This is a genomic window from Streptomyces sp. NPDC101118 (genome assembly GCF_044759445.1).
Lineage (GTDB): Bacteria > Actinomycetota > Actinomycetes > Streptomycetales > Streptomycetaceae > Streptomyces.
This window is the reverse complement of record NZ_JBIVZG010000027.1, coordinates 1-100,210: the sequence shown is the minus strand read 5'-3', so window position 1 is coordinate 100,210 and position 100,210 is coordinate 1. Positions and strand designations below refer to the sequence as shown.

The following is a 100,210-nucleotide window of genomic DNA, read 5'->3' as shown; positions in this document are numbered from 1 at the left end:
GACGAAGGAGCGCCCTTGACAGGCCACCCCGGCCCGGAAACCCTCGGTCGGCGGACGCCCCCAGACCGGCCAGCACCCAAAGCCCCCGAACACGGAGGGATGCCTCCGAGCGCTCGGCGCAGCTCCGCCCGGCCCTTGCAAAGCCGCCCGCTCGCCCCGGGGCCTGTGCCTAGATGCCGCCCGGCGTGGGGTTGTCCGCCGACCGAGGGTTTCCGGATGCCGTCGGCCGTCAGTCGAGGACGGCGATTCCGTCCAGTTCCACCTGGGCCGCCGTGTCCCAGAGGCGGGTCGTGCCGATGACCGCCATGGCCGGGTAGTCGCGGCCGGCCAGGTCCCGCCAGATGCGGCCCAGTTCGGGGGCGTGTTCGCGGTATGCGGCCACGTCGGTGGCGTACACCGTCACCCGGGCCAGCTGTGCCGGGGTGCCGCCGGCCGCCCGCAGGGCGGTGAGGAGGTTGCCCAGTGCGGTGGCGAACTGTTCGGGCAGGGTGTCGCCCACGACCTTGCCGTCCTGGTCGAGTGCCGTCTGGCCGGCCAGGAGGACCAGGCGGGTGCCGGTGGCGACGACGGCGTGGGAGAAGCCGGTGGGCGGGGAGAGTTCGGCGGGGTTGATCCGCTCCAGGCTCATCGGTAGAGCTCCTTGGCGATGATGGTCCGCTGGACCTCGCTGGCGCCTTCGTAGACCCGGGGCGCGCGGACCTCCCGGTAGAGGTGTTCGAGGAGGTGTCCGCGCTGGAGTGCGCGGGCGCCGTGCAGTTGGACGGCGTGGTCGACGACGTACTGGGCGGTCTCGGTGGCGAGGAGTTTGGCCATGGCGGCGCGGGTGCGTACGTCGGGGGCGGCGGTGTCGTGGGCGGTGGCGGCGGCGTAGACGAGGAGGCGGGCGGCCTCGGTGCGGGTGGCCATGTCGGCGAGGCGGTGGGCGACGGACTGGAGGTCGCCGAGGACGCCGCCGAAGGCGGGGCGTTCCCTGGTGTGGGTGAGGGTGGCGTCGAGTGCGGCCTGGGCCATGCCGAGGGCGAAGGCGCCGACGCTCGGGCGGAAGAGGTTGAGGGTGTCCATGGCGACGCGGAAGCCCTGGCCGGGGGTGCCGAGGAGGTCGTCGGTGGTGACGGGTACGGCGTTGAAGGTGAGGGTGCCGATGGGGTGCGGGGAGAGCATGTCGAGGGGGTGGCCGGTGAGTCCGGGGCGGTCGGCGGGGACGAGGAAGGCGGTGACGCCGCGGGCGCCGGGTGCTTCGCCCGTTCGGGCGAAGACGGTGTAGAAGTCGGCTTCGGGGGCGTTGGAGATCCAGGTCTTGGTGCCGGTGAGGTGCCAGTGTCCTGGGCCGTCGGGGGTGGCTTCGAGGGTGAGGGCGGCGGCGTCGGAGCCGGCGGCGGGCTCGCTGAGGGCGAAGGCGGCGACGGCGCGTCCCGCGCGGACGGGGGGCAGCCAGCGGTCACGCTGTGCGGGTGTGCCACTGGTCAGGACGGGATGGGTGCCGAGGCCCTGGAGTGCGAGGGCGGTTTCGGCTTCGGTGCAGGCGTAGGCGAGGGATTCGCGGAGCAGGCAGAGGTCGAGGGCGCCGGAGGTGAAGAGGCGGTCGAGGAGGCCGTGTTCGCCGAGTGCGGCGAGCAAGGGGCGGTTGACGCGGCCTGGTTCGCCTTTGTCGGCGAGGGGGCGCAGGTGTGCGGCGGCGAGGTCGCGCAGGTGTGCGCACCAGGCTCGTTGTTCCGGATCGAGCGTGAAACTCGGCATGCGCCGCCTCATTTCTATCGCGTCCAGTTGACTGTCGTCACCGTCACGATACGCTCGTTGGGCGTTCGTACGGCACCGGCACCACCCCTTTTCCGGCCCGTCGCAAGGGGGCGAACCCGCCTTGGAATTCACGCCGTCCGCTCATGTCGACACGTTTTCGCGTGACCATCTGCCACCTCCCGACCAATGGCCCGAGCTGGTGTTCGACCTGCCGGAGCTGGCGTATCCGGACCGGCTGAACTGTGCGGCGGAGCTGCTGGACGGCACGGCGGGGCGGCTGGGCGGCGAGCGTCCGGCGTTCCGTACGGCGGACGGGGGCGTGTGGTCGTACGGGCTGTTGCGCGAGCGGGTGGACCGGATCGCGCACGTCCTGACGGCGGACCTGGGGGTGGTGCCGGGGAACCGGGTGCTGCTGCGGGGGCCGACGGGGCCGTGGCTGGCGGCGTGCTGGCTGGCGGTGGTGAAGGCGGGGGCGGTGGCGGTCACGGTGCTGGCGCAGCAGCGGGCCCAGGAGCTGGCCACGGTGTGTGACATGGCACGGGTGACGCACGCGCTGTGTCACGTGGGGGCGCTGGACGATCTGGCGAAGGCGGAGGTGCCGGGGCTGCGGATCACGGCGTACGGCGGGGAGGCCCCGGACGACCTGCTGCGGCTGGCGGAGGGGCGGCCGGGCCGGTTCGAGGCGGTGGACACGGCGGCGGACGACGTGGCGCTGATCGCGTTCACGTCGGGGACGACGGGGCGGCCGAAGGGGTGCATGCACTTCCACCGGGACGTGCTGGCGGTGGCGGACACCTTCTCGCGTGAGGTGCTGCGGCCGGGTCCCGACGACGTGTTCGCGGGGAGTCCGCCGCTGGGGTTCACGTTCGGGCTGGGCGGGCTGGTGGTCTTCCCGCTGCGGGTGGGGGCTTCGGCGCTGCTGCTGGAGCAGGCGGGTCCGCGGCAGCTGCTGCCGGCGCTGGCGGAGCACCGGGTGTCGGTGCTGTTCACGGCGCCGACGGCGTACCGGGCGATGCTGGAGGAGCTGGGGGCGTACGACCTGGGGGCGCTGCGGCGGTGCGTGTCGGCGGGCGAGAACCTGCCGGCGGCGACGTGGGAGGCCTGGCACGCGGCCACCGGGCTGCGGATCATCAACGGGATCGGTGCGACGGAGCTGCTGCACATCTTCATCTCGGCGGCGGACGGGGAGATCCGGCCGGGGACCACGGGGCGGCCGGTGCCGGGCTGGCAGGCGCGGGTGGTGGACGCGGCGGGGCGGCCGGTCGCGGACGGGGAGCCGGGGCTGCTGGCGGTGCGGGGGCCGGTGGGCTGCCGGTACCTGGCGGACGAGCGGCAGCGGGAGTACGTGCGGGACGGGTGGAACGTCACGGGTGACACGTACGTGCGGGAGGCGGACGGGTACTTCCGGTACGTGGCCCGCGCCGACGACATGATCATCTCGGCGGGGTACAACATCGCGGGTCCGGAGGTGGAGGAGGCGCTGCTGCGCCATCCGGAGGTGATCGAGGCGGCGGTGGTGGGCCGTCCGGACGAGCGCCGGGGGCAGATCGTGGTGGCGTACACGGTGCTGCGTGACGGGTCACATGTCACCGAGGACGAGCTGAAGGCCTTCATGAAGGCGGAGCTGGCCCCGCACAAGTGCCCGCGGACGTTCGTCTTCGCCGCCCGGCTGCCGCGCACGGCGACCGGGAAACTCCAGCGGTTCCGGCTGCGCGATCTAGAGTGATCTGGTGGCCGAGCTGCACACCCCCCGATCCCTGATCGTCACCTTCTACGGCGCCTACGGGCGCACGGCGGAGGGTCCCGTCCCGGTGTCCTCGCTGATCCGGCTGCTGGGCGCGGCCGGGGTCGACGCGCCGTCCGTCCGTTCCTCGGTGTCGCGGCTGAAACGGCGCGGGTTCCTGCTGCCGGGGCGCGCGCCCGACGGTTCGGCCGGGTACCTGCTGTCGGACGAGGCGCGTGAGCTGCTGGAGGACGGTGACCGGCGGATCTACGGCAGCCGGCCGGTGGACGGCGACACGGGCTGGGTGCTGGCGGTGTTCTCGGTGCCGGAGCAGGAGCGGCACAAGCGGCACCTGCTGCGGTCGCGGCTGGCGCGGCTCGGTTTCGGGACGGCGGCGCCGGGGGTGTGGATCGCGCCGGCCCGGCTGTACGACGAGACGCGGCACACGCTGGACCGGCTGCAGCTGCGGCCGTACGTGGAGCTGTTCCGGGGCGAGCACCTGGGCTTCGCGCCGACGGTGGAGGCGGTGGGCCGGTGGTGGGACCTGACGGCCATCGCCAAGCAGCACGAGGAGTTCCTCGACCTGCACGAGCCGGTGCTGCGGGGCTGGCAGACGGGCCCGCAGCCGGAGCCGCAGCAGGCCTACCGGGACTACCTGCTGGCCCTGGACTCGTGGCGGCGCCTGCCGTACGCGGACCCGGGCCTGCCGTCGGCGCTGCTCCCGGCGGACTGGCCGGGCGACCGGTCGGCGGCGGTGTTCGCGGAGCTGCACGCCCGGCTGCGGGACACGGGCGCGGCGTACGTACGGCTGTGAGGCCGCGGGAGGTCGTCCGGCCCGGGGCACGGCGGCGGGCGCGGCGGCGGGCGCGGTGCCGGACATCGCGGCGCCGGAAATCGCGTGCGGGAAATCGCGGTGCGGGGCGTGCGCCGGGCGCGCCATGATGCGGCATGACGTGGACCTTTACACGTGATCTGACGGCCTATCTGAGGGCCGCGGGGGCGTGGGTCGCGGGGCGCCCCGTGGAGAACACGCTGATCCTGACCGTCGGGGACGCCCTGCGGCGGTCCGGGCTGCACCGGTACGGGGAGCGGGCGCCGGTGTTCGGGTGGTGGGCCGGTGCGGACGGCGAGGTGGCGGGGGCGGTGCTGTGGACGCCGCCGTACCCGCTGAACGTGGCGGGGCTGCCGGCGGAGGCGGTGGGGCCGCTGGCCGCGGCGCTGGCGTCGGAGCCGCTGCTGGCGGGGGTGACGGAGTTCAACGCGGCGCGCGGGGACGCGGCGGCGCTGGCCGGGGCGTGGGGGCGGCCCGCGGAGGTGGTGGAGGAGCTGCGGCTGTACCGGCTGGAGGGGCTGGTGGAGCCGGACCCGGTGCCGTCGGGCCGGGCCCGTCCGGCGGGGCCCGGGGACGCGCCGCTGCTGCTGGAGTGGCTGGCCGCGTTCGGCGAGGAGGTGTCGGAGCCGGGCTGGGCGCGTGCGGAGCTGGTGGCGGAGCGGCTCGCGTACGGCGGGTTCACGCTGTGGGAGGACGGGGGCCGGCCGGTGTCGCTGGCCGGGCGCGGGCAGGTGGTGTGCGGGACGGCGCGGGTGGCCCCGGTGTACACGCCGCCGGAGCTGCGGGGTCGCGGGTACGCGGCCGGGGTGACGGCGGAGGTGAGCCGGCGCGCGGGCGCGGCGGGCGCGGCGGAGGTCCTCCTCTTCACGGACCTGGCGAACCCGACGAGCAACGGCGTCTACCGGCGCATCGGGTACCGCCCGGTGGAGGACCGCGTCCGGGTGCGCGCCGGCTAGGCCGGTTCCTTCGGATCGTCCGGTCGTCGGTCGGTCCGTGTCGTCGGCTCCGGTGAGCGGCGGCGCCGGCGGGCGCGTACGGACAGGACGCCCCCCGCGGCCAGGACGGCGGCGAGCGCGGCGCCGGCCGCCCACCGGGCCCCGGTCTGCGGGAGGGGCTCGCCGATGGTGAGGGTGATCGCGCCGGTGTTGTCCTTCGGGGTCGGGTCGCCCCACGGGACGGCGAGGTGGACGGCCCCGGGCCGCAGCGACTGGCCGGGCCGGACGCTGTCGGCGATCCTCAGGCGCAGGACGCCCGTGCCGCCGCGGCCGCAGGTGATCTGGGTCTGGCTCTGGTAGACGTACGCGCAGTAGTGGGCGTCCGGGTTCGCCGGGCCGGGATCGAGTGCCACGCCCTGCGGGAGCTGTATGTCGAGGATGACCGGGGTGCCGCCGGAGCCCTTGCCCACCGGCCTGAGAGGGGCCTCCACCACGTCACCCGGCATTCCGCGCAGGGCGATGGGCGGCATGCGGTGGTCGGCCCGCCGGTAGTCGGGGCTGATGAACTTCTGGACGCCACCGGTGTGCGGGCCCTTGAGGGAGCCGAAGTCGACGGGGACGAGCCCGAGGGCCGGACCCTGGCCGTAGAGGCCTCCGGACGCGAAGTGGTCGTCGCCGGGGTGCGGTTGCGCGTCCAGTGCGACGACCGAATAGGTGTAGGACCCGATCGCCTGTCCGCTCCTGTCGGTGGTGGCCTCGAAGGCACCACTGGTCTCGAAGGCGGCGCCCGGCCGGAAGCCTTCGGCCATGGGGAAGTCGCACACCGCCTGCACCTTGTTGGCGTAGTCGCAGTTGGAGTAGCCCGGCCCCTCGAACTTGGCGCCCTTGACCTCGACGCGCAGCCGGACCCCGAACGGCGCGGTCAGCTCGGCCGCGTTGCCGAACCTCGGGACGAGCGCGGGTGCCCGCCGCGGGGCGTCCCGCTTGAGGGTGTACGGCTCGTGGACGCCGGTCGCGGCGACGAACCAGCCGATCAGGACCCGGGTCGTCGTGGTCAGCTCGGGGTCCTGCGACCCGCGGTAGGTCGTGCGGATCACCCCGGCCTCGCCGGGCCGCACGCCCTTGACCGACTCGAGGGCGAAGCCCGGGGGGGCCGCCCGGGACGACCCGCTGCAGGTCACCACCATGTCCTCCGCGGCGCAGTCGGACGACACGTACCCGACGACCGCCTTGCCCTTGAGGTCCGAGGCGTCGAAGACGAGGGTGACGTCACGGGACCTCGGTTCGGCCCCGTTGTCCGCCCTCACCACGGCGTTGAGACCGATCCCCTGTGCGCCCTCGGGCGGCAGGTACATCACCTTCGCGACGCGGAGGCGGAATTCGTCGGTCGGCCGGTGCGGCTGCGCCGCCGCTGTCGGCGGCGCGGCGACCGCCCCCACCGCGACGAGGGCACCCAGCAGTCCCGCCAAGGCTCTTCGGACACGTCCGCTCGGCCGCATTCCCATCTCCGTTCCCTTGCCCTTCGTTCCCGCCGGCGGGCATCGGGGCGGACGCCGCCGGCCGGGGTACGACTCTCCGGGCGCCGGAAAGGTTGCACGTCAAGGGCATGATCCGGATCGGGGCCGAGGCCGGCCTGTCCTCCGGTGGGCGTGGTCAGGGGAGGGTGAGGCGGGGGCGGGGGGTGTCGGTGCGGCCGGTGGGGGGTTTGCGGCTGCCGGCGCGGTAGGGAGCGGGCCAGGGGGCGGCGGGGCCGGTGTAGCCCTGGTCGGCGGCGGCGTGCAGGGTCCAGTGGGGGTCGTAGAGGTGGGGGCGGGCGAGGGCGCACAGGTCGGCGCGGCCGGCGAGGAGGAGGGAGTTGACGTCATCCCAGGAGGAGATGGCGCCGACGGCGATGACGGGGACGCCGAGTTCGTTGCGGATGCGGTCGGCGTAGGGGGTCTGGTAGGAGCGGCCGTACTCGGGCTTCTCGTCGGGGACGACCTGGCCGGTGGAGACGTCGATGGCGTCGGCGCCGTGGTCGGCGAAGGCGCGCGCGATGGCGACGGCGTCTTCGGTGGTGGTGCCGCCGGGGGCCCAGTCGGTGGCGGAGATGCGGACGGTCATGGGCCGGTCGGCGGGCCAGGTCTCGCGGACGGCGTCGAAGACTTCGAGGGGGTAGCGCAGCCGGTGGGTGAGGGTGCCGCCGTACCGGTCGGTGCGCTGGTTGGTGAGGGGTGAGAGGAAGCCGGAGAGGAGGTAGCCGTGGGCGCAGTGGAGTTCGAGGAGGTCGAATCCGCAGTCGGCGGCGCGGCGGGTGGCCTGGACGAACTGGTCGCGTACGTCGTCCAGTTCGGCGGGGGTGAGGGCGTGCGGGGTCTGGCTGGTGCCGGGCTGCCAGGGCAGGGGTGAGGCGGCGGCGAGGGGCCAGTTGCCGGTGGGGAGGGGCTGGTCGATGCCTTCCCACATGAGGCGGGTGGAGCCCTTGCGGCCGGAGTGGCCGAGCTGGACGCCGAGGGCGGCGCCGGGGGCCTGGGTGTGGGCGAAGTCGACGATGCGGGTCCAGGCGCGGGCCTGTGCGTCGGTGTAGAGGCCGGAGCAGCCGGGGGTGATGCGGCCTTCGGGGCTGACGCAGACCATCTCGGTCATGACGAGTCCGGCGCCGCCGAGGGCGCGGGAGCCGAGGTGGACGAGGTGGAAGTCGCCGGGGAGGCCGTCGGTGGCGCGGTAGGTGTCCATCGGGGAGACGACGACGCGGTTGCGGAGGGTGAGGCCGCGGAGGGTGAGGGGGGTGAACATCGGCGGGGTGGCGTCGGGGCAGCCGAAGTCGCGTTCGACGGTGGTGGTGAAGCGGGGGTCGCGCAGGCGCAGGTTGTCGTGGGTGACGCGGCGGCTGCGGGTGAGGAGGTTGAAGGCGAACTGGCGGGGCGGCTGGTCGAGGTAGACGGCGAGGTCCTCGAACCAGCGGAGGCTGGCGTGGGCGGCGCGCTGGGTGGATTCGACGACGGGGCGGCGTTCGGCTTCGTAGGCGGCGAGGGCGGCGGGGAGGGTGTCGTGTTCCTCGGTGCAGGCGGCGAGGGCGAGGGCGTCCTCGACGGCGAGTTTGGTGCCGGAGCCGATGGAGAAGTGCGCGGTGTGGGCGGCGTCGCCGAGCAGGGTGATGTTGCCGTGTGACCAGCGGTCGTTGACGACGGTGCGGAAGGCGGTCCAGGCGGAGTTGTTGCCGCGCAGGGGCCGGCCGCGGAGGGCCTCGCTGAAGGTCTTGGCGCAGCGCTGGGCGGATTCGTCCTGGTCGCAGAGGTCGAGTCCGGCGGCGCGCCACACCTCTTCGCGCATTTCGACGATGACGGTGGAGGCGTCGGCGGAGAAGGGGTAGCCGTGGAGCTGCATGACGCCGTGTTCGGTTTCGGCGGTCTCGAAGCGGAAGGCGTCGAAGGCGAAGTCGGCGGCGAGCCAGATGTAGCGGCAGCGGTGGGTGGTGAGGTTGGGGCGGAAGACGTCGGCGTGGGCGGTGCGGGTGGCGCTGTGGACGCCGTCGGCGGCGATGACCAGGTCGTGGCGGGCGGCGAGTTCGGCGGCGGGCGGGGCCTCTTCGCGGGAGCGGAGGCGTACGCCGAGTGCGGCGCAGCGCGCGTGGAGGATCTCCAGGAGTCGGCGGCGGCCGAGGGCGGCGAAGCCGTGGCCGCCGGAGGTGAGGACGCGGCCGCGGTGGACGACGTCGATGTCGTCCCAGCGGACGAATTCGGCCTGGAGGGCGGCGTACACCTCGGGGTCGGCGTGTTCGATGCCGCCGAGGGTCTCGTCGGAGAGGACGACGCCGAAGCCGAAGGTGTCCTGGGGGGCGTTGCGTTCCCAGACGGTGATGTCGCGGTCCGGGCCGAGGCGTTTGAGGAGGGCGGCGGCGTAGAGGCCGCCGGGGCCGCCGCCGATGACCGCGATCCGCACGGTCACCTCCCCTGCCAGGCGGGGGGCCGTTTGCCGGTGAAGGAGGCGTGGAACTCGGCGTAGTCCCGGCCGTTCATCAGCAGGGCCTGGGTGTTGGCGTCGAGTTCGACGGAGGCGGCGAGCGGCATGTCGAGTTCGGCGGTGAGGAGGGCCTTGGTCTGGGCGTAGGCGAGGGCGGGTCCGGCGGCGAGGTGGGCGGCGAGTTCGGCGGCGCGGGTGCCGGCCTTGCCCTCGTCGGTGAGTTCGCTGAGGAGGCCGATGCGTTCGGCTTCCTCGGCGCGTACGGGTTCGCCGAGCATCAGCAGGCGGGTGGCGTGGCCGAGGCCGACGACGCGGGGCAGCAGGTAGGCGGCGCCCATGTCGCCGCCGGAGAGGCCGACGCGGGTGAAGAGGAAGGCGAAGCGGGCGGTGGGGTCGGCGATGCGGAAGTCGGCGGCGAGGGCGAGGACGGCTCCGGCGCCGGCGGCGACGCCGTGGAGGGCGGCGATGACCGGGAAGGGGCATTCGCGGAGGGCGCGGACGACCTGTCCGGTCATCCGGTTGAAGTCGAGGAGCTGGGCGGTGTCCATGGCGAGGGTGGCGCCGATGATCTCGTCGACGTCGCCGCCGGAGCAGAAGCCGCGTCCCTCGCCGCCGAGGACGAGGGCGCGGCAGGCGCGTTCGCGGGACAGTTCCGAGAGCAGGTCGCGCAGGTCGGCGTAGGCGCCGAAGGTGAGCGCGTTGAGCTTCTCGGGGCGGTCGAGGGTGACGGTGACGACGCCGTCCTGCCGGGTCACCCGGAGGTGGCGCCATCGCTCCGTTGCGGCTGCGGAACCGGTGAAGGGGCTCACGTCCACGACGGTATCACCGTCTTGTGACTGTCGTCAGGAGAACGCGACAGGCGACGTGGTGGGCGAAGGTCCCGTACGAAGGTCCCGAACCGGACATGGCCCTCGTCCTCCGCACACACATCGGGGTGCCCTGGGAGGCGGGGCGCCCGCTCCGTAGCGTGGAAGACACGATCTCCTCCCGCACCACCCGCCGAAAGGACGTGCCGCCGTGCCCGCGCCCACCGCTCACACCCTCTGGCGGACCGCTCTCCCCCGCACCACCGCGGCCGTGCCCCTCGCCCGGTCCGTGGTCCGCTCGGCCCTGGCCGGTCCCGGCGCGCCGGCGGACCTCGACACGGCGGAGCTGCTGACGGCGGAGCTGGTGGCGAACGCGGTGGAGCACACCGGGGCGGGCGCCGCCGTGGAACTGGAGGTGGAGCTGCTGCCGGGGGGCTGCCGGATCGAGGTGCACGACGGCGACCCGCGTCCGCCGGGCGCGCTGACGCCGGCCGTGCCGGGCGAGTACCCGGACCCGCTGCAGGAGCACGGGCGGGGGCTGCTGCTGCTCCGCACCCTGAGCTCGGCCTGCGGGCACCGGCCGACGCCGCGCGGCAAGGCGGTGTGGTTCACGCTGGCCGCGCGGCCCCGGCCGCGGCGCGGCGGCTGCGGCCTGGGCCGCTCCGCCGCCGTATGACTATGCGTGACTACGCGTCGGTTCCGGCGAGGGTGGCGACGAGGATCGCCTTGATGGTGTGGAGCCGGTTCTCGGCCTCGTCGAAGACGACGGAGTGGGCCGACTCGAAGACCTCGTCGGTGACCTCCAGCGACTCCAGGCCGTGCCGCTCGTAGATCTCGCGGCCGACCTTGGTGCCCAGGTCGTGGAAGGCCGGCAGGCAGTGCAGGAACCTGACGTCCGGGTTGCCGGTGGCGCGCAGCACGTCCATCGTGACGGCGTACGGGGCCAGGGCCTTGATGCGCTCGTCCCAGACCTCCTTGGGCTCGCCCATGGAGACCCAGACGTCGGTGGCGACGAAGTCGGCGCCGGCGACGCCCTCGGCGACGTCCTCGGTGAGGGTGATGCGGGCGCCGCTGGTCGCGGCGGCGGCCCGGGCCCGGGAGACGACCTGTTCGGCGGGCCAGTAGGCGCGGGGGGCGACGATCCGTACGTCCATGCCGAGCAGGGCGCCGGTGACGAGGTAGGAGTTGCCCATGTTGAAGCGGGCGTCGCCGAGGTAGGCGAAGCTCGTGGACTCCAGGGGCTTGGCGCAGTGCTCGGTCATGGTGAGGACGTCGGCGAGCATCTGGGTGGGGTGCCAGTCGTCGGTGAGGCCGTTGTAGACGGGTACGCCGGCGAAGGCGGCGAGTTCCTCGACGGCGTCCTGGCTGTCGCCGCGGTACTGGATGGCGTCGAACATCCGGCCGAGGACGCGGGCGGTGTCGCGGACGGACTCCTTGTGGCCCATCTGGGAGGCGGAGGGGTCGAGGTAGGTGGTGTGGGCGCCCTGGTCGGCGGCGGCGACCTCGAAGGCGCAGCGGGTGCGGGTGGAGGTCTTCTCGAAGATCAGGGCGATGTTGCGGCCCCGGAGGTGCCGGACCTCGGCGCCGGCGCGCTTGGCGGCCTTCAGTTCGGCGGCCAGGGCGACCAGGCCGCGGAACTCGGCGGCGGTGAAGTCGAGCTCCTTGAGGAAGCTCCGGCCAACGAGGTCGGTCGCCATGGGGGCACTCCTAGGTCACGCACGGGGACGGGGACGGCAAGGGTTGGAAGTCTATACGAGCCCCCGTATCTCTATACAGTCTGGTGGCGGTGACGCGGGCCACAGCCCGCACCGCCGCCGACGCCCCCACCGGCCTACCCGACCGGGTCCCGCTCCACCGGGCAGCTCATGCACCGCGGCCCGCCCCGGCCCCGGCCCAGTTCGCTGCCCGGGATCTCGATCACCTCGATGCCCTGCTTGCGCAGGTGGGTGTTGGTGGTGACGTTCCGCTCGTACGCCACGACCACCCCGGGCTCCACGGCCAGCACGTTGCAGCCGTCGTCCCACTGCTCGCGCTCCGCCGAGTGCACGTCCTGCGTGGCGGTCAGCACCCGGATCGCGTCCAGCCCCAGCGCCTCCGCGATGGCCCGGTGCATGTGCTCCGGCGGGTGGTCGGTGACCCGCAGCTCGCTCTCGGCCTCGCCCGGCCGGATCGTGTACGAGCGGAGCATGCCGAGCCCCGCGTACTGCGTGAAGGTGTCCCCGTCGACCATCGTCATCACCGTGTCCAGGTGCATGAGCGCCCGCCGCTTCGGCATGTCGAGGGCCACGATCGTACGGGCGGACCCGGCCGCGAACAGGCCCCGCGCCAGCATCTCCACGGCCTGCGGGGTGGTCCGCTCGCTCATCCCGATCAGCACCGCGCCGTTGCCGATGACCAGCACGTCGCCGCCCTCGATGGTGGACGGGTAGTCGGCCTGGCCCTGCGACCAGTAGTGGAAGGCCCCGGAGGCGGTGAAGAGGGGGTGGTGGCGGTAGATGGCCTCGAAGTGGACGGTCTCGCGCTGCCGGGCGGGCCAGCGCATCGCGTTGATGGAGACCCCGTCGTAGATCCAGGCGGAGGTGTCGCGGGTGAAGAGGTGGTTCGGCAGCGGGTCGAGGAGGAAGCCGTCCAGCTCCAGCGCGTGGAAGCGCACCGAGGTGGGCTCGCCGTGCCGCTCCAGGTACTCGCGCTTCGTCATCCCACCGACCAGCGCCTCGACCAGCTCCGCCGCCGGCAGCTCGTCGAAGGCGGCCCGGAGGTGGCCGGTGGCCAGCGGCCCAAACTCCTTCTCGTCGAAGACCCGGTCCAGCACCAGCCGGCGCGCCTCCGGGATCTCCAGCGACTCGCGCAGCAGGTCGCCGAAGAGGTGGACCTCGACGCCCCGGTCACGCAGCACGTCGGCGAAACCGTCGTGCTCCTGGCGGGCCCGGCGCACCCACAGCACGTCGTCGAAGAGGAGCGCGTCCTTGTTGCTCGGGGTGAGCCGCTTCAGCTCCAGGTCCGGCCGGTGGAGGATGACGCGGCGGAGCCGCCCGGTCTCGGAGTCGACATGGAATCCCATGCCTACACGGTCGCAGACCGGGCGGCTTTTCGAGCGGGTGTCAGCTCAAGCCCAGCAGCGCGCCCGGGTCGCCCTGGAGCGCCGGGGTGAGGATGCCCAGCTGCGGCTTGGTCAGGGCCGGCAGGCCGAAGTGGTCGCCGTCGGGCAGCAGCATGGGGGCGCCCACGACCGCGCCCGGGGTCTTGGCGACCATGTCGGAGGCCGGGGCGGCCAGCTTCGCCTCCCCGTTCTTGCCGGTGCCCAGCAGGTCGGGGACCGGGGTGGAGGCGAGGGTGGGGGCCAGTTCGCCGGTCAGCGGGACCATGGGGAGCACCGGGTTGGGCAGCATCTCGCCCGTGTGGTGGACCGGGCCCTCGGGGATGCCGGGGACGGGCACGGGCAGACCGGTCGCCAGGTGCGGGGTCTGCATGCCGAGCGGCACCTCCAGCGCCTCCAGCGGCACGTCGACCGGGACGTGCTCGGCCGCCAGCGCCGGGGACACCGCGGCCGCCGTCGCCATACACGTCATGAGCGCCGCAAGGCTTCCGCGCGCGGTCTTGTTCATCATGCGTTCCGTTCTTTCCGGGATCGCGGACACTCCGCTTCCCTGGAAGAACGAGCCCGCCCGCCGATTCCCCGCGAAATTCCCCCGTTTGCCGTAACGGCGGGAGGTTTCCGGAGGGTGCCGGCGGGCGGGTTCCGTACGTCAGAGGCGGGGGTCGACGGGCTCCGACTCCAGTGCCAGCACGGCGAACACGGCTTCGTGGACCCGCCACAGCGGCTCGCCGCCGGCCAGCCGGTCCAGCGCCTCCAGGCCGAGGGCGTACTCGCGCAGCGCGAGGGACCGCTTGTGGCCGAGGAACCGCTCGCGCAGCCGCTCCAGGTTGTCCGGGCGGGTGTACTCGGGGCCGTAGATGATCCGCAGGTACTCGCGGCCGCGGACCTTGATGCCGGGCTGCACCAGGCGGCCCCTGCCGTCGCGGACGCACGCGTCCAGCGGCTTCACGACCATGCCCTCGCCGCCGGCCGCGGTCAGCTCCAGCCACCAGTCGGTGCCCGCGCGTACGGAGTCCTCGTCGCCGGTGTCGACGACCAGCCGGCCGGTGGTGCGCAGCAGCCCGGTGGCGTCGTGCTGCACGAGCCGGTCCAGCCAGGCGAGCTGGCGGTCGTGCGGCACGTCCGCGAGGGACCGGCCCTCGGCCGCGAGCAGCTGGAAGGGCGCGAAGCGCACCCCGTCCAGGCCGTCGGTGGGCCAGCAGTAGCGGCGGTAGGCGTCGGTGAACGCGGCCGCGTCGGCGGCCCGTTCCCGCTGCCTGGCGGGCAGGCCGCCGGTGTCGACGCCGCGGGCGGCGGCGGCGTCCAGGGCGGCGAGCGCGTCCGGGAAGACGGCCGCGGCGGCGGCGCCGACGGCGGCGTACTGGTCGCGCAGCAGGCCGGTGGCCTTCAGCGACCAGGGCAGCAGCTCGCCGTCCAGCAGCAGCCACGGGGTGTCCAGTTCGTCCCAGAGGCCGGCACCGGAGACCGCCGTGCGCAGCCGGTCCAGGACCGTCTCGGTGACGTCCGGGTCGTCGAAGAAGGGCCGTCCGGTACGGGTGTACAGGGAGCCGGTGACGCCGGTGACGCCGAAGCGTTCGCGGGCGGTGTCCGCGTCGCGGCAGACCAGGGCCACGGCGCGGGAGCCCATGTGCTTCTCCTCGCAGACCACGCGGGTGACGCCGTCGGCCCGGTACTGGGCGAAGGCCTCGGCCGGGTGCTCCAGATGGTCCACGTCGGCGGCTCCGCCGCGGGTCCCCTCGCGGGAGGTGGCGGTGGGCGCCATGGTCGGCGGCAGGTACGGGACCAGCCGGGGGTCGACGGCGAAGCGGCTCATCACCTCCAGGGCCGCGGCCGCGTTCTCCTCGCGCACCGTGACGTTGCCCAGGTGGCGGGTCTCGACGACCCGGCGCCCGTGGACGTCGGCCAGGTCCAGCGGGCGGCCCTCGCGGCCGCCGGGCGCCTCCGTGGCGAGCGGCTTGGCGGGCTCGTACCAGACCTTCTCGGCGGGTACGTCGACCAGTTCGCGCTCGGGCCAGCGCAGCGCGGTCATCCGGCCGCCGAAGACGGCGCCGGTGTCGAGGCAGATGGTGTTGTTGAGCCAGGAGGTGTTCGGGACCGGGGTGTGTCCGTACACGACGGCGGCCTTGCCGCGGTACTCCTCGGCCCACGGGTAGCGCACGGGCAGGCCGAACTCGTCGGTCTCGCCGGTGGTGTCGCCGTAGAGGGCGTGGGAGCGGACGCGGCCGGAGGTGCGGCCGTGGTACTTCTCGGGCAGGCCGGCGTGGCAGACCACGAGGCGGCCGCCGTCGAGGACGTAGTGGCTGACGAGTCCGTCGATGAACTCGCGGACCTCGGCGACGAAGGCCTCGTCCTCGCGCTCCAGCTGCTCGATGGTCTCGGCGAGGCCGTGGGTGCGCTGGACGGTGCGGCCCTTGAGGTGGCGGCCGAGCTTGTTCTCGTGGTTGCCGGGCACGCACAGGGCGTTGCCCGACTTGACCATGCTCATGACGCGGCGCAGGACGCCGGGGCTGTCGGGGCCGCGGTCGACGAGGTCGCCGACGAAGACGGCGGTGCGGCCGTCGGGGTGGACGCCGTCGCGGTAGCCGAGCCTGTCCAGCAGGGTCTCCAGCTCGGAGGAGCAGCCGTGGACGTCGCCGACGATGTCGAAGGGGCCGGTGAGGTGGGTCAGGTCGTTGAAGCGGCGCTCGCGGACGACCCGGGCGGCGTCGACCTCCTCGACGGTGCGCAGGACGTGCACCTTGCGGAAGCCCTCGCGTTCCAGGCCGCGCAGGGAGCGGCGCAGTTCGCGGCGGTGGCGGGTGACGACGTGGGGGGACATGCCGGCCCGGTCGGGGCGGACGGCGTTGCGGGCGGCGCAGACCTGCTCGGGCAGGTCGAGGACGATGGCGACGGGCAGCACGTCGTGTTCGCGGGCGAGGGCGACGAGCTGCCGGCGGGCCTCGGTCTGGACGTTGGTGGCGTCGACGACGGTGAGCCGGCCGGCGGCGAGGCGCTTGGCGGCGATGTAGTGGAGGACGTCGAAGGCCTCGCGGCTGGCGCTCTGGTCGTTCTCGTCGTCGGCGACGAGGCCGCGGCAGAAGTCGGAGGAGAGCACCTCGGTGGGCTTGAAGTGGCGGCTCGCGAAGGTGGACTTGCCGGATCCGGTGGCGCCGACGAGGACGACGAGGGACAGGTCGGGGACGGGCAGGGTGCGGGTGGTGTGCTCGGTGGTCATGCGGCCTTCTCCTCCTTCTCGGCGGTGTCGGTGGCCCGGGTGGTGTGCGTGCCGTGCGTGCCGTTGTTGCCGTGCCGGGTGTCGTTCTCGGTGGTGTGGGTGCCGGTGGGGTCGGTGGTGGTGTCGGTGCGGGTGAAGACCGCCATCTGGGTGGGCGGGCCGACCTCCGGGTCGTCGGGTCCGACGGGCAGGTGTGCGACCTCGTAGCCGTGCCGGGCCGCGACCTCGCCGGCCCAGCCGCGGAACTCCTCCCGGGTCCATTCGAAGCGGTGGTCGCGGTGCCGGACGTGCCCGGCGGGCAGCGACTCCCAGCGGACGTTGTACTCGACGTTCGGCGTGGTCACGAGCACGGTGCGGGGGCGGGCCGCGCCGAAGACGGCGTACTCCAGGGCGGGCAGCCGGGGCGGGTCGACGTGCTCGATCACCTCGCTGAGGACCGCCGCGTCGTAGCCGGCGAGCCGCTTGTCGGTGTACGCCAGGGAGCCCTGGAGCAGCTGGACGCGGGAGCTCTGCCGCTCGCCCATGCGGTCGAGCCGCAGCCGGCGGGCGGCCGTGGTGAGCGCGCGCATCGACACGTCGACGCCGGTGACGGCGGTGAACGCGGGGTCCTTGAGCAGCTCCTGGACGAGCTGGCCCTGGCCGCAGCCTAGGTCGAGGACGCGCTGGGCTCCGGCCGCGCGCAGGGCCGCGAGCAGGGCCTCGCGACGCCGGGCGGCCAGCGGCACGGGCCGGTCCTCGGTGTCCACGGCCTCGTCGACGGCGTTGTCCAGCTCCTCGGCCGCGGTGTCGTCGGCCTCGGCGAGACGGGCCAGCTCCAGCCGCTCCATGGCCTGCCGGGTCAGCCCGCCGCGCCGGGCGAGGTAGCGGCTGGTGATGAGCCGGTGCTCGGGGTGTCCGGCCAGCCAGCCGTCGCCGGCCCGCAGCAGCTTGTCGACCTCGTCCGGGGCGACCCAGTAGTGCTTGGCGTCGTCGAGCACGGGCAGCAGCACGTACAGCTGGCGCAGGGCGTCGGCGAGGGGCAGCTCGCCCTCCAGGACCAGGCGTACGTAACGGGAGTCGCCCCACTCGGGGAAGCGCCCGTCCAGGGGGACGGGGTCCGCGGTCACGGTGTGCCAGCCGAGGGGTCCGAAGAGCCGGCGGACCAGCTCGGGGCCGCCGCGGGCGGGCAGGGCGGGGATCTCAACGCGCAGCGGCCTGGCCTGCCCGGGCAGCTCCGGCCGGTTGCGGCACTGGCCCTTGAGGGCGCTGGAGAACACGGCGGCGAGGGCCACGGCGAGCAGGGAGGAGGCGGCGTACGGGCGGTCGTTGACGTACTGCGCGAGGGCGGAGTCGGGGGCGCCGCCGCGGCCCTTTCCGCGGCCGCGGCGCACCAGCGCCACCGGGTCCACTTCGAGCAGCAGCGCGGCGGTGCACCGCTCGGCCGTGGCCTCGGGGTAGAGGACGTGGGCCGTGCCGTGCGACGTGGAGAACGCCTGCGCCTTGTCGGGATGCTTGTGCAGCAGGAAGCCGAGGTCGGTCGCGGGGCGCTCGTGGGTACCGGTGGTACTGATCGTCAGGAACACGCGTCCGAGTATGGGCGCGCCGCGAGGCCCGCCACCAGGGATTTTCGGGCGGGCCCCGGGTGCGTGTCAGGGCTTCAGGGCGGTCGCGAGGCCGGCGACGGCGGTGGGTCCGACGCGGCAGCAGCCGCCGATCAGGCGAGCTCCGGCGGCCCGCCAGGCGGGTACCGGCCAGGGTGCCGGGGTCTCGGGTGCGTGCCAGTGCCGGGTGGCGGCGTCCCAGACGGAGCCGTCGTTGGGGTAGGCCACGACGGGTTTCCCGCAGGCGGCGGCCAGGCGTACGGCGCCCGCCACGTCGTGGGGGTCGCAGCAGTTCACGCCCACGGCGATGACCTCGGGCGCCTCGGCGGCCAGGGCGAAGGCCTCGGCGAGGGGCTGGCCGGCCCGGGTGCGGTCCCCCTCGACGGTGTACGAGAGCCAGGCGGGCGTGCCGGAGCCGGCGACCACGCGGAGCAGCGCCTCGGCCTCGTCCGTGTCGGGCACCGTCTCCAGCGCCAGTACGTCCGGCCGGGCGGCCAGCAGGGCGGTCACGCGGGGGCGGTGGAAGGCGGCCAGTTCCGCCACGGTGAGCCCGTACCGGCCGCGGTATTCGGAGCCGTCGGCGAGGACCGCGCCGTACGGGCCGACGGAGGCCGCCACCCACACCGGGTGTCCGGGCGGTGCGGTGCGGGCGGCCCGGTCGGCCAGTTCCACGCTGCGCCGCAGCAGGCGGTCGACCTGGGCGGGGGTGTGGCCGCGGCGGCCGAACCCCTCGTGGGAGACCTGGTAGGAGGCGGTGATGAGGACTTCCGCGCCGGCGCGGACGTAGGCGGTGTGGGCGGCCTCGATCTGGTCGGGTGCCTCGTCGAGGACGCGGGCTGACCAGAGTTCGCCGGAGAGGTCGCAGCCCTGGTCGGCGAGCTGGTTGCTGAGGCCCCCGTCGAGGAGGACCGGCCGGCGGGCCAGTTCCGCGGCGAGGGGCGTGGTGGCGCGCGCCATCAGCCGAGCTGGGGCATGACCCGGGCGGAGATCAGCTCCAGGTGGTCCAGGTCGTGCAGGTCGAGGACCTGGAGGTAGATCCGCTGGGAGCCGGCGGCCTGGTAGGCGCCGATCTTCTCCACCACCTCGGCGGGGGTGCCGGCCAGGCCGTTGGCCTTGAGTTCGTCGACGTCGCGGCCGATGGCGGCGGCGCGCCGGGCGACCTCGGCGTCGTCGGCGCCCACGCAGACGACGAGGGCGTTGGAGTAGACGAGGTCGCCGGGGGCGCGGCCGGCCGCCTCGGCGGCGGCGCGGACCCGGCCGAACTGGCGCTCCGTGTCGGCGAGGGAGGCGAAGGGGATGTTGAACTCGTCGGCGTAGCGGGCGGCGAGCCGGGGGGTGCGGGCGGCTCCGTGGCCGCCGATGAGGACGGGCACCTTGCGCTGCGCGGGCTTGGGCAGGGCCGGGGAGTCGGTGAGGCGGTAGTGGGTTCCCTCGAAGGTGAAGGTGTCGCCGGGCTTGGTCTCCCAGAGGCCGGTGACGATGGCGAGCTGCTCTTCGAGGCGGGCGAACCGCTCCTCGGGGAAGGGGATGCCGTACGCCTGGTGTTCGCGGGCGAACCAGCCTGCGCCGAGGCCGAATTCGACGCGGCCGCCGGACATCTGGTCGACCTGGGCGACCTGGATGGCGAGGACGCCGGGGAGGCGGAAGGTGCCGGCGGTCATCAGGGTGCCGAGGCGGATGCGGCGGGTCTCGCGGGCGAGTCCGGCGAGGGTGATCCAGGCGTCGGTGGGGCCGGGCATGCCGGGCGGTCCGCCGCCTTCGGCGAGGGGCAGTCCGGGGCCCATCCGCAGGTAGTGGTCGGAGCGGAAGAAGGCGTCGAAGCCCAGGTCCTCGGTGGCGCGGGCGACGCGGAGGAGGGTGTCGTAGTCGGCGCCCTGCTGGGGCTCGGTGAAGATGCGGAGATCCATGCACTCATCCTGCCGCCCGGTCACCCCGGCCGGGTGAATCTGCGTCAACCTGGGAATTCGTGCCCGTCCCGGCCAGTGACCGGGGGTCGGGGAGATCGTTGGCCGGGTCGGAGCCGGACCGCCCGGCCCGCGCGCCGGGGCGTTCGCCCGGTGCGTCCACCGTCCCCTTCCCCGCGGGGAGGGGCCCGGGCCGAGGAGGCCGCCATGTCCCAGGATCACGTGCCCGAGCACACCGGACAGGCCGGGCAGGAGCAGACCGTGCCGGCGCAGGGCGGGGCCCCGAAGGGCCTGCTCCAGCAGATGGAAGAGCTGATGGCCGCCCTCAACGCCGACCTCTCGCAGCTCGACGCCGACCTCCAGACCTCCGCGGAGCGTCCCCGGACGGACGCCGTCCCGGTGGACCGCGCGTCGCACGCCGACCGTCCGGCACCGCGTCCCTTCTGAGTCCGGCCGGGGCGGCCGGCGCCGGGGCCGGCCGCCCCGGGCCCGGTCGGTCGGCCCGAAGGCCGGTCGGACGGCCGGCCGGCCCGCCGCCATCGGCCGCTGCTGCCGGCCGGCGTCCGGCGGATCCGGCCCGCCCGGGTCACTTCCGCCAGAACAGGTGGTGCGTGACACCGCTCGGGCTGGGGACGACGTCCAGGTGGAAGCGGTCGAGGAGCTCCTCGGGGGACTCCCAGAGCCGGACGCCGGTCCCGAGCTTCAGCGGGGAGACCGCCACGTGGAGGGTGTCGACGAGGCCGGCGTCGAGGAACTCCCGGATGGTGGTCGCCCCGCCGCCGAGGCGTACGTCCTTGCCCTGCGCGGCCTCCCGTGCCTGCGCGAGGACGGTGGCCGGGTCGGCGTCGACGAAGTGGAACGTGGTGTCGGACAGGGTGAACGAGGGCCGGGGGTGGTGGGTCATGACGAACACCGGAGTGTGGAAGGGCGGCTCGTCCCCCCACCAGCCCTGCCAGTCGTGGTCGCGCCAGGGGCCGCGCTGCGGACCGAACTTGTTCCGGCCCATGATCTCGGCGCCGATGTTGTGCCCGAAGTCCCGGGTGAAGTAGTCGTCCAGGCCGCGGCTGCCGCCGGGGTCGGTGCGCATCGGCCAGCTCGCGGTGGCCCCGGCCCAGGCGAACAGGGCGCCGGGGTCGACGTGGCCGAAGGGCCTTTCGAGGGTCTGGTCCTCGCCGGCGCCGATTCCGTCGCTGGAGACGTTGAAGTTCTGGATGCGGAGCAGCTGGGTCACGGGTCCTCCTGAGTGTCGGTGACAGGGGGTGGACTCCCCGGCCCACGAAAACTCATCGCCGGCGCTGCGGCCGGTTCGGCGACGGGACTTCCGGGCGGAGACCGCCCGTCCGGCCGCACCCGTCACCGTCCGGCCGTGACCGGGGGTTCCCCGCGCTCAGCGGCCCCGGCCCGCGGTGGGCGAGGCGCTGCCCCGGCGGGCGGCGTGGCGGCGCAGCAGCACGCGGACCCGGTCGCAGGAGTGGTCGAGCGTGTCGATGGTCTCGACGATGTGCCAGTACAGGTGGTCGTTCTCCGGTGCGCAGGCGACCGTGGTCAGGGCCCTGACGGTGTCGTCCAGCAGGGCTATGAGTCCGAGGAAGACCTGCCGGAGGTCTTCCATGCCGGAGAGCTGGGCGGCCCGGAGCGGGCCGCCGTCGGTTCCGGGCTCCGGTCCCGGCGCCCGGCGTTCGATCGTCGCGCAGCCCTTGCGTCCCGCGTCGCCGAGGCCCCGGGCCTCCGTTCTGAGTTCGGGCGGTCCGGTGACCGCCAGCCAGCTTCCTATCTCCTGGGCGAGTGCCTGCGCCTGCAGTGCCTCCGCCATGGTTTCCCCCGCCGTCCGGCTCCTTGCCAGAGCGTGACGGCCGGCCGCGATGAGCCGTACCGCATCCATATGCCGTCCCCCGTCCGTACGACATCTTGCTGTCTAGCCACTACCCAGCGTGAGGGCAATGGACCCGTAAAGCCAGGGGTATTCGGAAATCTGTGGACACTCTCGCGGTTGCGGACAAGTCCATCACTCCGAAGAGTGACGACGGGGCGCCGAGGGGGCGTGTCAGGTGTGCTCGGGGCGGTTCTGCCCGGGTTTGGGGAAGCGGGTCTCGTTCCGGTCGATCTTCGCGTCGAGGGCGGCCAGCGGGTCCACTCCGAGCACCTCGCAGAACTGCAGGAGGTAGGCGAGGACGTCGGCGACCTCGTCGGCCACGCGGTGGGCCCGGTCCGGGTCCTCCATGACGCGGGCGGACTGCTCGGGGGTCAGCCACTGGAAGATCTCGACGAGTTCCGAGGCCTCGACGCTGAGTGCGACGGCCAGGTTCTTGGGCGTGTGGTACGGCTCCCAGTCGCGGGCCGCGGCGAACTCCTTGAGGCGGCGGCTCAGCACGTCGAGGGAGGGCGGGGCGGGCCGGTCGGCTGCGTCTGTCACGGGGTCAGGTCTACCACCGACACACCGGGTACCCCGCGGGCGGCCCCCGCCGCGCCCTCGCCCACCGCGCCGGTCAGCCGGACGTGGCCGCGGGCGCAGCAGAGGAGGGCCAGGCGGAGGAGTTCGGCGGTCTGGCGGGCGTCGAGGGACCGGTCCATGCCGTCGGCGAGGACGGTGAGCGCCTGCTGGGCGGGGAGGAGTTCGGCGGCGGGGTCCATGGCGAGCACGCCGGGGCCGGTGAGCAGGACGAGCGCGAGGCCGAGGAAGCGGAGTTCGCCCTGGCCGAGGCGGCCGAGGGGGGTGGCGGCGCCGGGGCCGCGGTGGAGTTCGGCGACGGTGCGGCCGTCGGAGAGGGCACGGGCGGCGAGGTCGGCGACGGGGCCGGCGCAGCCGGTGCGGGCGGCCCGGACGAGGGCGGCGTGCCGGGTGGCGCATTCGCCGCGGGTGCGGTGGAGGACGTCGGCGAGGTTGTCGCAGTCGCCGTGGAGGCGGCCGCCGGCGGGGGTGACGGGGGCGCGCATGCGGTCGGGCCGGGGGTCGCAGGAGAAGACGGAGCGGAGGGCGACGACGACCTGTTCCGCGGCGGCGAGGACGCGGCGCTGGCCTTCGGTGCTGCCGGCGACGCGCAGGGGCAGCAGGGCGGTGCCGAGCCGGTCGTCGGGGAGGGGTGCGCGGGTGACGCCTGCGGGGCCGCCGGTGAGCCAGGCGGCCTGGACGGTGCGGCGGCCCGGGTCGCGTAAGGCGGTGGTGAGGAGGATCCGGCCGTCGGCGGTGAGGCGTTCGCCGACGATGCGGAGTTCGGGATCCGCCTGGACGGCGAGGTCGAGGCGGGCGGGTCCTGCGGGGCCGTCCACGGTACAGCCGATGCGGAAGCCGCGGCGGCCCTGGGCGTCGGGGGCGGCGCCTTCGGGCACGCAGGAGACGGGGTCGGGGAAGACCTCGGCGACGGACCGGCCGGAGGCGAGGCCCGCGAGGCAGGCGTAGGCCTCCAGGGCGGTGGACTTGCCGCTGCCGCTGGGGCCGGTGAGGAGGGTGACGGGGCCGAGGGGGTAGGCCGCGCCGCGGTGGGAGCGGTAGGCGGAGAGGCGGAGTTCGGTGACCGCGGGGCGGGAGTGCGCGGGGGTGGCGTGCGCGGGGGTGGCGTGCATGCGCCGGACGCTACGCACCCCGTCCCGGGGCGAACCGTTCCGTCGTGGGGCCTTCCTACGTTTGGGGGATGGCGGCGGCGATGCCCTCGACCTCGGTGCCCACGGGGGCGAGGAGGAAGACGTTCCGGTCGACCCGGTGCATGCCGCTGCCGAGGCCGAAGACCACGCCGCTGCTGAAGTCGAGGATGCGCTTGGCGACCTCGGTGTCGGCTCCCGTGAGGTCGAGGAGCACGGGGATCTGCGCGATCAGGTATTCGGCCACCTCGCGGGCGTCGGCGAAGACCTGCACGCGCAGGACGACGAACCGCCGCTGCCGCGCCGCGTGGTCGCCGGGGATGGTGCGGTGGTCGACCCGCGACGGCCATTCGTTGCGGCTGCGCAGGGGGACGACCTGGGCGAGCCCCTCCCACTGTTCGTCGGTGACGTCGTACCTGCTCACCGGACCACCTCGGCCCCGCCATTCATGTGCATCCGCCCATCCTCTCGTGTTTCACCCGATCAGCCCAACACCGACACGGGTGGAAGACACCGGGTTCCGGACGTTCCCGCCCGCGGGGCGGCCGCGAGGGGTCACTGCCGGAGGGGGACGCGGTCAACGTACCCGGTGGAGCGGGCCCGGGAACGATCGCGTGATGTGTCTGGCAAGACTACTGACGGGTCAGTACCTTACCGCCAGGTAATCAGCCCCCCGCCGCGTCAGGAGCCGCTCGTGAGTACCGGTACGCACCACAACTCCCGCTCTCCGTACGTCCGTTCACGCCGCCGAGCCGGGCTGGCGGCCGCTGCCCTGCTGGCCGCGCTGACCCTCGCCGCCCCCTCCCCCGCGTACGCGGCGGAGGCCTCCGGAGCGGGTTCCGGCCTGCGCGAGGTGCTGTTCGTCGGGAACAACTGGGAGGGCACCGCCGACGTGCTGGCGTCCTCCGGCGACCTGGCCCGGATCGGCCGGATCAACGTCGTGCCGGACAAGGAGGAGCGGCTCCGGGAGATCTACCTCAACCCGCTGAAGCTCGCGTTCTTCCTCGGCGTCCGCAACACCGCCGGCGAGGGCCACGACCAGTTCGTGGACGACATGTACGCCACCCCCGACGGCACCGCGCTCGTGGTGTCCCGGCCCAGCTTCGCCGACGTGGTGTCCCTCGACCTGGCCACCGGCAGGGTCAACTGGCGCTTCGCCGTCTCCGGTTACCGGGCCGACCACATGGCGGTGTCGCCCGACGGCACCCGGGTCGCGGTCTCGGCCTCGACGGCGAACACGGTGCACGTGCTGGACATCACCACCGGCCGCCAGGTCGGCTCCTTCGCCACCGGCGACAAGCCGCACGAGAACGTCTTCACCGACGGCGGCCGGTACCTGTGGAACATGTCCATCGGCGACGTCACCAGCGCCCTCGACGCCCCCTGGCTGGACTGGACGAAGGGCGACCGGAAGATCACCGTGGTGGACGCCCGGACCTTCGCCACGGTCAGGGTGATCGACATGCGGTCCCGGCTGGACGCCTTCGGCCGCTCCGACCTGTCCGACGCGGTCCGCCCGGTGGCGTTCACCCCCGACGGCTCGAAGCTGTACTTCCAGGTGTCCTTCTTCAACGGCCTGCTGGAGTACGACGTGGCCACCGACCGGATCACCCGCTCCAAGACCCTGCCCAAGAACCCCGCCACCAGCGAGGACCGCACCACCTGGGTGAACGACTCCCGCCACCACGGCATGTCCGTGGACCCGTCGGGCGAGAAGCTGTGCGTCGCCGGGACGATGGACGACTACGCCACCGTCCTCGACCGGGCCACCCTCCAGGAGGGCCCGCTGGTGCCGGCCTCGAAGCCGTACTGGGCGACCGTGAGCGGCGACGGCAAGGCCTGCGTGATCTCCGAGAGCCGCGCCGACCGGGTCACCGCCATCGACTTCGCGACCGGCCGGAAGACCGTCTCGGTCCCGGTGGGCGACCACCCGCAGCGCGTCCGCCTCGGCCGCGTCCCGGCCGGCTGGACGGGTCAGGCCGCGGGCGGCGCGAAGTAGTAGCGGCGACAGCCGCGGAGCATGCCCTCCGCGGACAGCGTGAACACGTCGACGAACTCGGACCGGCCCGTGCTCCCCATGACCACCACGCGGTCGCCCTCGGCGACGATCCGGTGGATGAGGTGGCGCGCGGCCGGCACGAGCCCGTCGCGGTGCAGCCGGACGACCTCGGCGCGCCCCTGCCCGGAGGGTGCGTCGGGGCGGTCCAGCTCCACCTGCTCGTGCAGCAGCGACCCGTAACCGTCCAGGTCCCCGCTGTCCAGGTAGTGGTAGGAAAGCCGTACGTGGTCGACCCCCGCCGCGGTGACGATGCGGCTCGGCGAACGCTCCCCGGCCTGCTGACTGTTCATCTCGTGTCCTCTCCTCCAGCCCTGGTCACTCTGCGCCGGAGGCACAACCGCGGACTATCTCCGCCCTATCACCACCACGGAATATCCACACCATGGACAAGCGCACACCTGTTCCGTAAGACTTCCCTCCGAGCCGTCCTCGACCACCCCTCCGCCGTGCCCCGAGCTGGGAGACGCATGACCGAACCTGCCGGCGGGGTGCGCCCTGTCCCGGAACCCCCGGTGTTCCGGATCCTCGGTCCGTTACAGGTCAGCGGCTCGGCCGGGCCCGTACGCGTCCCTCCCGGGCGGCAGGAGACGATCCTCGCCGCGCTGCTGCTGGAGGCCAACCGCGTCGTCAGCACCGACTACCTGGTCGACCTCATCTGGGACGACGACCCGCCGGACACCGCCCGCACCCAGGTCCAGATCTGCGTGTCCCGGCTTCGCAAACTCTTCACAAGCGCCGGCATCGACGCGGCCATCACCACCCGCCCGCCCGGTTACGTGCTCCGCGCCGCCGACGACAGCGTCGACGCCGCCGTGTTCGCCCGCACGGTGACCGAGGCCCGGCTCATGGAGAAGGAGGGCCGGGCCGCCCACGCCGCCGAACGCCTGCGGGCCGCAGGCGAGTTGTGGCTCGGCGCCTGCCTGGGCGGCATCACCAGCGACACCCTGCGCAGCAAGGCCCTCCAGCTCGACGAGGAGCGGCTGACCGCCCTGGAGGCCAGGATCCGCCTGGAACTGGACCTGGGCCGCCACCACGAACTGGTGGGCGAACTCCGGCTGCTGGTGCACGAACACCCCCTGCGCGAGCGGCTTCGCGGCCGGCTGATGCTGGCCCTCTACCGGTCGGGGCGGCAGGCCGAGGCCCTGGAGGCCTACCGGGTGGGCCGCGAACTGCTGGTGGAGGAGCTGGGGCTGGAGCCCGGCGAGGAGCTGCGGGCCCTGGAGTCGGCGATCCTCTCCGGCGACACCGCGCTGCGCCGGGGCGGACCGCCGGCCCAGCCCGGTACGGGCTCCCCCGCGCCCGGCACCGCGGGCGCGGCGCCCGAGGCGCCGGCGGCCGGGGCACCCGTGCCCGCCGGACCGGCCGGTCCCGTCGCGGCGGCCGACGGCGGCGAGCCGGAGCCCGCGGCGGCGGCCCAGCGGCCCGCCGAGGTGCCGCGCCAGCTCCCGGCAGACACCGGCGACTTCGTCGGCGACGAGGAGCAGATCCGCACCATCGAGCAGGCGCTGCTGGGCGACGGCTCGCGGCGCGCGGTCGGGGTGGCCGTCATCGTCGGCAAGCCCGGCACCGGCAAGTCCACGCTGGCCACGCACGTCGCGCACCGGCTCAGCGACAGCCACTTCCCCGACGGGCAGCTGTACTGCGACCTGCGCGGCACCGGCACCCACGCCACCCCGTCCGAGGTGCTGGGCCGCTTCCTGCGCGCCCTCGGCATCCCCGGCCCGGTGATCCCGGAGACGCTGGACGAGCGGGCCGAGATGTACCGGACGCTGCTCGCCTCCCGGCGGGTGCTGGTGGTGCTCGACGACGCGGCCGCCGAGTCCCAGGTCCGGCCGCTGCTGCCGGGCACCAGCTCCTGCGCGGTACTGGTGACCAGCCGGGTGCGGCTCACCGGGCTGCCGGGGGCGCACCGGGCCGAGCTGGACGTGCTGGACACCGGGCGGGCGCTGGAGCTGCTGGTCCGGGTGATCGGCGCGGACCGGGTGGAGCGCGAGGCGGTCGCCGCCGAGGCGCTGGTCCGTACGGTCGGCGGGCTGCCGCTGGCGCTGCGCATCGTGGCCGCCCGGCTGGCTGCGCGCCCGCACTGGTCCCTGGCGTCGATGGTGCACCGGCTCGCCAACGAGCGGCACCGGCTGGACGAGCTGACGCACGGCGAGATGACGATGCGGGCCAGCCTGTCCCTGACGCACGACGGGCTCGGCCCGGCCGACCGGCGGCTGCTGCGCCTGCTGAGCCTGGCGCAGGGGCCGACTCTGCCGGGCTGGCTGGCGGGGGCGCTGCTGGACGACGACCGGCCGTTCCCCTCGGACCTGCTGGAGCCGCTGGTCGACGTACAGATGCTGGACGTCGTGGGGGTGGAGAGCACCGGCGGGTTCCGCTACCGCTTCCACGAGATCATCCGGGTGTTCGCGCGCGAGCAGTTGGCCGCGCACGACGAGCCGGCGGTGCAACGGCAGGCGCTGGAGCGGATGTTCGGCGGCTGGCTGGCACTGGCGGAGACCGCGCACCGGCGGATCTACGGCGGGGACTACACGGTGCTGCACGGCGGGGCGCCGCGCTGGCGGCCGCCGGAGGCGGTCGTGGACGAGCTGCTGGTGGACCCGCTGGAGTGGCTGGACAGCGAGCAGGCCAACCTCTGCCAGGTCGTGGAGCACGCGGCGGCCGAGCGGATGGACGAGCTGTGCTGGGACCTGGCCACGACGCTGGTCACACTCTTCGAGGTGCGCGGCTACCACGACCACTGGGAGCGGACGCACCGGCTGGCGCTGGACGCCGTACGCCTGGCCGGCAACAAGCGGGGGACGGCGGCGCTGCTCAGCTCGCTGGGCTCGCTGTACCTCAGCCGCAGCCAGTACGAGGAGTCGCGGACCTCGCTGGAGTCCGCGCTCGGCCTGTTCCTGGAGCTCGACGAGCCGGGCGGGCTGGGCCTGTGCCGGCGGGACCTCGCGCTGCTGGAGCGGATGCGCGGCAACGACGAGCGGGCGCTGACGCTGTACGACCGGGCGCTGAAGGACTTCGACCTGGCGGGCGACGTGGTGGGGCGGGCGATCGTGCTGACCCAGAGCGCGCACGTCTTCATGCGGCGGGGCGGGACGATGACCGCGCAGGGCCAGCTGGACGAGGCGCTGGCCATCTACCGTTCCGTCGGCTACACGGGCGGTCTCGCCCGGACGCTGCGGCGGGTGGGCCAGCTGATGCTGAGCCAGGGGGAGCACGAGCAGGCGGTGCGCACCCTCACCGAGGTGCTGGAGCTGTGCCGGAAGAGCGGCGACGTGATCGGCGAGGGGCATCTCCTGCGGGATCTCGGCCAGGCCCTCGCGGGGATGGGCCGGGTCGGCCAGGCCCGGGATTTCCTCGACCGGTCCCTGGAGGTGCGGGAGCAGATCATGGACCAGGCGGGTGCGGCGCTGGTCCGGCTGGACCTCGCCCGGCTGCTGGGGCGGACCGGGGAGCGTTCCCGGTCGCGGGATCTGCTGGAGTCCGCGGCGCAGGCCTTCCGGGACCGGAGCATGGCACGTGAACTGCGCGAGGCGGAGCTGCTGCTGGAGGCGGCGGGCTGACAGTCCGGCCTCCCACTGCCCGTGGGCGCTTCGGACGGCCGGGCTGGGCGCGGCCGGGCGGCTGGCGCCGGCAGGCGAGCCGAGGCGCGGGCCATGGGCGAGCCGGTGATGCCGGCGAGTGAACCGAAGGTCGCGCCGGGGGTGTCGACCGGGCGCGCGCAGGCCCCTGAGGAACGAGCGGGCCGGAGCGTGGTCGGACGGCAGCGCCGGCGTCGAGGCGCCCGGAGGTGAGGGAGCCCCGAGAAGATCAGTCCCAGGGGTTGTTGTCGCTGGAGGCGGTGGGGGTCGGCTGGACCTGGGTCTGGGCGGGGGCCGGGTTGGTGCCGGCCTCCGCGCCGTCGGCCTGCGCGGCCTGGGCGCCGAGCGCGGCGGCGCCGGCGATGACGACGGTGACGACTGCGGCGCGGAAGGCCTTGGCGAGGTTCATCTTCTCTTCCCTTCGTCGTGGGCGTCCGCCCTGGTGAGGGGCCCTTTCGGGCTCCTCCTTCCTTGTGGGCACCACGTTAGGGAGGGCCGGAATCCCCGTACCGTCCGCGCGCCTATCGCGGCGCTATCACCGGCCCGGCCGGTGATAGCGCAGGGCGGGGCGTGATGGCGGCCGGCCGCCCGTGATAGCGGTCCGGGGGGCCGCGATAGGGGCCGGCGCCGGGGCGGTGTGCGCGGTGATGCCTGGCGGATAGCGCGCTGCCGACGATGGGAACCCACGACGACGTGGGGAGTACGAGATGACCATCACCGGCCCTGTCGCCCCGGAGCGGGACGCCTCCCACCAGGAGGTTCCCCCGCAGGGGCCCGACCAGCAGGAGACCTCGCAGCTGGGCGCGCTGATCCGCCGGCACCGGCTGCGGATCGGGCTGACCCAGCGGGAGCTGGCCGATCTGTCCACGATCAGCGTGCGGGCCATCCGCGACCTGGAGCAGGGCAAGGCGAGAAGGCCCAGAACGGACACCGTCCGGCTGATCGCCGACGCGCTGCGGCTGGGGCCGCGGGCGCGGGCCGCGCTGGAGGGGGCGGCGCAGCAGGGCCGGGGCGGCTGGGGGGCGGTGAAGTCGGGGTTCGACGCGGAGCCGGCGGCGCCGCCGACCGCCCTGCACCCCCTGGTGGGCCGGGAGGCGGAGACCGGGGTGCTGGTCCGGGAGCTGGGGTCGGCGGCCGAGCGCCTGGTCAGCCTGGTGGGGCTGAGCGGCGCGGGCAAGACCCGGCTGGCGCTGGAGGTCGCGGAGCGGCTGCACGGTGCGGGCGTCCCGGTGCTCTGGTACGCGTTCCCCGGCGCGGTACGGGACTACCTCGACCCGACCGGGCCGGAGCTGGCGGCCCTGCTGGGCGACTGCGCGGAGGCGCTGTTCGGGCCGGGGGGCGGGGCGGGCCCGGAGTCCGGGCGGCCGGTTCCGTACGGGGGTACGGGCGACGGGGCGGGCACGGGCGGCGGGTCGGGGTGGGGCGGCGGGTCCGGCACGGGCGGCGGGTCGGGTACGGGCGGCCCGTACGGCGGCGCGGGCTCCGGGGTCCCGTACGGCGGGGAGCGTGCGGCGGGGGCCGGGGCGGGCGGGGTGTGTGGCCTCGCCGAACTCGTCGGTGACCGGCCGGTGCTGCTGGTCCTCGACGGCGCCCCGGAGCACGGGCCCCGGTTCGACCGGCTGACCCGGCTGCTGCGCGAGTGCCCGGGGCTGCGGCTGCTGGTGACGGCGGAGCAGCCGTGGGACGTCCCGGGCGAGCGGACCTTCGTCCTGGGACCGCTGGAGGTGCCGGCGCCGGACGCGGCCGGGCAGGCGGTCACGGCGGCGGCCGCGGTGCGGGTCTTCCTGGGTCATGTGCGGCGCGTACGGCCCGAGTTCACCGCGGCCGGCGAGGACCTGCTGCTGGCCGCCGAGGTGTGCCGCCGGCTGGACGGGCACCCGATGGCGCTGGGGGCGGCGGCCTCCTGGCTCGCCGTCTGCGACCTGCGCACGCTGCGGGACTGCCTGGAGGGGGATCCCGCACCCTTCCTCGACCACCTCGCGGGCGGCGACGGGGGCCGCCGCTTCCGGGACGCCCTGCACCGCCGGCTGCTGCGGCTGCCCGCCGGCCACCGGTCGCTGCTGGCGGCCCTGCGTGCCGTGCCCGAGGGGGACTTCGGGCTGCCGGACATCGTCCGGCTGACCGGGGCGGGCCTGGCGGACTGCGGCCGGATGGTGCGGGACCTGCTGGTCTGCGGGGCCCTGAGGTCCACCCACGAGGCCGGCCGCTCCGTGTTCCGGGTGCCGCACCTGGTCCGCGCCTTCCACCCGGACGCAACCCCCGGGACCCTGCCCGCGGCGGCGGCCGGAGTGCCCGCCTGAGCGGCGGCCACCCGGCACCACCGCCCCCGAGCTGCTGGCCGAGTGCCGTCCCAACTGCCGCTCGGAGGAACGCCGTCGGGGTGAGATGGCTCCGCCCGGCCCGAACGTCCCCCGCCCCGGGGACGGCGGACGGCCGTGCGGCAACCGCACCGACCACCCCCGTGAACCGAGGAGCCCCCATGGCGTCTGAGCCGACCGCCGCACGGCTGCCCCTGTCGGCCGCGCAGCGCGACATCTGGATGGCCCACGAGCTGGACCCGAGCGGCTGCCGCTACAACATCGCCGAGTACCGGGAGATCCACGGGCCGGTGGACACCGCGCTCTTCGCCCGCTGCTGGGAGCAGCTGGTGCGCGAGTCGGACGCCCTGCGCACCCGGGGTGTGGAGTCCGGCGAGGACGGGCCCCGGCAGCTGGTGCACGCCGGACCGGACGGCTCGGAGCTGGAGTTCCTGGACCTGACCGGCGCCGGGGACCCGGCGGGCGCCGCCCACGCCTGGTGCGTCGCGGCCGTCAACACCCCCTTCGACCTGGCGCGGGGGCCGCTGTGCCGGCACGCGCTGATCAAGGTGGCGGAGGACCGTTTCCTCTTCTACAAGAGCTACCACCACCTGGTGATCGACGGGATGGGAGTGGCGCTGCTCGACGCGCGCCTCCAGGAGCTGTACGACGGCGCCCTGGCCGGCGAGCCGTGGGGGCCCGGCCCGTTCGGGAGCCTCGCGGAGCTGCTGGCGGAGGACGCCGCGTACCGGGGGTCGGAGGCGGCGGCAGCGGACCTGGCCCACTGGGCCGGGCGCCTCGCGGACCCGCCGGAGACTCCCCGGCTCGCGGAGGGCCGGACGGCCACCGGAGCCGGGGCCGGGGCGCCGGCCGGGGCTGAGCAGCGGACCGGGTCCGGGGAGCGGGCCGCGTCCGGGGAGCGGGCCGGGCTGCCGTTCATGCGCTGGAGCGTGTCGCTCCCGGCGGCCGAGGCGGACCGGCTGCGGGCGGCCGCCCGCGCCCGGCGCGCGCCCTGGTCGATGCTGGTGATCGCGCTGGTCGCGGGGTACCTGCACCGGGTGAGCGGGGCCGGCGAGCTGCTGCTGGGCCTGCCGGTGACCGGCCGGACCACCGAACTGGCCCGCCGCACACCGGGGATGTGCTCGAACGTGATCCCGCTGCGGGTGGCCGTGCGGCCCGGGGAGACCCTCGCCGGGCTGCTGGGCACGGTGGTCGGCGAGGTGCGCGGCGGGCTGAAGCGGCAGCGCACCCGGTACGAGGAGACCGTCGCGGCGCTCGGGGAGGACGGGGCGGGGCGGCGGACGGCGACCCCGCTGGTCAACATCATGGCGTTCACGCCGGGGATGACCCTGGGCGGGCACCCGACGGTGCAGTGCAACCTGAGCAACGGCCCGGTGGAGGACCTGGCGGTCGGCATCTACGACCTGGGGCCCGAGGCGGGCATGCGGATCGACTTCGACGCCGCCCCGGACGTGTGCGACCTGGACGCGGTCGCCGCGCACCAGGACCGGCTGCTGCGGTTCGTCGACACCGTGCTGGCCGCGGGGGCTGAGGAACTTCCGCTCCAGGAAGTGGAGTTGCTCGACCCGGTCGAGCGGCGGCGGGTGCTGGAGGACTGGAGCGGACGGTCGGCCCGGGGGGACGCGCCCGGCGAGGACGGGACGCTGGGTGGGCTATTCGAGCGGCAGGCCCGGCTGCGTGCCGGGGCTGCGGCGCTGGTGTACGGGGGCCGGGTCGTCCCGTACGGGGAGCTGAACGCCCGGGCGAACCGGCTGGCCCGCCACCTGCGGGCCCAGGGCCTGGGGCGCGGCGACCTGGCCGGCGTACTCCTGGACCGAGGCGTCGAGTTCGCCGTGGCGGTCCTGGCAGTGGTCAAGGCGGGGGCCGGATACGCCCTGCTCGACCCCGAGTTCCCCGACGACCGCCTCACCGGAACCGCCCGGGACGCCCGGATCGCGCTGCTCGTGACGGACGAGCGGCACGAGGACCGGGTGCGCGGGGGCTGGGGCGTGGTGTGCGTCGACCGGGAGCGCGAGGCGGTGGCGGACCGGCCGGCGGCGGATCCGGGCGTGGCGGTGACGGGTGACGACACGGCGTGCGTGATGTTCACGTCCGGCTCGACGGGCCGCCCGAAGGGCATCCTGTCCAGCCACCGCAACCTCGTCTCGACCGTCACCGGCCAGACCTACGCCGCCTTCGGACCCGGCGAAGTGTTCCTCCAGTGCTCACCCGTCTCCTGGGACGCCTTCTCCCTGGAGTTCTGGGGCGCCCTCCTCCACGGCGGCACCACCGTCCTCCAGCCCGGACAACGCCCCGAGCCCTCCCTCATCACCGAACTCTCCGCCCGCCACGGCGTGACGATGCTCCAGCTCTCCTCCAGCCTCTTCAACCACCTCACCGACGAAGCCCCGGAAACCTTCACCACCACCCGCATCGCCTACACCGGAGGCGAACCCGCCTCACCCCACCACATCCGCCTCCTCCAAGAACGCCACCCACACCTCACCATCACCAACGGCTACGGCCCCGCCGAATCCATGGGCTTCACCACCACCTACCGGGTCCCGCCCGAGGAGCAGGACACCTCCGCGGTGTCCATCGGCGGCCCGGTGGCGCACAAGTACGCGTACGTCCTGGACGCGCGGCTCCGCCCCGTCCCGCCCGGTGTGACGGGCGAGCTCTACCTCGCCGGCGACGGCATCGCCCACGGCTACCTCGGCCGCCCCGCACTCACCGCCGAACGCTTCGTCCCCAACCCCTACGGACCTCCCGGCACCCGCCTCTACCGCACCGGCGACCAGGCCCACTGGGACACCCACGGCACCCTCCACTACACCGGACGCACCGACACCCAGATCAAGATCCGCGGCTTCCGCGTCGAACCCGGCGAGATCGAGGGCGCCCTGCTCTCCCTCCCCGGTGTCCAGCAGGCGGCCGTCACGGCCCGCGAGGTCCGGCCGGGCGACCGGCAGCTCGTCGCGTACGCCGTCACCGAGGAGGAGGGCGCGGCCGTCCGGGAGCGGCTGCGGGCCCTGCTGCCGCAGCACATGGTCCCGGCGCACGTGGTCGTCCTGGACCGGCTGCCGCTGACCGCGAACGGCAAGCTCGACACCCGTGCCCTCCCGGCGCCGGCCCCGACGGCCGGCGGACCCGGCCGGGCCGCCCGCACCCCGCTGGAGGAGATCGTCTGCGGGCTGTTCACGGAGCTGCTGGCCACGCCCGGGCCGGTGTCGGCCGAGGACGACTTCTTCGCGCTGGGCGGGCACTCCCTGCTCGCCGCCCGGCTCACGAGCAGGCTCGGTGCCGCGCTCGGCGGGCTCCGGCTGACGATCCGCGACCTCTTCGCCCATCCCACCCCGGCCGCGCTGGCCCGGCACGTCGCCGCGCGCCGCGGGGCACGGGAGCTGCCCGCGCTCGCGGGCGGGCAGCCGGTGCCGGAGCTGCTGCCGCTCTCCCCCGCGCAGCGCCGGCTGTGGCTGGTGTCCGACCTGGAGCGGGGCGGCACGGCGTACAACGTGCCGCTGCGGGTGCGGCTGGAGGGCGACCTCGACGTGGCCGCCCTGCGCGCCGCCTTCGACGACCTGGCCGCCCGGCACGAGCCGTTGCGCACGGTCTTCCCGCAGGTCGACGGCGAGCCGTACCAGCGGGTGCTCACCCCGGCCGAGGCTCCGGTGGCCTTCGAGGTGCGGGCCGTCGGGGCCGGGGCCGGGAGCGCGGCCGGGGACGGGCTCGAGCCCGGAGACGGGGCCGGGGGTGCCGCGGAGGCGGTACGGGCCGCCGCCGGGCACGCCTTCGACCTGGCGGCCGAGGCTCCGCTGCGGGTCACGCTGCTGGACCTCGGCGGGGGCTCGTACGAGCTGATGGTGGTGCTGCACCACATCGCGACGGACGGCCAGTCCCTGCGGCCGTTCTTCGGCGACCTGGCGACCGCCTACGCGGCGCGCCGGGCGGGCAGCGCTCCGGAGTGGGAGCCGCTGCCGGTGCGGTACGCGGACTACACGCTGTGGCAGCGGCGGGCGCTGGGCGATCCCGCGGACCCGGACAGCCTGCTCGCCGCCGAGCTGGCGCACTGGCGGGAGGCCCTGGCCGGGCTGCCGGAGGAGCTGGGGCTGGTCCTGGACCGGCCGCGCCCCGCGGTGGCCGGGCAGGCGGGCGGGGTGGTGCCGGTGGACCTCGGGCCGGAGCTGCTGGCACGGGTGCGGGAGCTGGCGCGAGCCGAGCGGTGCACGCCGTTCATGGTGGTGCACGCGGCGCTCGCGGCGACGCTGACCCGGCTCGGTGCCGGTACGGACATCCCCCTCGGCGCACCGGTGGCGGGGCGTTCCGACGAGGCGCTGGCCGGTCTGGTCGGGTTCTTCGTGAACACCCTGGTGCTGCGGGCGGACACCTCGGGCGACCCGAGCTTCCGCGAGCTGCTGGCGCGGGTGCGGGCCGCCGATCTGGACGCCTTCGCCCACCAGGAGGCGCCGTTCGACCTGGTGCTGGAGGCGGTGAACCCGGCGCGTTCGCTGGCCCGGCACCCGCTGTTCCAGGTGTGCCTGGCGCTGGAGGAGGGTCCGGAGGCTCCGGTGGAGCTGGCGGGGGTGCGGGTCGCCGAGTCGGGCGCCGTGTCGGGGGGCTCGGTCAAGTTCGACCTGGAGTTCCTGCTGCGGGGCGACGACGGTGCCGGGCTGTGCGGGTCGGTGCTGTACCGGTCCGACCTCTTCGACCGGTCGACGGTGGAGCGGATGGTGGCGGTGCTGGGCCGGGTGCTGGCCCAGGCGGTGGCCGAACCCGGGCTGGCGATCGGCGCGTTCGAGGTGCTGGACGGTGCCGGGCGGGGCCGGGTGCTGGAGGAGTGGAGCGGGCGGGCGGCGGTGCTGCCCGGCGAGGACGGGACGCTGGGCGGGCTGTTCGAGCGGCAGGCCCGGCTGCGTCCCGGGGCTGCGGCGCTGGTGTACGGGGGCCGGGTCGTCCCGTACGGGGAGCTGAACGCCCGGGCGAACCGGCTGGCCCGCCACCTGCGGGCCCAGGGCCTGGGGCGCGGTGACCTGGCCGGCGTACTCCTGGACCGAGGCGTCGAGTTCGCCGTGGCGGTCCTGGCAGTGGTCAAGGCGGGGGCCGGATACGCCCTGCTCGACCCCGAGTTCCCCGACGACCGCCTCACCGGAACCGCCCGGGACGCCCGGATCGCGGCCCTGGTCACCGACTCGGGGCACGCGCACCGGCTGGACGGGGACTGGGCCCGGGTCCTGACGGACGCGGACGCGGCCGCGATCGCCGCCGAGGACCCGCGGGACCCCGGGGAGGGCCTCTCGCCCGAGGACGTGGCCTGCGTGATGTTCACGTCCGGCTCGACGGGCCGGCCCAAGGGCATCCTCTCCAGCCACCGCAACCTCGTCTCGACCGTCACCGGCCAGACCTACGCCGCCTTCGGACCCGGCGAAGTGTTCCTCCAGTGCTCACCCGTCTCCTGGGACGCCTTCTCCCTGGAGTTCTGGGGCGCCCTCCTCCACGGCGGCACCACCGTCCTCCAGCCCGGACAACGCCCCGAGCCCTCCCTCATCACCGAACTCTCCGCCCGCCACGGCGTGACGATGCTCCAGCTCTCCTCCAGCCTCTTCAACCACCTCACCGACGAAGCCCCGGAAACCTTCACCACCACCCGCATCGCCTACACCGGAGGCGAACCCGCCTCACCCCACCACATCCGCCTCCTCCAAGAACGCCACCCACACCTCACCATCACCAACGGCTACGGCCCCGCCGAATCCATGGGCTTCACGACGACGCACACGGTCGACCCCGCCCTCCACTCCCCCGGCCCGGTCCCGATCGGCACGCCGCTCGCCAACAAGTGCGCGTACGTGCTCGACGCGCGGCTCCGGCCGGTGCCGCCCGGCGTGACCGGCGAGCTCTACCTCGCCGGCGACGGCATCGCCCACGGCTACCTCGGCCGCCCCGCACTCACCGCGGAACGCTTCGTCCCGAGCCCGTTCGGGCCTCCCGGCACCCGCCTCTACCGCACCGGCGACCAGGCCCACTGGGACACCCACGGCACCCTCCACTACACCGGACGCACCGACACCCAGATCAAGATCCGCGGCTTCCGCGTCGAACCCGGCGAGATCGAGGGCGTGCTCCTCGGGCTGCCGGGGGTGGAGCGGGCGGCCGTCACCGCGTACGAGGCCGGGCCGGGCGACAAGCGGCTCGCTGCGTACGTGGTCGCCGCCCGGGAGGCCGACGGGCTGCGGCAGGAGCTGCGCGCGCTGCTCCCGCAGCACATGGTCCCGGCCCACGTCGTCGTCCTGGACCGGCTCCCGCTCACCCCGAACGGCAAGCTCGACACGCGGGCCCTGCCCACCCCCGCACCGGCCGCCCCCGCGACGCCCGGCCGCGCGCCGCGCACCCCGGCGGAGGAGAAGCTGTGCGCCCTCTTCGCCGAGGTGCTCCGCACCGACCAAGTGCCCTCCCCCGACGCCGACTTCTTCGACCTGGGCGGGCACTCGCTGCTCGCCGCCCGGCTCACCGGCCGCATCGGCACCACGTTCGGCGCCCGGCTGACCACCCGGGACGTGTTCCTGCACCCCACCCCGGCCGCGCTGGCCGGACACCTCACCTCACTCACCGACGCCGCCGCGGCGCCCCGGCGGGCCCGTCCCGCCCTGCGCCGCCGGACCTCCTCCTGAACGGAGTACGCCATGACGTACGACATGTCACACGACCACCCGGCTCCCGCGCCCGAGGACGTCGTCTGGGCGATCCCCGGCTCCGCGCCGGCCCGCACCGCGCTGCTGGTCCTGCCGCACGCCGGCGGCAACGCCCACGCCTACGCCGAGTGGCGCGACCACCTGCCCGCGGACGTCACCCTGCTGATCGGCCAGTACCCGGGGCGCGGGGCCCGCTTCTCGGAACCGCTGCCCGAATCCGTGGACGACCTGGCCGGCCCGGTGGTGGCCGCGCTCCCCGAGGGCACCGAGGACCTGGTCGTACTGGGGCACAGCATGGGCTCGCTGGTCGCCTTCGAGGTGGTACGGGCCCTCCGGGCGGCCGGCCGGGCCCCGCGCGCCCTGATCGCCTCGGCCTGCCGGGCCCCCTTCCTGCCCAACCCCAGCCCCGTCCACCCCGAACTCCTCGACGACGACGCCCTGGTGGCGGCCATCAAGGAGCGCGGCGGCACGGACGACGGCATCCTCGACGAGCCGGAGCTGCGGGAGATCATCCTGCCGTCCATCCGGGCCGACTTCGCGATCGACGACGTCTACCGGTGCGCGGAGGAGCGGGTGCGGACCGGCTGCCCGGTGACCGTGATCGGCGGCGACGCGGACCCGATCGTGCCGGTGGAGGCGCTGCCCCACTGGGCCGGGGTGACCGACGACGGCTTCGCGATGTCGGTGCTGCCCGGGGGCCACTTCTACTTCCAGGAGCAGCTGCCCGCGTTCTTCGCGCTGGTCAACCCGGTGCTCGACGGCACGGCGGGCTCCCTGGCCGGCGGGGTGCCGGCCGCCCGCGTCGCCTGAGCCGCGCGCGCCGGGCCCGTACTTCCGCTTCTTCCTTCCCCTACCTCAAGGACACGTCTGCCATGACCGCGATCGCCGATACCCCGGCCACCTCCCTCGACGCCGCGCGCGAGCCCGGCAAGCCCGTCGTCGTCACCGCGCCTCCGGTCTCCTCCATGGCCGAGGCCGTCGCCTGGCTCACCGCCCACCGTCCCGCGATCCAGGCGGAGCTGCACCGCTCCGGCGCGGTGCTGCTGCGCGGCCTGCCCGTCGAGGACGCGGCCGGATTCGCGCAGGCCCGCGACGCGCTGGTCGAGACCCGCGCCGGCTACAAGGAGAAGGCCACCCCGCGCACCGACTTCGGGGAGGGCGTGTTCTCGTCCACCGACCTGCCGGCGGTGCAGCCGATCCGGCTGCACAACGAGAACAGCTACACGCTGGACTTCCCCGGCGTGCTGCTGTTCGGCTGCGTCACCGCCCCCGAGACGGGCGGCGCGACGACCGTCGGCGACATGCGGGAGGCGCTGCGGCAGATGCCGGCCGAGCTGGTGGAGCGTTTCGAGCGGGCCGGCTGGCTGCTGGTGCGCAACTACTCGGAGCTGGCCGGGCTGCCCTGGTACAAGACCTTCGCGACCGAGGACCGGGCGGTCGCCGAGGCGTACTGCGACGAGAACACCGTCGGGTACGAGTGGCTCGACGACGACTCGATGCGCACCCGCCAGCGCCGTTCGGCCATCGTCACGCACCCGGTGACCGGGGAGCGGGTCTGGTTCAACCACTTCGCCTTCTGGAACAGCCGGACCCTGGACGAGGACGTGCGGGAGGTGCTCGTGGAGACCTACGGGGAGGACGGCCTGCCGTTCAACACGTACCTGGGTGACGGCACCCGCCTGACGGACGCCGAGGTCGACGCGGTCAACGCCGTCTACGACCGGGTGACCGTGCGCGAGACCTGGCAGCGGGGCGACCTGATGCTCGTCGACAACATCCTGTGCGCCCACGGCCGTGAGGCCTACACCGGCGACCGCAAGATCCTCGTCGCGATGGGCGAACCGGTCGCCCTGGCCGACTGCCGTCCCGCGACCGCCCCTTCGACCGCCCTCCACGGGGAGTGAGCCCGATGACCGCCGTACTTCCCGAGACCTCCGCCGCCCTGCTGGGCGGCGCCGTTCCCGCCGCCCCGACCGCCCCCGCCGACCTGCTGGACCGCCTGGCGCTCGTGCCGGGCGAGCGGCCCGCCGTGGTGGCCGGGGACCGGAGCCTGAGCTTCGGCGAGCTGCGCGCCGGGGCCGCCCGTGTCGCGGCCCGGCTGGCGGCCCGCGGGATCGGCCCCGAGTCCGTGGTGGCGCTGTGCCTGCCGCGCGGCGCGGACCTGGTGGCCGCGCTGATCGGCACGCTGACCGCGGGGGCCGCGTACCTGCCCGTCGACCCGAAACTGCCGGCCGAACGCCGCCGGTACCTGGTCGAGGACTCCGGCGCCGACCTGGTGGTGACGGCCGGTCCGGACGACGTGCCGCTCGCGGAGGGCGTGCCGCACCTGCCCGTGGCCGGACTCACGGCGCCCGGGGGGCCGGCGGAGTTCCGGCCGGTGCCCGTGCCGGGCGGGGCCCTCGCGTACGTGATCTACACCTCCGGTTCGACCGGCCGCCCCAAGGGCGTGGAGATCGGCCGGGCGGCGGCCGCGGCCCTGCTGGCCGAGCTGGAGGGGGCCGGGATCGCGGTCACCGACGGCGGCCGGGTCGGCTGGAACGCCTCGCCGTCTTTCGACGCCTCCGTGCAGCAGTGGGTGCGGATCTGCCGTGGCGACACCATCGTGATGATCGACGACGAGACGCGGGCCGATCCGGCGCTGCTGGCCCGGCTGGTGGACGAGCAGGCGCTGACCGACCTCGACATCACCCCCTCGCACGCGGACCCGCTGCTGGACCTGATCAGCGAGGACGGCGGGCCGCGCCCGCTGACCCTGCTGGTCGGCGGCGAGGCGGTCAGCCCGGCGCTGTGGCGGCGGATCGTGGAGCGCTCCGAGGCCGGGGTGCTGCGTGCGGTGAACCTGTACGGGCCGACCGAGTGCACGGTCGACGCGACCGCCGGCTGGATCGACGCGGACGAGCCGCCGCACATCGGGGCGGTGCTGCCGGGCCTGCGGATGCGGGTGCTGGACGACAAGCTGGCGCCGGTCGGTTTCGGCGAGACCGGCGAGCTGTACCTGGCCGGGCCCCGGGTGGGCCGCGGGTACCGGCGGCGGCCGGCGCTGACCGCCGAGCGGTTCGTGGCCGACTCGGAGCCGGGCGCGGCGGACGGGCAGCGGATGTACCGCACGGGCGACCTGTGCCGGCTGCTGCCGGACGGGCGGCTGGTCTGCCTGGGGCGGGCGGACGGGCAGGTCAAGCTGCGCGGCCACCGCATCGAACTTCCGGAGATCGAGGCGGCGGTGGCGGCCTTCCCGGGGGTGGCCGAGGCGGTCGTCGTCGTACGGGACGACCTCAACGGTGCGCCGGGGCTGGTCGCGTACCACCGTCCCGCCGAGGGCGCCGCGGTGGACGAGGGTGCGCTGCGCGAGCGGCTGGCGGCCGGGCTGCCGGCGTACATGGTGCCGGGCGCCTTCGTGGCGGTGGACCGCTTCCCGACCACGCCGAACGGCAAGCTGGACCGGGCGGCGCTGCCCGCCCCGGCGACCGCGCCGGCCGGCTCCGCGGACGCTGCCGCGGACACCGGGCTGGAGGGTCCGGTGGAAGAGCTGATCGCGGGTGTGTGGGCGACGGTGCTGGGCGCCTCCCGGATCGGCCCGGACGACAACTTCTTCAAGCTCGGCGGGCACTCGCTGCTGGCCATCAAGCTGGTCTCGCGGGTGCGCTCGGAGCTGTCCGTCGCACTGCCGGTGAAGGCCGTGTACGCCAACCCGCGGCTGCGTGACCTGGCCGCGTTCATCGAGGGGCTGCTGGAGAAATGACGACCATCCCGTTGTCCTACGCGCAGCGGCGGCTGTGGTTCCTGAACCGGCTGGAGGGCCCGTCCGCGACGTACAACGCGCCCGTGGTGCTGCGGCTGGCGGGCGTGCCCGACCGGGTGGCGCTCGACGCGGCGGTACGGGACCTCGCCGGGCGGCACGAGGTGCTGCGCACCGTCTACCCGGCGGTGGACGGCGAGCCGTACCAGCGGGTGCTGGAGGCGCCCGCGCCGGGGACCGGTGTCGAGGTGCGGGTCTGCGGGCCCGGGGAAGTGGCGGCCCTGGTGGCGGAGTTCACCCGGGAGACCTTCGACATCGCCGGCCGGCGGCCGCTCCGGGCACGGCTGTTCGTGCCGGGCGACGGGAGTTCCACCCTGGTGCTGCTGGTGCACCACGTGGCGACGGACGGCTGGTCGCTGGCGCCGCTGCTGCGGGACCTGTCGGCGGCGTACGGGGCGCGGTGCGCGGGCCGGGAGCCGGGCTGGGAGCCGCTGCCGGTGCAGTACGCGGACTACGCGCTGTGGCAGCGGGAGGTGCTGGGCGACCCGGACGACCCGGAGAGCCTGGCAGCGGAGCAACTGGCCCACTGGAGCGGGGTGCTGGCGGGTTCCCCGCCGGTGACGGAGCTGCCGGTGGACCGGCCGCGGCCGGCGGAGCCCACGCACCGGGGGGCCACGGTGCGGGCGGCGGTGGACGGCGGGGTGCGGTCCGGGCTGGCGGCGGTGGCCCGTACCGGCGGCGCGAGCATGTTCATGGTGGTGCGGGCGGCGCTGGCGGCCGCCCTGTCGGCGGCCGGCGCGGGTCCGTCGGTGACCATCGGCACGCCGGTGGCCGGGCGGCCCGAGGAGGACCTGCACGAGCTGGTCGGGTTCTTCGTCAACTCCCTCGCGCTGCCCACGGATCTGTCGGGCGGTCCGACGGTGCGGGAGCTGGTGGCGCGGGTCCGGGAGGCGGACCTGGCGGCGTACGCGCACGAGGAGCTGCCGTTCGACCTGCTGGTGGAGCGGCTCAACCCGGACCGGGCACTGGGCCACCACCCGTACTTCCAGGTGATGCTCACGTACGCCGGCGCCGGGGAGGGCCCCGGGCCGGTGCGGCTCGGGGAGCTGGCGGCGGAGGTCGAGGACGCGGACCTGGCGGCGGCGAAGTTCGACCTGACCGCGTACTGCGCTGAGGAGGGCGACGGGCTGGCGCTGGGCCTGCAGTACGCGGAGGACCTGTTCGACGCGGGCACGGCCGAGCTGCTGCTGGAGCTGTGGGCGCGGGCGCTGCGGGGCTTCGCCGAGCGGCCGGAGGCCCGGCTGGGCGAGCTGGATCTGGTGACGGCCGAGGAGGAGCGGGGGCTGGCGGAGCGGCGGGAGCGGGTGGCGGCACTGGCCGAGGAGGAGCGGGGCCGGGCCGAGGCCGTCGTGCCCGGCTTCCGGACCGGGGTCTCGCCGCGGGAGGAGCTGCTGTGCGGGCTGTTCGCGGAGGTGCTGGGCCGGGACTCGGCCGGACCGGACGAGAACTTCTTCAAGCTGGGCGGGCACTCGCTGCTGGCCAGCAAGCTGGTCAACCGCATCCGGGCGGCGCTCGGCACGGAGGTCGGCATCCGGGACCTGTTCCTCGCCCCCACCCCGGCCGGACTGCACCGCCGGCTCGCCGGGCAGGAGGGCGTCCGGAGCGCGCGGCCCGCGCTGACCGCGGTGGCGGAGCGGCCCGAGCGGGTGCCGCTGTCGGCGGCGCAGCGGCGGCTGTGGTTCACCGACCAGCTCCAGGGCCCCGGCTCCGCCTACAACATGCCGCTGGTGGTGCACCTGGAGCGGCCGCTGGACGCGGCCGTGCTGCGGGAGGCGCTGGCGGACGTGGCCGGCCGGCACGAGGTGCTGCGCACGGTGTACGGGGCGGTCGGCGGTGAGCCGTACCAGCAGGTGCTGGACGCCTCCGACGAGCGGGCGCGGCCGGTGCTGGAGGTGCGGGAGGGGGCCGACGCGGACGCGGTGTCCTCGTACGCCTTCGACCTGGCCGGCGAGATCCCCTTCCGGGCCTGGCTGCTGGCGCGGGAGGGCGGCGGGCACACGCTGGTGCTGCTCGTGCACCACATCGCCGGGGACGGCTGGTCCAACGGGCTGCTGCTGCGGGACCTCACGCGGGCGTACGCGGCCCGGGCGGGGCGGCGGGCGCCGGAGTGGGAGCCGCTGCCGGTGCAGTACGCGGACTACGCGCTGTGGCAGCGGGAGCTGCTGGGCGACCCGGCGGACCCGGAGAGCCCGGCCGGCCGGCAGCTGGCCCACTGGAAGGGCGTACTGGCGGGCCTGCCGGCGGTGACGGAGCTGCCCGCGGACCGGCCGCGGCCGGCGGAGCCGACCCACCGGGGCGGTCTGGTGCGGTCCTCGCTCGGCGCCGGGACGCAGGCCGGCCTGGCGGCGCTGGCGCGGACCGCCCGGGCCACGCTGTTCATGACGGCGCGGGCCGCGCTGGCGACGGCGCTGTCGGCCGCCGGTGCCGGGACCCGGCCGTCCGTCGGCACGGTGGTCGCGGGCCGGGGCGACGACGCGCTGCACGAGCTGGTGGGCTTCTTCGTCAACTCCCTGGCCCTGCCGGTCGACCTGTCGGGCGACCCGACGGCCGGCGAGCTGGTGGGGCGGGTACGGGAGGCGGACCTGGCGGCGTACGCGCACGCCGACCTGCCGTTCGACCTGCTGGTGGAGCACCTCAACCCGGACCGGTCGCTCGCCCACCACCCGTACTTCCAGGTGATGCTCACCTTCGCGGCCGACCCGGAGGAGGAGCCGGTGGCCTTCGCGGGGACGACCGGCCGGGTGACGACCACGGACCTGGCGGCCGCCAAGTTCGACCTGGCCTTCCACTGCGCCCGCACGGCCGACGGCCTGGACCTGATCCTCCAGTACGCGGAGGACCTCTTCGACGCGGGCACGGCCGAGCTGCTGCTGGAGCTGTACGCGCGGGCGCTGCGGGCCTTCGCCGAGCGGCCGGAGGCCCGGCTGGGCGAGCTGGATCTGGTGACGGCCGAGGAGGAGCGCGGGTTTGCCGAGCGGCGGGAGCGGGTGGCGGCACTGGCCGAGGAGGAGCGCGGCCGGGCCGAGGCCGTCGTGCCCGGCTTCCGGACCGGGGTCTCGCCGCGCGAGGAGCTGCTGTGCGGGCTGTTCGCGGAGGTGCTGGGCCGGGACTCGGCCGGGCCGGACGACAACTTCTTCAAACTCGGCGGGCACTCGCTGCTGGCCAGCAAGCTGGTCAACCGCATCCGGGCGGCGCTCGGCACGGAGGTCGGCATCCGGGACCTGTTCCTCGCCCCCACCCCGGCCGGACTGCACCGCCGGCTCGCCGGGCAGGACGGCACGCTCGCGGCCCGGCCACCGCTGACCGCCGGGGAGCGGCCCGAGCGGGTGCCGCTCTCCCCCGCGCAGCGGCGGCTCTGGTTCGTCGACCAGCTGGAGGGGCCGGGCGCGACGTACAACATCGCGCTGGTGCGCCGGCTGGACCGGCCGCTCGACCCCGCCGTGCTGGCGGCCGCCCTCGCGGACGTGGCGGGCCGGCACGAGGTGCTGCGCACGGTGTACGAGGTCGCGGACGGGGAGCCGTACCAGCGGGTGCTCGACCCCGCGGACGGCCGGGCGCGGCCGGTGCTGGAGTTCCGGGCCGGCGGTCCGGCCGAGGCCGACGCGGCGGCCGGGTACGTCTTCGACCTCGCGGCCGAGATCCCCTTCCGGGCGGCGCTGGTGTCGGAGGACGACGGCGGGCAGATCCTGGTGCTGCTGGTGCACCACATCGCGGGCGACGGCTGGTCCACGGACGTGCTGCTGGACGACCTGGCGCGGGCGTACGCGGCGCGGGCGGGGCGGCGGGCCCCTGCGTGGGAGGCGCTGCCGGTCCAGTACGCCGACTACACGCTGTGGCAGGAGCGGCTCCTCTCCGAGGGGCTGGAGAAGACCCAGCTCGCCCACTGGGAACGGGCCCTGGCCGGGCTCCCGCCCCTCGTCGAGCCGTCGGACGCCGCGGAACGGCCGGCCGAGCCGAGCCACCGGGGCGGCCTGCTGACCTTCTCCGTGGACGCGGTCACGCACCGGCGGCTGGCGCGGGTGGCGCACGCGACGGGCACCACGCTGTTCATGGTGGCGCAGGCCGCCCTGGGCGCGCTGCTGGCGCGGCACGGGGCGGGCACCGACCTTGCGGTCGGCACGACCGTGGCGGGCCGGGAGGACGACGCGCTGCACGGGCTGGTGGGCTTCTTCGTCAACACCCTGGTGCTGCGCACCGACCTGTCCGGGGACCCGACGTGGGCGGAGCTGCTGGGCCGGGTGCGGGAGGCGGACCTGGCGGCGTACGCGCACGCCGAGGTGCCGTTCGACCGGGTCGTGGAGCACCTGAGCCCGCACCGGTCCACCGCGCACCACCCGCTGGTGCAGGTGTTCCTGCAGCTGGCGGCGGCGAACACGGGCGGCACGGGTACGGGTACGGGCGGCACGGGTACGGGCGGCTCGCCGCTGGCCGGCACGCAGCTGCCGGTGGGCGCCACGACCGCCAAGGCGGACCTGACCTTCGCGCTGACCGAAGCCCCGGGCCACGGCGGGCTGTCGGGGGTCCTGGAGTACGCGCGGGACCTGTACGACGCGGAGGCCGCGGCACGCCTCGCCGCGGAGCTGACCGGGATCCTCCGGGAGATCGCGGACGACGTCTCGGGACGGCCCGGCCCGCTGCCGGCGCCCCGGGGCGAGACCGTGGACGGCTACCGGGTGGACGCGGAGCGGGTGACCTGCGTGCTGTCCGGGCACCCGGCCGTGACGCGGGCCCGGGCGGAGGTGCGCGGGGGCCGGCTGACGGCGTACGTGACGGGTCCGGTCACGGAGCCGGAGCTGCGCGAGTGGGCCGCGGCCCGGCTGCCGGACTACGCGGTGCCGGGGACGTTCGTGACGGAGGACGCCGGCCCGGCTCCGGAGACCTCTCCCGGCGCCTCGTGGGAGGACCGGCTGAGCGCCCTGTTCACGGAGGTGCTGGAGGGCCGGGAGGTCTCCCGGGAGGACAACTTCTTCCGGGTGGGCGGGCATTCGCTGCTGGCGGTGCGCCTGGTGAACCGGGTGCGGGCCGAACTGGGCCGGGAGATCACCCTCCGCGAGGTCTTCCGCCACCCGACGGTCGCCACCCTGGCCGCCCGCCTCGCCGAAGCCACCACCGCTCCCCCGGCCCCACCCCTGACGAAACTCCGGCGCCGGGCCCGGAGTTAGCGGCGGGGACAGGCGGAGACGCCGAAGGGCCCGCGGCTCGACGAGCCGCGGGCCCTCCTCCGGTCACCGGAAGCGGTGGTGCGCCGGTTACGGGGCGACCGGCAGGTCCGGCGTCATCAGCGTCGGGATGCTCCAGCGCTGCGCCGGGGTGCCGTTGCAGCCCCAGATCATGAACTTCTGGCCCCAGTCGCGGTTGGCCCGCGGCAGGTCGAAGCAGGCGTCCGACTGCGGGTTGTAGATGCTGCCGTCGGCGCGCGGCTGCCACTGCTGGCCGCCCTCGCCCAGGCACTGCCAGAAGATCAGGTCGGTGCCCTGGGCGGTCTGGTTGCCGCGGACCGCGACACACTGCCCCTTCTGGGTGAGGGTGCCGGTGGCGTTGACGCTGAACTCCTGCGGGTCGGAGCCGTTGCAGTCCCACAGCTGCGGCTGGTTGCCGTTGCCGTTGGCGCCCTGCGGCGTGTCCACACAGAAGTCGGGCGACGCGGCGTACCGGATCGGCAGGTCCGCGGTCGTCGCCTGCGGGGTGTAGCCCTGATAGACGGACAGGCCGGCGATGGCGCCCTTGAGGTGGTTGCTGGGCTTGCTGACGTACTTGTACCGGCCCATGACCAGGGACCCGCTGGGTGCGGGGCTGGTGCTCGCCCGGTGGAAGCCGCTGGAGGCCAGCGTGCCGTTCACGTACAGGTTCATGGCGCCGGTGGTGGCGTTGTACGTGGCCGTCAGCTGCGTCCAGACCCCCGGCTTGAAGGTGTTGGCCGGGGTGACGGTGGAGTTGTAGTCGTACGGCCAGCCGTCGTCGTCACCGCGGGCGATGGCGAAGCGCCAGTGGCCGGAGTCGGCCCACAGCATGAACGCGCTCGCGTGGGCGGTGTCCTGGCTGACGATCACGCCGTCGGCCGCGGTCATCCTCGCCCAGGTGGAGACGGTGAAGGACTGCCGGGTGTCGACGGGCTTCGCCGGGCCGGTGATCACCGACTTGGCCACGTCGTCGAAGACGGCGACCTTGCGGGAGCGGCCGTCGACCGTCTCGGTGGCGTAGGTGACCGCGGTGGCGGTGGCGTCGTTGGAGACGCCGCTGCCGTTCTTGGCCGGGATGGCCTTGGCGTCGCCCTCCAGGCGCCACTGGACCGTCGGGGCCTGGGCGTCGCCACGGACGTGGTAGCCGGCGTAGCCGTTCACCGCGCCGCCGGCGGCGGTGCCCTCCCAGGCGTGCAGGGTGCCGTCGGTGCCGACCGCCCAGAAGTCCGGGATGTCGTCGCCGGTCACGTCGCCGTCGGAGCCGACCCGCGGGTAGTCCGCGCCCTTGATGCCGTAGCCGATGCGGGTGGCGGGCTGCGCCGTCAGGCCCGTGACCACGAGGTACTGGTCCATCGCCCGAGCGGCGGTGGTCAGCTTGTACTGGAAGATGTCGCCGTTCGTCCGGTTGCGCACCCACAGCGCGGGCGCGGTGTCGGTGGCGGTGCCGATGTTCAGGGCGTTGCCCGGGACCATCAGGTCCTTGTCGTCCCAGGTGCCGGAGGCGTCCACCAGGGTGGGCGCGGCCAGGGTCTGGTTCGTCTTGACCGGGTAGAACCAGAGGTTGCCGGACTCCACGGCCAGCACGCCGGTGGCGTCCGTCACCTGCCGGCTGGGCGTCCGCGTGGTGCGGGCCGGGCCGGTCGGGGTGATCTGGCTGGAGTGCTGCCAGGTGGCGACGTTGTGGTAGCCGGTGCAGGCGCTGGTGAACGCGGTGTCGCAGTCCGGCTTGTCGAGCGTGCCCTTCGTGCCGAGCGTGAAGCGGCCCGGGTCGGAGAGGGTGTTGTCGTACACGAACAGCTGCGATCCGCCGAGGGCGCCGGGCGTGGCCGGCTCCTGGTGGACGAACAGGTCGTCCACGTTCCGGCCGGGGTCGAGAGAGCCGCGGTGGACGGTGCGGTAGTCCTTCCAGGTCCGGCCGGAGGAGACCTCCGGGGCCTGCAGGGTGGTGGCCGCGGTGCCGCTGGGGATCATGCTGCGGGCGGTGCCGTCGGTGGCACGGCCGTGGGTGACGAGGTTGCCGGCGGTGTCCGGGACCAGGATGTCGGAGCGGGCGTCGCCGGTGGTGTCACCGAAGGCGACCGCGCCGTCCTTCCACGGGACGTAGAAGGCGTACGACTGGGTCTGCGAGGCGTTGCCGGCCTCGTCCAGGACCCGGGCGTAGACGATGTTGGTGCCCCAGTGGGTGGGCTTGACGCTGACCGAGCTCACGCTGAGCGTGCCGCCGGTCGGCGCGCACTGCTTCTGGGCGCCGGTGAGCTGCGGGTCGAAGCCCCACTCGACGCAGGACAGGCCGGAGCTGCGCAGGCCCGTGCCGGGGCTCGGGTCGGATGCGATGACGGGCAGGGAGCCCGTGTCGCCCAGGCGCAGCTTGGTGATCTGGCCGTTCCCGGCGGGCGGGAACTGGGTGACCGGGTCGGTGAACCGGCCGAACTCCAGGACCGGCGGGGTCAGGTCGACCGCGAAGTGGCAGGAGGTGGTGGAGGGGCCGCGCAGCAGGCCGTCGTCGCCGTGGACCGCCCAGCCGTAGTTGTGGCCGTCCTTGATGGCGTCCGGCGGGGTGGTGTAGAAGGCGTCGGTGCCGGTGGTGACGAAGCCGGACCAGCCCGTGTTCACCGTGGCGCCCGTGTTGTGCTCCCACATGTTCAGCAACTGGGTGAGCTGGCCCTGGTTCGGGCTGGAGACCTTCGAGGCGATGGTGACGGTCGGGTTGGTGATCCAGCCGAACTGCTCACCGGGGACGTCGCCGCAGGCCTGGGTGTCGCCCGCGACGACGCGGCGCGGGGCGGGAACCGTGCGCTGGTTCTCCGGGACGCGCGGCGGGAAGTCGTACTCGGCGCTGAGCACCGCGGTGTACGCGAACCGCTTGAACGCGATCTTGTCCCCGGTGCCTTCCTGGCCGGTCAGGGCGAAGGCGAGCGGGGTGCCGGTGTCCCGGATGCCGTCGCGCAGGGCGTTGGTGACGTTGAACTCGACCGGGATGTTGCCGTAGCAGTCGCCGCTGTTGCCGTTGCCGCCGACGTCCTGGTTCTGGATCCACTCGCGGATCTGGTGGTTGCTCCACTTGACCGAGGAGCCGAAGGCCCCGGCCCGGTAGAGGTGCACGGGGTACTTGGTGGTGCAGGACCAGTCCGCGGAGATGTACTGCTCCAGGCGGAGCTTCGCGTAGTTGACCGTCGCGCCGGCGTAGCCGTTGAGGTCGAACTCGTAGAGGGCGCGCTCGATGCCCTTGCTGGTCTCCCAGCCCTGGTAGCCCACACCGGGCTTGTCCCGGTCGGTGGAGCCGGTCCGGTCGTAGTTGCCCGTGTCGTAGGCCTGCTGGACCCATGCGTGGTGCGACTTGCCCCGGCTGTCCACGGACCACGAGGGGTCGACGTAGACCGGGTAGGTGGTGGCGGCGCCGTCGAGCAGTTCGGTGCCCGGCGCGAGGGCGATCGCGCCCTTGGCGCGCTTGCCGGAACCGGAGACCTTCGCCCCGGTGACCGGGATGCGGGCCACGGTGGCTCCGGCTCCGGGACCGTCCGGGCTGCTCAGCTCGGCCCGGCCGCCGGTGGAGCCGGCCGCGCCGGGGGCGTCGAGGTCGGCGTAGCGCGAGCCCTTGGCGGCGGGCTTGCGGGCCTCGCCGGCGGACCACATCAGGGGGGCCGGGGCGCGGAAGACGGTGTCCTTGCCGGCGGCGGCGGTCAGGCTGCCGTCCTTGTCCTTCGCGAGGGCCAGGCCGTCGGTGACCGTGGGGAACACCAGGTTCCGGACGGCCGGGTTGGCGGCGGCGACCGGGGTGCGCAGGACCACGATGGTGGTGTAGCCGCCGTACTTGGTGGCGCTCACCTGGAGGTCCGTGTCGGGGGCGACGTTCTCGAAGAGCGCGTCGTTGCCCTTCAGCACCGGCTTGGGGAGGGGGCCCGCGAACGGCGAGGAGACGGCGAGCCGCTTGCCGTCCCCGGTGGTCATGGTGGCCAGGGGGCCGTTGCCGCCGCCCGAGATGACCAGGCCGGAGCTGGCGGCCCTGGGCGCGACGGTGCCGTCGGCACGCACGGCCAGGGTGTCGTCGAGGGCCTGCCAGCGGCCGTTGCCGCCCTTGGTGCGCTGCGGCAGCACGTGGCTCTCGGTGCGCAGCCTGCCCTTCGGGGTGGCGACCGTGGTCGAGTGCTCGGTCGTCAGCTCGGCGACCGGAACGTCCTTGCCGGTCTTCGCGGCGAGCGCCCAGGCCTTCTCGACGGCGTTACGCGCAGGCGCATCTGACGGAGCCGGAGGTCTCGGTCCGTCAACGGGCTTCGTCGGGGCCGACGTCGGCCTCGGCTTGGCCGGTGTGTCCGGAACCGGCACCGGGGCGGCCTCGGCCGCATACGGAGTCGCGAGCAGCACCGCTGCCGCAACTCCCGCCGCCAGACTGGCCGAAACCGGCCGTCTCAGGCCGGCTCTTCGTGCATTGGACATGCGACTGTCCACTCCCCCCACACATGTGATCCCGGGACCGTCCGGTTCCGGATCGGGGCACTGTGGCAGGAAGTCGCCCCATGATCAAAGTGCGGAGCGGTCAATTCCGCCCTTCCTGCCTGAGGTCGTCATCAATTGGCCCGAGGGTGACCTTCGCCACGTATCTCAAAAGTGGCTGCAAAATGGCTTGACCATCAACTGCCTGCTAAGTTCCCCCGCTTGAGCCGGTGATCATCCGGATCTACGGCGTCCAGTTCTGCGGGGGGATGAACGATGCCGCACACCGGCATGCATCTTTCTCGGCGACACCACTTCAGACGGGTGACCGTCCCCATGGTGCTCGCCTTGGCCACATCACTTCTGGCGATACCGCCGGCGGGCGCGGCGGCGCCCGACTTCGACAAGGTCTGGCGGCCGCCCACCACGCCGCTGCCGCGGACGGCCTCCGTGCCGCTCCAGCGCAAGGGCCCGGCCAAGCGGGTCAAGCCGCCGCGGCCGGTGCCCGCCCGGGCTGTTGCGGCAGCCCCCGTCGCCCCGGTGACCCGGCTCGTCGGGACGGCGCGGCCGACCGGCAAGGACCAGGCGCGGGCCGGTGCCCTGCCGGTGTGGGTCTCCCGCGCCGGCAAGGGCGCCAAGACCGCGCCGCCCGCCGTCACCGTCGTCCGCAACGACACGGTGGCCGCGCGCAGGGCGGGGGTCGACGGGCTGCTCTTCACCCTGACCGCCGAGCGCACCGCCCAGGGCGCCGGCACCCGCACCCCGGTCACCGTCGGGATCGACCCGGCCGCCCTCCAGCAGGCAACCGGCGGCGCGTTCGCCTCGCGCGGCCGCCTGGTGACCCTCCCCTCGTGTGCGGCGACCACCCCCCAGGTGGCGGCCTGCCGGGTACGGACTCCCCTGGCCACGCGCTTCGACAAGTCCACCGGCCGGCTGACCACGGACCTCACCGTCCCGTCCTTCGGCGCCCCCACGGCCCCGACGGGCAGCCGGTCGGCGTTCTCCGCGACCACTGCCGCCGCGGCCCCGGCCCCGATGCTGCTCGCCGCGGAGACCGAGGCGAAGGGCGGCGGCGGCGACTACACCGCCACCGCGCTGACCCCGTCCTCGGCCTGGGCTTCCGGCAATGCGTCCGGTTCGCTGACGTACGACTACGCGCTGCAGGTCCCCCTCGCCCTCGGCGGTGCGGCACCCGACCTCAGCCTGAAGTACGACTCGTCCACGGTCGACGGCCGCACGTCGGCGACCAACTCCCAGGCCTCGTGGATCGGTGACGGCTGGGACCTCAACCCCGGCTTCATCGAGCGCACGTACAAGGTCTGCGACAAGGCCGGCATCAAGGACTCCGGCGACCTGTGCTGGGGCGGCTACAACGCCTCCCTCTCCCTCGGCGCGCGCTCCGGGCCGCTGGTCCGGGTGAGCGGTTCGGGCGGCGCGAACGACGCCGCCACCGGCGTGTGGCGCCTGAAGAACGACGACGGCACGCGCATCGACTTCGGCTCGGGCGCGGCCAACGGCGTGCGCGACGGCGCCTACGCGAAGGTCACCGACCCGACCGGCACCGTCTACTACTTCGGCGTCAACCACCTGCCGGGCGGCGACAAGACGGACCCGGCGACGAACTCCGTCTCCAGCGTTCCCGTCTACTCGCCCAAGAGCGGCGACCCCTGCTACGACTCCGCCAAGGGCAACGCCTCCCAGTGCCTGATGTGGCAGCGGCTCTCCCTCGACCACATCGTGGACCCGAACGGGAACCTCACCACCTACACCTGGGCTCCCGAGACCAACTGGTACAACCGCGGCGGCGGCCAGAACAACGGCACCGGCACGCAGACCGCGTACACCCGCGCCAGCACGCTCGCCTCGGTCAAGTACGGCCAGAAGCTCGACGAGCAGGTGGCTGCCAAGGGTGCCCTGCAGCCCGCCGCCCGGGTGACCTTCACCGTCGTGGAGCGCTGCACCGACGCCACTCCCTGCGACCCGGCGACGCGCACCTCGGCCAACAGCACCAAGTGGCCCGACGTGCCGATCGACCAGGAGTGCAAGTCCACCGGCACCTGCAACCGGTACGCGCCGACCTACTTCACCACGAAGCGGCTGTCGTCCGTCCTCACCGAGGTGCGGGTGGGCGGTGTCTGGAAGAGCGTCGACTCGTACGCCCTGAAGCACTCCTTCCCGAACCCGCTGGACACCACCAGCCAGAAGGTCCTGTGGCTGGACTCGATCCAGCGCACCGGCCTGACCGAGACGCCCAACGTGCCACTGCCGCCGGTGAAGTTCACGCCGACGATGCTGGCCAACCGCGTCGACGGCACCGACCTGGTCCCGGCGCCGCCGATCATGTACCGGCCGCGCATCCAGCAGATCGCCAACGAGACCGGCGGCGTGCTCAACGTCGACTACAACCTGCCCGCGTGCTCGCGCGTGAACAACGTGATGCCCACGGCCGAGGACGACAACACGCTGGCCTGCTACCCGGTGCGCTGGCTGCCTCCGGGCTCGGTCGCCGGCGCGACCCCGGTCCTCGACTGGTTCCTCCACCACACGGTCAAGTCCCTGACCGAGAACGACACGGCGACCGGCAACCCGCAGAAGATCACCGCCTACGCCTACGGCCCCGCCGGCTGGCACCGTGACGACAGCCAGTTCACCGAGTCCAACGCCCGTACCTGGGGCGAGTTCCGCGGCTTCGCGACCGTCACCACCACCACCGGCAGCGGCACCGACGGCCCGAAGGGCCAGGTGCGGACCACCTACCGGCAGGGCATGAACGGCGACGTCCGCAAGAGCGGATCGGCGCGCAGCGCCACCTTCACCGACGCGCTCGGCCGCTCGGTCACGGACCACGAATGGCTCTCGGGCCAGGTGCTCCAGACCGAGACCTTCGACCAGGCCGGCGGCTCGGTCGCCACCCACGCCGTCACCGGCGTCAGCGGTGAGGTCGCCACGGCCACCCAGACCCGCACGGGTCTGCCCGACCTGGTCGCCCGGGTCCCGTTCACCACCCGGACGGACACGACCAGCTCCAAGAAGGCCGACGGCACCTGGTCCACGGCGACGAAGACCACGGTCGGCGACGCGGCCCACGGCAACCGCCCGGACACCGAGCTCGACCAGGCCGACGGCACCGCCGACGTGTGCACCCGCACGACGTACGCGGCCGCCACCGACCCGCAGCGCATGAACCTCGTCTCCGAGACCCTGAAGGTGTCCGGGGCGAACGCGTGCACCGCCGCCGCCACGGCCGCGAACACGGTCGAGCGCAAGCGCGTCCTGTTCGACGGCAAGCCCTACGGGCAGGCCGGAACCGCGGGCAACCCGACCGGGAGCGAGGTCCTGGAGCAGTACGCGGGCGACGGCTCGCCCCAGTTCACCACGTCCAAGGTCAGCACCTACGACACGTACGGCCGGGTCCTGACGGTCACGGACCCGACCCGTACGGACGCCCAGCACACGGGCGGTTCGGTCACCCAGACCAGCTTCACCCCCGCCACCGGTGAGCTGCCGGCCTCCTCGACCTCGTCGGCCTCCGTCCCCGGCCAGCCGTCGACCGTCACGTGGGACACCGTCCGGACCATGGACCCGCGCCGAGGTCTGCCGCTCACCGAAACGGACCCCAACGGCAAGCTCACGACCCTGCGGTACGACGCCCTCGGGCGAGTGACCGCCGTCTGGCGCCCCGGGCGTGCCCCGGCCACGGAGACGAACGCCGACATGACGTTCGCCTACGCGATGTCCCAGGCCGCCGGGGTCCCGTCGACCGTGACCACCGCCACGCTGAAGAAGGACGGCACCACCCCCGTCTACATGCGGAGCGTCCAGATCCTCGACGGCTTCGGCCGGGACCGGCAGACCCAGGCCTCCCCGGCGAACCCCGCCTACTCGGGCCGTCTGATCAGCGACAGCCTCTACGACTCGCAGGGCCGGGTCCGGGTGACGAACTCGCCCTGGTACAACAACGACTCGGGGCCGACCGGCACGCTGGTGAGCGCGTCGGAGTCCTCGATCCCCGCGCAGTCCCGCACCACCTACGACGGTCTGGGACGCGCGACCGTGGTGTCCGCCTGGTCGATGGGCACCGAGCAGAGCCGCACCACCACCGCCTACCCCGGCGCCGACCGCACGGACACCGTGCCGCCGGCCGGCTCCTGGCCCAGCAGCGTGCTGCTCGACGCCCGCGGCCGCACCACGGCCCGCTGGCAGTACCGCACCCCGACCGTGACGGGCGACGCCGCCGACGCGACCGTGTCCACGTACACGTACACGCCGGACGGCAAGGCCGCCACGCGCAAGGACGCGGCGGGCAACTCGTGGTCCTACGGGTACGACCTCCAGGGCCGGCAGGTCTCCGCGACCGAGCCGGACACGGGCAGCACCACCCAGACGTACGACGCCGCCGGGCGCCTGGCCACTTCCAAGGACGGCCGCGGCCGCACCCTCGTGCGCACGTACGACCTGGTCGACCGGCAGACCGGGCTGTACGACGGCACGGTGAGCGGCGCCAAGCAGCTCGTCGGCTGGACGTACGACTCGGTCGCCAACGGCAAGGGCAAGCCGGCCTCGTCCACCCGCTACGTCGGGGGCACCGGGGGCCAGGCCTACACCAACGCGGTCACCGGCTACGACAACGGCTACCGCGCGACCGGCATGCGCATCAGCATCCCGGGCAGCGAGGTGGGCCAGACCGGCACCTTCACGTACACGGCGACCAGCACCTTCGACAAGCTGACCGGTGAGCGCAAGACAGCGCTGCTGCCGGCCGTCGGCGGGCTGCCGGTCGACGACATGAACTACTGGTACAACGACCACGGCCAGCTCTACAAGTACGCCGGCGCCACCACGTACGACGTGCAGACGGAGTACGACGCCTTCGGCCGGGTGGTCCGCTCGACGGTCAACCCGTTCGAGAAGCAGGTCGTCACCACCCTGGACCACGACCAGGCCACGGGGCGCCTGAAGAGCCAGCTGCTGGACAAGCAGACCTCGGTCACCGGCGCGGTCCAGCAGACCTCGTACACGTACGACAAGTCCGGGCGGATCAGCTCCGTCACCAACACGCCCGACAACAACCCGGCCCTGCGCGACCGGGAGTGCTTCACCCTGGACCACCTCGGCCGGATGACGGCGGCCTGGACCGACAAGGGCGGCCTGACCGCTCCCGGCGCGGGCCAGACCTCCGACCAGGGCGCCTGTGCCAACACCACCCCGTCGGCGGCCACGGTCGGCGGCGGCAACCCGTACTGGCACGAGTTCTCGTACGACGTGACGGGCAACCGCACGGCGTTCACCAGCAAGGACCTGACCGGGGACACCACCAAGGACGTCATTACGACGCAGTCCTACCCGGCCTCCGGCACCGTCAACAACGGTGCGGGCGGCGGCGGTCCGCACGCGCTGACCTCCAGCACGACCAAGACCGGCAGTACGGTCAACAAGTCGGGCAGCAACCGCTACGACGGCTCGGGCAACCCGGTGGACCAGTACACGTCGAAGACCGGCACCACCGGCATCACGTGGACCCCGGACAACCGGATGGACACGCTCACGCAGGCGATCGCCATCACCGGAGTCGGCGGCAAGTGCCTCGACGTCCAGGGCGCGAGCTCCGCGAACGGGCAGCCGATCCAGATCTACACCTGCAACTCGGGCGGCGGGCAGCGGTACTCGCTCACCGGCGACGTGCTCAAGGTGTTCAACAAGTGCGTGACCGCGATGGGCACCACGGCCGGCTCCGCGATCCAGAACCAGCCCTGTGACGGCTCCGCCGCGCAGACCTGGAACCGTCGCGCCGACGGCACGCTCCACAACCCGGCGTCGGGGCGCTGCATCGGCGTTCCCGGTGACGTCGCCACCAACAGCGTGGACGTGCTCCTCGCGGACTGCGGCACCCCGGTCCCGGCCGGCCAGAAGTGGACGGCGACCGACCGAACGACCTCCTTCGTGTACGACGCGAACGGAGACCCGATCGTCCGCCGCAGCCCGGGGAAGACCACGGTCACCCTCGGCGAGGACGAGCTGACGTACGACACGGTCGCCAAGACCCTGACCGGTACCCGCTCCTACTCGATCCCGGGCGGGCTGACCATGGTCCGCGTGGGCGCGGGCGGCCTGACCATCCAGCAGGCCGACCACCACGGCTCGGGCGTCCTGACCATCGACGCGAACACCCTCGCGGTCACCCGCCGGGCGATGGACCCCTTCGGCAACCCGCGCGGCACCCAGCCGGCGGCGGGCGTCTGGGGTGGGCAGAAGGGGTTCGTCGGCGGCACCAAGGACGACAACACCGGTCTGACGTTCCTCGGCGCGCGCCAGTACGACCCGGTGGCGGGCCGGTTCCTCAACCCGGACCCGGTCATCGACCCGGACGACCCGCAGCAGTGGAACGGCTACGCGTACAGCGGCAGCAACCCGGTGAACGCGAAGGACGACAGCGGTCTGTTCTGCGACGGCTGCAGCGTCAACAACGACAACTCCGCCTGGAGTCCCGACCACGGTCCGGGCTGCACCGTCGACACCTGCTACGACGAGGACGGGGTGGCGATGTACAGCACCGTCCGGCGCCGGCCGCACGGCAGCAACAGCGTGCCGTGGCGCAGCGGGAACGGCGCGTGGGGCGCCGGCAGGCGCTGGCGCCAGCCATCGAAGGCGGACAACGATGCGGTGATGCAGCTGAAGCAGTTCATCGTCCTGGCCAAGGGCACGCAGCTGCCGGTGTTCGCCAGGACGCTGGAGCACTACCTGGAGAACACGGGTGAGGACTTCTGGCTCGGCCCGGACGAGGTGGACTCCCTGATGGACTCGGCGGGCGTCGCCGAGAGCCTGGACAGTTACCTGTACCAGGAGTTCAAGTCCTGGGAGACCGACATCGCGATGACGGAGCGCCACGACTTCGACTCCGGCTGGCGGAACGCCGCGGCGACTCCGGCCGATCCCGACTGGTACCTGGCCGTGCGCGGTCTGCAGTACCGCGTGACCGGCTCGGTCGAGAAGGGCAAGGTCTCGTACCAGGTACAGGTCTTCAAGGACTGGAACTTCGACTACGACGAGGAGATCAAGATTCCGACCGTGGGGACCGTGGACTTCGGTCCGTTCGCCTCCCTGCACGCGATGGGCATGGCCCAGGAGTACAAGCTGCGCGGGCAGGGCAACGTCAACACCGTCAGCGGGTACGGCAACCTCGGCTGGGGCGGCTAGCACCCCCGGTGTGACACCGTCCGGTACCCCCGGGAGGGCCCCGACCACGTCAGTGGTCGGGGCCCTCCCCCTTTTCCGGTGGCCGGGCGAGGTGCCGCCGGTCGCCGCAAAACCGCCTGCCGCACTGCCGGTTCGGGCGGTTCCGCGTTCCTACCGTGGGCGCAGCGAGGGCCGCGTGGTCTCTTCGCCCCACCCCGTCTGGAGGATCTGCGATGCCCTCGACCGACGTACTGGACGGCGGGCCCGCCGTGCGCCCGGCGCCCCCGGCGCTGGAGCGGATCACCGCCCGGGTCGCCGAGGACCCGGAGCGGACCGCCCTGGTGCACGGCGAGACCCGGATGAGCTACGGCGAGCTGGCGCTGGCCGTCGCCTTCCGTGCCGACGAGCTGGCCGCGGCCGGTGCGGGGCCCGGGCGGCTGGTGGCCCTGCACCGGCGCCGGGGGGTGGACGCGGTGGTCAGCCTGCTGGCCGTGCTGCGGACCGGTGCCGCGTACCTGCCGCTCGACCCGGACGCCCCGGCCGCCCGGAACGCCGCGATCCTGCGCGACGCGGCCGGCGAGGTGCCCGTGCCGTCGGGCGAGCGGGACCTGGTGCTGCCGGCCCGGGAGGACGTCGTCCCCGGCGACGCCTACGTCATCTACACCTCCGGCTCCACCGGCACCCCCAACGGCGTGGTCGTGGGCCACGACGCCCTCGCCCACTTCATCGCCGGCGCCACCGCCGTGTACGGGATCGGCCGCGACGACGTGGTGCTGCAGTTCGCGCCGCTGCACTTCGACGCCAGCGTCGAGGAGGTCTTCCTGACCCTGGGCGCCGGCGCCACGCTGGTGCTGCGCGACGACGAGATGCTCGACGTGCCGGGGCTGCTGGACGGCTGCGCCCGGCACGGGATCACCGTGCTCGACCTGCCGACCGCGTACTGGCACGAGCTGGCCCATGCCGTCTCCGCCGGAGTGGCCGGACTGCCCGCCGCGCTGCGGACCGTCGTGATCGGCGGGGAGGCGGCGCTGCCGGAGCGGGTGGCGCAGTGGTCGCGGGCGGCCGGTGCCGTGCGGCTGCTCAACACGTACGGGCCCACGGAGGCCACCGTGGTCGCCACCGTCGCCGACCTGTCGGGGTACACCGGGGGCCCGGTGCCCATCGGCCGGCCCCTGCCCGGGGTGCGCGCGGCCGTGGTGGACGGTGAACTGTGGCTGCTCGGGGGCGGGTTGGCCCGCGGTTACCTCGGCCGCCCGGAGCTGACGGAGCGCCGGTTCACCTCTCTGGACGGGGAGCGCGCCTACCGGACCGGCGACCTGGTGACCGTACGGGAGGACGGCCTGCTGGGCTTCCGGGGCCGGTCCGACGACGAGGTGAAGATCAACGGCCACCGGGTGGACCCCGCGTCCGTGGAGTCGGTGCTCTCGGCGCATCCCGCGGTCCGCGAGGCGGCCGTCGTGGCGCAGCGGCCCGCGGAGGGCGTCGTCCGGCTGGTGGCCTTCGTGGTGGCGGACGGGGTGACGCCGGCGGAGCTGCGGGCGCACGTGCGGGCGGAGCTGCCGCCGGCCGCCGTGCCGGGCGCCTTCGGGCTGGTGGCGGCGCTGCCGCGGACCGCGTCCGGGAAGATCGACCGCCGGCTGCTGCGGGACACGGTGCCGCAGGAGCGGGACGCGGTGCCGGTGCGGGAGGCCGCGCCCGCCTTCGAGCCGCCGGCCGAGGAGGACAGGGTCCCGCTGTCGTACGCACAGCGCAGGCTGTGGTTCCTGGCCGCCCTGGAGGGGCCCTCGGCGAGCTACAACGCGCCGTTCGTGCTGCGGCTGGACGGGGTGCCGGACCGGGCCGCGCTGGCCGCGGCGCTGGCCGACGTGGCGGAGCGGCACGAGGTGCTGCGGACCGTCTACCCGGCGCCGGCGGGCGGCGAGCCGTACCAGCACGTGCTGGAGGCGGTGGCGGTGCCGCTGGAGGTGCACACGTGCGGGGCCGGCGACGTGGCCGCGCGGGCCGCCGCGGCCTGCGCGTACGCCTTCGACGTGGCGCGCGAACTGCCGCTGCGGGCCAGTCTGTTCGTGAGCGACGACGGTACGGCCACGCTGGTGCTGCTGCTGCACCACATCGCCACCGACGGCTGGTCCGCGAGGCCCCTGCTGCGCGACCTCGACCAGGCCTACCGGGCGCGGCTGGCGGGCGGGGAGCCGGGCTGGGAGCCGCTGCCGGTGCAGTACGCCGACTACACGCTCTGGCAGCACGAGCTGCTGGGCGACCCCGACGACCCGGACGGCATGGCGGGCCGGCAGCTGGCGCACTGGCGGGCGGCCCTGGACGGCATGGCCCAGGAGGCGGCGCTGCCCTTCGACCGGCCCCGGCCGGCCGAGCCGAGCGGGGCGGGGAAGACGCTGGTCGGGCGGGTGGACGCGGAGACGCACCGGCGGCTGGCGGAGGTCGGCGCCGAGCACGGCGCGAGTTCCCTGATGGTGTTCCAGACGGCCCTGGGCCTGGCCCTGGCGGCGGCGGGGGCGGGCGACGACCTCGGGATCGGCACGCCGGTGGCGGGCCGCGGCGACGAGGCGCTCGACGAGCTGGTCGGCTTCTTCGTGAACACGCTGGTGCTGCGCACGGACGTGTCGGGTGGGGACGGCGGGCCCGGCGGGGCCTCGTTCGGGGAGCTGGTGGAGCGGGTCAGGGACGCCGACCTGGCCGCGTACGCCCACCAGGAGCTGCCCTTCGACCTGCTGGTGGAGCGGCTGAGCCCGCGGCGCTCGCTGGCGCTGAACCCGTTCTTCCAGGTGATGCTGACGGTCCAGCAGGAGGACGGCACCGGGGACGGCTCCGAGGGCGGGGCCGGTGTCCCCCTGGGCGATCTGCGCGGCCGGTTCGCCGAGACCGGCCTGGCGGCGGTCAAGTTCGACCTGAGCCTGTCGTGCGTGGAGCGGCGCGACGCCGCGGGCGTCCCGGCGGGGGTCGAGGTGTGGTGCGAGTACGCCGAGGACCTGTTCGACGAGGAGACCGGCCGGCTGCTGCTCGACCTGTACGTACGGACGCTCGCGGCCTGTGCCCGGCGGCCCGGGGAGCGCCCGGACCCGGCGGAGCTGCTGGGGGCGGACGCGGAGGGGCTGGCGGCCCGGCGCGAGCGGGCGGCCGGGGCTGCGGCGTCCGGTGCGGCGGTCCTTTCCGGCGCCGGACACGACGGCGGGGCCGGCGACGGGACCGCCCGTCCCGGCCCGGTGCGCGGTGCGTCCGGCCCGGCGGCCGTCACGGAGATCCTGTGCGGGCTGTTCGCCGAGGTGATCGGCCGGGACCGGGTGGGCCCCGGGGACGACTTCTTCGCGGTCGGCGGCCACTCGATGATGGGCATCCGGCTGGTCAACCGCATCCGCGCGGTCCTCGGCCTGGAGGCCCGCATCCGGGACCTGTTCATCGCGCCCACGCCGGCCGCCCTGGCCCGGCACCTGACCGGCCGTGCGGCGCCCGCGGCCCGGCCCGCGCTGGTGCCGGCCGGGCGGCCCGAGCCGGTGCCGCTGTCGTACGCGCAGCGCCGGCTGTGGTTCATCGACCAGCTGGAGGGGCCGAGCCGCTCGTACAACATCCCCTTCGCGCTCCGCCTCGACCGGCCGCTGGACCCGGCGGTGCTGGCCGACGCGCTGGCCGACGTGGCCGCGCGGCACGAGGTGCTGCGGACCGTGTACCCGGTGGTCGACGGACGGCCGTACCAGAGCGTGCTGGCGTCCGCGCGGCCGGCGCTGGGCGTGGTGCGGACCACCCCGGAGAACCTGGCGGCGGCGATCGACGCGGCCACCGGGCACGTCTTCGACCTGGCCCGGGAGATCCCGTTCCGCGCCTGGCTGCTGGAGGCGGGGCCGGCGGAGGGCCAGATCCTGGTGCTGCTGGTGCACCACATCGCGGCGGACGGCTGGTCCACGGCGCCGCTGCTGGCCGACCTCGCCGAGGCCTGCCGGGCGCGGGCGGGCGGTGGCGCGCCGGAGTGGGAGCCGCTGCCGGTGCAGTACGCCGACTACGCGCTCTGGCAGCGGGAGCTGCTGGGCGCGGCCGACGAGCCGGGCGGTGAACTGGCCCGGCACCTGGAGTTCTGGAAGGAGCGGCTGGCCGGGGCGCCGCCGGTGCTGGAGGTGACCGGGGCGCGGACGCGTCCGGCGGAGGCCTCGCACCGGGGCGCGGGGACGGCGTTCGCGCTGGACGCGGAGACCCACCGGGCGCTGGCGCGGCTGGCGCAGGAGCGCGGGGTCACCCTGTTCATGGTGGTGCAGGCGGCGCTGGCGGCCGTGCTGACCCGGCACGGGGCGGGTACGGACCTGCCGCTGGGCACGGTGGTGGCGGGCCGGGACGACGAGGCGCTGGACCGGCTGGTGGGGTTCTTCGTGAACACGCTGGTGCTGCGGTGCGACACCTCGGGCGACCCGACGTTCGGGGAGCTGCTGGGCCGGGTCCGGGACACGGACCTGGCGGCGTACGCCCACCAGGAGCTGCCCTTCGACCAGCTGGTGGAGCACCTGAACCCGCAGCGGTCCACCGCCCACCACCCGCTGGTGCAGGTGGTGCTCCAGGTGCACCCGGCCGAGGGGGAGGGCGACGGGGGCTCGCCGCTGGCGGGCACGCCGGTGGCGTTCGACAGCGGGTTCACGAAGTTCGACCTGACGGTGCAGCTGTGGGAGGCGCAGGACGCGGCGGGCGCGCCGGCGGGCCTGTCCGGGGTGCTGGAGTACGCGACCGACCTGTACGACGCCCCGGTGGCCGCGCTGCTGGCGGAGCACCTGTCCCGGGTCCTGCGGGCCGTCGCGGCCGACCCCGGGGTCGCGATCGGTGACATCCGGCTGCTGGACGCGGCGGAGGAGCACCGGCTGCTGACGGCGTACAACGACACGGCCACCCCGGCGGCCCCCTGCGGGCTGGTGCACGAGGTGTTCGCGGCGCGGGCCCGCCGTACCCCGGACGCGCCGGCCGTGTCCTACGGGGACGAGACCTTCACGTACGCGGAGCTGGACGCCCGGGCCAACGTGCTGGCGCACCGGCTGCTGGCGGCGGGGGTGGGCCGGGACGACGCGGTCGGGGTGCTGATGGACCGTACCCCGGACCTGCCGGCCGCCGCGCTGGCGGTGCTCAAGTGCGGTGCGGCGTACGTCCCGCTGGACCCGCGGCTGCCGGACGCCCGGGTGCGGATGGTGATGGAGGACGTGGCGGCGTCGGTGCTGCTGACGCAGGAGGCGCACCTGGAGTCGGCGCCGGTCCGGCAGGAGCGGGCGCACGGCGTCCGGGTGCTGACGGCCGACTCCCCGGCCCCCGGGGGCACCCCGGGGCACGACCCGGGGATCGAGGTGGGCGAGGACGCGCTGATGTACGTGATGTTCACCTCGGGCTCCACCGGGCGGCCGAAGGGCGTGGGCGTGACCCACCGCAACGTGGTGGAGCTGGCCGCCGACCGGTGCTGGAACATGGCCAACCACCGCCGGATGCTGGTCCATTCGGCGATCGGGTTCGACGCCTCGACGTACGAGCTGTGGGTGCCGCTGCTGGGCGGCGGCGAGCTGGTCGTGGCGCCGGGCGACGGCACGGACGTGGCCGAGCTGGACGCGGTGGTCCGCGAACGCGGCGTGACGGCGGCGTACTTCACGATGGGCCTGTTCCACATCATGGCGGACGAGGGCCTGGAGACGCTGAAGCTGCTGCGGGAGGTGTGGACGGGCGGTGACGTGGCCTCGCCGGCGGCCCTGCAGCGGGTGCTGGACCACTGCCCGGACACGGTGCTCGTGCACTCGTACGGGCCGACGGAGACCACCTTCGCCTCCCACCACCAGCGCTTCGAGACCGCCGAGCGGGAGCTGCCCGGGGTGTTCCTGGGCCTGGCGATGGACAACACCCGGATCCACGTGCTGGACGAGCGGCTGCGGCCGGTGCCGGTGGGCGTGCCGGGCGAGATGTACATCGCCGGCTCGCACGTGGCGCGCGGCTACGTCGGCCGGCCGGGGCTGACGGCGGAGCGGTTCGTGGCCGACCCGTTCGGCGCGGACGGCGGGCGGATGTACCGGACCGGCGACCTGGTGCACTGGACGCCCGACGGCGAACTGCGTTTCATCGGGCGGGCGGACGGCCAGGTCAAGCTGCGCGGCTTCCGGATCGAGCCGGGCGAGATCGAGGCGACGCTGGCCCGGCACCCGTCCGTGGGCCAGGCGGCGGTGGTGGTCTTCGAGGACCGGCCGGGCGACAAGCGCCTCGTCGCGTACGTGGTCCCGCGCGCCGGCGGTGGCGGGGTGGACCGGGACGCCCTGCTGGCCTGGGCGGCGGAGGAGCTGCCGGAGCACATGGTGCCGGCCGCGCTGACGGTCCTGGACGCGATCCCGCTGACGGTGAACGGCAAGCCCGACCGGGCCGCGCTGCCGGCGCCCGAGCTGCGGGCGGCGTCCTCCGGGCGGCGGCCGCGCAACCCCCGCGAGGAGGTGCTGTGCGGGCTGTTCGCGGAGATCCTGGGGCTGCCCGAAGTGGGCATCGACGACAACTTCTTCGCCCTGGGCGGGCATTCGCTGCTCGGCGTGCGGCTGGTGAGCCGGATGCGGACGGTGCTGGGCGTCGAACGCGGGGTGCGGGACCTGTTCCGCACGCCGACGGTGGCGGGCCTGCTGGGCGGGGACGGGCAGGAGGGCGGCGAGTTCGACCCGATGGGCGTGCTGCTGCCGCTCAGCACGCGGGGCACGCAGCTGCCGCTGTTCTGCATCCACCCGGGCACGGGCGTGGGCTGGCCGTACGCCGGCCTGGCCCAGCACCTGGGGCCCGACCAGCCGCTGTACGCGATCCAGGCGCGGGCCCTCAGCGAGCCCGGCCACTCGCCGGCGAACGTCGAGGAGATGGTGGAGGACTACCTGGAGCGGATCCGGCAGGTGCAGCCCTGGGGCCCGTACCGCTTCCTCGGCTGGTCCTTCGGCGGCACCGTGGCGCACGCCCTGGCCGCCCGGCTCGCGGAGCTGGGCGAGCGCACCGAGCTGATCGCGATGATGGACGTGCACCTGCTGCCGACCGAGCCGGTCCGCCGGGCCATGACCCCGGCGCAGAAGCGGGACATGCTGGTGGGCGACACGGACGAGCCCGAGGACGCGCCGTTCGACGTGGGCGCCCTGATCGAGCTCGTCCGGGCGCAGGACCCGGTGCTCGGCGGGTTCTCCGACGAGGAGATCACCTCGGTGATCGGGGCCTCGGTCGACCACGCCGAGATCATGAACCTGTACGCGCCGCGCCGGGTCGCCACCGACCTGCTGTTCTTCTCGGCGACGGAACCGGGCATGCCGACGGACGCCCTGGTGACCAACTGGATTCCGTACGTCGACGGTGCCGTGGAGAACCACGTCATCGAGTCCATTCACACGAGAATGGGCGAGCCGGAACCGCTCGCCCGAATCGGCCGCGCACTTTCCGAGAAATTGCAGACCCTTTCCCGCACCCGCGAGAATTACCCGACGAGGAGCCAGTGATGACCAATCCTTTCGACGACAACGAGGGCACCTTCTACGTCCTGGTGAACGAGGAGGGCCAGCACTCGCTGTGGCCCGGCTTCGCCGAGATCCCGGCCGGCTGGGAGATCGCCCGAGGTGAGGGCAGCCGGGCCGAGGCGGTGTCGTACGTCGAGGAGCACTGGACGGACATCCGGCCGAAGAGCCTCGTCGCCCAGTACGCCTGATCCCCGACCCCGGCAAATCGTTTTGCGGGCCGTGTCCGCGGCGCTTCCACAGCGCCGCGGACACGGCTTTTCCATTTCCCGCCGGCAGGGCGGGACTTCCCGCTATCTGCCGCTCCAACTTCCCCTCCCATTCCGGCCCGCCGCCGATAATTCCATCATGCGACGAGGGATTTTGAAGATTCTGCTGAGCGGCACGGCATCGGATTCCCACACCTGGAACCTGGTCTACCTGCAGCTCTTCCTGGAGGAGCTGGGACACCGGGTCGTCAACCTCGGCCCCTGTGTCCCGGGCGATCTGCTGGCCGCGGGCTGCCACGAGCACGCCCCGGACCTGCTGGTCATCAGCAGCGTCAACGGCCACGGCTACCGGGACGGGCTGACCGCCGTGGCCCGGGTGCGCCGCGAGCCGGGACTGGCGGCCCTGCCCGTGGTGATCGGCGGGAAGCTCGGGGTCGCCGGGGTCAGGGACCCGGCCGCCGCCGCGCGGCTCACCGCCGCCGGCGTGGACCGGGTCTTCGACGACGGGGACGTGACGGCGCTGCGCGGCTACGTCGGCACGCTGGCCGGGGCACTCTCCCCGGCCCGGGTCCCGGCATGACCGCCGGGACCCTCACCGCGCCGGCCCCGGCCGCCGGGGCCGGGCCCCTGGAGGCGCCGTCGTTCGGCGGGTTCGTGGCCGCGGCGGCCGCCGGGGGGCGGCTGGTGGTGCAGCCCCGGATGGGCTTCTCCGACCCCGCCCTGATGCGGGCCGGGCTGGCCGCCACCCGGGGGGCCGCCGCCGCCTCCGTCGGCACCCTGACCATCGACAGCTACACCCGGGTGGGCGACCAGGCGGCGGCCCGGGCCTGCCTCGCGGAGGGCGTGCCGCTCAACGGCTACCCCATCGCCACCCACCCCGGGCACGAGACCCGGGCCCTGCTCGACGGGGTGCTGGACGCGTCGTTCCCGGTTCAGGTCCGGCACGGCTCGTCCCGCCCCGAGGCGATCATCCGGGCGCTGGCCGCGGCCGGCCTGGACGCCACGGAGGGCGGCCCGGTCTCGTACTGCCTGCCCTACGGCCGCACCCCGCTCGCCGAGTCGGTGGACAACTGGGCACGCGGCTGCGAGCTGCTGGCCGCCCTGGTGCCCGCGCCGCGGGTGCCGCACCTGGAGACCTTCGGCGGCTGCATGCTGGGACAGCTCTGCCCGCCCGGCCTGCTGGTCGCCCTCAGCCTGCTGGAGGGGCTGTTCTTCGCCCGGCACGGCATCCGCAGCGTCTCGCTGAGCTACGCGCAGCAGACCGACGCGGGCCAGGACGCGGAGGCGGTACGCGCGCTGCGCCGGCTCGCGGGCGAGTTCCTGCCGCCCGGGGTGGACCGGCACGTCGTGCTCTACACGTACATGGGCGTCTACCCGCGCACCCCGCGCGGGGCGGTCCGGCTGCTGGAGGCCTCGGCGCGGCTGGCGGTCCGGGCCGGCGCGGCCCGGCTGATCGTCAAGACGGCCGCGGAGGCGCACCGGATCCCGACCGTCGCGGAGAACGTGCGCGCCCTGGAGACGGCGGCCGCCACCGCGGCCCGCACCGAACGGCCCCCGGAGGGCGACGAGTTCACCGACAGCGAGGTGTACGCGGAGGCGCGGGCCCTCGTGGAGGCGGTGCTCTCCCTCTCCCCCGAACCGGGCCGGGCCCTGCGCACCGCGTTCGCCCGGGGCCACCTGGACGTCCCGTACTGCCTGCACCCGGACAACGCGGGCCGGTCCCGCAGCTTCGTGGACGGGGACGGGCGGCTGCGCTGGTCGGCGGCCGGGGCGATGCCGGTCGCGCCGTCGGCGGTGACCGGCGGACGCACCGCGATGACCGCGGACCGGCTGCTCACGGCGGTGCACGGCGTCGCCACCCGCTTCGACCGAGAGACCACTTCACCGACGGATTCAGGGAGTTGACCATGCAGGAGTCGTACGAGGACCAGACCGGCGGCCAGGCCGGGAGCGGGGCCGAGGGCCGGGCCGAGGACCCGGGTGCGGGACCGCTGCCGCTGGGCGCCCACCTGCGCTCGCCCCGGTTGCGGGCGGCGATGCTCGTCCAGCAGGAGGCGCTGTTCGCGGCCCGCGCGTTCCTGCGCGGCGAGGGGTTCACGGAGCTGCTGCCGCCGCTGGTGGGCCCGGTCACGGACCCGGGCGGGCGCGGCGCCAAGGCGCTGGACGTGGACTACTACGGGCACCCGTACAAGCTGATGACCAGCGCGATCCTGTACAAGCAGGCCTCGCTGCGCGGCTTCCCGAAGCTGTTCTACATCGCGCCGAACGTGCGGGTGGAGCCGCCGGAGACCGCGGGCACCGGCCGGCACCTGGTGGAGTTCCACCAGATCGACGTGGAGCTGGCGGGCGGCAGCCGCCGCGACGCGCAGGAGGTCGCCGCCGGACTGCTGACGCACGTGGTGCGGCACGTCTGGGCGGCCGTGCCGGAGGTGCTGCGCGAACTCGGCCGCGACGAAATGGACTTCGCCGAGCTGCTGGCCGGGAAGTTCGACACCTGCACGCACGGGGAGGCGGTGGCGCGGCTGGCCGGCCGGGGGCACGCCCAGAGCCCGGACGCGGAGATCGACTGGGCGGGCGAGCGGCTGCTGTCCCTGGAGGCGGACCGGCCGTTCTTCATCGAGGACTACCCCAAGGGCTCGCGCGGCTTCTACGACCGCGAGGACCCCGAACGCCCGGGCGTGCTGCGGAACTTCGACCTGATCGCGCACGGCGGCTACGGCGAGCTGGTCAGTGGCAGCGAGCGCGAGGCGGACTACGCGACGATCGTCACCCGGATGCGGGAGAGCGGGGAGAACCCGGCGAAGTACGCCTGGTACCTGGACCTGGCCCGCGAGGGCATCCCCGCGAGCGCCGGGTTCGGCATGGGCGTGCAGCGGCTGGTCCGCTACCTGACGGGGCTCGACGCCCTCTGGCAGGTCAGCGCGTACCCGAAGCTCCCGGGGGTGGTGGCGCCGTGAGCGGGCTGCGGGCGGCCGGGTTCCCCGAGCACGAGGTGCGCGCGCGGGCCCGGCACGGCACGGCGGAGGTGTTCCCGGCGGCCGGTGCGTACGGCGAGGAGCTGTTCGGGGCGCGCGAGACGTACGCGTACGACGAGCTGGACCGGGCGCGGCTGGCGCCGCCGGTGTTCATGCCGCTGCGCCTGGAGAAGCTGATCGAGCTGGGCCGCGAGCCGGGGTACGAGGACGTGGACCTGCGCACCGGCATCGGCGGGTTCGCTTCCGAACTGCCGCTGTACCTCTCGGCGTTCGGGTCCACCCGGGCCGGCAGCGGGGACCTCGGGGTGGCCGCCTCGCGCCAGGCGGCGCGGCTCGGCATCCCGATGGTGATCGGCGAGAACATGGTGCCGGTGCACGGCTACCGTCGCGGGGACGGGGCCGTCCGCTCGGCGCTGCTGGCGCGGATCGCCGCGTACGCGGAGGAACTGCCCGACGGTGTGGGCGGCGTCGTGGTGCAGCAGTCCACGGAGGACGCCGACTCGGAGGTGTGGAACCTCGTCTACAGCGACCCGGGGACCCGGCCGCTGCTGGAGTCGGGGCGGCTCGCGTTCGAGCTGAAGACCGGGCAGGGCGCGAAGCCCGGGCTCGGCGGGATGACCGTGGTCGGCGCGGCGGAGGCGGAGCGGCTGGCCGGGCGGTTCGACGTACGGGAGGTCTTCGGGGAGGGCTCGGAGCACCGGCTGCGCTGCGCCACGGCCGGGACCTTCACGCAGGAGATCGTGCGCCAGCAGCTGCGGTTCATGCGGAACAACTTCCCCAAGGCCAGGACCTGGGTGAAGTTCCACCCGGGCCGGGACGTGGCGGACGCCGCGGCCACGGCCTGGGCGGCCGGCGCGGACGCGGTGACGGTGGACGGCGCGGAGGGCGGCACCGGCTGGGCACCCCGGGTCTTCCTGGACCAGGTCGGGCTGAGCCTCGCGGAGTGCCTGCACCGGATCGGCCGGCCGGCGGGCTGTCTGCTGGCCTCGGGCCGGATGTGGGAGGGCGGGCGCGCGGTACGTGCGCTGGCCCTGGGCGCCCGGGCGGTGGGCCTGGGCCGGGCGGCACTGATCGCCGTGGACGAGGACCCCGAGGCGGGCCTGGTCCGGCTGGCCGGGGCGCTGGCGCTGGAACTCCGTCTGCTGACGGGCGCGCTCGGCAAGTACCGCACGGACGCGCTGGACCCGGCGGACCTGTGGTGGCCGGGCGCCCCTCCGGTACCGCCCCGGGTGGCCGTTCCGGAAGGGGAGGGCGCGGCGGGCCACGCCGCCCCCGCGCAGACGGGAAGCGCGCCGTGACCCGGCGCGCCGCGCCCGGGCCGGCCGGGGCCTGCCGGGGCGCGTCGGGGCGGCCGCGGTGCCGGGGCGCCGGCCGCTCAGGGGGGTCCGGCCCCGTGCGTCCCGGCCGGGCGGACCGCAGCCGGACCCCGGCCGGAGGCCACGGACAGGTGCTGGCGCGGTTCACCTTCGGGCCGCTGCCGGGCGTGGAGGTCCGGCCGGCCCCCGCGGGCGCCGGCTGCGGTGCGGCCGCCCTGCGGGCGCTGGCCGCGCACGGGCGGCCGTACCTGGGCGGGCTGCTGGAGCTGCGCACCACGGGCCGCCCCTCGGCGGCGGCCCGGCGGCGGGCCGCCGCGCTCGCCGTGACCTCCGCCCTCCGCGGCGGCCCCGGGGTGGCACGGGTGCGCTCCGCCGCGCCCTGAGCCCCCGGACCCCCTCTCCACCTTTGGTCTTTCCCTCTCCCGATGACAGAACCAGGCAGGTACTCGATGGACAGCTCCGCACGCCCGGCCACCCTCCACTGGGGGAAGGTGGGCTCGCTCGTCGGCGGTCAGGCCGCCGTACAGCTGGGCAGTTTCGCCCTGCTGATCGCCATGAACTGGACGGCGGTGCAGATCGGCGGCACCGGCGCCGTCACCCTGCTGATGCTGGCGGCCACCGTGCCCAGGGCGCTGATGCTGGTCTTCGGCGGGGCCGTGGCCGACGTCCTCGGCCCGCGCTGGGTGCTGCTGCGCACCACCACCGCCCGGGTCGCGGTGCTCGCCGCGGGCGCGGTGATCACCGCGTCGACGGACCTGCTGTGGCCGCTGGCCCTGGTCGCCCTGGTGGAGGGTGCGCTGCTGGGGCTGGCCGGGCCGGCCTCGGGGGTGCTGATGCCGCAGCTCGCGGCTCCGGAGCACCTGGCCCGCGCCAACTCCCTGTACGCGATGGTGCTGCGCATCGCGCCGATCCTCGGGGCGCCCGCGGGCGCCTGGCTGATCACGGTCGGGGAGCTGTGGGTGGCGCTGGCGGTGGCCGCGGTCACCGGCCTGGTGTGGCTCGGCTGCCTGCTGTACGTGACGCACGGCTTCCGGCGGCCCGACCCCGAGCCGGGTGTGTCGATGGTGAAGCGGTCCGGGGACGGGTTCCGGCTGCTGGCCCGGCACCCGCGGCTGCGCTGGATGTTCGTGGCCTCGTTCTGCCTGGACCTGGCCTTCGGCTGGCCGGCCGAGGTGGCGCTGCCGCTGCTGGTGGACGAGCGGGGCTGGGGTGTCGGCGCGGTGGGCGTGGTGCTGGCCGCGTTCAGCGTGGGCGCGCTGGGGTCGAGTGCGCTGGGTGCGGTGCTGGCGCACCGGATCTCGCTGTTCGTACGGCTGGTGGTGTCCGGGGCCGGCCTGGCGGTCGGCATCCTCGTGATGGCGCTGATGCCGTCGGTGGTCTCGCTGACCGTGGTGGCCGCCCTGGTGGGGCTGCTGTCCGGGCTGAACGGGCCGGCGCTGGTGACGGTGTACCAGCAGGCGGCGCCCGAGGACCGGATGGGCGCGGCGATGTCCACGCTGTCGCTGGCCGGCATCGGCACGGCCCCGCTGTCGATCGCGGTGTTCAGCAGTCTGGCGCTGGTGCTGGGCGTGCAGACGACCTGGCTGATCTGCGGGACGGTGGCCTTCGTCTCGCCGGTGGCCGCGCTGCTGGCGCTGCGCCACCCGGTCCCGGCCGAGCAGGCACCGGCCGAGCAGGCACCGGCCGAGCAGGCACCGGCCGAGCAGGCACCGGCCGAGCAGGCACCGGCGGAGAAGGCACCGGCCGGGGAGGCGCACGCCGGCGCGGCAACCGCCCAGCAGGCGCCTGCCGAGGGCGCGCCCGCTGCCGCCGACGCCTCCGGAGCCGTACTCGTCAGCCCCTCCCCCGCATCCGTGTGAGGTTGCAATGTCACGTGTGATCGCCCCTCCCGAGCCCCGGGCTCCCCTGCCCCCCACCCCGCTCGCCGCCCTGTACGTCGCCCCGCCCCCGGTCCCCGGGGCGGGGGCGGCACCGCAGGTGTGGCTGGTCGAGACCGCCGTGCACCGCGAGTCCTCGGCGCGGCTGGCGCCCGCCACCCTCGACCCCCAGGAACTGGCCCGCGCGGCCGGGTTCCTACGGGCCGAGGACCGGGACGCGTACGTCTGCGCGCACGTCGCGCTGCGCCGGCTGCTCGGCGCGTACCTCGGGCTGGCCCCGCGCGGGGTGTCCGTCTCCCGTGCGCCGTGCCCGCACTGCGCGGAGCCGCACGGCCGCCCGGTGCTGCCCGGCGACGCCCTGCACTTCTCCCTCTCGCACTGCGCCGGGCTGAGCCTGCTGGCCTTCGCCGCGACCCCGGTGGGGGTGGACGTGGAGGCGGTGCCGCCGCCGGCCACGGTGGCGGAGACGGCCGACGTGCTGCACCCGCGGGAGGCCGCCGAGCTGGCGCTGCTGGATCCCGGGGAGCGGGCCCTGGCCTTCACCCGGGTGTGGACGCGCAAGGAGGCGTACCTGAAGGGCCTGGGCATCGGGCTGTCGGAGAACCCGGCCGCGGACTACGTGGGTTCGGGCCCGGTGCCGTCGCATCCGCCCGGCTGGTCGCTGAGCGACGTGGCGGTGCCGGCCGGGCACTGCGCGGCGGTCGCCCTCGAACTGCCGTGAAACGGCGGAGGGGGCCGGAGGGAGCGGACCTTTCGGTCGCTTCCTCCGGCCCCCTCATGGGCCGTTGTTCAGTTGTGCGGCTGTCGGTTCAGCCGTCCTGCGTGACTACCAGGGCTTGAAGAAGCTGGAGTCACCGTGCTTCGAGACCGCCCAGTAGAAGCCGTTCGCGGCGCCGTTGCAGACCGTCTCGATGAGCTTCGGCTCGCAGATCCGCTTCTTCATGTCGTACTTGAAGCGCGAGTCGATCCTGTCCTTGTTGGCCCGGGTCCGGCGGTTCTGCTTCCGGTAGTTCCGGTAGCCGAAGTCGTGGCGGGCGCAGGGCCAGTAGAACTGGTTGGCGTAGTAGGCCAGCGGGGCTCCGATGATGATGTAGCCGTACCACGGGGCCGAGCAGCCGTCGTCCGACCAGACCAGGTCCCGGCGGTGGCCGGAGCGGCGCTTCTCGTCCCGGAAGGCCCAGAGGCCGCGCTCGAAGAGCCAGTAGTCCGTGGCGGACCGGGCGGTGCCGGTCGGGGAGCCGTAGGCCGTGATGCTCATCGTGGAGGCCAGCGGGGCGACCTTGCAGCCGGGGCACTGGCCGAGCTGGCTGGCGGAGCCGGTGACGTCCTGGCCGCTGATCTGGCCCTCCAGGGCGCCGCCGGAGGCGAGGCCGCCCGCGTTGTCCTGGACGAAGAAGGCGCCGGTGCCGGGGCTGTACTGGATCTGGCCCTCGTCGGTGGCCTCGTTCAGCTCGATGGTGACCGAGCCGTCGGCGTCGACCGCGGCGATGCCGTTGAGGTCGTCGACCTCCGTGATCAGGGTGCGGGTGATCCCGGTCGCGCCCTGGGTCCAGACGAGCTGGTCGGCGTCGTCGTAGTGGAACTTCTGGGTGTCGGCGACGGTCCAGGTGCCGGCGTTGCCGGTCTCGACGACGGCGCCGCGCTTGCGGCCCGCCGGGTCGAGGGTCCAGGTCTGGCGGCGGTCGCCGGCGGTCTGCCGCTGGAGCAGGTCGTTGGCGAAGTAGGCGGAGGTCAGTCCGTCGGGGCTGGCGGTCAGGCGGCCGCGGCCGTCGTACTGGTAGCCCGCGTCGACGATCCGGCCGGCGGAGTCGTAGGTGTGCTCGGTGGCGGTGCCGGCGGAGGTCGGGCAGCCCGCCTCGGTGGTGCCGGCGGCCGAGGCCTCGCTCTTGCGGCTGCCGTTGGCGTTGTAGGTGTAGGAGTACACGCTGCAGGTGCCGGAGCCGTCCTGCGCCTCGTTGGTGGTCTTCACCAGGCGGCCGGCCGCGTCGTACGTGTTGTTGGCGACGGTCAGGCCCGAGCGGTCGAGCAGCTGGCCGTGGACCGAGGTGCTGCCGGCGCTGGCGAAGAAGGGCTCGCTCTGGCCGTCGAGGGTGTAGGAGCGGGCGACCGTCTCGCCGTTGGGCGCGTTGGTCTGGCGCATGGTGACCCCGCCGGGCAGGGTCTGCTGGACGGTCTTGCCGTCACCGTCGTACTGGCTGGTGAAGACACCGGCGACGGAGTCGGTCACCTTGGTGGCCAGGCCCCGGGGCTCGGCGTTCGCGTCGTACTCGTAGGTGATCGTGTACGGGGCGGAGCTGACCGTCTTGACGACCCGGTTGAGCGAGTCGTACTCGGTCGAGGTGGTGGCGCCGTCGGCGTCGGTGTACTTCACCAGGCGGCCCAGGGCGTCGTACTCGTTGGTGAGCGTACCGTCGGCGGTGGCGGTCCTGGCGACCCGGCCGCTGTCGGCCTCGTAGGTGGTGGTGCTCTCCGCGACGGCGGTGCCGAGGCCGGTGACGCCGGTCTTCACGAGACGGCCGGCGGCGTCGTAGGTCTTGGCGGTGACCTTGGAGGTGCCGTTGGCGGTCTCGGTGACCTTGGTCTGCTGGCCGTGCCGGTCGTACTCGAAGGTGGTGGTGGGCACCTCGTCGGGGTTGCCGTTGCCACCGGTGATCTTGGCGGCGGGGGCGGTCTTGCAGACCAGGTCGGCCCATTCCGGCTTGCCGGAGCAGTCGCCGGTGCCGTCCGCGGTCCAGTAGCTGGTCACGGTCGCCGAGGCGTCCGTGCCGCTGGAGGCGGGGATGGTCGCCAGGATCGGGCGGCCCGCGGTGTCGTACTTGGTGGTGCGGGTCACCGCGAGGGCGCCCGGGTCCTCCGTCTTGGCCGTGGGCAGGCCCTTGGCCCAGTCGTAGGCGGTGCTGATGGTGCGGGTCTCGGCCTCGGCGTAGCCGGTGACCTGGACGCCGACCGTCTTCTTGGTCTCCTGGTGGCTCACCTTGGCGCTGCCGTCGGTGGGACGGCCCTCGTCGAAGGTGGTGCGGGTGTGCTCACGGCCGGGGACCTCGCTGCCCGCCGCGACGGCCGGGAGGCCGCCGGTGGCCGGCAGTCCGGCCGCGAGGCCGGTCAGCTTCAGCGGGCCGTAGGAGTCGGTCTCGCTGACCCCGTCGGCGCTGTAGGAGCTGGTGGAGGAGAGCAGGTCGGCGCGCTCCGCGGTGCCGAGTTCCGAGATGTTCAGCGCGTCGAGCGTCTGGGCGGCGCCGCCGGCGGTGCCCAGGGCCAGCTCGCGGTTGGCCGCGGTGAGTTCGCGGACCTGGTTGCCGAAGGTGTCGTACTCGGTGGTGGAGATGTGTCCGCCGGGTGCCGCGGTGTTGACCTGGCGGCCCGAGGCGTTGGTGTAGGTGACGGCGGCGCGCTTGTAGTCGGCTGCCGTCAGCTGGTCGCCGGTGGTGCCGGCGGGGACCTGGTCGGCGGGGAAGAGCGCGGTGGCGTCCGTGGGGACGTCGCTCTGGCCCCAGGCCGCGACCTGGGAGGCGCCCATGCCGTACGGGGCCTTGGTGCCGGTGAGCGGGACCTCGTAGACCACGGAGGTGGCGGCGGTGCCGTCGGTCTCGGTGGCCGAGCCCTGCTTGAGGGCGGGGCGGGAGGCCTTGGTCAGCATGCCCTCGCCGGCGACCGGCGAGGTGCCGGCCTTGGCGTAGGAGAAGGTCCAGGCGAGTTCGCCGATGGGGGTGAGCTTGCTGACGCGGCCGGCGCTGTCGTAGTCGTACTGCGTCTTCAGTGCCGGGGAGACCCGCGGGTCCCACATCTGGCGGAGCCGGCCGGCGTTGTCGTAGGCGTAGGCGACCGCGTCGGTGGACGTGGCGGCCGTGGCGCCCGGGTTGGTGGCCCACAGCCGGATGCCGGTGACGCGGCCGGCGTAGTCGCCGAACTGCGTGTCGGTGGCGGTGGTGGTGGCGGCGTACACGTACTCGAGGACGCGGCAGCCCTTGGTGGCCGGGGTCGCCTTGCACAGGTCGATGGAGGCGGCGCTGGTGCGGGAGACCAGGTACTTGGGCCTGGCGACCTGCTTGCCGTTCTCGGTGACGACCGTGGAGATCAGCACGGTGCTGGGGTTGGCCGGGTCGTCGGCGGGGCGCGCGGTGCCGGACAGCGCCCAGGCGTCGGTGCCCGCGGGCTTGGTGAAGGTGCTGGTGACGCCGTTGGTGTCCTTCAGCGTGTACGTGCCGTCGGCGGCCTTGGTGAGGGTGAGGCCCTCGGCGCCGGGCTCGGGCTTCCAGCCGCCGCCGGTGGTGGCGGTGAAGCCGGTCTGCTTGCCGTCGGCGTCGGTGACGGTGGCGAGGCCGGTGCCGGGCTCGCGGACCGTGGCCCAGTTGCTGCCGGTGGTGGCGAGTTCCAGGCCGGAGGCCCACTCGGGTCCGAAGATCGCGGCCTGGCCGGACTGGGCGGAGCCCTGGCCGGGGCGGCGCGAGGAGGCGCTGCGGGTGACCGACATGCCGAAGACGGTGGTGTCGGTGGAGCCGAGGGTGAAGTCACCGGTGAGGGCGTTGACGCTGCCGGGTCCGACGGGGAGGTCGGGGGCGGCGCCCGCGGCGCGGTCGACGGTGACCGTGTTGGCCGGCGAGTACTCGGTGGAGGTGCCGTCGGTGACGACGGCGCGGACGTCGGCCGGTCCGTCGGCGGTGAGCGTCTGGGTGATGTTCCAGCTCAGCTCGGGGACGACGCCGCCGGTGATGGCGACGGGCCAGGCGGCCGGGGTGGCGCCGGTGGCGGCGACCCGTACGTCGGCGAGGGGGACGTCCTTCCAGGTGTCCGTCTCACCGCGGCGGTACTGGTAGCGCACACCGGTGTCGCCGGGCTTGGCCTGGGCGATCAGCGCGGTGCGGCTGGCGGGGCGGTCGCCTTCGGCCGGGGCCAGGAGGGCGGCGCCGGTGCCGGCGTAGAAGGTGTAGGTGACGTCGGCGGAGGCGTTGCCCGCGGCGTCCCGGGTGTGCACGGTCAGGGTGTGCTTGCCGGCCCGGAAGGTGAGGGGCTTGGTGACCGCGGCGCCCGTGGTGGCGGCGGTGGTCCAGGTGCCCGCGTCGAGCTTGTACTGGATGTCCTTCACGTCGCTGGTGGGCGGGGTGAAGGTGAAGTTGCCGGTGAAGTCGCCGTTGGAGTTGGCGGTGCCGGACCACTGGCCGGCCGGGAAGGCCGTGGAGGAGACGGCCGTGGTGGCCGGCTTGGTGGTGTCGACCGTGAAGGTCTGGAAGGCGGACCAGGTGCCGTTCCAGGTGTTGCCGTCGTAGACCGCGGCGCGCCACTTGTAGCTGCCGGGGGCGAGCGCGGTGGTGGGCGTCCAGGGGGCGTTGGAGCCCGAGGCCGTGTAGGCGGACTTGCCGGTCTGGAGGGCGGCGGTGCCGTTGGCGGCCCAGATCTCGTAGGTGAGCTGGACGGTGTTGCCGTCGGCGTCGGTGGCCTTGCCGGTGAGCGTGGGGGTGGTGTCGTTGGTCGAGGCACCGGTGAGCGGGGAGACCGGCACGGCGGCGCCCGGCTTGGTGTTGTAGCTGACCGTGAGGGAGGGCTCGTACGTGGCGTTGTGCGAGCCGTCGACGTAGTTGGCGCTGCGGTAGCGGCGCCAGGTCAGCGGGTCGGCCTCGTTGGCCGAGGCCACGCGGATGCCGTAGTTGGGCTGGCCGGCCGCCCAGTCCGCGGCGATGCCGTCGATCTCCCAGGTGGACTGGCCGCCGGGGCAGGAGGTGTTGTAGCCCTTGGCGTCCTTGTTGAGGGCGGCGGAGTCGGTGGTGGTCGCCGGCTGGTTGGACCAGGTGATGGCCGAGGGGTCCCAGGCGGCGGTGACGCGGCGCACCTGGATGCCGGCGTTGGCGGTGTTGCAGGTCGACGCGTAGTACGAGTACATGCGCAGCTTGGCGTCGAGGATCTGCTTGCCCTTGTACTTGTCCACGTTGAACTGGAGGAACGAGCGGGCCTTCTCGTTGCCGTCGTACGTGCCGGCCTTCAGCTCGGTGGAGCCGCGCTGCGAGGTCAGGTAGTCGTCGTACTGGATCCAGGTGTCGGTGACCGCGCCCATCAGGGAGTCGGTGGGGTCGATCGTCACCGGGTACTTGAGGCCCGGGTCGTTGAGGAACGCGGCGCTCGGCTTGAGGACGAGGACCTGTCCGCCGTCCTTGTCCTTCTCGATCTCCACGTCGACCGCGGCGATCTTCTCGGGCTCGCCGGAGGCCTTGTCCATCGTGGCGCCCCACATGACGGGGGCGGGGGCGGTGGCCTTGGTCTTGTTCTTGGCGTCGTCCCAGCGCAGCCGCTTGTCGGCGGTCTCCTTGAGGGTCAGGCCCTCGGCCTCGACGGGCAGGCGGTACTCGACCGGTCCCTTGGGGCGCTCGCGGAGCACGACGTTGTGGGTGAAGCCCTCCTTGAGGGCCGTGACGACGAGGTCACCGCCGGGGACGGCGTCCGGGTAGGTGGCGGTGGGGCCGTCGAGCTTCGGCTTGGGGAGCTTGCCGAGCCAGGAGACGCCGAGGGAGTGCTTGCCCTTGTCCACGGAGGCGAGGGGCTCGCCGGTGCCGCCGTCGGAGAGTTCGACGTCGGCGGCGGCCTGCTTGGGCTGGACGACACCGTCCTCGGCGACGAGCGTCATGTCGATCGGCGCCCAGTTGCCGTGCTCGTCCTTGGCGCGGATGGCCCCGGTGAAGGTCTCGACGGTGGTGGTGCCGTCGGGGTTGGCGAAGGTGCTGGTGGAGTCGGTGCGGTCGGAGAGGATCTCGATCCGGCGCTTCTGCACCTTGGCCATCAGGCGGGCGGAGGCCGCGTTGGGGGCCTCGGCCGGCCCCTTGGGCTTCTTGGCCGTTGCGGCGGCGGGGGCCGTGCGGGGGGCGGACTGGGTGGTGGTGGCGAGGGCGATGCCGGTGTCACTGACCATCAGGACGGCGATCGCGGCGGCTTGCCACATGAGCCTGCGCCGGTTGTCGGGCAGTGCTCTTCTCTCGGACGAGTCGGGTATGTCGGACTCGTTCAGGCCGGAAGGCATGGGGGAGTTACCTCACTGTGAACTGGGGGGAAGCGGGATGGTGTTCAGGTCCTGAGCGGGCTCAGGGAATGGGATGGGGGTGTCCGGTGGAGCGCGCCCCGCCGGCGGCGGCGCGCTCGGGGACTACTGCCAGCCCATGGTGTTCTTGGCGGACTTGGCGGCGGGGGCCTGCCAGCCCATGGTGTTCTGCGTGGACTTGGCGGTCGGGGACTGCCAGCCCATGGTGTTCTTGGGGGACTTGGCGGCCGGGGCCTGCCGGCCCATCGTGTTGTCCTGCGTGGACCTGGCGGCGGGAGCCTGCCAACCCATGGTGTTCGCAACCGTCTTGGCCGTCGTGGACTGCCACCCCGTGGTCTTCGTCGGGGCGGTGGCCGCCGAGGCGGCGGCCGGGGCCGTCAGGACGAGGGCGGAGGCGGCGACCGCGGCGGCCAGAACGGTGTGGATGCGAAGCATGGGGGGTCCTCGGGGATCTGGTGGGAGGTGGTCGGGAGAGGCTGGTCCCGGTCTTCGAGCGCCCCGCGGTGGCGCTGTCCGTTTCCGGTCCCCGGCCGGTTGCCCCGGCCGCTGACCACTAGTTTTCGGCTCCCCAGAGGCGGTCGGAAGAGCTTCGGGCTGGACGGATCCGGTCCTGACCGGAACCGTCCCGGCCCTCGGCGGAAGCGGCCGCGAACTCCATCAGGGGGGCGATCAGCGGCACCTCCGCGCACAGCACGGTCCAGCCGCGCAGGGCGGCGAGCAGCTCGGTGCCGCGGCGGCCGACGGCGTGCGCGGCGCGCTCGGCCTCCGCGAGGGAGCCGGACAGCAGGAAGAACCCCAGCACGGGGTACGGGAGCGAGTCGGGATGGGCCACCACGTGCTCCACGCGCTCCTCGGGCCGGGCCAAAGCCCGCAGCAGGGTCGGGAGTTCGGCGGCGAGGGCGGCGCCGGGCGGCGGGCGCAGGGCGACGTGCACGAGATACATGCCCCCCAGGGTGTGAAATCCGGCATGCCGGGATCCAGGGGACAGGCTGGCCGGTTCCGGGCCTGTCCTAAAGAGGCCATCTTTCGGACCGTCAGCTTTTCGACCGCACCGTGCAGGTTCTGCGAAGATCACGCAGGACCGCGCAACACAGGGGGACCGCCATGCTCACGACATTGGGATTGGACACCACCGCCGAGCTCGTCTACCGGGCGATGCTCCGCCTGCCCCAGGCAGGCGTGGCGGCACTGGCCCAGGACTGCGGGATCACGGAGGACACGGTCCGCTCCGCCCTCGACCAGCTGAGCGCCCTCGCCCTGGTCCGCCCCTCGCACACCGGGGACGGCAGCCTGAAGGCCGTCTCGCCGGACGTGGGCATGGAGCTGCTGATGGTCCGCCAGCAGGCCGAGATCGCCGCGCACCAGCAGCGCCTGGAGCAGTCCCGGGCCGCCGCCGCGCAGCTCATCGCCGAGTACGCCGACCTGCGCCCCGCCACCACCAGCCCGGGCGTCGAGCACCTGCTGGGCCTCGACGAGATCCGCGAACGGCTGTCCCGGCTCACCCGCGAGGTGCGCCAGGAGGTCATGACGCTCGCCCCGGGCGGTGCGCAGACCCCCCAGAACCTCGCCGCCTCCCGCCCGCTCGACGAGGAACTGCTGGCCCGGGGCGTCCGGATGCGGTCGGTCTACCAGTCCAGCGTGCGCAACGACCGGCCCACCGTCGAGTACACCGACTGGCTGGCCGAACGCGGCGGCGAGGTCCGCACCCTCACCACCCTGCCCACCCGGATGATCATCGTGGACCGGGCGACGGCGGTGATCCCGGTCAGCAGCGACGACACCGGCGCCGGCGCCGTGGTGCTCACCGGCCAGGGCACGCTCAGCGCCCTGACCGCGCTCTTCGACAGCCTGTGGGAGTCGGCCGAGCCGCTCGGCGGCGCGCAGCGGGCCGCCGCGGCCGGCGAGGAGGAGCTGTCCCCGCAGCTCGACGCGGTGCTGCGGTTCCTCGCCGACGGGCACACCGACGACGCGATCGCGAAGCGGCTCGGCGTCTCCCCGCGGACCGCCCGCCGGCTGGCCACCGACCTGATGGACCGCCTGGGCGCCCGCAGCCGCTTCGAGGCCGGCGTCCGCGCCGTCCAGCGCGGCTGGCTCCCCATGCCCCGCTAGGGCGTGCCGCGAGCGTCGACCAGCCTCACGTACGGCGGACTCGCCGTCCGCTGCGAAGCAGGCGTGCCGGTCGCGGCCATCCAGGGATCATTTACGGGCCGGCCCTTGGGGCCGGCCGGGCAGCCGGCGCCGTGACGTCTCCCACGCGTGGCCCAAAGAGCGGAATTCCGGGCTGCCCGCGCTAGGCTCCGCCGCTGGCATCACTCGATCGACCGTTCTTCACCGAACCGATGGGACATCCGATGATCGGCGTGCTGGTGACTTTCACACGGACCGAGAAGTTCGACCGCTCCAACCTCGCGGAGATCGCCGCCGAACTGCGAACGCCGTTCGAAGGCATGGCCGGCCTGCGCTTCAAGAGCTTCATGCTCGACGAAGACGGGACCCGGGCGAGGAACTTCTACGTGTGGGACGACGAGGGGAAGGGCCGCGCCTTCTTCACGGAGGAGATCGTCCAGAAGGTGACCGGGGTCTACGGCGCCCCGCCGGAAGTCGAATTCCTGGACGTCGTGGGATTCGTCGACAATTCCGGCACCTGATCCGCCGGGACCGCACGCCGGGGAAACCGGCGGACGGGCAAAGGCGGGGCTCCCCGCGTCCTGCCGGGCGTGGGGAGCCCACCTGTCCCACCGGGGCCGACCGGCCCCCTGGCCGTTCGGCCGGCCTCCGCGTCCGCCGGGTCGCCGGAGCCGTCCGGCGGCGCGGCGGGGGTCGGCGCCGAAGGTCAGACCATCGGATCCATGTTCGGTCCCGCGCCGCCCCGACGACGGGCACCCAGTCGCGAGCCGCCACCGGTCATGGCCGCACCGGCCATGGCCAGCCCCAGCAGCAGCGCGACGCCACCGGTGATGCAGTTGCTGACGATGCTGCGCGTGGTGTCCATCTCACCCACGATGACCCACGGCGCGAGGACGGTCCAGGCGCCGATGGCGACGGCCGCCCAGGCCATGGAGTGGGTGCGCTCGTAGGCGCTGCCGAAGCCGCCCATGATCAGACAGTACGCCACACCGCAGATCAGGTTGTTGACCGCGAGTGCGGTGAGGTCGTTGAACCCGGCGATCCACGGCGAGGCCGCCAGGTAGACACCCGTGAGCAGCGCCAGCGTCTCGATGGCCTGGGCACGGGGGGTGGTGGTCGCCCGCTCGAACCGAGAGCGCATCTCGGCGAGGTCGGGGTGTTGCTCGATGCTCGGATGGGTGGTCATGTCGGGCCGCCTCCCGCTGAAGCTTTATATGCCCTTTATCCCCTTTGTAACGCTCGCCCGATTCTCCGGTCAAGCGGCTCGGGGCGCAGAATCCCGGGAGTTCCCGAGCAGCGCGCCGAGCGGCCCCCGGACTAGCCGGCGGACGACCCCGGAAGGCCCGCCAGGATCAGCCGGAGACCCAGGCCGAAGCCCCGCGAGTCCAGGCCGGCCAGGCCCCCGGCGGCGGCCTCGGCGGCACCGAGCGAGTCGGCCAGGGCCGGGAACCCGGGCCGGTACTCGGCCGGGGCACGGGTGAAGCCGGCGGTGAAGGTCTCCAGGGCGGAGCCCAGGACGAGGTTGTCGATCGCGGCGGCGGCCTCCGCGGCCTCCGCGGGCGCGCACCCCGCGCCGGCCAGAGCGGCGAGCAGCGCGTCGTACCCCCGCAGGGCCTTGTCCGACGAGACCCGGTGGCGGGCGACGAGCGGGATCATGTGCGGGTAGCGGAGGTAGACCTGCCGGTAGCCGTGGGCGTACGCGGCGATGCCGGCGGTTCCGCCCGGGTCGGCGAGCGGGGCCAGGTCGATCTCGTCGTTGATGAGTTCCGCGACCGCGTCGAGCAGGTCGTCCTTGGACTTCACGTGGTGGTAGAGCGAGGCGCCGCGGACGCCGAGCCGGTCGGCGATGGTGCGCATCTTGAGCGCCTCCACCCCCTGTTCGTCCAGCAGCTCCAGTGCCGCGCGGGCGATGATCGCCCGGCTCAGCAGGGTCTGGCTCGGCCGTGGCATGCGCGGCTCCTTCCCGTCCGGTTCCGGCAGATTACCTGTCAGGAACGCTTCACAAGCGCGCGGTCCTGCGGCTACATTCACGCCACCCGTTTACCTAACGCGGTTAGATTTATCGATGGGGTGATCATGAGCGAGGGCATGGACCGGCCGGCCGACGCGGACGCGTCACGGCTGCGGGACCTCGGTTACAGCCAGGAGTTGCGGCGCAGCCTCGGCATCCTCGGCAACATTTCGATGGGCTTCGCGGTCGTGTCACCGGTGGTCGCCCTGTACGCCGTCTCGATGGTCGGCACGACGGTCGCCGGGCCGATGTGGGTGTGGGCGCTGCCGCTGGTGCTGGCCGGCCAGTGCCTGGTCGTCAACGTGTACGCCGAGCTGTCCGCGCAGTGGCCGCTGGCCGGCGGCCCGTACCAGTGGGGCCGGCGGCTGCTGGGGCCGGCGTTCGGCTGGCTGGGCGGCTGGGTCTGGCAGTTCGCGGTGATGTTCGGCAACACGACCGTCGCGTACCTCGCCGCCCCCTGGGTGTACGCCCTGTTCGGCGCGGTCCCGACACCCGGCGGCCTGGTCGCGGTGGCCGTCGGCATCCTGCTCGCGGGGATGCTGGTGAACGCGTACGGGATCACCATCCTGCGGCGCTTCGTCTCGATGGGCATCGCGGCCGAGGCGGTGGCCTCGGTGCTGGTCGGGCTCGCGCTGCTGCTGTTCTTCCGGGAGCACGGCTTCGCCCTGTTCACCGAGACGCTGGGGGCCGAGGCGCTGTCCGGCGGCTCCACGGTGCTGGGTCTGCTCGCCGCGGTCGCCGTCGCGGGCTGGGCGTTCATCGGCTTCGACGCCTGCGTCTCCACCGCCGAGGAGACCAGGGACGCCGGGCGCCAGGTGCCGCGCGCCATGTGGTGGGCGCTGCTGAGCGTGGGCACCGTGGTGATCCTCAACGCCATGGCGGTGGCGCTCGCCCACCCGCGGCCCGCGGACGTGGTGGCCGGACAGGACCTGGACCCGGTGACCACCGCGGTGGTGCACGCCTTCGGCGGCTGGTCCGACAAGCCGTTCGTGGTCGTCGTCCTGATCGGCTTCCTGGCCTGCGCGGTGGCCTCCCAGGGCGGCGCGGCGCGCGGTCTGTTCTCGCTGGCGCGGGACGGGGTGTTCCCGTTCTCGCGGCACGTACGCCGGGTCAACGGGCGCCAGGCACCCATCGGCGGCCTGGTCGCGTCCACGCTGATCAGCGGCTCGGCGCTCGTCCTGGGCCTGAACGCCACCGCCATCGGCTCGCTGATCGCGTTCGGCACGGCGGCGACGTACCTGCCCTTCTTCCTGGTGTCGCTCGCGGCGTTCATCGCCCGGGTGCGCGGCACGTGGGTGCCGTCGGGGCACATCCGCCAGGGCGCCAGGGGCACGGTCCTCAACGCGCTGGCCGTGCTGTGGACCGCCTTCGAGGTGGTCAACGTCTGCTGGCCGCGGGCGGTGCTGGCGCCGCCCGGCGCACCCTGGTACCAGGTGTGGGCCGCCTTGCTGGGGACCGGGGTGGTGCTCGGCAGCGGGCTCCTCTACCTGCTGGTCAAGCGGCCGCAGGACCGCCTGCGCGACGGCGCCGCCGCCCCGCTGCCGGCCCCGGCGCCTGCCCCGGTTCCGGCCCCGGCGGCGAGCCCCGCCGAGGACGCCACGGCGCGTCCGGCCGAGGACGCCACGGCACCGGCCGCCCCGGAGGCCGCCGGGCCCGCCGCCCACTGACGGTACGTCACCCTCCGCCCCGGCCGCGCGCGTACGCCCGTACGCGCGGGGCACTCCGCCACGCCCGCACACCCCCTTGGGTGAACGCACAATGGAATCGGCAGCACTGAGCCGTACTTTCCATCGATTCCCAAGTTACTTACGGGTTTTGGTTTCGGAACATCGCCCCGCAGGCTTGCGTACGAGTGGTTCCTTCCGCCAGGATCAGTGCCCGTCGGGCCGTGGAACGGCCCGTTCCGCCTCGGCTCCCGGCCGCGCACCGGCAATCCCCGTGCCATCGGCCGTCCCATGCCCGCCCCATCCGCGCGGCCGGCCGCACACCTGCCCTGAGGCTCTCTTCCCTCTCATTCACCTACCCTCAGGCAAGGCAGAGATGGCTCCTTTGGCCGCGCGCCGCAGAAACCCCGCATCCGTCCACCCCGTCGACGAGGTGCTCCCCCTCCCCAAGCTGTCGCTCTACGGCTTCCAGCACGTCCTCGCGTTCTACGCCGGGGCGGTCCTCGTCCCGGTGCTCCTCGGCAACAGCCTCGGCCTGCCGCGCCACGAGCTCGTGTACCTGATCAACGCCGACCTGGTCACGGCCGGCATCGCCACCGTCATCCAGGCCTGGGGCTTCTGGCGGATCGGCGCCCGGCTGCCGCTGGTCCAGGGCGCCACCTTCACGGCCGTCTCCCCGATGATCGCCATCGGCCAGGGCGCGGGCGGCGGCACCGCCGGACTGCTCGTCGTCTACGGCGCGGTGATCACGGCCGGCGTGGCGACCTTCCTGCTGGCCCCCTTCGCCGGCCGGCTCGCCGTGTACTTCCCGCCGATCGTCACAGGCACCCTGCTGACCGTCATCGGCGTCACGCTGATCCCGGTCGCGCTCCAGGACGTCGGCGGCGGTGCCGGGCTCATCGGCGGTCCCGGCTACGGCGAGCCGGTCCATCTCGCCTACGCCGGCGGCACGTTGGCCTTCATCCTGCTCGTCACCCGGTTCGGACCGCCCGCACTGCGGAGCGTGGCCGTCCTGCTGGGTCTGGTCGGCGGCACCGCCGTCGCCTGGCTGTGCGGCGACGCCGACCTCGGCGCCGTGGACCAGGCGGAGTGGTTCGGCGTCAGCACCCCCTTCCACTACGGGATGCCGCAGTTCTCGCTCTTCCCGATGCTGGCGATGGTGGTGGTCATGATGATCACCATGGTGGAGACCACCGGCGACGTGTACGCCATGGGCGAGATCACCGGTCGCCACGTCGACGGCGAGACGGTCGGCCGCGCACTGCGCGCCGACGGCGTCGCGACCGTCCTCGGCGGCGTCTTCAACTCCTTCCCGTACGTGGCCTTCGCTGAGAACATCGGCCTGGTCCGGATCTCCCGTGTGACCAGCAGGTTCGTCGTGGTCGCGGCCGGCTTGTTCATGATCGCGCTGGGGCTGGTGCCCAAGGCCGGCGCCGTCGTGGCCTCCGTCCCCCACCCGGTGCTCGGCGGCGCGGCCGTCGCGATGTTCGGCATGGTCGCCACCGTCGGCATCCAGATCCTGGGCAAGGCGGACCTCAAGGAGGAGCGCAACGCGCTGATCCTGGCCGTCAGCCTCGGCGCGGCGATGCTGCCCACCGTGGTCGGTCCCTTCTTCGAGCGGATGCCCACCGAGATACGGGCCGTGCTGGGCAGCGGGATCACGCTCGGCAGCCTCACCGCCGTCCTGCTCAACCTGTTCTTCCACCGCCGGGCCGACCGCGGGTCCGGCGAAGAGATCGACTGGGACGCACTGACGGAGGCGGACACGCCGGCGGGACGGTGACCGGCCCGTGTCCCCGAACCCGAACCCGAACCCCCACCTGTCGCCGTACCCGCCCTTCTCGCCCGCCGAGGCCCGCGCCGCCCGTGAGCGCATCGGACTGACGGCCCACCAGGTGGCGCTGCACATGTCCCAGTTGGGCCTGGACCGCGACTCCGGGACGGTCCTCGCCTGGGAATCGGGCGCGGCCGCCCCCACCGAGCCGGAGCTGTTCGCCCTCGCGGACGCCCTGTGGTGCCCGGTCGCGGTCCTGATGGCCCGGCGGCCCGTCACCCTCAGGGAACACCGGCTGGCCCGGCAGTTCACACCGGACCGCCTGGCCCTGCGCATCGGCATGTCACCGCAGGCGTACGCCCTGGCCGAGCGGGAGCACCGCTGGTCGGGCGACGACCGGCAGACCCTGCTGCTGGCGGACGCGCTGGGCGTGGGCCCGGAGGAGGTACGGGCCCTGGTCGCCCGTACCTCCGAACTCGACCGGCTGCTCCGCCAGGCCGTCGAGGGCCGCTGGAAGCAGTACGTCGACCCGCTCGCCCGGCTCGCGGAGGCCGACCGGGCCGGGGTCGGCCGGGCCCTGCGCACGCTGCACCAGGAGTACGCCCGGTTCAACGAGCGGTACCTCGGGCACCTGGTCGCCCGCAGCGGCGACGAGCGCCTGCGTGAGGTCGCGGCCGACCGGGCCGCCTGGCTCCGCGCCCTCCCCGACCGCTTCCGCCGCCTCGCCGCCGGAGGCTGACCCCGGGGCGCCGCCCGGCGCCCGCATGCCGCCGCCCGCCGCCCGTCAGCCGCGGGCGGCGGTCTGGCCTGCCGGGCCGGCGGGGTCTGCAGCCGGCAGGGATCCCGTGCAGGTGGCCCGCCCGTAGGCGCCGGACGCGGTGGCGCGCTGGACGTGCCGGCCGCGGATCGCGAGGGAGCAACTGGCCTGCCCGCCCTGCCCGTCGAGGGTCACGCTGACCACCGGGTCCTGACCGAGGGGCACCCGTACCGTGGTCCGCCAGGGCAGCCGGACCCGCTCGACCGTGGCGCGGCCCGCCCCGTCCCGCCCGAGGTACGCGACCTCCGCCGCGCCCCCGCCCCCGACCTCGTACGTGACCTCGGCAGTGGGCCGGGCCGCCCGGGCCGGCAGGTCCGGCCCGCTCAGCACTCCGTAGGTGATGAAGGCCAGGCAGGCGAGCAGGACGGCGAGGGCGACGGCCACCACCCGCCGGTCGAGGGGGGTGCGGGCCGGCATTTCTTCCTTGGACATGCGTTTCTCGCGCTTTCGGCGGGGACGTGACCCGGGACTTATACCCGACGAATTCAGCAAGATCCACTGGGTGGAAATAACGGACACCTCGCCCCCGAATTCGGGGGCGAAGTGTCCGCATTGTCTCCCGGGTTGACTCACCAATTGCCCTCCGGTTAACAATCGCGCCGCCGTTCTCAACACCCTGACCTGCGACGACCTGGCCGACGGGTCTCTTTGGCGTACCCGCCTTCACGTATTCGGCAGGTCGTGTGAAGAAATCGAAAGGGCTGATGTGAAAATTCCGTACAGGAGATACCTCTCCTGTCTGGTGGTATCGGCGATAGCCGGTACCCTGCTCCCCCAGGCCGCTTATGCGGCTCCGTCGCCCGGCACGTCGGACGACGGCCCGGGCATCGTGGACACCATCGCCGGGTGGTTCTCCGACGACGACGAGGCAGCGGAACCGCCGGTCGGGGGCAGGCTGGCCGTCCCGAGCCGGGAGAAGCTCCCGAAGGGCGTCCGCCTCCCCGAGGCCAAGCGCGTCAGGGAGCTGACCGCGCGCCGCACCGGCCAGGCCCGCTTCTGGCAGCTGTCGGACGGCCGCGTCGAGGCCGAGCTCTCCGCCGTCCCGCTCTCCTACCGGCAGGGCAAGGACTGGCACCCCATCGACACCGCGGTCCGCCCGGCCGACCGGTCCACGGCGGCCGGCCGCGGCTTCGACTTCGCCAACACGGCCAACAGCGGCCGCAGCTGGTTCGGCCGGGACGCCTCGAAGCTGATGCGGTACGAGGCTCCGGACGGCCGTGCGGTCACCCTGGGTCTGACCGGCGCCGGGACGCTGAAGCCGGAGGCGAAGGGCGCCACGGTCACCTACCCCGACGCGGTCTCCGGCGCGGACCTCCAGTACGTGGTGGGCCGCGGGCAGGTCAAGGAGAACATCGTCCTGGACCGGGCCCCCGCCGGACCGGTCTCGTTCACCTTCACGCTCGACACCGAGGGCCTGGTCCCCAAGTCCCGCAAGGACGGCTCCGTCGCCCTCTACGGCGAGGCCCCCAACACCCCGGTGCTGGTCATCCCGGCCCCGTACATGACCGACGCGCGGAAGGACCCGCTCTCCCCCACGGGCGGGACCTACTCCACGGAGGTCACCCAGACCCTGGCCCGGGACGGCAAGGCCTGGAAGCTGACGGTCACCCCGGACGCCGGCTGGCTCGCGGCCGAGGACCGGCAGTACCCGGTCGTGATCGACCCGACGATCACCGTCGCGCCGAGCCCGTCCGCCTCGCAGGACACGATGGTCCTGTCCGACCAGCCCGCGGTGAACTTCAACAACACCTGGAAGCTGTCCGCAGGCAAGACGGACACCGGCATCGCCCGGTCTCTGATCAAGTTCCCGCTGACCGAGATCCCCGCGGGGGTCAAGGTCGACTACGCGCGCCTGAACATGTACTTCGACCAGGCGCACACCACCAACGGCAACGACGTCCCGATCGAGGTGCACCGGGCCACCGGCACCTGGAACGAGACCACCGCCACCTGGAGCAACACCAGCGCGCTGGTCGGCGAACTGTCCGGCACCACCGTCCAGCTGGACGAGGGCGACCCGGACACCGCGGCCGTCGGCGAGTGGCCCACCGGCTCCACCACGGGCGGCGCGGCGACCAACGACGACTACGCATACAACAAGAACGCGCTCACGGGTGAGTCGTACACCTGGCAGCCGCGGATCGCCGAGACGGCCTCCTACCGGGTGGACGTGCACTACCCGGCCGCCGCCGACGCCGCGACGGCCGCGCCGTACACGGTGAACCACCGGGACGGCACCAACACGTACACCGTCAACCAGACCGGCTCCGGCGGCGTCTGGAAGACCCTCGACACCACCGAGCGGTACTTCGCCAAGGGCAACACCGGCAAGATCGTGCTCGGCGACACGGGCAGCGCCACGACCCGGACGCTCGCCGACTCGGTCCGCCTGGTCAACACGTCCTCGATCGTGAAGAACACGGGCGAGTACAACCAGTGGCACAACTTCCCGGTCACCGACACCGTCCAGAAGTGGGTCTCCGGCACGGCCACCAACCACGGCTTCGTGCTCCAGGCCAAGGACGACACCCTGGCCGGCACGCTCACCGGCGGCCCCCGCTACGAGGCCGGTGACGGCAGCACGTACGGCGGCGAGACCTCGACCATCCCGCGGCTGACCGTCACGTACGGCACCGTCGGCACGGCGCTCAACTCCCCCACCGTCGTGCACTCCACGGGTCCCGAGCTGTCCTGGCCGGCGTACGCGAACGCGTCCGGCGACCCGGGCCTCGACATCGTCGAGTACCAGCTGCACCGCTCCACGCAGCAGGCCTTCACGCCGTCCGCCGCGACCCTCGTCGCGCCCGTCGCGTCGACGGCCACCTCGTACACCGACACCACCGCGGTGCCCACCCCCGACTCCAGCTCCAGCGAGATCGGGAAGTCGTACTTCTACCAGCTCGCGGTGAAGACGAAGGACGGACAGCTCCTCGGCTCCCCGACCCGCGTCGTCGGCATCCCCAAGGCCGGCCGCACGATGAAGATCATCCAGTCGGGCCAGACGGACACCACGCTCTCCTCCCAGCAGCCCACCACCAACCAGGACGCCATCCAGTCCTGGTCCGTGGGCCAGACCTGGCTGAGCGTGGGCAACAACTCCACGACGTACGGCAAGACCCGCGCGGTCCTCAAGTTCCCCACCACCGGCATCCCCGCGACCGCCACGGTGCTGGAGAACAAGCTGTACATGTGGGGCGCCGAGACCACCTCCACCAGCAACGGCGCCGTCTACGAACTCCACGCCCTCACGCGTGACTTCGACGAGGCCACCGCCACCTGGAACAACGCGAACGCCACCACCGCCTGGACCACCGCCGGCGGCGACATGTCCGCCACGGTCTCCGACACCGTCCCGCAGATCACGGACGAGGTCGGCCGGCACTGGTGGGACGCCACAGGCCTGATGCAGGGCTGGGTCCGCACCCCCACCACCAACAAGGGCGTCGCGGTCCGGCTGAAGGACGAGAGCACCACCGGCCCGCAGGAGCGCACGCTGTTCCTGTCCGCCGAGGCCGCCGACCCGCAGCTGCGCCCGTACATGCAGGTCATCTACGTCGACGCGACCACCGAGGACACGTACTACGCGCCGACCACGCCGGCCCGGATGACCCCGAACAGCACCTACTCGGTGGAGTTCACGGTCACCAACACCACCGCCACCGCGTGGGCGGCGGGCGAGCGTGAGCTGTCGTACACCTGGAAGCTGCCCGACGGCACGGACGTGACCACCGGCGGCAACCAGCTGAAGACGGCCGTCCCGGCCCTGCTGCCCGGCAAGTCCGCCACGATCCAGGCGCAGGTCAGGACGCCGATCAACTCGGACGCGGGCAACAAGCGCGGCGAGTACGTGCTCGGCTGGGACGTCCGGAAGGTCTCGGACGGCAGCTGGCTGTCCGCCGGCACGGGCGGGATCCCCGCCCTGAAGCAGACCGTGGCCGTCGAGGACCCGACCTCCAACAGCCTCGGCCTGGAGAAGTTCTACACCTACACCGGCAAGAACACCGGCGCCGGCTCGACGGTGATGAACAACATGTCGGCGGGCAACACGGTCTGGTCGTACAACGCCTTCGCCAACCCCGGCCGCGGCCTCAACACCTTCGCCCGCTTCTCCTACAACTCCCTGGACACCTCGGACACGGTGCTGGGAGCGGGCTGGTCCGGCCAGATCGCCGGTCCCGTCCGGCTCGGCGCGCCGCTGGACTTCCACCCGAACCCCAACCCCACGGAGATCCGCCTGCCCGACGGGGACGGCACCACGCACGTCTTCGCCAAGCAGGCGGACGGCACGTGGAAGGCCCCGGCCGGCGTGCACTTCCGGGTCACGATGAAGGCCGGGCTCGACTGCAAGCCCTCCGCGGACCCGGTGCCGGACGCCTGGACGCTGACGCGCCCTGACGGTACCCGGTTCCTGTTCGGCTGTGACGGCTACCTGACCTCGGTCGTGGACAAGAACGGCAACACCCAGACGTTCACCTACGAGGAACGCAAGTCCAACAACAAGCCGACCAAGTTCCTGAAGTACATCACCGACCCGGCCGGCCGCCGCTCGCTGAACGTCGTCTACTGGGAGAAGGGCGACGCGCCGTTCCCCAAGGTCGCCGACCACATCCGGTCGGTCACCGACATCTCCGGCCGCACCGTCACGTTCGAGTACTCGGACAAGGCGCTGCTCACCAGGCTCACGGACGGTGCGGGCTCGGCACAGCCCAAGGTCTTCGCGTTCACCTACGACGCCACGCAGGGGAACAAGAACGTCAAGCTGGTGGACGTCGCCGACCCGCGCGGCCACAGCACGAAGCTGGCGTACTTCGCACCCCAGGCCGGTGACGACCCGAAGTACCACTGGTGGACCAAGACGATCACCGACCGCCTGAACGGCTCCACCGGCTTCGCGTACGCGGCGAACGCCGGGAACACCAAGTTCACGGACAGCACGGTCACCGACGCCGAGACCCACGCCACCACCTACGTCACCGACGACTTCGGCCGCGGCGTGCAGACGGTCAACGCCAACGGCCAGGTCACGAAGATGGGCTGGGACGCGGACAACAACGTCACGTACCTGGAGGAGCACAACGGCGCGAAGACCGCGTACTGCTTCGACCAGAAGACCGGCTACCCGCTCTGGTCCCGCGACGCCGAGAACAACAAGGCGGGCGTCCCGCCGTCCGCGGACTGCGCGCCGGGCACCTACCCGGCCAACTCGTCCCGGTACGAGTACCAGACCCGGCTGGACGGCTACTCCGCCGACCTGTACCGGAAGATCTCGCCCGAGGGCCGCACCTGGCAGTTCGGCTACGACTCCTTCGGCAACCTCAAGACCGTCACGGACCCGAAGGGCGTCGCCACGGCGACGGCCGGTGACTACACCACCTCCTACGAGTACGACTCCTACGGCCAGCTCCTCAAGGCCACCGACGCCAACGGCCACTCGGCCGTCAACGCCGGCTTCGGCCCGACCGGCTACCCGGCCACCATCAAGGACGCGCTGAACAACACGGCGACGTACGTCTACGACGCCCGGGGCCAGGTCACCGAGGCCACCGACCCGCTGGGCAAGAAGACGACGCAGACGTACGACACGTTCGGCCGCCCGCTCGTGTCCACGGTCCCCAAGGACCAGGCGGCGGGCGTGCTGATCACCTCGGTCGCGCCGGTGTACGACGCCAACGACAACGTGACGCGGTCGACCTCGCCCAACGGCGCCGTGTCCACGGCCGTCTACGACGACGCGGACCAGGTGTCGTCGGCGACCGCGCCGGCGAACAACAACACCGCGCCGCGCACGTCGACGTACACGTACGACAAGGTGGGCAACGTCCTCACCTCGACGTCGCCGCGCGGCACGCTGACGACCACGGTCGCCGGCGACGACGTCACGACGAACTCCTACGACGCGATCTACCAGCTCACGGCCGTCACCAACGCCCTGGGCCACCGGATCTCCTACGCGTACGACAACGTGGGCAACGTCAGCAAGGTCGTCGACCCGAAGAAGAACGCCACCGCCGACCCGTCCGACTTCTCGTCCTCCTCGCTGTACGACCTGAACCACCGGGTCACGCAGGTCACGGACGCCGCCGGCAAGACGACGAAGCAGACCTACGACAAGGACGGCCTGGTCGTCTCGGCCACGGACAAGGGGAACGCCACCACCACGATCACGTACGACGAGCGGGGCAAGCAGACCGAGGTGAAGGTGCCGCGGGACACGGGCACCACGCGTATCACCAGGTTCGAGTACGACCAGGTCGGCAACACCACCCGGGTGATCACCCCCCGCGGCACCGCCACCGCGGGCGCCGACGACTTCGCCGTGCGCACCACGTACGACGAGCTGAACCGGCCCAAGCGGAAGTACCAGCCCTACGACCCGAACGACGCCCGCTACAACAAGTCGGACGTCTACACCGAGACCACGTACGACCCGGCCGGCCGCGTCGTGAAGAGCTCGATGCCGCCGTCCGAGGGCGAGACGGTCCGCAACGACACCACCTTCACCTACTTCGACAACGGCTGGACCAAGTCCTCCACCGACCCGTGGGACATCGTCACGGCCTTCGACTACGACGAGACCGGCCGGCAGGTGAAGCGGACGCTCACCTCGGCGGGCGGCTCCTCCGACCGGACGATGGCCTGGACGTACTACCCCGACGGCAGCCTGAAGACGAAGACGGACGACGGCGCGCCCGTCGGCCGGAACGTGGTCCTCACCGACAACTCCGACACCCAGAACACCACGGCCACGGGCACGTGGGCCACCGCCGGCACCACCGGTCAGCAGGGCTACGACCACCGCACCCATGCGGCCGGCACGGGCACCGACGCGTTCACGTGGACGCTGCACGTGCCGAAGGACGGCACGTACGCCGCGTACGTGAAGTACCCCGCGGTGACGGGCGCCGCCACGGCGGCCTCGTACACCCTGACGCACGGCACGACCACCGAGCCGGCGGTCGCCAAGAACCAGAACACCGCGGCCGGCACCTGGGTGCAGCTGGGGTCCTACAGCCTCAAGCAGGGTGAGGACACCAGGCTGAAGCTGGGGCAGAGCGCCACCGGCACGGTCGTCGCCGACGGCGTGAAGCTCGTCCGGGACACCACCGGCGAGTCCGACACGGAGAAGAACTCCTTCGCCTACGCGTACGACGTCAACGGCAACATGACGTCGATCGACGACACCTCCTCCGGCGCGCGGATCGACGCCTACACGATCGCCTACGACGGCCTCAACCAGGTCTCCAAGGTGACCGAGGCCCTGGCGGGCCAGGAGAAGAAGGCCACCTCCTTCACCTACGACGCCAACGGCCAGGCCGACACGGTCACGCACCCGAGCCAGTTCGCCAAGTACACCTACGACCTGCGCGAGCTGGTGCAGACCGTCTCGATCGGCACCTCGGCGACGGACCCGTCGCCCAAGGTGTCCTCGTACACCTACACCGACCGCGGCCAGAAGCTGAAGGAGACCAAGGCCAACGGCAACACCGTCGACCACACCTACCTGCTCGACGGGGCCGTCAAGACCACCACGGAGAAGAAGCCGAACGGCACGCTCGTCGCCTCGCACACCTACGCGTACGACGCCAACGGCAACAAGGCGCAGGACGTCGCCCGGAAGATGAACGCCGACAACCACGCGGCGTACCTCGACTCGACGACGGACTACACGTACGACCCGGTCGACCGGCTCGCCAAGAGCGTGAAGACGGGCAACGGCGCCGGCACGGACACGTACGTGCACGACGACAACGCCAACGTCGTCAGCCAGACGGTCAAGGGCACGACGACCACCTACGAGTACGACCGGAACCGGCTGCTCGGCGCGGTGTCGGGCGGCCAGTCCTCGACGTACACCTACGACCCGTTCGGCAGGCTGGAGACGGTCACCGCGGCCGGCAAGGTCATCGAGCGGAACGTCTACGACGGCTTCGACCACGTGGTGGAGTCCCAGAAGGCGGACGGCCAGGGCGTACTGAAGTCGACGAAGTACACCTTCGACCCGCTGGACCGCACGGCCTCGAAGACGGCGGACGGCAAGACCACCGAGTTCAGCTACCTGGGCCTGTCCGGCGAGGTGCTCGGCGAGGAGGTGGCCGGCCAGGTCGTCAAGTCGTACCAGTACAGCCCGTGGGGCGAGCGCCTCTCGCAGGTCAAGCACAACGCGGACGGCTCGAAGGAGGACGGCTACTACGGCTACAACAGCCACACCGACGTCGAGACGCTGACCGACTCCGGCGGCGACACCAAGGCCACGTACGGCTACACCGCGTACGGCAGTGACGACAAGGACGACTTCACCGGGATCGACAAGCCCGACGCCGCGGATCCCACGAAGGAGGCGTACAACCCCTACCGCTTCAACTCCAAGCGGTGGGACGCGCGTTCCGGCACGTACGACATGGGCTTCCGGAACTACAGCCCGGGCCTGAACCGCTTCACCACGCGGGACATGTACACCGGGGCGCTCTCCGACATGAACCTCGGCACCGACCCGTTCACCGGCAACCGCTACGCGTTCGCCGGGGGCAACCCCGCGTCGAGCGTCGAGATCGACGGGCACTTCGACTGCGGCATCTGCTCGGAGGTGGCCGACACCGCGAGCGACTGGCTGAAGAGCGCGGCGAACGAGGCGGACGACGCCGTCTCGAAGGCCGGTTCCAAGCTCTCGGGCGGGCTGCGGTTCCTCGGCCGGGCGTCCGGCATCGGCACCGCGGTGTACGTCTTCCTCGACACCCTCGGCTTCGACCTCGACGGATCGTCGACGGCGTCGCGGGAATCGGCGATCGGCGAGTCGTACAACTACGACCTGGGCCGGCTCACCACGCCGGACAAGGACGTCGAGTGGCGGCCCTACGCCGACTTCGCCCTGCGGCAGGACAACTGCAGCAAGGGGCAGAGCGCGGTGTACTACCTGCCGCTCGACAGCCAGGACCGGGCGCAGGGCGGGCGTGCCTGCCTGACCGCGGGTGACTTCAACTACGAGACGGACGACGGGTCCGATGCCTTCCCGGGCGTCGTGTCGAAGATCTTCGGCACGCGGACCCAGTTCCCGATCGACTGGTCGAGCATCCCGAAGGGCTACTACAGCCGCAAGACGGCCGACCAGAAGGGACTCGACTACGTCCAGCGCGGCCACCTGATCGGCAAGCAGCTCGGCGGCAGCGGTACCGACCTGCGGAACCTGGTACCGCTGTACAACGAGACGAACAGCCCGGTCATGGCCAAGTTCGAGAACGAGGTCGCTGCCCGGGTCAAGGCGGGTGAAACGATCTACTACCAGTCGGATGCGCACTACACCGGGAACAATCCGATCCCGGACAGCATCTCGCTCAGCTGGACCAGCATCACGACGGGCCAGTCGAAGGTGATCAGCATCCCGAACGTGCCGTAGCCCGGAGAGCGGGTCACGTCACCTCCCTGACCACAGGGATAACCTGAATTGCCGGTTCCGGGCCCGGGCGCCGTGGTGCGCCCGGGCCCGGAACCCCACTTCCTGACTTTTTCCGACGAACGCGAAGAGGTGGACGCGGATGACATGGGTCGAGCGGATCCTGGAGGCGGTCGGCCGTGCTCCCGAGCGCGTGGCCGTGGACTGGGACGCCGCGGAGGCCGCGCTGGGCGCGCCGCTGCCGGCCGACTTCAAGGAGCTGTGCGAGGCCTTCGGGCGGGGTGAGTTCAACGGCTTCCTCTACCTCTACTCCTCGAAGGGCGGCGACCACCTCGAAGTGGTGGACAGCATGCGCCGGCTGCACCGCGCGGTGGCGCGCTTCCCCGAGGCCATCGAGGTGTACGAGCCGTACCCGCTCTTCGAGCCGGGCCAGGGCGGTCTGATCCGCTGGGCGGGCGCGGCCGCCGAGGGGTACGAGTACTTCTGGCTGGCGGACGCCGGCGCTCCGGAGCAGTGGCCGGTCGTCGCCCGCACCGACACCACCGAGGAGTGGCACCGGTACGACATGGGCACCGCCGAGTTCGTCCACCGGATGCTGACCGACGCCGAGTTCAAGCCGTTCTCGATCACGCGCTACGCGCCCTCGCCGCACTACGCCTCGTACGCCGACCCGGAGTGAGGCGCCGGGGCCCGTGTGCCCCCTGCGCCTGGTGTGACGAGCGCCACTCCCGCAGGCCGTGATGATCCGGGGGGCTCCCGCGCTGGGACTGACATGACCTCCGAGATCACCGAGATCAGCGCGTGCCCCGGCGCCGCGGACATGTCCGCCTACACGGCAGAGTTCGTCCGGCGGCTCGTCCTGCGCAGCAGGCTGCCGCTCGACTACTCCGTCCGCAGCCTGCGGATCGTCGACCGGGTCGTCGACGGCCTGCGCGCCGACGACGCCGACCGCGCCCGGATGGCCGCCGTGCTGCGCGGCCTCGGGGCGTACGCCGGCGAGGTGTTCGTCCGGCAGGCGGGTGCCCGGTGGGTCGACTTCGACGAGACCACGGCCGCCCTCTTCCAGCAGTCCGTCGGCGTCCGGATGCCCGACGGCCGGGCCTGGAACCCGCTCGGCAAGGTGGTGAACCGGTTCGAGCTGGGGCCCCGGGAGTCCGTCTCCGAGCTGTTCCTCCTGCTGCACGGGCGGGTGCGGCCCGCCGAGCACCGCCAGGGGCGGGCGCTCACCGGCTGCGGCACCGGGCGCCCGGCGTGACCGCGCGGGCGGTGGTCTGCCTGGCCGTGCCGGCCCTGCTGACCCCCGCCCTGGAGCAGCTGCGGAAGGCCGGGGTCACGGCGGGTGGGGAGCGGATCGAGGTGCCGGACGCGGCGCGCCGGCGGGCGGCGACGGTGGTCCGGGGGTGGTACGGGCGGCCCCGCGGACCGGAAGGGCGAGCGGCGGGCCGTACCGGTGCCGGACCCGCCGTCCGCACCGCCGTCCGCACCGCCGTCCGCACCGCCGCCGGACCGCCGCCGGACCGACGTCCGGACAGGACCACCCGCGGAGCCGCGTAAGGTGGCACGCCGGGAAACCCCCGTGGCGCCTCCCTGCCACGCGGACCTGGCCGGGGCGACGAAGGAAGACCAAGGATCCATGAGGGCGGACGATGCCGCGCTGCGGCACGCGGTGGAGCGTGCGCAGGCCGGCGACGACGACGCGTTCGCGGACGCCTACCGGATCGTGCAGCCGGGACTGCTCGGCTACCTGCGGGGCCTGGTCGGCGAGGACGCCGAGGACGTGGCCTCCGACGCCTGGCTGGAGATCGCCCGGGACCTGGGCCGGTTCCGCGGGGACGGCGCGGGCTTCCGCGGCTGGACCGCCACCATCGCCCGGCACCGTGCGCTGGACCACCTGCGGCGGGTCCGCTCCCGGCCGCGCCCGGCACTGCTGGAGCCCGACGTGCTGGAGCTGCCCGCGCAGCGGGACACCGCGGGCGAGGCCCTGGAGGCCGTGTCGACGGCGCAGGCACTGGAGATGATCGCGGAGCTGCCCCGGGACCAGGCCGAGGCCGTGCTGCTGCGGGTGGTGGTCGGGCTGGACGGTCCGGCCGCGGGCCGGGTGCTGGGCAAGCGGCCCGGTGCGGTACGTTCCGCCGCACACCGCGGACTGCGGCGGCTGGCGCGGCAATGGAGTGGAGGCGAAGCATGAGAGGGGGCCACGCGATGGCGGACGACCAGCGGGACGACGACGCGGCGGAGGCGCTCTCCGCCGCCCTGCGCCCGGCCGCGCCCCTGGACGAGCGGGCCGCCGCGCAGGCGGTGGCGGCGTTCCGCGCGGCACGCGACGAGGGCCTGCACGAGGGTGCCCGGGCCCCGCGTACCCGCCGCCGGGACGACTGGCGGCCGGCCGCCGAGCGGCGCCGGTGGCGTTCGCTGCGGGCGGCGCTGGCGGCACTGGTCGCCAGCGTGACGCTGGGCGGTGTGGCGGTGGCCGCGGGCGGGCTGCCGAGCCCGTTCGGTCCGGCGCCCTCCCGTACGCCGGAGCCGCGCCGCAGCACGCCTGCCGTTCCGCCGCCGTCCGACGCGTCCACCCCGCCGCCGGCCATCGTGCCGCCGGAGGCGTCGGCAGCCGTACCGGAGACGGCCGGGCCGGAAGGCCCGGAGCGGACGCCGCCGGGCACCGCCGAGAGCCACGCCGCGCTGTGCCACGCGTACGAGAAGGTCAAGGACAGTGGACGGGCCCTGGACTCCGCGGCCTGGCAGCGCCTCGTCACCGCCGCCGGCGGCGAGGCGGGGATCCCCTCCTACTGCGAGCGCCTCACCGCCCCGGACCACGGCAAGCCCACCCCACCGGACGTCCGGGACGGCTGGGACCGCCGCCCACCGCACCCGACCACGGCCCGCAACGACCCCGACCGGCCCTAGGTGTGTTGTCCGGGCAGGTTGGTGCCGCGGCTGGCGGGTGTTTGGCCGCCGATCCCGGTATGGGGTCGGTGGTAGTTGTACCAGTGCAGCC

60 protein-coding genes are annotated in these 100,210 nt (G+C 73.8%); 34 read left to right on the top strand and 26 right to left on the bottom strand.

The genetic code is table 11. The features are described 5' to 3' along the window. Window positions 1-229: 229 nt before the first annotated feature. Window positions 230-628, bottom strand: coding sequence for a RidA family protein (locus tag ACIQUQ_RS31825; protein ID WP_399952236.1), 399 nt, complete (start codon window positions 626-628; stop codon window positions 230-232). Beyond that, window positions 625-1,737 (bottom strand): acyl-CoA dehydrogenase family protein, encoded by a 1,113-nt coding sequence (locus ACIQUQ_RS31820; protein ID WP_403982957.1) that lies wholly within the window; start codon window positions 1,735-1,737, stop codon window positions 625-627. Before ACIQUQ_RS31820 ends, ACIQUQ_RS31825 begins: the two co-directional genes overlap by 4 nt. Before the next feature lie 121 nt (window positions 1,738-1,858). Here ACIQUQ_RS31820 and ACIQUQ_RS31815 point away from each other — a divergent pair, with 121 nt between their 5' ends. The 3 genes from ACIQUQ_RS31815 (at window position 1,859) to ACIQUQ_RS31805 (ending at window position 5,248) form a co-directional block, all read left to right on the top strand. After that, window positions 1,859-3,463, top strand: coding sequence for an AMP-binding protein (locus ACIQUQ_RS31815; protein WP_403982955.1), 1,605 nt, complete (start codon window positions 1,859-1,861; stop codon window positions 3,461-3,463). A gap of 4 nt (window positions 3,464-3,467) precedes the next feature. Beyond that, window positions 3,468-4,274 (top strand): PaaX family transcriptional regulator C-terminal domain-containing protein, encoded by an 807-nt coding sequence (locus tag ACIQUQ_RS31810; protein ID WP_403982952.1) that lies wholly within the window; start codon window positions 3,468-3,470, stop codon window positions 4,272-4,274. A gap of 134 nt (window positions 4,275-4,408) precedes the next feature. Further along, window positions 4,409-5,248 (top strand): GNAT family N-acetyltransferase, encoded by an 840-nt coding sequence (locus ACIQUQ_RS31805; protein WP_403982949.1) that lies wholly within the window; start codon window positions 4,409-4,411, stop codon window positions 5,246-5,248. On the opposite strand, the gene ACIQUQ_RS31800 is transcribed toward ACIQUQ_RS31805, so the two are convergent. The 3 genes from ACIQUQ_RS31800 to ACIQUQ_RS31790 all read right to left on the bottom strand — a co-directional run bounded on the left by ACIQUQ_RS31800 (window position 5,245) and on the right by ACIQUQ_RS31790 (window position 9,978). After that, window positions 5,245-6,696, bottom strand: coding sequence for an LPXTG cell wall anchor domain-containing protein (locus ACIQUQ_RS31800; RefSeq protein ID WP_403982947.1), 1,452 nt, complete (start codon window positions 6,694-6,696; stop codon window positions 5,245-5,247). The two genes, ACIQUQ_RS31805 and ACIQUQ_RS31800, sit on opposite strands and share 4 nt — an antisense overlap. A gap of 184 nt (window positions 6,697-6,880) precedes the next feature. Then, a complete protein-coding gene (locus ACIQUQ_RS31795) occupies window positions 6,881-9,148 on the bottom strand; it encodes a bifunctional salicylyl-CoA 5-hydroxylase/oxidoreductase (protein WP_403982944.1) in 2,268 nt (755 codons plus the stop codon). Window positions 9,149-9,150: 2 nt separating this feature from the next. After that, window positions 9,151-9,978, bottom strand: coding sequence for an enoyl-CoA hydratase family protein (locus ACIQUQ_RS31790; RefSeq protein ID WP_403982942.1), 828 nt, complete (start codon window positions 9,976-9,978; stop codon window positions 9,151-9,153). A 208-nt stretch (window positions 9,979-10,186) separates the two neighbouring features. On the opposite strand from ACIQUQ_RS31790, the gene ACIQUQ_RS31785 reads away from it, so the two are divergent. Beyond that, window positions 10,187-10,651 carry an ATP-binding protein gene (locus ACIQUQ_RS31785; protein ID WP_403982939.1) on the top strand — a complete coding sequence of 155 codons (465 nt, stop codon included), beginning with the start codon at window positions 10,187-10,189 and terminating at the stop codon, window positions 10,649-10,651. A 10-nt stretch (window positions 10,652-10,661) separates the two neighbouring features. Here the strand turns inward: ACIQUQ_RS31785 and argF are convergent, their stop codons facing one another. From argF to ACIQUQ_RS31750, 7 genes are all read right to left on the bottom strand, one after another. Continuing rightward, window positions 10,662-11,672: an ornithine carbamoyltransferase gene (gene argF / locus ACIQUQ_RS31780; RefSeq protein ID WP_403982937.1), complete on the bottom strand. Its 1,011-nt coding sequence runs from the start codon at window positions 11,670-11,672 to the stop codon at window positions 10,662-10,664. A gap of 134 nt (window positions 11,673-11,806) precedes the next feature. Further along, entirely contained in the window at window positions 11,807-13,036 is a 1,230-nt protein-coding gene (locus ACIQUQ_RS31775) for an arginine deiminase (protein WP_403982934.1), read from the bottom strand. A 40-nt stretch (window positions 13,037-13,076) separates the two neighbouring features. Beyond that, window positions 13,077-13,583 (bottom strand): hypothetical protein, encoded by a 507-nt coding sequence (locus ACIQUQ_RS31770; RefSeq protein ID WP_403982932.1) that lies wholly within the window; start codon window positions 13,581-13,583, stop codon window positions 13,077-13,079. Window positions 13,584-13,721: 138 nt separating this feature from the next. Next, window positions 13,722-16,286 (bottom strand): polynucleotide kinase-phosphatase, encoded by a 2,565-nt coding sequence (locus tag ACIQUQ_RS31765; RefSeq protein ID WP_403982930.1) that lies wholly within the window; start codon window positions 16,284-16,286, stop codon window positions 13,722-13,724. Beyond that, window positions 16,283-17,848, bottom strand: a complete 1,566-nt coding sequence (locus ACIQUQ_RS31760) for a 3' terminal RNA ribose 2'-O-methyltransferase Hen1 (protein ID WP_403982928.1) — start codon at window positions 17,846-17,848, stop codon at window positions 16,283-16,285. Before ACIQUQ_RS31760 ends, ACIQUQ_RS31765 begins: the two co-directional genes overlap by 4 nt. 66 nt (window positions 17,849-17,914) lie before the next feature. Next, window positions 17,915-18,823 (bottom strand): homocysteine S-methyltransferase, encoded by a 909-nt coding sequence (gene mmuM / locus ACIQUQ_RS31755; RefSeq protein WP_403982925.1) that lies wholly within the window; start codon window positions 18,821-18,823, stop codon window positions 17,915-17,917. Next, window positions 18,823-19,773 (bottom strand): LLM class F420-dependent oxidoreductase, encoded by a 951-nt coding sequence (locus tag ACIQUQ_RS31750; RefSeq protein ID WP_403982923.1) that lies wholly within the window; start codon window positions 19,771-19,773, stop codon window positions 18,823-18,825. Before ACIQUQ_RS31750 ends, mmuM begins: the two co-directional genes overlap by 1 nt. Before the next feature lie 204 nt (window positions 19,774-19,977). Here ACIQUQ_RS31750 and ACIQUQ_RS31745 point away from each other — a divergent pair, with 204 nt between their 5' ends. Beyond that, window positions 19,978-20,217, top strand: coding sequence for a hypothetical protein (locus ACIQUQ_RS31745; protein WP_403982921.1), 240 nt, complete (start codon window positions 19,978-19,980; stop codon window positions 20,215-20,217). A 139-nt stretch (window positions 20,218-20,356) separates the two neighbouring features. Here the strand turns inward: ACIQUQ_RS31745 and ACIQUQ_RS31740 are convergent, their stop codons facing one another. The 5 genes from ACIQUQ_RS31740 to ACIQUQ_RS31720 all read right to left on the bottom strand — a co-directional run bounded on the left by ACIQUQ_RS31740 (window position 20,357) and on the right by ACIQUQ_RS31720 (window position 23,770). Further along, a complete protein-coding gene (locus tag ACIQUQ_RS31740) occupies window positions 20,357-21,001 on the bottom strand; it encodes a dihydrofolate reductase family protein (RefSeq protein WP_403982919.1) in 645 nt (214 codons plus the stop codon). 156 nt (window positions 21,002-21,157) lie between these two features. Next, a complete protein-coding gene (locus tag ACIQUQ_RS31735; RefSeq protein WP_403982917.1) occupies window positions 21,158-21,652 on the bottom strand; it encodes a DUF6099 family protein in 495 nt (164 codons plus the stop codon). 162 nt (window positions 21,653-21,814) lie between these two features. Beyond that, on the bottom strand, window positions 21,815-22,183 hold the full coding sequence (locus ACIQUQ_RS31730; protein WP_403982915.1) for a nucleotide pyrophosphohydrolase: 369 nt from the start codon (window positions 22,181-22,183) through the stop codon (window positions 21,815-21,817). Beyond that, a complete protein-coding gene (locus ACIQUQ_RS31725) occupies window positions 22,180-23,331 on the bottom strand; it encodes an AAA family ATPase (protein ID WP_403982913.1) in 1,152 nt (383 codons plus the stop codon). Before ACIQUQ_RS31725 ends, ACIQUQ_RS31730 begins: the two co-directional genes overlap by 4 nt. A gap of 55 nt (window positions 23,332-23,386) precedes the next feature. Further along, complete coding sequence (locus tag ACIQUQ_RS31720) at window positions 23,387-23,770, bottom strand: cell division protein SepF (protein WP_403665205.1); 384 nt, start codon at window positions 23,768-23,770, stop codon at window positions 23,387-23,389. Window positions 23,771-24,040: 270 nt separating this feature from the next. Here ACIQUQ_RS31720 and ACIQUQ_RS31715 point away from each other — a divergent pair, with 270 nt between their 5' ends. Continuing rightward, window positions 24,041-25,345: a YncE family protein gene (locus ACIQUQ_RS31715; RefSeq protein WP_403982911.1), complete on the top strand. Its 1,305-nt coding sequence runs from the start codon at window positions 24,041-24,043 to the stop codon at window positions 25,343-25,345. Here the strand turns inward: ACIQUQ_RS31715 and ACIQUQ_RS31710 are convergent. Then, window positions 25,321-25,695 carry a nuclear transport factor 2 family protein gene (locus ACIQUQ_RS31710; protein WP_403982909.1) on the bottom strand — a complete coding sequence of 125 codons (375 nt, stop codon included), beginning with the start codon at window positions 25,693-25,695 and terminating at the stop codon, window positions 25,321-25,323. The genes ACIQUQ_RS31715 and ACIQUQ_RS31710 overlap by 25 nt on opposite strands. Before the next feature lie 177 nt (window positions 25,696-25,872). Here ACIQUQ_RS31710 and ACIQUQ_RS31705 point away from each other — a divergent pair, with 177 nt between their 5' ends. Continuing rightward, a complete protein-coding gene (locus ACIQUQ_RS31705) occupies window positions 25,873-28,965 on the top strand; it encodes an AfsR/SARP family transcriptional regulator (protein ID WP_403982907.1) in 3,093 nt (1,030 codons plus the stop codon). Between the two features lie 247 nt (window positions 28,966-29,212). On the opposite strand, the gene ACIQUQ_RS31700 is transcribed toward ACIQUQ_RS31705, so the two are convergent. Next, a complete protein-coding gene (locus ACIQUQ_RS31700) occupies window positions 29,213-29,392 on the bottom strand; it encodes a hypothetical protein (RefSeq protein ID WP_403982905.1) in 180 nt (59 codons plus the stop codon). A 298-nt stretch (window positions 29,393-29,690) separates the two neighbouring features. Between ACIQUQ_RS31700 and ACIQUQ_RS31695 the strand changes: the two genes are divergently transcribed. From ACIQUQ_RS31695 to ACIQUQ_RS31670, 6 genes are all read left to right on the top strand, one after another. Next, on the top strand, window positions 29,691-31,283 hold the full coding sequence (locus ACIQUQ_RS31695) for a helix-turn-helix domain-containing protein (protein ID WP_403982902.1): 1,593 nt from the start codon (window positions 29,691-29,693) through the stop codon (window positions 31,281-31,283). 179 nt (window positions 31,284-31,462) lie between these two features. Continuing rightward, window positions 31,463-37,948: an amino acid adenylation domain-containing protein gene (locus tag ACIQUQ_RS31690; RefSeq protein ID WP_403982900.1), complete on the top strand. Its 6,486-nt coding sequence runs from the start codon at window positions 31,463-31,465 to the stop codon at window positions 37,946-37,948. Between the two features lie 12 nt (window positions 37,949-37,960). After that, on the top strand, window positions 37,961-38,779 hold the full coding sequence (locus tag ACIQUQ_RS31685) for a thioesterase II family protein (protein ID WP_403982898.1): 819 nt from the start codon (window positions 37,961-37,963) through the stop codon (window positions 38,777-38,779). 62 nt (window positions 38,780-38,841) lie between these two features. Continuing rightward, window positions 38,842-39,873 carry a TauD/TfdA family dioxygenase gene (locus tag ACIQUQ_RS31680; protein WP_403982896.1) on the top strand — a complete coding sequence of 344 codons (1,032 nt, stop codon included), beginning with the start codon at window positions 38,842-38,844 and terminating at the stop codon, window positions 39,871-39,873. A gap of 5 nt (window positions 39,874-39,878) precedes the next feature. Then, window positions 39,879-41,708, top strand: coding sequence for an amino acid adenylation domain-containing protein (locus ACIQUQ_RS31675; protein WP_403982894.1), 1,830 nt, complete (start codon window positions 39,879-39,881; stop codon window positions 41,706-41,708). Beyond that, the gene (locus ACIQUQ_RS31670; RefSeq protein ID WP_403982892.1) at window positions 41,705-46,927 is read left to right on the top strand and encodes a condensation domain-containing protein; all 5,223 of its coding nucleotides are present in this window, start codon (window positions 41,705-41,707) and stop codon (window positions 46,925-46,927) included. The genes ACIQUQ_RS31675 and ACIQUQ_RS31670 overlap by 4 nt, the downstream gene beginning before the upstream one ends. Before the next feature lie 87 nt (window positions 46,928-47,014). Here ACIQUQ_RS31670 and ACIQUQ_RS31665 read toward each other — a convergent pair whose 3' ends face one another. Then, window positions 47,015-51,307, bottom strand: coding sequence for a ricin-type beta-trefoil lectin domain protein (locus ACIQUQ_RS31665; protein WP_403982890.1), 4,293 nt, complete (start codon window positions 51,305-51,307; stop codon window positions 47,015-47,017). A gap of 417 nt (window positions 51,308-51,724) precedes the next feature. Here ACIQUQ_RS31665 and ACIQUQ_RS31660 point away from each other — a divergent pair, with 417 nt between their 5' ends. From ACIQUQ_RS31660 to ACIQUQ_RS31615, 10 genes are all read left to right on the top strand, one after another. After that, complete coding sequence (locus ACIQUQ_RS31660; RefSeq protein ID WP_403982888.1) at window positions 51,725-58,570, top strand: ricin-type beta-trefoil lectin domain protein; 6,846 nt, start codon at window positions 51,725-51,727, stop codon at window positions 58,568-58,570. A 212-nt stretch (window positions 58,571-58,782) separates the two neighbouring features. Beyond that, window positions 58,783-66,021 (top strand): amino acid adenylation domain-containing protein, encoded by a 7,239-nt coding sequence (locus tag ACIQUQ_RS31655; protein ID WP_403982886.1) that lies wholly within the window; start codon window positions 58,783-58,785, stop codon window positions 66,019-66,021. Continuing rightward, the gene (locus ACIQUQ_RS31650; protein WP_403982884.1) at window positions 66,021-66,227 is read left to right on the top strand and encodes an MbtH family protein; all 207 of its coding nucleotides are present in this window, start codon (window positions 66,021-66,023) and stop codon (window positions 66,225-66,227) included. The genes ACIQUQ_RS31655 and ACIQUQ_RS31650 overlap by 1 nt, the downstream gene beginning before the upstream one ends. Window positions 66,228-66,384: 157 nt before the next feature. After that, window positions 66,385-66,825: a cobalamin B12-binding domain-containing protein gene (locus ACIQUQ_RS31645; protein WP_403982882.1), complete on the top strand. Its 441-nt coding sequence runs from the start codon at window positions 66,385-66,387 to the stop codon at window positions 66,823-66,825. Next, window positions 66,822-68,150 carry a methylaspartate mutase gene (locus tag ACIQUQ_RS31640; RefSeq protein WP_403982880.1) on the top strand — a complete coding sequence of 443 codons (1,329 nt, stop codon included), beginning with the start codon at window positions 66,822-66,824 and terminating at the stop codon, window positions 68,148-68,150. Before ACIQUQ_RS31645 ends, ACIQUQ_RS31640 begins: the two co-directional genes overlap by 4 nt. Before the next feature lie 131 nt (window positions 68,151-68,281). Continuing rightward, window positions 68,282-69,202 (top strand): asparagine synthetase A, encoded by a 921-nt coding sequence (locus tag ACIQUQ_RS31635; RefSeq protein WP_403982964.1) that lies wholly within the window; start codon window positions 68,282-68,284, stop codon window positions 69,200-69,202. Beyond that, window positions 69,199-70,518, top strand: coding sequence for a glutamate synthase-related protein (locus ACIQUQ_RS31630; RefSeq protein ID WP_403982878.1), 1,320 nt, complete (start codon window positions 69,199-69,201; stop codon window positions 70,516-70,518). The genes ACIQUQ_RS31635 and ACIQUQ_RS31630 overlap by 4 nt, the downstream gene beginning before the upstream one ends. A gap of 95 nt (window positions 70,519-70,613) precedes the next feature. Beyond that, a complete protein-coding gene (locus ACIQUQ_RS31625) occupies window positions 70,614-70,919 on the top strand; it encodes a hypothetical protein (RefSeq protein WP_403982876.1) in 306 nt (101 codons plus the stop codon). Window positions 70,920-70,961: 42 nt separating this feature from the next. After that, window positions 70,962-72,395: an MFS transporter gene (locus ACIQUQ_RS31620; protein ID WP_403982874.1), complete on the top strand. Its 1,434-nt coding sequence runs from the start codon at window positions 70,962-70,964 to the stop codon at window positions 72,393-72,395. A gap of 7 nt (window positions 72,396-72,402) precedes the next feature. Then, complete coding sequence (locus ACIQUQ_RS31615; protein WP_403982872.1) at window positions 72,403-73,134, top strand: 4'-phosphopantetheinyl transferase family protein; 732 nt, start codon at window positions 72,403-72,405, stop codon at window positions 73,132-73,134. A 105-nt stretch (window positions 73,135-73,239) separates the two neighbouring features. On the opposite strand, the gene ACIQUQ_RS31610 is transcribed toward ACIQUQ_RS31615, so the two are convergent. The 3 genes from ACIQUQ_RS31610 to ACIQUQ_RS31600 all read right to left on the bottom strand — a co-directional run bounded on the left by ACIQUQ_RS31610 (window position 73,240) and on the right by ACIQUQ_RS31600 (window position 80,377). After that, on the bottom strand, window positions 73,240-79,416 hold the full coding sequence (locus ACIQUQ_RS31610) for a phospholipase A2 (protein WP_403982870.1): 6,177 nt from the start codon (window positions 79,414-79,416) through the stop codon (window positions 73,240-73,242). Window positions 79,417-79,539: 123 nt separating this feature from the next. After that, window positions 79,540-79,869, bottom strand: a complete 330-nt coding sequence (locus ACIQUQ_RS31605) for a hypothetical protein (protein WP_403982868.1) — start codon at window positions 79,867-79,869, stop codon at window positions 79,540-79,542. Between the two features lie 118 nt (window positions 79,870-79,987). Further along, on the bottom strand, window positions 79,988-80,377 hold the full coding sequence (locus tag ACIQUQ_RS31600; RefSeq protein ID WP_403982866.1) for a hypothetical protein: 390 nt from the start codon (window positions 80,375-80,377) through the stop codon (window positions 79,988-79,990). 161 nt (window positions 80,378-80,538) lie between these two features. Here ACIQUQ_RS31600 and ACIQUQ_RS31595 point away from each other — a divergent pair, with 161 nt between their 5' ends. Next, a complete protein-coding gene (locus tag ACIQUQ_RS31595) occupies window positions 80,539-81,543 on the top strand; it encodes a helix-turn-helix domain-containing protein (protein WP_403982864.1) in 1,005 nt (334 codons plus the stop codon). 257 nt (window positions 81,544-81,800) lie between these two features. Then, window positions 81,801-82,082, top strand: a complete 282-nt coding sequence (locus ACIQUQ_RS31590) for a hypothetical protein (RefSeq protein WP_403982861.1) — start codon at window positions 81,801-81,803, stop codon at window positions 82,080-82,082. Between the two features lie 185 nt (window positions 82,083-82,267). Here the strand turns inward: ACIQUQ_RS31590 and ACIQUQ_RS31585 are convergent, their stop codons facing one another. Together ACIQUQ_RS31585 and ACIQUQ_RS31580 are read right to left on the bottom strand one after the other, a co-directional pair. Beyond that, complete coding sequence (locus tag ACIQUQ_RS31585; RefSeq protein WP_403982859.1) at window positions 82,268-82,747, bottom strand: SPW repeat protein; 480 nt, start codon at window positions 82,745-82,747, stop codon at window positions 82,268-82,270. Between the two features lie 131 nt (window positions 82,748-82,878). After that, window positions 82,879-83,511 (bottom strand): TetR/AcrR family transcriptional regulator, encoded by a 633-nt coding sequence (locus tag ACIQUQ_RS31580; RefSeq protein WP_403982856.1) that lies wholly within the window; start codon window positions 83,509-83,511, stop codon window positions 82,879-82,881. Between the two features lie 126 nt (window positions 83,512-83,637). Here ACIQUQ_RS31580 and ACIQUQ_RS31575 point away from each other — a divergent pair, with 126 nt between their 5' ends. The 3 genes from ACIQUQ_RS31575 to ACIQUQ_RS31565 all read left to right on the top strand — a co-directional run bounded on the left by ACIQUQ_RS31575 (window position 83,638) and on the right by ACIQUQ_RS31565 (window position 87,749). Beyond that, window positions 83,638-85,239, top strand: coding sequence for an APC family permease (locus ACIQUQ_RS31575; RefSeq protein WP_403982853.1), 1,602 nt, complete (start codon window positions 83,638-83,640; stop codon window positions 85,237-85,239). Window positions 85,240-85,612: 373 nt separating this feature from the next. Next, entirely contained in the window at window positions 85,613-87,019 is a 1,407-nt protein-coding gene (locus tag ACIQUQ_RS31570; RefSeq protein WP_403982849.1) for a nucleobase:cation symporter-2 family protein, read from the top strand. Window positions 87,020-87,026: 7 nt separating this feature from the next. Continuing rightward, on the top strand, window positions 87,027-87,749 hold the full coding sequence (locus tag ACIQUQ_RS31565; RefSeq protein WP_403982847.1) for a transcriptional regulator: 723 nt from the start codon (window positions 87,027-87,029) through the stop codon (window positions 87,747-87,749). Between the two features lie 45 nt (window positions 87,750-87,794). Here ACIQUQ_RS31565 and ACIQUQ_RS31560 read toward each other — a convergent pair whose 3' ends face one another. After that, the gene (locus tag ACIQUQ_RS31560) at window positions 87,795-88,259 is read right to left on the bottom strand and encodes a hypothetical protein (protein WP_403982844.1); all 465 of its coding nucleotides are present in this window, start codon (window positions 88,257-88,259) and stop codon (window positions 87,795-87,797) included. Window positions 88,260-89,535: 1,276 nt separating this feature from the next. Between ACIQUQ_RS31560 and ACIQUQ_RS31555 the strand changes: the two genes are divergently transcribed. The 6 genes from ACIQUQ_RS31555 to ACIQUQ_RS31530 all read left to right on the top strand — a co-directional run bounded on the left by ACIQUQ_RS31555 (window position 89,536) and on the right by ACIQUQ_RS31530 (window position 100,119). Continuing rightward, the gene (locus ACIQUQ_RS31555; RefSeq protein WP_403982961.1) at window positions 89,536-97,218 is read left to right on the top strand and encodes a DNRLRE domain-containing protein; all 7,683 of its coding nucleotides are present in this window, start codon (window positions 89,536-89,538) and stop codon (window positions 97,216-97,218) included. Between the two features lie 139 nt (window positions 97,219-97,357). Then, window positions 97,358-97,894, top strand: a complete 537-nt coding sequence (locus ACIQUQ_RS31550) for an SMI1/KNR4 family protein (RefSeq protein ID WP_403982841.1) — start codon at window positions 97,358-97,360, stop codon at window positions 97,892-97,894. A 93-nt stretch (window positions 97,895-97,987) separates the two neighbouring features. Then, complete coding sequence (locus ACIQUQ_RS31545) at window positions 97,988-98,470, top strand: hypothetical protein (RefSeq protein ID WP_403982838.1); 483 nt, start codon at window positions 97,988-97,990, stop codon at window positions 98,468-98,470. Continuing rightward, window positions 98,467-98,769 (top strand): hypothetical protein, encoded by a 303-nt coding sequence (locus ACIQUQ_RS31540; protein WP_403982835.1) that lies wholly within the window; start codon window positions 98,467-98,469, stop codon window positions 98,767-98,769. The genes ACIQUQ_RS31545 and ACIQUQ_RS31540 overlap by 4 nt, the downstream gene beginning before the upstream one ends. Before the next feature lie 79 nt (window positions 98,770-98,848). Continuing rightward, on the top strand, window positions 98,849-99,403 hold the full coding sequence (locus ACIQUQ_RS31535; protein WP_403982832.1) for an RNA polymerase sigma factor: 555 nt from the start codon (window positions 98,849-98,851) through the stop codon (window positions 99,401-99,403). Further along, window positions 99,400-100,119, top strand: a complete 720-nt coding sequence (locus tag ACIQUQ_RS31530) for a hypothetical protein (RefSeq protein WP_403982828.1) — start codon at window positions 99,400-99,402, stop codon at window positions 100,117-100,119. Before ACIQUQ_RS31535 ends, ACIQUQ_RS31530 begins: the two co-directional genes overlap by 4 nt. Window positions 100,120-100,210 lie beyond the last annotated feature (91 nt).

Bases quoted from the DNA above. Each gene is read 5' to 3' on its own strand.
- ACIQUQ_RS31825 (WP_399952236.1), bottom strand. From the start codon at position 628: ATGAGCCTGGAGCGGATCAACCCCGCCGAACTCTCCCCGCCCACCGGC.
- ACIQUQ_RS31820 (WP_403982957.1), bottom strand. From the start codon at position 1,737: ATGCCGAGTTTCACGCTCGATCCGGAACAACGAGCCTGGTGCGCACAC.
- ACIQUQ_RS31805 (WP_403982949.1), top strand. From the start codon at position 4,409: ATGACGTGGACCTTTACACGTGATCTGACGGCCTATCTGAGGGCCGCG.
- argF (WP_403982937.1), bottom strand. From the start codon at position 11,672: ATGGCGACCGACCTCGTTGGCCGGAGCTTCCTCAAGGAGCTCGACTTC.
- ACIQUQ_RS31775 (WP_403982934.1), bottom strand. From the start codon at position 13,036: ATGGGATTCCATGTCGACTCCGAGACCGGGCGGCTCCGCCGCGTCATC.
- ACIQUQ_RS31770 (WP_403982932.1), bottom strand. From the start codon at position 13,583: ATGATGAACAAGACCGCGCGCGGAAGCCTTGCGGCGCTCATGACGTGT.
- ACIQUQ_RS31765 (WP_403982930.1), bottom strand. From the start codon at position 16,286: ATGACCACCGAGCACACCACCCGCACCCTGCCCGTCCCCGACCTGTCC.
- mmuM (WP_403982925.1), bottom strand. From the start codon at position 18,823: ATGGCGCGCGCCACCACGCCCCTCGCCGCGGAACTGGCCCGCCGGCCG.
- ACIQUQ_RS31750 (WP_403982923.1), bottom strand. From the start codon at position 19,773: ATGGATCTCCGCATCTTCACCGAGCCCCAGCAGGGCGCCGACTACGAC.
- ACIQUQ_RS31745 (WP_403982921.1), top strand. From the start codon at position 19,978: ATGTCCCAGGATCACGTGCCCGAGCACACCGGACAGGCCGGGCAGGAG.
- ACIQUQ_RS31735 (WP_403982917.1), bottom strand. From the start codon at position 21,652: ATGGATGCGGTACGGCTCATCGCGGCCGGCCGTCACGCTCTGGCAAGG.
- ACIQUQ_RS31725 (WP_403982913.1), bottom strand. From the start codon at position 23,331: ATGCACGCCACCCCCGCGCACGCCACCCCCGCGCACTCCCGCCCCGCG.
- ACIQUQ_RS31710 (WP_403982909.1), bottom strand. From the start codon at position 25,695: ATGAACAGTCAGCAGGCCGGGGAGCGTTCGCCGAGCCGCATCGTCACC.
- ACIQUQ_RS31705 (WP_403982907.1), top strand. From the start codon at position 25,873: ATGACCGAACCTGCCGGCGGGGTGCGCCCTGTCCCGGAACCCCCGGTG.
- ACIQUQ_RS31700 (WP_403982905.1), bottom strand. From the start codon at position 29,392: ATGAACCTCGCCAAGGCCTTCCGCGCCGCAGTCGTCACCGTCGTCATC.
- ACIQUQ_RS31695 (WP_403982902.1), top strand. From the start codon at position 29,691: ATGACCATCACCGGCCCTGTCGCCCCGGAGCGGGACGCCTCCCACCAG.
- ACIQUQ_RS31690 (WP_403982900.1), top strand. From the start codon at position 31,463: ATGGCGTCTGAGCCGACCGCCGCACGGCTGCCCCTGTCGGCCGCGCAG.
- ACIQUQ_RS31685 (WP_403982898.1), top strand. From the start codon at position 37,961: ATGACGTACGACATGTCACACGACCACCCGGCTCCCGCGCCCGAGGAC.
- ACIQUQ_RS31680 (WP_403982896.1), top strand. From the start codon at position 38,842: ATGACCGCGATCGCCGATACCCCGGCCACCTCCCTCGACGCCGCGCGC.
- ACIQUQ_RS31675 (WP_403982894.1), top strand. From the start codon at position 39,879: ATGACCGCCGTACTTCCCGAGACCTCCGCCGCCCTGCTGGGCGGCGCC.
- ACIQUQ_RS31670 (WP_403982892.1), top strand. From the start codon at position 41,705: ATGACGACCATCCCGTTGTCCTACGCGCAGCGGCGGCTGTGGTTCCTG.
- ACIQUQ_RS31655 (WP_403982886.1), top strand. From the start codon at position 58,783: ATGCCCTCGACCGACGTACTGGACGGCGGGCCCGCCGTGCGCCCGGCG.
- ACIQUQ_RS31650 (WP_403982884.1), top strand. From the start codon at position 66,021: ATGACCAATCCTTTCGACGACAACGAGGGCACCTTCTACGTCCTGGTG.
- ACIQUQ_RS31645 (WP_403982882.1), top strand. From the start codon at position 66,385: ATGCGACGAGGGATTTTGAAGATTCTGCTGAGCGGCACGGCATCGGAT.
- ACIQUQ_RS31640 (WP_403982880.1), top strand. From the start codon at position 66,822: ATGACCGCCGGGACCCTCACCGCGCCGGCCCCGGCCGCCGGGGCCGGG.
- ACIQUQ_RS31635 (WP_403982964.1), top strand. From the start codon at position 68,282: ATGCTCGTCCAGCAGGAGGCGCTGTTCGCGGCCCGCGCGTTCCTGCGC.
- ACIQUQ_RS31620 (WP_403982874.1), top strand. From the start codon at position 70,962: ATGACAGAACCAGGCAGGTACTCGATGGACAGCTCCGCACGCCCGGCC.
- ACIQUQ_RS31615 (WP_403982872.1), top strand. From the start codon at position 72,403: ATGTCACGTGTGATCGCCCCTCCCGAGCCCCGGGCTCCCCTGCCCCCC.
- ACIQUQ_RS31610 (WP_403982870.1), bottom strand. From the start codon at position 79,416: ATGCCTTCCGGCCTGAACGAGTCCGACATACCCGACTCGTCCGAGAGA.
- ACIQUQ_RS31605 (WP_403982868.1), bottom strand. From the start codon at position 79,869: ATGCTTCGCATCCACACCGTTCTGGCCGCCGCGGTCGCCGCCTCCGCC.
- ACIQUQ_RS31600 (WP_403982866.1), bottom strand. From the start codon at position 80,377: ATGTATCTCGTGCACGTCGCCCTGCGCCCGCCGCCCGGCGCCGCCCTC.
- ACIQUQ_RS31595 (WP_403982864.1), top strand. From the start codon at position 80,539: ATGCTCACGACATTGGGATTGGACACCACCGCCGAGCTCGTCTACCGG.
- ACIQUQ_RS31585 (WP_403982859.1), bottom strand. From the start codon at position 82,747: ATGACCACCCATCCGAGCATCGAGCAACACCCCGACCTCGCCGAGATG.
- ACIQUQ_RS31580 (WP_403982856.1), bottom strand. From the start codon at position 83,511: ATGCCACGGCCGAGCCAGACCCTGCTGAGCCGGGCGATCATCGCCCGC.
- ACIQUQ_RS31575 (WP_403982853.1), top strand. From the start codon at position 83,638: ATGAGCGAGGGCATGGACCGGCCGGCCGACGCGGACGCGTCACGGCTG.
- ACIQUQ_RS31570 (WP_403982849.1), top strand. From the start codon at position 85,613: ATGGCTCCTTTGGCCGCGCGCCGCAGAAACCCCGCATCCGTCCACCCC.
- ACIQUQ_RS31560 (WP_403982844.1), bottom strand. From the start codon at position 88,259: ATGTCCAAGGAAGAAATGCCGGCCCGCACCCCCCTCGACCGGCGGGTG.
- ACIQUQ_RS31555 (WP_403982961.1), top strand. From the start codon at position 89,536: ATGGTCCTGTCCGACCAGCCCGCGGTGAACTTCAACAACACCTGGAAG.
- ACIQUQ_RS31550 (WP_403982841.1), top strand. From the start codon at position 97,358: ATGACATGGGTCGAGCGGATCCTGGAGGCGGTCGGCCGTGCTCCCGAG.
- ACIQUQ_RS31545 (WP_403982838.1), top strand. From the start codon at position 97,988: ATGACCTCCGAGATCACCGAGATCAGCGCGTGCCCCGGCGCCGCGGAC.
- ACIQUQ_RS31535 (WP_403982832.1), top strand. From the start codon at position 98,849: ATGAGGGCGGACGATGCCGCGCTGCGGCACGCGGTGGAGCGTGCGCAG.
- ACIQUQ_RS31530 (WP_403982828.1), top strand. From the start codon at position 99,400: ATGAGAGGGGGCCACGCGATGGCGGACGACCAGCGGGACGACGACGCG.